This window comes from Singulisphaera chitinilytica, assembly GCF_049331405.1.
Classification (GTDB): domain Bacteria; phylum Planctomycetota; class Planctomycetia; order Isosphaerales; family Isosphaeraceae; genus PoT.
Map to the genome: position 1 here is coordinate 1,840,622 of NZ_CP186274.1, position 112,430 is coordinate 1,953,051.

Annotated in this window: 112 protein-coding genes, 1 tRNA gene and 1 pseudogene (1 of these 114 cut by a window edge); 64 read left to right on the forward strand and 50 right to left on the reverse strand. The window is 64.2% G+C overall.

Annotated elements, in window-relative coordinates:
• Positions 1-418, reverse strand: the 5' portion of a protein-coding gene (locus tag ACOYYX_RS07350) for a hypothetical protein (RefSeq protein ID WP_422929280.1). 62 nt of this gene lie to the left of the window's left edge; 418 of the gene's 480 nt are visible here — the first part of the coding sequence; its start codon is at positions 416-418; the stop codon falls past the left edge of the window.
• A gap of 200 nt (positions 419-618) precedes the next feature.
• On the opposite strand from ACOYYX_RS07350, the gene ACOYYX_RS07355 reads away from it, so the two are divergent.
• Positions 619-1,566 (forward strand): hypothetical protein, encoded by a 948-nt coding sequence (locus ACOYYX_RS07355; RefSeq protein ID WP_422929281.1) that lies wholly within the window; start codon positions 619-621, stop codon positions 1,564-1,566.
• A gap of 78 nt (positions 1,567-1,644) precedes the next feature.
• On the opposite strand, the gene ACOYYX_RS07360 is transcribed toward ACOYYX_RS07355, so the two are convergent.
• On the reverse strand, positions 1,645-1,980 hold the full coding sequence (locus ACOYYX_RS07360; RefSeq protein ID WP_422929282.1) for a hypothetical protein: 336 nt from the start codon (positions 1,978-1,980) through the stop codon (positions 1,645-1,647).
• Positions 1,981-2,236: 256 nt separating this feature from the next.
• Here ACOYYX_RS07360 and ACOYYX_RS07365 point away from each other — a divergent pair, with 256 nt between their 5' ends.
• On the forward strand, positions 2,237-2,776 hold the full coding sequence (locus tag ACOYYX_RS07365; RefSeq protein ID WP_422929283.1) for a hypothetical protein: 540 nt from the start codon (positions 2,237-2,239) through the stop codon (positions 2,774-2,776).
• 54 nt (positions 2,777-2,830) lie between these two features.
• On the opposite strand, the gene ACOYYX_RS07370 is transcribed toward ACOYYX_RS07365, so the two are convergent.
• Positions 2,831-3,154, reverse strand: coding sequence for a hypothetical protein (locus ACOYYX_RS07370; protein WP_422929284.1), 324 nt, complete (start codon positions 3,152-3,154; stop codon positions 2,831-2,833).
• A 198-nt stretch (positions 3,155-3,352) separates the two neighbouring features.
• Between ACOYYX_RS07370 and ACOYYX_RS07375 the strand changes: the two genes are divergently transcribed.
• The 3 genes from ACOYYX_RS07375 (at position 3,353) to ACOYYX_RS07385 (ending at position 5,799) form a co-directional block, all read left to right on the forward strand.
• A complete protein-coding gene (locus ACOYYX_RS07375; protein ID WP_422929285.1) occupies positions 3,353-4,693 on the forward strand; it encodes a hypothetical protein in 1,341 nt (446 codons plus the stop codon).
• Positions 4,694-4,762: 69 nt separating this feature from the next.
• Positions 4,763-5,236, forward strand: a complete 474-nt coding sequence (locus tag ACOYYX_RS07380; RefSeq protein ID WP_422929286.1) for a type II toxin-antitoxin system RatA family toxin — start codon at positions 4,763-4,765, stop codon at positions 5,234-5,236.
• Positions 5,237-5,316: 80 nt separating this feature from the next.
• Complete coding sequence (locus tag ACOYYX_RS07385) at positions 5,317-5,799, forward strand: hypothetical protein (protein WP_422929287.1); 483 nt, start codon at positions 5,317-5,319, stop codon at positions 5,797-5,799.
• A gap of 48 nt (positions 5,800-5,847) precedes the next feature.
• On the opposite strand, the gene ACOYYX_RS07390 is transcribed toward ACOYYX_RS07385, so the two are convergent.
• From ACOYYX_RS07390 to ACOYYX_RS07400, 3 genes are all read right to left on the reverse strand, one after another.
• A complete protein-coding gene (locus tag ACOYYX_RS07390; RefSeq protein WP_422929288.1) occupies positions 5,848-6,690 on the reverse strand; it encodes a DnaJ domain-containing protein in 843 nt (280 codons plus the stop codon).
• Between the two features lie 156 nt (positions 6,691-6,846).
• The gene (locus ACOYYX_RS07395) at positions 6,847-7,311 is read right to left on the reverse strand and encodes a hypothetical protein (protein WP_422929289.1); all 465 of its coding nucleotides are present in this window, start codon (positions 7,309-7,311) and stop codon (positions 6,847-6,849) included.
• Positions 7,312-7,369: 58 nt separating this feature from the next.
• Positions 7,370-7,831, reverse strand: coding sequence for a hypothetical protein (locus ACOYYX_RS07400; RefSeq protein WP_422929290.1), 462 nt, complete (start codon positions 7,829-7,831; stop codon positions 7,370-7,372).
• A 373-nt stretch (positions 7,832-8,204) separates the two neighbouring features.
• On the opposite strand from ACOYYX_RS07400, the gene ACOYYX_RS07405 reads away from it, so the two are divergent.
• Positions 8,205-9,437, forward strand: coding sequence for a DNA polymerase Y family protein (locus tag ACOYYX_RS07405; protein ID WP_422929291.1), 1,233 nt, complete (start codon positions 8,205-8,207; stop codon positions 9,435-9,437).
• A 234-nt stretch (positions 9,438-9,671) separates the two neighbouring features.
• Here the strand turns inward: ACOYYX_RS07405 and ACOYYX_RS07410 are convergent, their stop codons facing one another.
• The 3 genes from ACOYYX_RS07410 to ACOYYX_RS07420 all read right to left on the reverse strand — a co-directional run bounded on the left by ACOYYX_RS07410 (position 9,672) and on the right by ACOYYX_RS07420 (position 12,403).
• The gene (locus ACOYYX_RS07410) at positions 9,672-10,073 is read right to left on the reverse strand and encodes a hypothetical protein (protein WP_422929292.1); all 402 of its coding nucleotides are present in this window, start codon (positions 10,071-10,073) and stop codon (positions 9,672-9,674) included.
• A 92-nt stretch (positions 10,074-10,165) separates the two neighbouring features.
• Complete coding sequence (locus tag ACOYYX_RS07415; protein WP_422929293.1) at positions 10,166-11,248, reverse strand: alpha/beta hydrolase; 1,083 nt, start codon at positions 11,246-11,248, stop codon at positions 10,166-10,168.
• Between the two features lie 249 nt (positions 11,249-11,497).
• On the reverse strand, positions 11,498-12,403 hold the full coding sequence (locus ACOYYX_RS07420; protein WP_422929294.1) for an efflux RND transporter periplasmic adaptor subunit: 906 nt from the start codon (positions 12,401-12,403) through the stop codon (positions 11,498-11,500).
• Between the two features lie 381 nt (positions 12,404-12,784).
• Between ACOYYX_RS07420 and ACOYYX_RS07425 the strand changes: the two genes are divergently transcribed.
• The 4 genes from ACOYYX_RS07425 (at position 12,785) to ACOYYX_RS07440 (ending at position 15,605) form a co-directional block, all read left to right on the forward strand.
• Entirely contained in the window at positions 12,785-13,207 is a 423-nt protein-coding gene (locus ACOYYX_RS07425; protein ID WP_422929295.1) for a hypothetical protein, read from the forward strand.
• Positions 13,208-13,330: 123 nt separating this feature from the next.
• Entirely contained in the window at positions 13,331-13,960 is a 630-nt protein-coding gene (locus ACOYYX_RS07430) for a hypothetical protein (protein WP_422929296.1), read from the forward strand.
• A 273-nt stretch (positions 13,961-14,233) separates the two neighbouring features.
• Positions 14,234-14,620 (forward strand): TIR domain-containing protein, encoded by a 387-nt coding sequence (locus tag ACOYYX_RS07435; protein WP_422929297.1) that lies wholly within the window; start codon positions 14,234-14,236, stop codon positions 14,618-14,620.
• A gap of 94 nt (positions 14,621-14,714) precedes the next feature.
• The gene (locus ACOYYX_RS07440) at positions 14,715-15,605 is read left to right on the forward strand and encodes a hypothetical protein (RefSeq protein ID WP_422929298.1); all 891 of its coding nucleotides are present in this window, start codon (positions 14,715-14,717) and stop codon (positions 15,603-15,605) included.
• Between the two features lie 226 nt (positions 15,606-15,831).
• Here ACOYYX_RS07440 and ACOYYX_RS07445 read toward each other — a convergent pair whose 3' ends face one another.
• Entirely contained in the window at positions 15,832-16,056 is a 225-nt protein-coding gene (locus ACOYYX_RS07445; protein ID WP_422929299.1) for a hypothetical protein, read from the reverse strand.
• Between the two features lie 188 nt (positions 16,057-16,244).
• Between ACOYYX_RS07445 and ACOYYX_RS07450 the strand changes: the two genes are divergently transcribed.
• Positions 16,245-16,889: a hypothetical protein gene (locus ACOYYX_RS07450; RefSeq protein ID WP_422929300.1), complete on the forward strand. Its 645-nt coding sequence runs from the start codon at positions 16,245-16,247 to the stop codon at positions 16,887-16,889.
• 85 nt (positions 16,890-16,974) lie between these two features.
• Here the strand turns inward: ACOYYX_RS07450 and ACOYYX_RS07455 are convergent, their stop codons facing one another.
• Positions 16,975-17,205, reverse strand: coding sequence for a hypothetical protein (locus ACOYYX_RS07455; protein WP_422929301.1), 231 nt, complete (start codon positions 17,203-17,205; stop codon positions 16,975-16,977).
• A gap of 719 nt (positions 17,206-17,924) precedes the next feature.
• On the opposite strand from ACOYYX_RS07455, the gene ACOYYX_RS07460 reads away from it, so the two are divergent.
• The 4 genes from ACOYYX_RS07460 to ACOYYX_RS07475 all read left to right on the forward strand — a co-directional run bounded on the left by ACOYYX_RS07460 (position 17,925) and on the right by ACOYYX_RS07475 (position 23,549).
• A complete protein-coding gene (locus ACOYYX_RS07460; RefSeq protein WP_422929302.1) occupies positions 17,925-19,016 on the forward strand; it encodes an acyltransferase family protein in 1,092 nt (363 codons plus the stop codon).
• A 194-nt stretch (positions 19,017-19,210) separates the two neighbouring features.
• A complete protein-coding gene (locus tag ACOYYX_RS07465) occupies positions 19,211-20,056 on the forward strand; it encodes a DUF1559 domain-containing protein (protein WP_422929303.1) in 846 nt (281 codons plus the stop codon).
• Positions 20,057-20,132: 76 nt separating this feature from the next.
• Positions 20,133-21,326, forward strand: a complete 1,194-nt coding sequence (locus tag ACOYYX_RS07470) for a hypothetical protein (protein WP_422929304.1) — start codon at positions 20,133-20,135, stop codon at positions 21,324-21,326.
• A 1,356-nt stretch (positions 21,327-22,682) separates the two neighbouring features.
• Positions 22,683-23,549, forward strand: coding sequence for a Calx-beta domain-containing protein (locus tag ACOYYX_RS07475; protein ID WP_422929305.1), 867 nt, complete (start codon positions 22,683-22,685; stop codon positions 23,547-23,549).
• A 159-nt stretch (positions 23,550-23,708) separates the two neighbouring features.
• On the opposite strand, the gene ACOYYX_RS07480 is transcribed toward ACOYYX_RS07475, so the two are convergent.
• The gene (locus tag ACOYYX_RS07480; RefSeq protein ID WP_422931601.1) at positions 23,709-24,818 is read right to left on the reverse strand and encodes a spore photoproduct lyase family protein; all 1,110 of its coding nucleotides are present in this window, start codon (positions 24,816-24,818) and stop codon (positions 23,709-23,711) included.
• Positions 24,819-25,170: 352 nt separating this feature from the next.
• Here ACOYYX_RS07480 and ACOYYX_RS07485 point away from each other — a divergent pair.
• Both ACOYYX_RS07485 and ACOYYX_RS07490 read left to right on the forward strand, forming a co-directional pair.
• Positions 25,171-26,296, forward strand: a protein-coding gene (locus ACOYYX_RS07485; protein ID WP_422923185.1) for an IS3 family transposase whose coding sequence is annotated in 2 segments (ribosomal slippage) — positions 25,171-25,454 and positions 25,453-26,296 — 1,128 coding nt in all. Because the reading frame shifts where the segments join, the coding sequence is not laid out codon by codon here.
• 253 nt (positions 26,297-26,549) lie between these two features.
• Positions 26,550-28,055, forward strand: a complete 1,506-nt coding sequence (locus ACOYYX_RS07490; RefSeq protein ID WP_422929306.1) for a hypothetical protein — start codon at positions 26,550-26,552, stop codon at positions 28,053-28,055.
• Positions 28,056-28,218: 163 nt separating this feature from the next.
• Here ACOYYX_RS07490 and ACOYYX_RS07495 read toward each other — a convergent pair whose 3' ends face one another.
• Complete coding sequence (locus ACOYYX_RS07495; protein WP_422929307.1) at positions 28,219-29,601, reverse strand: hypothetical protein; 1,383 nt, start codon at positions 29,599-29,601, stop codon at positions 28,219-28,221.
• Between the two features lie 89 nt (positions 29,602-29,690).
• Complete coding sequence (locus tag ACOYYX_RS07500) at positions 29,691-30,731, reverse strand: DUF4434 domain-containing protein (RefSeq protein ID WP_422929308.1); 1,041 nt, start codon at positions 30,729-30,731, stop codon at positions 29,691-29,693.
• Between the two features lie 441 nt (positions 30,732-31,172).
• Here ACOYYX_RS07500 and ACOYYX_RS07505 point away from each other — a divergent pair, with 441 nt between their 5' ends.
• Positions 31,173-34,241 carry a patatin-like phospholipase family protein gene (locus tag ACOYYX_RS07505; protein WP_422929309.1) on the forward strand — a complete coding sequence of 1,023 codons (3,069 nt, stop codon included), beginning with the start codon at positions 31,173-31,175 and terminating at the stop codon, positions 34,239-34,241.
• On the opposite strand, the gene ACOYYX_RS07510 is transcribed toward ACOYYX_RS07505, so the two are convergent.
• The gene (locus ACOYYX_RS07510) at positions 34,238-34,687 is read right to left on the reverse strand and encodes a MarR family winged helix-turn-helix transcriptional regulator (protein WP_422929310.1); all 450 of its coding nucleotides are present in this window, start codon (positions 34,685-34,687) and stop codon (positions 34,238-34,240) included. The genes ACOYYX_RS07505 and ACOYYX_RS07510 overlap by 4 nt on opposite strands.
• A gap of 108 nt (positions 34,688-34,795) precedes the next feature.
• Here ACOYYX_RS07510 and ACOYYX_RS07515 point away from each other — a divergent pair, with 108 nt between their 5' ends.
• Entirely contained in the window at positions 34,796-35,980 is a 1,185-nt protein-coding gene (locus ACOYYX_RS07515; protein WP_422929311.1) for an FAD-dependent oxidoreductase, read from the forward strand.
• A gap of 36 nt (positions 35,981-36,016) precedes the next feature.
• Here the strand turns inward: ACOYYX_RS07515 and ACOYYX_RS07520 are convergent, their stop codons facing one another.
• The gene (locus tag ACOYYX_RS07520; protein WP_422929312.1) at positions 36,017-36,574 is read right to left on the reverse strand and encodes a hypothetical protein; all 558 of its coding nucleotides are present in this window, start codon (positions 36,572-36,574) and stop codon (positions 36,017-36,019) included.
• Between the two features lie 289 nt (positions 36,575-36,863).
• Between ACOYYX_RS07520 and ACOYYX_RS07525 the strand changes: the two genes are divergently transcribed.
• The 3 genes from ACOYYX_RS07525 to ACOYYX_RS07535 are packed head-to-tail and all read left to right on the forward strand — an operon-like array spanning position 36,864 to position 38,333.
• On the forward strand, positions 36,864-37,256 hold the full coding sequence (locus ACOYYX_RS07525; protein WP_422929313.1) for a VOC family protein: 393 nt from the start codon (positions 36,864-36,866) through the stop codon (positions 37,254-37,256).
• A 3-nt stretch (positions 37,257-37,259) separates the two neighbouring features.
• Entirely contained in the window at positions 37,260-37,652 is a 393-nt protein-coding gene (locus tag ACOYYX_RS07530; protein WP_422929314.1) for a hypothetical protein, read from the forward strand.
• Positions 37,653-37,700: 48 nt separating this feature from the next.
• Positions 37,701-38,333 (forward strand): hypothetical protein, encoded by a 633-nt coding sequence (locus tag ACOYYX_RS07535; RefSeq protein WP_422929315.1) that lies wholly within the window; start codon positions 37,701-37,703, stop codon positions 38,331-38,333.
• 39 nt (positions 38,334-38,372) lie between these two features.
• Here the strand turns inward: ACOYYX_RS07535 and ACOYYX_RS07540 are convergent, their stop codons facing one another.
• The 3 genes from ACOYYX_RS07540 to ACOYYX_RS07550 all read right to left on the reverse strand — a co-directional run bounded on the left by ACOYYX_RS07540 (position 38,373) and on the right by ACOYYX_RS07550 (position 42,064).
• Positions 38,373-38,999 (reverse strand): DUF6655 family protein, encoded by a 627-nt coding sequence (locus ACOYYX_RS07540; RefSeq protein WP_422929316.1) that lies wholly within the window; start codon positions 38,997-38,999, stop codon positions 38,373-38,375.
• 132 nt (positions 39,000-39,131) lie between these two features.
• Positions 39,132-40,946, reverse strand: coding sequence for a diguanylate cyclase (locus tag ACOYYX_RS07545; protein ID WP_422929317.1), 1,815 nt, complete (start codon positions 40,944-40,946; stop codon positions 39,132-39,134).
• Between the two features lie 812 nt (positions 40,947-41,758).
• Positions 41,759-42,064 (reverse strand): hypothetical protein, encoded by a 306-nt coding sequence (locus ACOYYX_RS07550; RefSeq protein ID WP_422929318.1) that lies wholly within the window; start codon positions 42,062-42,064, stop codon positions 41,759-41,761.
• Positions 42,065-42,359: 295 nt separating this feature from the next.
• Between ACOYYX_RS07550 and ACOYYX_RS07555 the strand changes: the two genes are divergently transcribed.
• Positions 42,360-42,875: a hypothetical protein gene (locus ACOYYX_RS07555; protein ID WP_422929319.1), complete on the forward strand. Its 516-nt coding sequence runs from the start codon at positions 42,360-42,362 to the stop codon at positions 42,873-42,875.
• 28 nt (positions 42,876-42,903) lie between these two features.
• On the opposite strand, the gene ACOYYX_RS07560 is transcribed toward ACOYYX_RS07555, so the two are convergent.
• From ACOYYX_RS07560 to ACOYYX_RS07570, 3 genes are all read right to left on the reverse strand, one after another.
• Positions 42,904-44,538, reverse strand: coding sequence for a TolC family protein (locus ACOYYX_RS07560; protein WP_422929320.1), 1,635 nt, complete (start codon positions 44,536-44,538; stop codon positions 42,904-42,906).
• 171 nt (positions 44,539-44,709) lie between these two features.
• Positions 44,710-45,285 carry a hypothetical protein gene (locus ACOYYX_RS07565; RefSeq protein ID WP_422929321.1) on the reverse strand — a complete coding sequence of 192 codons (576 nt, stop codon included), beginning with the start codon at positions 45,283-45,285 and terminating at the stop codon, positions 44,710-44,712.
• Positions 45,286-45,396: 111 nt separating this feature from the next.
• A complete protein-coding gene (locus tag ACOYYX_RS07570) occupies positions 45,397-46,344 on the reverse strand; it encodes a tetratricopeptide repeat protein (RefSeq protein WP_422929322.1) in 948 nt (315 codons plus the stop codon).
• Positions 46,345-46,609: 265 nt separating this feature from the next.
• Between ACOYYX_RS07570 and ACOYYX_RS07575 the strand changes: the two genes are divergently transcribed.
• Together ACOYYX_RS07575 and ACOYYX_RS07580 are read left to right on the forward strand one after the other, a co-directional pair.
• A complete protein-coding gene (locus ACOYYX_RS07575; protein ID WP_422929323.1) occupies positions 46,610-46,900 on the forward strand; it encodes a hypothetical protein in 291 nt (96 codons plus the stop codon).
• Positions 46,901-47,520: 620 nt separating this feature from the next.
• Complete coding sequence (locus tag ACOYYX_RS07580) at positions 47,521-48,096, forward strand: hypothetical protein (RefSeq protein WP_422929324.1); 576 nt, start codon at positions 47,521-47,523, stop codon at positions 48,094-48,096.
• Here the strand turns inward: ACOYYX_RS07580 and ACOYYX_RS07585 are convergent.
• Positions 48,008-48,526: a helix-turn-helix domain-containing protein gene (locus ACOYYX_RS07585; RefSeq protein WP_422929325.1), complete on the reverse strand. Its 519-nt coding sequence runs from the start codon at positions 48,524-48,526 to the stop codon at positions 48,008-48,010. The two genes, ACOYYX_RS07580 and ACOYYX_RS07585, sit on opposite strands and share 89 nt — an antisense overlap.
• A gap of 174 nt (positions 48,527-48,700) precedes the next feature.
• On the opposite strand from ACOYYX_RS07585, the gene ACOYYX_RS07590 reads away from it, so the two are divergent.
• The 6 genes from ACOYYX_RS07590 to ACOYYX_RS07615 all read left to right on the forward strand — a co-directional run bounded on the left by ACOYYX_RS07590 (position 48,701) and on the right by ACOYYX_RS07615 (position 52,130).
• Positions 48,701-49,324 carry a sigma-70 family RNA polymerase sigma factor gene (locus tag ACOYYX_RS07590; RefSeq protein ID WP_422929326.1) on the forward strand — a complete coding sequence of 208 codons (624 nt, stop codon included), beginning with the start codon at positions 48,701-48,703 and terminating at the stop codon, positions 49,322-49,324.
• 54 nt (positions 49,325-49,378) lie between these two features.
• Positions 49,379-49,603, forward strand: coding sequence for a hypothetical protein (locus ACOYYX_RS07595; RefSeq protein ID WP_422929327.1), 225 nt, complete (start codon positions 49,379-49,381; stop codon positions 49,601-49,603).
• Positions 49,582-49,944 (forward strand): hypothetical protein, encoded by a 363-nt coding sequence (locus ACOYYX_RS07600; RefSeq protein ID WP_422929328.1) that lies wholly within the window; start codon positions 49,582-49,584, stop codon positions 49,942-49,944. Before ACOYYX_RS07595 ends, ACOYYX_RS07600 begins: the two co-directional genes overlap by 22 nt.
• 146 nt (positions 49,945-50,090) lie before the next feature.
• Positions 50,091-51,074 (forward strand): hypothetical protein, encoded by a 984-nt coding sequence (locus tag ACOYYX_RS07605; protein ID WP_422929329.1) that lies wholly within the window; start codon positions 50,091-50,093, stop codon positions 51,072-51,074.
• Positions 51,075-51,461: 387 nt separating this feature from the next.
• The gene (locus ACOYYX_RS07610) at positions 51,462-51,698 is read left to right on the forward strand and encodes a zinc-ribbon domain containing protein (RefSeq protein WP_422929330.1); all 237 of its coding nucleotides are present in this window, start codon (positions 51,462-51,464) and stop codon (positions 51,696-51,698) included.
• 141 nt (positions 51,699-51,839) lie between these two features.
• The gene (locus ACOYYX_RS07615; RefSeq protein WP_422929331.1) at positions 51,840-52,130 is read left to right on the forward strand and encodes a hypothetical protein; all 291 of its coding nucleotides are present in this window, start codon (positions 51,840-51,842) and stop codon (positions 52,128-52,130) included.
• A gap of 16 nt (positions 52,131-52,146) precedes the next feature.
• Here the strand turns inward: ACOYYX_RS07615 and ACOYYX_RS07620 are convergent, their stop codons facing one another.
• Positions 52,147-52,542 carry a tautomerase family protein gene (locus tag ACOYYX_RS07620; RefSeq protein WP_422931602.1) on the reverse strand — a complete coding sequence of 132 codons (396 nt, stop codon included), beginning with the start codon at positions 52,540-52,542 and terminating at the stop codon, positions 52,147-52,149.
• 512 nt (positions 52,543-53,054) lie between these two features.
• Between ACOYYX_RS07620 and ACOYYX_RS07625 the strand changes: the two genes are divergently transcribed.
• Positions 53,055-53,840 (forward strand): Kelch repeat-containing protein, encoded by a 786-nt coding sequence (locus ACOYYX_RS07625; RefSeq protein ID WP_422929332.1) that lies wholly within the window; start codon positions 53,055-53,057, stop codon positions 53,838-53,840.
• Positions 53,841-53,861: 21 nt separating this feature from the next.
• Here ACOYYX_RS07625 and ACOYYX_RS07630 read toward each other — a convergent pair whose 3' ends face one another.
• A complete protein-coding gene (locus ACOYYX_RS07630) occupies positions 53,862-54,293 on the reverse strand; it encodes a hypothetical protein (RefSeq protein ID WP_422929333.1) in 432 nt (143 codons plus the stop codon).
• A gap of 526 nt (positions 54,294-54,819) precedes the next feature.
• On the opposite strand from ACOYYX_RS07630, the gene ACOYYX_RS07635 reads away from it, so the two are divergent.
• From ACOYYX_RS07635 to ACOYYX_RS07690, 12 genes are all read left to right on the forward strand, one after another.
• Entirely contained in the window at positions 54,820-56,310 is a 1,491-nt protein-coding gene (locus ACOYYX_RS07635) for a hypothetical protein (RefSeq protein ID WP_422929334.1), read from the forward strand.
• Positions 56,311-56,811: 501 nt separating this feature from the next.
• Positions 56,812-57,744, forward strand: coding sequence for a bifunctional DNA primase/polymerase (locus tag ACOYYX_RS07640; RefSeq protein WP_422929335.1), 933 nt, complete (start codon positions 56,812-56,814; stop codon positions 57,742-57,744).
• 22 nt (positions 57,745-57,766) lie between these two features.
• Positions 57,767-58,735, forward strand: a complete 969-nt coding sequence (locus ACOYYX_RS07645; RefSeq protein WP_422929336.1) for a hypothetical protein — start codon at positions 57,767-57,769, stop codon at positions 58,733-58,735.
• Positions 58,732-60,315 carry a DEAD/DEAH box helicase gene (locus tag ACOYYX_RS07650; RefSeq protein ID WP_422929337.1) on the forward strand — a complete coding sequence of 528 codons (1,584 nt, stop codon included), beginning with the start codon at positions 58,732-58,734 and terminating at the stop codon, positions 60,313-60,315. The genes ACOYYX_RS07645 and ACOYYX_RS07650 overlap by 4 nt, the downstream gene beginning before the upstream one ends.
• A 41-nt stretch (positions 60,316-60,356) precedes the next feature.
• Positions 60,357-60,560 (forward strand): hypothetical protein, encoded by a 204-nt coding sequence (locus tag ACOYYX_RS07655; protein ID WP_422929338.1) that lies wholly within the window; start codon positions 60,357-60,359, stop codon positions 60,558-60,560.
• A gap of 56 nt (positions 60,561-60,616) precedes the next feature.
• Positions 60,617-60,910, forward strand: coding sequence for a hypothetical protein (locus ACOYYX_RS07660; RefSeq protein WP_422929339.1), 294 nt, complete (start codon positions 60,617-60,619; stop codon positions 60,908-60,910).
• 100 nt (positions 60,911-61,010) lie between these two features.
• Complete coding sequence (gene dnaN / locus ACOYYX_RS07665; RefSeq protein WP_422929340.1) at positions 61,011-62,147, forward strand: DNA polymerase III subunit beta; 1,137 nt, start codon at positions 61,011-61,013, stop codon at positions 62,145-62,147.
• Positions 62,148-62,199: 52 nt separating this feature from the next.
• On the forward strand, positions 62,200-62,661 hold the full coding sequence (locus tag ACOYYX_RS07670; RefSeq protein ID WP_422929341.1) for a hypothetical protein: 462 nt from the start codon (positions 62,200-62,202) through the stop codon (positions 62,659-62,661).
• Positions 62,662-62,812: 151 nt separating this feature from the next.
• Entirely contained in the window at positions 62,813-63,085 is a 273-nt protein-coding gene (locus ACOYYX_RS07675) for a hypothetical protein (RefSeq protein WP_422929342.1), read from the forward strand.
• Positions 63,086-63,202: 117 nt separating this feature from the next.
• Positions 63,203-63,718 carry a thermonuclease family protein gene (locus ACOYYX_RS07680; protein ID WP_422929343.1) on the forward strand — a complete coding sequence of 172 codons (516 nt, stop codon included), beginning with the start codon at positions 63,203-63,205 and terminating at the stop codon, positions 63,716-63,718.
• A 101-nt stretch (positions 63,719-63,819) separates the two neighbouring features.
• Positions 63,820-64,476, forward strand: a complete 657-nt coding sequence (locus tag ACOYYX_RS07685) for a hypothetical protein (protein WP_422929344.1) — start codon at positions 63,820-63,822, stop codon at positions 64,474-64,476.
• 614 nt (positions 64,477-65,090) lie between these two features.
• A complete protein-coding gene (locus ACOYYX_RS07690) occupies positions 65,091-65,222 on the forward strand; it encodes a hypothetical protein (protein ID WP_422929345.1) in 132 nt (43 codons plus the stop codon).
• 135 nt (positions 65,223-65,357) lie between these two features.
• Here ACOYYX_RS07690 and ACOYYX_RS07695 read toward each other — a convergent pair whose 3' ends face one another.
• On the reverse strand, positions 65,358-65,906 hold the full coding sequence (locus ACOYYX_RS07695) for a hypothetical protein (RefSeq protein WP_422929346.1): 549 nt from the start codon (positions 65,904-65,906) through the stop codon (positions 65,358-65,360).
• A 270-nt stretch (positions 65,907-66,176) separates the two neighbouring features.
• On the opposite strand from ACOYYX_RS07695, the gene ACOYYX_RS07700 reads away from it, so the two are divergent.
• Complete coding sequence (locus tag ACOYYX_RS07700; RefSeq protein ID WP_422929347.1) at positions 66,177-66,554, forward strand: hypothetical protein; 378 nt, start codon at positions 66,177-66,179, stop codon at positions 66,552-66,554.
• Positions 66,555-66,663: 109 nt separating this feature from the next.
• Here the strand turns inward: ACOYYX_RS07700 and ACOYYX_RS07705 are convergent, their stop codons facing one another.
• The 3 genes from ACOYYX_RS07705 to ACOYYX_RS07715 all read right to left on the reverse strand — a co-directional run bounded on the left by ACOYYX_RS07705 (position 66,664) and on the right by ACOYYX_RS07715 (position 71,236).
• Positions 66,664-69,285, reverse strand: a complete 2,622-nt coding sequence (locus ACOYYX_RS07705; RefSeq protein ID WP_422929348.1) for an alpha-amylase family glycosyl hydrolase — start codon at positions 69,283-69,285, stop codon at positions 66,664-66,666.
• Positions 69,286-69,485: 200 nt separating this feature from the next.
• Entirely contained in the window at positions 69,486-70,499 is a 1,014-nt protein-coding gene (locus tag ACOYYX_RS07710) for a methyltransferase (RefSeq protein ID WP_422929349.1), read from the reverse strand.
• A 158-nt stretch (positions 70,500-70,657) separates the two neighbouring features.
• The gene (locus ACOYYX_RS07715) at positions 70,658-71,236 is read right to left on the reverse strand and encodes a hypothetical protein (protein WP_422929350.1); all 579 of its coding nucleotides are present in this window, start codon (positions 71,234-71,236) and stop codon (positions 70,658-70,660) included.
• Between the two features lie 615 nt (positions 71,237-71,851).
• On the opposite strand from ACOYYX_RS07715, the gene ACOYYX_RS07720 reads away from it, so the two are divergent.
• Positions 71,852-72,712, forward strand: coding sequence for a hypothetical protein (locus ACOYYX_RS07720; protein WP_422929351.1), 861 nt, complete (start codon positions 71,852-71,854; stop codon positions 72,710-72,712).
• A gap of 414 nt (positions 72,713-73,126) precedes the next feature.
• Here the strand turns inward: ACOYYX_RS07720 and ACOYYX_RS07725 are convergent, their stop codons facing one another.
• The 4 genes from ACOYYX_RS07725 to ACOYYX_RS07740 form a co-directional block, all read right to left on the reverse strand.
• Positions 73,127-74,428 carry a serine hydrolase domain-containing protein gene (locus ACOYYX_RS07725; protein WP_422929352.1) on the reverse strand — a complete coding sequence of 434 codons (1,302 nt, stop codon included), beginning with the start codon at positions 74,426-74,428 and terminating at the stop codon, positions 73,127-73,129.
• Between the two features lie 344 nt (positions 74,429-74,772).
• Entirely contained in the window at positions 74,773-75,012 is a 240-nt protein-coding gene (locus ACOYYX_RS07730; protein ID WP_422929353.1) for a hypothetical protein, read from the reverse strand.
• 69 nt (positions 75,013-75,081) lie between these two features.
• Entirely contained in the window at positions 75,082-77,142 is a 2,061-nt protein-coding gene (locus tag ACOYYX_RS07735; protein WP_422929354.1) for a hypothetical protein, read from the reverse strand.
• Between the two features lie 313 nt (positions 77,143-77,455).
• Positions 77,456-77,662: a hypothetical protein gene (locus ACOYYX_RS07740; protein WP_422929355.1), complete on the reverse strand. Its 207-nt coding sequence runs from the start codon at positions 77,660-77,662 to the stop codon at positions 77,456-77,458.
• Positions 77,663-78,405: 743 nt separating this feature from the next.
• Here ACOYYX_RS07740 and ACOYYX_RS07745 point away from each other — a divergent pair.
• From ACOYYX_RS07745 to ACOYYX_RS07770, 6 genes are all read left to right on the forward strand, one after another.
• Entirely contained in the window at positions 78,406-80,895 is a 2,490-nt protein-coding gene (locus ACOYYX_RS07745; protein ID WP_422929356.1) for a putative Ig domain-containing protein, read from the forward strand.
• Positions 80,896-80,957: 62 nt separating this feature from the next.
• Entirely contained in the window at positions 80,958-81,230 is a 273-nt protein-coding gene (locus ACOYYX_RS07750; RefSeq protein ID WP_422929357.1) for a hypothetical protein, read from the forward strand.
• An 812-nt stretch (positions 81,231-82,042) separates the two neighbouring features.
• Positions 82,043-82,489, forward strand: a complete 447-nt coding sequence (locus tag ACOYYX_RS07755; protein ID WP_422929358.1) for a hypothetical protein — start codon at positions 82,043-82,045, stop codon at positions 82,487-82,489.
• Between the two features lie 836 nt (positions 82,490-83,325).
• The gene (locus ACOYYX_RS07760; RefSeq protein ID WP_422929359.1) at positions 83,326-83,718 is read left to right on the forward strand and encodes a hypothetical protein; all 393 of its coding nucleotides are present in this window, start codon (positions 83,326-83,328) and stop codon (positions 83,716-83,718) included.
• A 206-nt stretch (positions 83,719-83,924) separates the two neighbouring features.
• On the forward strand, positions 83,925-84,254 hold the full coding sequence (locus ACOYYX_RS07765) for a hypothetical protein (RefSeq protein WP_422929360.1): 330 nt from the start codon (positions 83,925-83,927) through the stop codon (positions 84,252-84,254).
• 201 nt (positions 84,255-84,455) lie between these two features.
• Positions 84,456-85,823, forward strand: a complete 1,368-nt coding sequence (locus ACOYYX_RS07770; RefSeq protein WP_422929361.1) for an alpha-amylase family glycosyl hydrolase — start codon at positions 84,456-84,458, stop codon at positions 85,821-85,823.
• Between the two features lie 129 nt (positions 85,824-85,952).
• Here the strand turns inward: ACOYYX_RS07770 and ACOYYX_RS07775 are convergent, their stop codons facing one another.
• On the reverse strand, positions 85,953-87,179 hold the full coding sequence (locus ACOYYX_RS07775; RefSeq protein ID WP_422929362.1) for a lysophospholipid acyltransferase family protein: 1,227 nt from the start codon (positions 87,177-87,179) through the stop codon (positions 85,953-85,955).
• Positions 87,180-87,463: 284 nt separating this feature from the next.
• Between ACOYYX_RS07775 and ACOYYX_RS07780 the strand changes: the two genes are divergently transcribed.
• The 4 genes from ACOYYX_RS07780 (at position 87,464) to ACOYYX_RS07795 (ending at position 92,279) form a co-directional block, all read left to right on the forward strand.
• Positions 87,464-87,871, forward strand: a complete 408-nt coding sequence (locus ACOYYX_RS07780; RefSeq protein ID WP_422929363.1) for a M60 family metallopeptidase — start codon at positions 87,464-87,466, stop codon at positions 87,869-87,871.
• A 406-nt stretch (positions 87,872-88,277) separates the two neighbouring features.
• A complete protein-coding gene (locus ACOYYX_RS07785; RefSeq protein ID WP_422929364.1) occupies positions 88,278-90,257 on the forward strand; it encodes an ATP-binding protein in 1,980 nt (659 codons plus the stop codon).
• A gap of 256 nt (positions 90,258-90,513) precedes the next feature.
• Positions 90,514-90,738, forward strand: a complete 225-nt coding sequence (locus tag ACOYYX_RS07790; protein ID WP_422929365.1) for a hypothetical protein — start codon at positions 90,514-90,516, stop codon at positions 90,736-90,738.
• 323 nt (positions 90,739-91,061) lie between these two features.
• The gene (locus tag ACOYYX_RS07795) at positions 91,062-92,279 is read left to right on the forward strand and encodes an EAL domain-containing protein (RefSeq protein WP_422929366.1); all 1,218 of its coding nucleotides are present in this window, start codon (positions 91,062-91,064) and stop codon (positions 92,277-92,279) included.
• Positions 92,280-93,041: 762 nt separating this feature from the next.
• On the opposite strand, the gene ACOYYX_RS07800 is transcribed toward ACOYYX_RS07795, so the two are convergent.
• Together ACOYYX_RS07800 and ACOYYX_RS07805 are read right to left on the reverse strand one after the other, a co-directional pair.
• Entirely contained in the window at positions 93,042-93,386 is a 345-nt protein-coding gene (locus ACOYYX_RS07800) for a hypothetical protein (protein WP_422929367.1), read from the reverse strand.
• Between the two features lie 22 nt (positions 93,387-93,408).
• On the reverse strand, positions 93,409-94,203 hold the full coding sequence (locus tag ACOYYX_RS07805) for a KGG domain-containing protein (RefSeq protein WP_422929368.1): 795 nt from the start codon (positions 94,201-94,203) through the stop codon (positions 93,409-93,411).
• Positions 94,204-94,639: 436 nt separating this feature from the next.
• Here ACOYYX_RS07805 and ACOYYX_RS07810 point away from each other — a divergent pair, with 436 nt between their 5' ends.
• From ACOYYX_RS07810 to ACOYYX_RS07830, 5 genes are all read left to right on the forward strand, one after another.
• On the forward strand, positions 94,640-94,834 hold the full coding sequence (locus ACOYYX_RS07810; RefSeq protein ID WP_422929369.1) for a hypothetical protein: 195 nt from the start codon (positions 94,640-94,642) through the stop codon (positions 94,832-94,834).
• Positions 94,835-94,886: 52 nt separating this feature from the next.
• A complete protein-coding gene (locus tag ACOYYX_RS07815) occupies positions 94,887-95,297 on the forward strand; it encodes a hypothetical protein (RefSeq protein WP_422929370.1) in 411 nt (136 codons plus the stop codon).
• Positions 95,298-95,455: 158 nt separating this feature from the next.
• On the forward strand, positions 95,456-95,791 hold the full coding sequence (locus tag ACOYYX_RS07820) for a hypothetical protein (protein ID WP_422929371.1): 336 nt from the start codon (positions 95,456-95,458) through the stop codon (positions 95,789-95,791).
• Positions 95,788-96,000: a hypothetical protein gene (locus tag ACOYYX_RS07825; RefSeq protein ID WP_422929372.1), complete on the forward strand. Its 213-nt coding sequence runs from the start codon at positions 95,788-95,790 to the stop codon at positions 95,998-96,000. The genes ACOYYX_RS07820 and ACOYYX_RS07825 overlap by 4 nt, the downstream gene beginning before the upstream one ends.
• Before the next feature lie 129 nt (positions 96,001-96,129).
• A complete protein-coding gene (locus ACOYYX_RS07830) occupies positions 96,130-96,273 on the forward strand; it encodes a hypothetical protein (protein ID WP_422929373.1) in 144 nt (47 codons plus the stop codon).
• A 752-nt stretch (positions 96,274-97,025) separates the two neighbouring features.
• On the opposite strand, the gene ACOYYX_RS07835 is transcribed toward ACOYYX_RS07830, so the two are convergent.
• Positions 97,026-97,529: a hypothetical protein gene (locus tag ACOYYX_RS07835; protein WP_422929374.1), complete on the reverse strand. Its 504-nt coding sequence runs from the start codon at positions 97,527-97,529 to the stop codon at positions 97,026-97,028.
• A 396-nt stretch (positions 97,530-97,925) separates the two neighbouring features.
• Here ACOYYX_RS07835 and ACOYYX_RS07840 point away from each other — a divergent pair.
• Positions 97,926-98,384: pseudogene (locus ACOYYX_RS07840) on the forward strand (hypothetical protein); the annotation flags it as partial.
• A 48-nt stretch (positions 98,385-98,432) separates the two neighbouring features.
• Here the strand turns inward: ACOYYX_RS07840 and ACOYYX_RS07845 are convergent.
• The 4 genes from ACOYYX_RS07845 to ACOYYX_RS07860 form a co-directional block, all read right to left on the reverse strand.
• A complete protein-coding gene (locus ACOYYX_RS07845) occupies positions 98,433-98,765 on the reverse strand; it encodes a hypothetical protein (protein WP_422929375.1) in 333 nt (110 codons plus the stop codon).
• A gap of 481 nt (positions 98,766-99,246) precedes the next feature.
• Complete coding sequence (locus ACOYYX_RS07850; RefSeq protein ID WP_422929376.1) at positions 99,247-99,777, reverse strand: hypothetical protein; 531 nt, start codon at positions 99,775-99,777, stop codon at positions 99,247-99,249.
• A gap of 830 nt (positions 99,778-100,607) precedes the next feature.
• The gene (locus ACOYYX_RS07855) at positions 100,608-101,075 is read right to left on the reverse strand and encodes a hypothetical protein (protein ID WP_422929377.1); all 468 of its coding nucleotides are present in this window, start codon (positions 101,073-101,075) and stop codon (positions 100,608-100,610) included.
• A 109-nt stretch (positions 101,076-101,184) separates the two neighbouring features.
• Positions 101,185-101,259, reverse strand: a tRNA-Pro gene (locus tag ACOYYX_RS07860).
• Between the two features lie 93 nt (positions 101,260-101,352).
• On the opposite strand from ACOYYX_RS07860, the gene pyrF reads away from it, so the two are divergent.
• Complete coding sequence (pyrF, locus tag ACOYYX_RS07865; RefSeq protein ID WP_422929378.1) at positions 101,353-102,300, forward strand: orotidine-5'-phosphate decarboxylase; 948 nt, start codon at positions 101,353-101,355, stop codon at positions 102,298-102,300.
• Between the two features lie 57 nt (positions 102,301-102,357).
• Here the strand turns inward: pyrF and ACOYYX_RS07870 are convergent, their stop codons facing one another.
• The gene (locus tag ACOYYX_RS07870) at positions 102,358-103,092 is read right to left on the reverse strand and encodes an SIR2 family NAD-dependent protein deacylase (RefSeq protein WP_422929379.1); all 735 of its coding nucleotides are present in this window, start codon (positions 103,090-103,092) and stop codon (positions 102,358-102,360) included.
• Between the two features lie 3 nt (positions 103,093-103,095).
• Positions 103,096-103,335, reverse strand: coding sequence for a hypothetical protein (locus tag ACOYYX_RS07875; RefSeq protein WP_422929380.1), 240 nt, complete (start codon positions 103,333-103,335; stop codon positions 103,096-103,098).
• Between the two features lie 588 nt (positions 103,336-103,923).
• Between ACOYYX_RS07875 and ACOYYX_RS07880 the strand changes: the two genes are divergently transcribed.
• A complete protein-coding gene (locus ACOYYX_RS07880) occupies positions 103,924-104,364 on the forward strand; it encodes a TIGR03067 domain-containing protein (RefSeq protein WP_422929381.1) in 441 nt (146 codons plus the stop codon).
• 208 nt (positions 104,365-104,572) lie between these two features.
• Here ACOYYX_RS07880 and ACOYYX_RS07885 read toward each other — a convergent pair whose 3' ends face one another.
• The 7 genes from ACOYYX_RS07885 to ACOYYX_RS07915 all read right to left on the reverse strand — a co-directional run bounded on the left by ACOYYX_RS07885 (position 104,573) and on the right by ACOYYX_RS07915 (position 112,203).
• Positions 104,573-105,649, reverse strand: a complete 1,077-nt coding sequence (locus ACOYYX_RS07885; RefSeq protein ID WP_422929382.1) for a DUF420 domain-containing protein — start codon at positions 105,647-105,649, stop codon at positions 104,573-104,575.
• 93 nt (positions 105,650-105,742) lie between these two features.
• Entirely contained in the window at positions 105,743-106,165 is a 423-nt protein-coding gene (locus ACOYYX_RS07890; protein ID WP_422929383.1) for a cytochrome C oxidase subunit IV family protein, read from the reverse strand.
• Positions 106,166-106,257: 92 nt separating this feature from the next.
• A complete protein-coding gene (locus ACOYYX_RS07895) occupies positions 106,258-107,322 on the reverse strand; it encodes a cytochrome c oxidase subunit 3 (RefSeq protein WP_422929384.1) in 1,065 nt (354 codons plus the stop codon).
• A gap of 136 nt (positions 107,323-107,458) precedes the next feature.
• Positions 107,459-108,394, reverse strand: coding sequence for a heme o synthase (gene cyoE / locus ACOYYX_RS07900; RefSeq protein ID WP_422929385.1), 936 nt, complete (start codon positions 108,392-108,394; stop codon positions 107,459-107,461).
• Positions 108,391-109,368: a COX15/CtaA family protein gene (locus ACOYYX_RS07905; protein WP_422929386.1), complete on the reverse strand. Its 978-nt coding sequence runs from the start codon at positions 109,366-109,368 to the stop codon at positions 108,391-108,393. The genes cyoE and ACOYYX_RS07905 overlap by 4 nt, the downstream gene beginning before the upstream one ends.
• A gap of 154 nt (positions 109,369-109,522) precedes the next feature.
• Entirely contained in the window at positions 109,523-111,370 is a 1,848-nt protein-coding gene (locus ACOYYX_RS07910) for a cytochrome c oxidase subunit I (RefSeq protein WP_422929387.1), read from the reverse strand.
• A complete protein-coding gene (locus ACOYYX_RS07915; protein WP_422929388.1) occupies positions 111,367-112,203 on the reverse strand; it encodes a cytochrome c oxidase subunit II in 837 nt (278 codons plus the stop codon). The genes ACOYYX_RS07910 and ACOYYX_RS07915 overlap by 4 nt, the downstream gene beginning before the upstream one ends.
• Positions 112,204-112,430: the final 227 nt, after the last annotated feature.

Genomic DNA, 112,430 nt, shown 5'->3' on the forward strand with positions numbered 1-112,430 from the left:
TGTCGCGTTCGTTGACGGGAACGGGTGCGGGGTCGGCCCAGGGCCGTAGGGCGTCCCGTTCGTTCCGCGCGGCGATCCTGGCGAAGAGGTCCGCGACGATCCGCAAGAGGCCGGCGGCCTCGGCCTGGCTCCCCACGGGTTGACCGGTGAAGTCTCGCACGTAGAGATAAACCCCGCAGGATCGGCAGAAGCCGGGCGACGGCATCTCGACCCTGTGCGACTTGCCGCATGCCTCGTATCGGGCGATGTCCTCCCGGATTCGAGACTCGTACCAGCGGTATTCGCGGGCCCATCCCAGGCTCCGGGTTCGTTGCTTGCGCGCCCCCGAAAGCTCGAGTGCGGCGGCGAACACCAGGGCGAAGAGGGCCACGGCGACGATCGCGCCGCGGAGGCCGAACCTCAGGGGTGGGAATCGCATGGGGAGCTCCCGGATCCCGGCCCTTGCCGTTGGGAGGAAACCTCGCGCGGGGCGATCCCGCGTCGTCGCACGGCATCGATCGTATCAGAGATCTCGCCGGTGCTCACCGGGGCACTTTTTTGTTAGAGTGGCGGAAACGCCGGTGCCGCTCGCCCGAGGGCGAGCCCCGGCGATATCGACCCACGCAGAGGACTCGATTCGTGAACTCGTCGACACGCAGGGACTTCGCGGCGGAGCTGTCGGCGCTCGACGCCAGGGTCAATGCCTTCCTGCCCCCGCGCTATCAGCACTGCTACAGCGAGGTCGCGCCCACATCGATGGGTTCGGCCTCCTTGAAGTACGGGCCCGACGGCAAGGTGGCCTGGGATCAGGTCTGGACCACCTTCTGCGACCTCGCCCTGGCAGGCGGGCCCCCGCACCGGGGCAAGCTGATGGAGCCGGTCGCCGAGGCCGAGGTCCAGGCGCATCCCCGCCAGTACGCCGACGTCGTCGCGGAGCTGGATCGGGCGATCGGCCTGACCTCGGGCGTGCCCGTGAGCCAGGGTTATGCCCCCGGGTGGATCGGCATCCCATGCAAGACGCAGGCCGAGGCCGCCTGGCTCCAGTTCGCCGTGAACGCGGAGAACGTCTCGGCCAGGCGCCGGGGGAATGTGCTCCAACTCCCCGCCGGCCCCGCCTTCCGCGCCGAGAAGGAGATCAAAAACGTCGTCGTGGCCCTGGCCAAGGCGATCCACTACTGGGACGGCCACCTGACCGACGCCCAGCAGACCCTCGCCGGCCAGGGCGCCTGGGAGCCCCCCAGCCCCGCCGAGGCCGCCGCGAACCCAGCCGAATACGAAGCCGCGATGGGCGAGCTGGAGAACGCCCTGCGCGACGCCGGCATGACCGTCTCGCCCCGCCGCTACACCGGCTGGGTGGGCGTCGAGACCCCCGGCGAGGAAGAGGCCGTCTGGCTCCTCCGCGCCGTCCTGGTCGAGCCGGCCCTCGCCCGCCGCGAGGAGCACGTCCTCTACCTCCCCATCAACCTGAACCCCGAGCCCGGCCGCACCGTTCGGGTCGTGGCCGCGGTGACCCGGGCCTGGGAGCTCTGGCAGGCCTCGCGAACCGCCCGCCGCCCCACCTGGCGAGCCTCCGACCGCCCCCGCTGAGGTTCATCCGGCCGTATCCTGATTGAGCCGTCTTCGCGTCGAGGAAAGCCCACTGGAATTCCCTCGACGCGAGGCTTGTCATTCCTCTTGCTTTTCCACCTTGACGACGCCGCCGAGCTTTGCGGCGATCTTTTCCGCCACGGGGATGACCCTCTCATCTCCATCGAAGGTGATGCAGGGAGAGTCGTCCAGGGCCCACATCATCGACCCGACTTCCTCATCGTCGACCACGACCCTCATGGCATCGGGGATGATCTTGATCACCATGGGTTTCCGAGTGAACGGGTTGATCCCCCGCTGAGTCTTCGGCGTCGGGGCGACGAGGTTCGGATGGTTCTTCTTGAGCGTTTCCCAACGCTTCTTGTCGAGCGGCTTCGACTCATCCTTGCTGGTGATCTCGCCAACGTAATCCATCAACTCTCCCCAGGTTGGAGGTTTCCGATTCATCATCGGTCGACGCCAAACATGCGTCTCCCATCTTGCTTGTGTAGTGGAAATTTGTCAACCTTATTCCGTTGGGGATTCTCGGAGCCGCATGATCTGATCATGATCGAGAGTGTGCCTCCGCAGAGCTGGGCTGCAAGGGGATCTTGGGAGAGAGTGGGCGGCAACTATCTCTTGGGTAAGCACTAGCGGTTCTGTCTTGGTGCGTCAATCTGGAGCTGTGTTGATGAGCACTGATGGCCAGGAAGCACGAATGGGACGAGTCGCGATCACATTATTCCTCTTGGTGGCGTTCATTCTGATCCGAGGGCGGATATTCCCGCAGGAGGATCAGATGCAACGCCTCGTCGACGGACTGCCGCATTCCCAACTCGTCGAGCTGGACTTGTTGCTCGACACGAGGGATTGGCCGATACACTCGAAAATTGTAAAAATTAAAGATATCTCGACTCTCCAGTATGTAAATACGAGAATACTCAAGCAAGATGGGCGCGAGATCGTGAGCGAGCCCGAGGTGGTGAGTTACGGCTTCTCTCCGATCGACGCCGTTTTCGTGTTCAAGGATGGGAGCCGATACGATGCGATCGTCACCGTGCCCGACCGGGGCGAATGCCTGTACATCACGTATCCAATAGACTGGTTTGATACTGAAGCGTGTGATGATAAAAGATATTACGTTTGGATGAGCCGAACGGGGACGAAAAAAATCTACGATGTATTCGGCGATATGGGGTGGTTCGATCCGTATCCGTTGAAGCCCAAATAATTCTCCTGCAAATCACGCCGAACAACTTCTCGGGCATTGCTCCTCGACGGGTCTCTACTCTTCCTCGTCCGCCTCGAATCGGCAGCCCAGTCTCTTGGCGACGTCCTCCGCGATCGCGATGACTTCCCTGGTGTCGCCGAAGACGTCGATGACGTCCGAGCCATTCTCGGACCATCCGATGGTCCCCACCCGCTCGCCATCGATCACGACGCCCGCGACATCCTTGCGTGCCTTGAACACCATGGGCTCCTTCGTGAAGGGGTTGATCCCATGCTTCGGCTTCGGCGCGACGAGGTTGGGATGTTCCCGGACCACCTTGAGCCAGAGCTTCCGATCGATCGTTTCCAGGTCGCTCGAGATCTCGCCGAGGTAGTCCATCCATCCCTCCATTTCATGGCCGGTTCGAAAGCGACGCCGCCGATTTCCGGCCTGGCCGCCCGACTCATGGCCGATCCACCTCGGCACAAGGAGCCGTCGCCAGGCGGGCCCGCCGTCCGAGGTTGCGGTGTCACGAAACTCGAATCTGACTATAATAATGGCGGCGTGGACGAACGAGAATTGCCGAGGGGTCCGAGAATGTCGAGCCGCTTCCTCATCGCCGTGTTGATGATCGCCGCCGCGGGTGTGCCCGCGAGGGCCGAGGAGGCCGCGACGGTCGCCGAGGCGACGAAGGCCCTCGACCTCGCCACGTTCCCGCTCATGCCGGGGGCCGAGGCGAAGGAGGGGCGTCGCCTGGCCATCCTCGACTACACCGCCAAGGGGGATTGTCGAGGCGCCTACGCCTTCCAGAAGAAGCAACTTGAGCAGCGCGGCTGGAAGGAGGCCCCCAAGTCCAGCGTGAGCGACCAGTCGTGCAGCGGGGCCTTCCTCAAGGACGGCTTCACGGTCTCGGTCTCCACCAACCCCTCGTACGGCCCCGCAGGCGTCGGGATGGTGGACATCCGCCTGGCGAACCACGGCAACGTCGACGTGAGCAAGCTCCCGGTCCCCACGGGCGCGAAGCCGCTCTATGCCTTCGACACCGTCGCCGCCTACATCACCGAGGCCACCGTCAGGGAGACGACCGAGGCCCTCAAGGCGCTCTACGCGTCGAAGGGCTGGCAGCCTTACGGGAAGGCGGGAGACTCCCTCTTCTTCAAGCAGAACGCGGTCAAGCTCACCGCCTGGCCCTCGGCGGCTGCGGCGCAGAAGGGCAAGACCGTGATCCAGCTCTCGACCGAGCTGATGTCTGCCGACCTCCCCGCCCCCCCGAAGCTGGTCGAGGCCTCCTACGCCGACGCGACCAGGGCCCTCACCCTCGAGGCCGACATGAAGCCCGAGGACCTCGCGGCCTTCTACAAGGAGGCCCTGGGCAAGGCGGGCTGGAAGCCGACCACCGCCGACCCCGTCAAGGTCGACTTCCGAAGCATGCTCATCTTTCGCAATGATGCCAGGGACATCATCACCCTGAAGATGAACTCGAACAGCCTCCGCGGCACGCTGCGGGCGAGCCTCGAACAGGAATCGGCCGCCGAGTTCGAGGAGAAGGCCCGCCGGGCCGAGGCCCTCAGCGCCAAGCTCAAGTCTGCCTCGGCCGAGTACATGAAACGCGCCGCCGAGAAGGCGGACAGGGATCGCGTCAAGATCGCGATCGACCTCCCCGCCGGCGCGAGCAAGGTCTCGCGGTCCAGGGACCGCGTCGAATTCAAGCTCCCCAAGGGCAGGGCCAGGGCCGCCGTCGAGGACATCTACAACGCGCTCGTGAAGGCAGGCTGGAAGAGCAAGCCCCCCCAATTCGAACAGTTGACCGGCACCGTCACCCTGGACAAGGCCGCGGGCGTCAAGCTGGTGATCCTCTACGTCGACACCGGCTTCGCCGAGGCCAGCGTCATGCTCTCCGCCTTCGGCGCCGACATCGAGGAGCCGAAGGGGCCGTAGATTTATGCTGTAAAAATACCTTTTCATGGTTCCGCAGGTTTCTTTGCGGTTCGGCTGTGAGGCAAGGTCATGAGACTCGAGGAGGACGTCGAGATCGAGGCCGGGCCCGCCGCGCTCTTCCGGCTCTCGCAGGATTACGGCCGTCGCCTGGAGTGGGACCCGTTCCTGAAGTCGGCGAGCCTCGTCGGCGATGCCCGGGCGGCCGATGTCGGGGTCCGCGCCCTCTGCGTCTCGCGCAGCGGGTGGGCGATGGAGACGGAGTACGTCTCCTTCAATCCGCCTCGAACCACGGCCGTCAAGATGACGAAGGGGCCGTGGTTCCTCGAAAGCTTCGCGGGCTCGTGGCGGTTCGAGGAAGTCTCGCCGGGTCGGACCCGAGTCGGCTTCCGCTACAGCCTGCGGGCCCGGCCGAGGTCGCTCGCCTGGCTCCTCAACCCGATCCTCTCCATGGTGTTTTCCCGAGACACCCGCAACCGCCTTCGATGCTTGAAGGAGGCCGTCGAGCGTGGCGATCTCATGCCCGACGCAGGGCCAGACGCCTGAGCATTCCCTCTTGCAACGTCATGCCGCCATGAAATGAGCATCTTATTGTCAGATCGATCGAATGACATGGAGATCACTTGATGCGGATCTCATTCGATCTCGATGATACGCTGATCTGCTACCAGCCGGGCACTCCCTGCGAGCCTCGACCGCGCCGGGTTCGGTGGCTGCTGACCTCGCGCGAGCCGCTGCGGTCGGGGAGTCGCGAGTTGATGCTGGCGCTCGAGCGGCGAGGGTGGGAGGTCTGGATCTATACGACCTCGTACCGGACGCCATGGTCGGTCCGGCGATGGCTCAAGTCTTACGGGATACGCGTCGGGCGGGTCATCAATCAGAAGGGGCACGAGCGGCGGATCCGGCAAGCGACCCCTCCGCGGCCCCCGAGCAAGCATCCGGGGCTCTTCGACATCGACTTGCATGTGGACGACCTGGAGGGGGTCCGGATCGAAGGGGAATGGCATGGCTTCCGGGTCCTGGTCGTCGCCCCGGATGATGTCGAATGGGCGGAGAAGGTCCTTTCCGCGGCCGAGGCGATCCGAGCCGGATCCGACTTCGCGTCGTAGCCTTGGGCTTCGTAGAACGGGTTTCGAGGCGATCCCCACGCAAGGCGATCACCCCCGGCGGAGGTCGGTGCCGGGGCGTTTCAGGAGCTTGGGTGAGAGCTGGGTGCGGACGTAATCCTCGATGAATTCGAGGTCGATCCCGAGCTGCGCGAGTGAGAGGCGGGTGCGGACCATCTTCTGGGCGAGGGGGATGAGCTCGCGGACGTGGTCGCGGGCGTAGTCGATGATCGCCAGGGGGGAGCGGAGGGCCCCGGCGTGCTCGGGCGCGACGGGGACGCTGCGGTCGAACTTCGCCTTGATCGCGTCGTGCAGGCAGAGGTCGGGGTAGGCCTCCTGCAGGGCCCGCAACGCCAGGAAGCCGTTCGGAAATTGCTGGAAGAGGTTCGCGGCGTCGGTCGCGTTGATCTTCTCGATGCCGGTGTCTTCTTTGCGGTGGCGCGGGAGGTACGTCTCGCGCCAGTCGATCGGCTCGCGCACCCGGATCTCGCGACGCGACGAGGAATACGGCCGCGGCGAGGCCGGGCGAGGCTCCATCTCCTCGGGGATCGGCCGGTCGGTCGAGGGGCCGCGGAACCCGCCGAGGAAGTCGGCGATCAGGTCGTCGGCGTTGGCGGCGTCGAGGTCGCTGGGGAAGGCGTGGCGCGAGATCGCGGCCTGCACGAGGTTCCAGGCGTCCTCGATGCGATGGAACTCGGCGACGTCGCCCCCCTTGTCGGGGTGATGCTTGCGGGCTAGGCCTCGGAAGATGCGCTGGGCCTCCTCGAACGTGGCGTCGTTCGGGACCCCGAGGGTCGCGAATGCCTCGACCGTCTCGGCGTCGAAGTTCAGGCCGCGTGCCACCTTCTCGAGCTCGCCGGCCTCGGGGCCAGTCGCTCCGTCTTCGCGAGCCATGCGGGGGCTTCCTCAAGCATCAAAGCCGGTTTGACGTTTCAAAGGTGCAAGACCGTTGCACCTCTGCCTCGATGCTATCCTTCGGCCCATCGGCAATTCAAGAGCCTTCGTGGGTGAGGTGCGGCTTTGGAAGGCTCCTGGGGATCAAGGATGGTCTCAAAAGGACCCGATCGTGAAATATCCGATGGGGCTTCCGCGAGAATTCGCCAGGAGCAGGGCGATCGACGCGGCACAGAACCCCGCCGCCCCGCAGGCGCAGAGCCAGGCCCGACTGAGGACGGCCTGTCGAACTCCGAGGATGAACGGGACCAGCAATGCGGTGCTCGCGACGTTGCCGTGCATGAACGGCTCGGACATCATCAACGCGATCGCATAAATCGAGAGGGTGGTGGACGAGAAGGAGATCACGATCCGAAACGGATCCTGGCGAACTTCCATGAGCCGGACGATTGCCTCGACGATGAGCATGGCGACGGAGAGGAGGCTCACGACCGCGGGAATTCCCGAGTCGATCCCGAGCCGGTAGTGCCTCGGGCCGGCGAACTCGGCGAGGCTGGCGTAGCCGACTCCCAGGATGAGCGGAGCATACATAAATAAGATGTTGAGGCAAGTCCGAATCACGGCACGAGGGCTCCTCGCATCCCAGGTCGGTCGACATCCATTCTTCCGAGGGGCTTTCTCATCGCGGGAGACCATCCGGGGGTGTTGGCAACGGTTGGTCGGCCTGGGGACGCCGCTGCCTGGCGTGGGCGATCAGCAGGCCGAGGCTGAGCGCGATCGCCAGGGTTCCGCCCACCATGAATGTTAATTGGCCCATCGCCATGCCCATGCCTCGCCTCGGCTTGACGGGATGATCGCCATACCGGGCGATGAGGTCGCAGATGATGCCCGCGAGGATCGCCTGGACGACGGCCCCGATCACGGCTCCCGCGATCGCCGGGGGGAAGGGGGGCGTCATCCGCCACTTGCCGAGCCTGGCGCCGATCAACGGGCCGAAGACCGGGAAGAACAGGAGCACGAAGACCACCATCCCGATGCTCCCGAGCGCCCCGACGAGCGCGCAGCCGAGGGCACTGATCAGCACGAGGAGCATGATCATCCAGAGCCGTATCGTCGGCAACCGCCTGGCGGGTTCAAGCATGGCATCGGCCTCTCGTCCCGATCGAATCGATCTCGAAGGACCCCGGGCGGTCTGACGCTCTACGCCCCGTCTGTGTCGGCCCGGCGTGGCCGACGCAATTCGAACTCGGCGTCATGGCTCGGAGCCGGCCCAGGCCCGCGAGGTGCACCATGCCGGCGTCGGTCACGCGTGCGAATGGCGCGTGGCTGGCCGAAGACGCGTAGAGATATAACTCCTCGGGGTCGATAGGGGCGAAATGTTCCTCGAATTCACGAATCCGAACCGCTCGGGACCTCCGAGGCCCGCGGGCCGATGTTGACCCGGGTCAACACGCAGGGCGCGATGCGACTTCCTCGCCTTGACCCGGTCCTGAAATTTCCGTATTCCTCCGTTCATGCCTGGACACAAGGATACATATATCGGCCACCTGGACGCGGACTGCTTCTATGTCTCGGCGGAGAGGGTGCGCGACGAGTTCCTCATTAAAAAGCCGGTGGGGGTGCTCGGGAACCAGGGGGCATGCGTCATCGCCAAGAGCTATGAGATGAAGGCGGCGGGGGTGAAGACGGGGGAGCCCATCTGGGAGGCGCAGGTCAAGTGCCCGGAAGGGGTGTACATCAAGCGGGATTTTCGCTGGTACGAGGTGCTCAGCCGCAGGATGCTCGAGGTCGTCCGCGAGCTGTCGGGGAGGGCGGAATATTACTCGATCGACGAGTTCTTCTTCGACGCCACGCCGCCTCGCGGGGAGACGCCCGAGCGATATGCACGCCGGATCAAAGACCACGTCATGAAGACGGTGGGAGTGCCGGTCACGGTGGGGATCGCCAGGACCCGGTCGCTGGCCAAGCTCATCTCCGACTCGGCCAAGCCCGAAGGCGCCCGGGCCGTGCTCAACGCCGACGAGGAGGCGGAATTGCTGGCGAACCGGCCGGTGACGGAGATCACCGGCATCGCGGGACGTCGAGAGCGGAAGCTCCTGCCCTGGGGGATCCGGACCTGCCTCGACTTCGCCCGCGCCGACCGGCGATTGATCCGCGAGCTGCTCACGGCCACCGGCGAGAAGCTCTGGTGGGAACTGAACGGGGATCCGGTCGAGCGGATCGCCACGGAGCGACCCCCCCACAAGGCGATCAGCCGGGGCGGCAGCTTCGGCGAGGCCTCGGCGTCCCCCGTCGTGATCTACGCCTGGCTCGTGCGGAACATCGAGCGGCTCATCGAGGAGCTGGAATATTACGAGGTCCGCACCGGGCGGGTCACGGTCTGGGTCGGCTATCGCGACGGCCAGGCGGGCGAGGGGCACGCGACGCTCGAGGCCCCGACCGACCGCTTCGACGTCCTGCTCGACACCTTGCGCCCCTGCTTGCGGAAGGCCTGGATCCCGAGGGCCTCGGCCAATCGCATGCACCTGATCGCCGACGGGCTCGTGCCGAGGGCGAAGAGCCAGCTCGGCCTCTTCTCGCCCGCCGACCCGAGGTCGGAGGCCCTCGCCAGGCTCAAGCGCGAGGTCAACGCCCGCCACGGCCGGTTCATGCTCCGGAGCGCCGCCACGCTGCCGCTGCCGGGGGTCTATCGAGACCTCTCAAACGGCTACGACATCTGCGACGTCCACGGCAAGACCTGCTTCTGATCCCGACGAGGGGCGTGAAAAAAGACGAGGCCGGGCACGAAAACCGATTGGCACGGTCAGGAGCTTCGTTTCCGAGGTCGATCCATGGTTCTGGAGTATTCTTGACGGACTTCGAGTGTCATGAAATTGACTTATTCAATAACAGCTCCCCTTGGAAATTCTTCGAGTCCAAGTTTGATTGCACCGCGAGGATGATCGCGGAGCGAATCCATCGAGGCACGCCCAGGCGTCCTCTCAGCCCAATTCGAGGCGGAAGCGGGCGCGTTGGTTGGCGGCGACGGTCAAAATGCGGGCGAGGGCCTCGAGTTCGACCAGAACTTCGCCCTTCCATTCGAGCCCTTTGACGGCATCGGGCTTCGAGCGGATGTGCTTGGCGAGGGCCTGCATCGCGGCCTTGCCTGTATTCGGGTCGAACCATTCGGTGCTCTCGCCCATGAGCTTGATCAGCTCGTCGGGGTCGCCGCTGAAGTCGTCAGGGATCGGGCGATTGTCCACGAAGGTGGTCAGCGGGGTGAGCTTTGCCGCCTTCGCGATCTCCTCGAGCTCCTCCATCTCATAAGCGAGTGCCTCGCCGGTCGAGTCGAACTTGGTGCCGTTGAGTTTCGGCTCGAAGACCGGGTAGATGCCTAATCCCACGTCAATCCTCCGGTGCGGGTCGTTCGATACGCTTTCGCTCGGCTGAAACTCGTCGGGCCGTCCGGGATCGTGAAGTCCAACAAGCTTGGTCATTAACGGCTCGACTCGTCCCTGGGTTCGAAGGCGAGGTGGCGGCGGAAGAAGGGGAGGACGTCGGTGGCGATGCGGCCGGAATCGCCCCAGTTCGATTCTCCCCAGGCGCCGTTGTATTCCTCGGCCTCGTGGACGATGCCGAACTCGTTGAGCTTGTGCGTCAGGGCCCGGTTCGAGAAGACGTGGTCGTGGTTCGGGTCGCTGCGGTCCCAGTCGAACTTGAGCCCTCGCAGAGACTTCAGGTTATCGGCATATTGCGGGATCATCGACTCGAGGAAGAAGCTGTTGCGCAGGCGTTCGGTGAGCTTCGCGTCGATGACGAGCCGGCCGGCCGACTTGCGGGCGGGGAGGTCGATGAACAGCGGCGGCTTGTCCGGGTTCGGCAGGTGCGCCTGGAAGATCGTGGTGAAGATCCAGGAGACGCCCGAGGCCTTGAGGTCGTCCTTCGACTTCGCGTTCGCGAGCAGGTCCCAGTCGGGCAAGGAGTCCATGACCCGCACCCCGGAGCCGGTGCCGACCGGGTGCAACCCATAGACGGAGCCGAAGACGTCGGGATGCTTCATGCCGAAGCGGATCGCCCCGTAACCCCCCATGCCGACCCCGGCGACCCCCCTCGAGTCGCTCTTGGCCAGGGTCCGGAAGTTGGCGTCGATGTCGGGGACCAGCTCGTCGACCATGCAGTCTTCCCAGTCGCCGGTCACGGGCGAATTGACGTACCAGGAGCTGCCGAACGGCGTCCTCATGTCGACGCAGACGAGGATGAAGCCCTCGATGGAGCCGCTCGCGATCGCCCGGTCGAAGAGGCCCTGGGCGTCCTGCGTGTCGAACGCCGCGCGGAAGCTGCCGTCGAAATCGCTCGGCAGGAAATAGATCGTCGGATAACGCCTCGTCGAGCCGTCATAGCCGGGGGGCAGGTAGACGACCATCTTCCGCACCGGGCTGCTGCCGACCTTGTTGTGGTCGAAGTGCCTCGAGGTGAACTCCCGTTCGACGAGCCGGCCCTTCGCCGACTGCGCCTGCGACGGAGTCTCCCCCAGGGCCATGAACCCCAGGGCGAGCACCAGGCCTCGAACGACTGGCAAACATCTTCCGATCATCGGATCCAACTTCCCGTGCGGGGTCGAAAGTGCGACCAGGAGCGAGAGGAAGCTCGATCTTATCCCGCGGATCCGGGCCCGGCAACGGAGCGAATTTCACCATTCCTGATGCGTGAACGGCCAGGCTGGTTGTCGGACGACCACCCCGCGCAGGAAAACTCGCCGCCGACGCCGGGGGCATCGACAGCGAGCCGGTTGTCCGAAGGTGGTGGGCAAGACCTCTCGCGCGGACGCTCAGGGCTTGACCGTGTCGCCGTCCTGGATGAGCTGGACCCCGTCGACGACGATCTTGTCGCCCACGACGACCCCTTTCTTGATGACGAAGAGGTCGCCAACCTCGGTCTGGACCTCGATCTCGCGCCGATGCACGACGTTCTTGCTGTCGACCCTGTAGACGTAGCGCTTGTGGAGGTTCTCGAACGTCGCCTTCTGGGGGACGACGATGGCGTCTTTCAGGATGCTCTTGAGGACGATCGTGGCGCTCTGGCCGTGCCGAACCACGCCCTTCGGGTTCGGGAAGTCGGCGCGGAAGGCGATGTTGCCGGTCTCCGAGTTGAACTTGGCGGCGATGGCCCCGATCGTGCCGGGTTCGTCGAACTTGCGGAGGTCCGCCAGCTTCAGCTCGATCTCCGGGTCTTTCTTGTTCTGCTTCTTCTCGACCATGTATTCGAGGTAGCGAGCCTCGGGGACGTTGAAATAGGCCCAGATGACGCTGTTGTCGGACAGGGTCGTGACGGCCTCGCCCTTCTTGACGTTCGTCCCTTTCTGGATGAGGATCGGGCCGATCGCGCCGTCGAAGTCGGCCTTCACGTCGGTCACGTCCGGATCCTTGACGAGCTCCTCGGTCGCGTCGGTCTTGATCGGGATCATCCGGATGATCGGATCGCCCTTCTTGATGGACTGACCTTCCTTGACGAAGATGTCCTTGAGCTCGCCATTCAGGTGCGCGCGGATCTCGACGAATCGGTGAGATTTGACCTTGCAGACGTAAGTTTGCGAGAGCGTGACATCCTTGGCCTCGACGGTGCCGACCTTGGCCTTGCGGGCCTCGTCCAGCGGCCTGGCCCCGTACGACACGTTCTCCGAGGGGGGGAGAGACATCAGCAGAAGGGTGAGTGTCAGGCCCCTTGCGAGTTTCATCAAACCTCCACGTGTGGTTCCCTCGATACGCTTCCGCCCGGCTCGAACCGAGGTCCCTTGCAAGTATCTTGCCTCGCTGCCCGCAATCGCGAATGCGGGCGTCTCGACCTCACATTATTGGACCCGGATCAATTCCCCATGTCCAGGGGAGCATGGGCAAGGAATCTCCGGTGGGAAGTTGGCTTCCCGTTTTCGCGGGAGGTGCGGCATCATCCGACCCGGTGCCGAAGTGACGGCCCGCTCGTCCCGATCCCGAATTATCGGGCGAGGTGCCCTCGGCAACTCCTGGGCATTGCGATGGCCCCGGGATGGGAACCGGCCGGGTTGCCCGGTTGGATCAGGGCGTCGGACGGCAGCCCGAAGGCAAGGAGTCAAACCGAGATGCGAAAGCCCCGGATCACGATGCGCCGCCTGATGATCGCCGTGGCCGCGTGCGGCCTCCTGATCTGGGTCGGCGATCGGCTTTACGTGTACTGGGTCAGGCTCCCGCTCTATCGAGACCGCGTCCGCTTTCATGCGTTGCATGAAACCGCCAGGATCACGCGACTCCAGGACGCGACGCACACCGCCGGCCCCGAGGAATTGGTTCAACTCAATCGCGCGTGGGCCGCTTACCACGCGACCATGCGGCAGAAGTACGAGCGAGCCGTCGCCAGGCCCTGGATCACGGTACCTCCCGAGCCGCCGACGCCGAACTTCTTGAGCGACTCGAAGACCGGGCGTTCGGTCGACCTGCATTATCGTCGACCTGCATTATCAATGATCTCGCACGCGGAGGGTCCGTCGGGCATGCTCCTCAATTAAATCCTAGGTGTTCGGCTGTACAAGTTTCGCTGCCGCCGGTAACATGCCTCGGTCGAGAATAAGAGGTGTATTGCGCGATGATCGGAGACGCTCATTGCCATGAACCGTTGACGAGGGGGACCGATGTCGAGGCGAGAGAAGCCCTTCGGGCAAGAACGCTGGACCTGGGATGAGATCGACGCCGGCCGGCGTTTCACGAAGGCCGAGAAGCGCTGGAACCACATGGCGAAGCGGGGCGGCTGGGAGCGGGATCTCAACGGCAATTACGTCATGCCCGCCGCCGCGGCACCGCTTTTCATCGTCCTGTTACTAGGCGGGTTCGTGCTCGCCGTGCTGGAGCCCAAGGGGGTCGCTTACGGGAAGGGGCCACACCATGAGACGGCCTCGATGGTCCTCGTGGGGATGTGCCTCTTCTTCCTCGTCTATGTCGGGATCTGGCTATTGGTCCACACCTTGATGTCGCGGGCGAAGGAGCACGCGGCGAGCCAACCTCCGCCGCCGACCTCGACACCGCCGCCTACGCCCGTCTTGCCCGGCACGAACAGGGAGCTCAAACCCCTCTACGAGTACGTCGGCGACGCATTCCGATGGCTCACGCGCGATGCGTTGGAGCACCTCGGCGCCGCGGTCGTGGGGGCCTGGAATTCCGTCGGCCGGGGATTTCGCAGCCTCCCCGAATGGCTCGTGGCCATCCTTGGCGGGCTCGCCTTCGCCCTGCCTGTGGTCGGGCTCATGATCTACTTCCTGCGTTGAGAGTCCGAGGGCCGAGGCCGTTCGTCGGCGCGATGAAGATGGAGGAGCAGGGGGCATGGATCTCGCGAAGACCCTGGCGCTGCTGAAAGGCGGGCCCGCCGGGATCAAGGAGTGGAATGCGTATCGCCGGGCCGGGGGAAAGTGCCCCCATTTGCAAGACGTCGACCTCGCCGGGGCCGACCTGGCTGGGGCCAATCATGAGAGTCGATCTGCTCGATCTTCCTCCTCCACGACCCGGCCGACGAATCTTTCGCCCGACAACTCCACACGCGCATGTACGCCGATGGGTTCCGCGTCTGGTATGACGTGATTGAACATGAATCGGCCAGGGTCTTCACCGAACGGATTGAGGAAGCCTTGCGCATGCATTCGCGACTCCTGATCGTCGTGTCGGAGGCGAGCCGCAAGGCCGAGTGGCTGCGAACCGAGTTCGGCCGCGCGTTCCTGAAAGGCAAGAATGGGACGATCGCGATCGCGCACGCGATCAGCCTCCTGAGCCCCGACGACCTGCTCGAATGGAAGTGCTACGTCGCGTCCTGCTCTCGCGACCTTGCGGAAGTCCAGCGTCGTTCAGGGATTCCCGACTTCTCGCGCTGGGAGGATCCGGATAGCTTCGAACGGGCCTACGGGCAACTCGCGGAGGCCCTCACGAAATCTTGAGCCGTCGCGAAGGCGAAGCCTCGGGATCGAGCCCAGGGGCGAAACCTCAGCGCAGTCGCCGATGCTCCGAAGTCCGGCCGAGGAACCTCGAAGGATGAATATCCCGACCGAAGACGACTGGCGCAGCGAACCCTGGCATGAGGACCTCGCCTGGGCCTACAAGCACTTCCGCGGCAAGACCCTGGACGAGGCCGTGATGCTCTTCGAAGAGAATTCCCTCCTTTACCAGGATGCTGTCATGTACATGCCCCGTCGCGTCTTCGGCTATTACCTCGGGGCTTACCTCCGTTATCTCCTGTCCGACGCCGCCAGGGGTGACTCCGATGGCGCAAGCGGCTTCATCACCTTGATCCACCACAAGGCCGGGCATCAACGCGAGGACCTCGTCCCCGTCTGGAACGAGGTCGAGCCCGTCTTGAGGAGGCTCGCCGAGCACCAGGACGATTTCGGTGCCGAGTGGGCCATCTACGGCTGTTTCCGCACCCGGATCCGCGAGATCGTGAAGCTTGGCTTCGAAGTCTCGTTCGACACGTCGACCCCGGAGAAGGTCCCCGAATCCGTGACTCTGAGGGACATGGGCTTCGGAGATCGCTCGACGCCCTTCACGGTCGCGGCCCAGGTCTTCCGCAATTCGGGGCTCGGCCCCATCCCCGACGACGCGACCAGGGCCGACATCCTCCGCATCTTTGGGCCGCCGGTCGCCTCGGGCGGCGGCGAACACCCGAAGTACGGCCGCATCCCCGATTGGATCCGATACAATCGCCCCGACTGTCACCTCCGCTTCGAGTTCGACGGGGAACGGGTTACAGGCGTGATGTTCTCTTCACCGCATTATTCGATCGAATCCCCATCTCCTGCAAGTCCGAAACCTGATCAACCCTCCGCGGGAAATCGGCCCATCGAGACCTGGGACGATTTCATCAAGGCCTACCCGCCGAACGACGATTTTGACGAGGATACCGGCCTGCGTAACAACGGGCTTTAGTCGACCGGGAATAGACGTGAACATTCCATCAAGAATCAAAGAAATCGATTTCGCAAGCGTTCCACGAAATCAACTCGCTGATTTGGAGAGTTGATCTTACATTAGCTTGATTTCGGGTGATATTTGCCGGCCCGGCGAAATCTGCCGGGGCTATGTGAGAATCCCCCCCGAGCTAATCGATGACATATCGTCGCCGCTTATTGGATTCGCAGAATACTCCCAGGAATCAAGTTAAGCCCCGATCGAAGCGGACGATGTAGTTCGCCCCGGAATCGCTGGAAGATCGGCGTCTGCTGACGGCGGCCCGGTTCGCCTCGGGTTTGGAGCACGAGACGGCCCTGCCGGTCGAGACGTCCTTCAACCGGCAGGACTTCAACGACGGGCGGTTCCTCGGCTCGAAGGCGCGCGACGGCTCGCCGATCGACTTCAACAACGACGGCCGGGCGGACATGATCATGCTCGGCCTGGGCTACGTCGGCGATGGGACCGATCGCCTGCATCAATCGATCCGAACCCAGTCATCACCGAAGATCTCTAGCTCTTGGGGCGGCCGACGGCCCAATCTTCGAGCCTCGGCGACGGGGCGAGGCGTCCGAGCCCCGTTCGCCGGACGAGGCCCGCCCGAGCGGAGGCCTCGCCATGCTGCACTACCCCAAGATCTCCGGGAGCCGAGGCTGTCCCGACGGCCGCTGCCTCGCGTTCGAGAAGTACGACGGCACCAACCTGCACTGGGACTGGGACCGCGACTTCGGCTGGCACGCCTTCGGCACGCGTCGCGATGAATTCAACCTGACCGACGGCGGCATCGAGGCCTTCTCGGAGCGTCACGCCCATCTGCACGAGGCCCCCGGCGTCTTCCTCGCGAGCCTGGCCGAGGGTGTCGAGCGGGTCTTCCACGATGTCCCAGCCTACCGTGAGTTCCCCTCATTCAAGGTCTTCGCCGAGTTCCTCGGCCCCAACTCGTTCGCCGGCCTGCATCGGGCGGACGACCCGAAGGAATTGCGGATCTTCGACGTCCAGGCCGAGCCCTTCGGCCTCATCGGTCCTCGTCGATTCGTCGACGACTTCGGCCATCTCCCCATCGCCCGGGTCGTCTATGAGGGAAAGCTCACCGGCAAGTTCGCCGAGGAGGTCCGCACCGGCAAGCACGGCGTCGCCGAGGGCGTCGTCTGCAAGGGAGGCCACGGCGGCCCCGACCTCTGGATGGTCAAGATCAAGACCTATGCCTATCTGCAAAAGATCAAGGCCGCCTTCGCCGATCGCTGGGAGGATTACTGGGAATGACCGCCGAACGCTCCGGCGTATTTCTTCGAGCCGAGTCCCGTCTCTCGGTGGGCAATCGAATCGGCCTCGCCTCCGAGGGGCCGAGCTAATTCAGGGACGCGAAGCCCGAGCGATAGGCGCGGCGGGCGAGGTCGGCGTCGCGCCGGAGTTCGGCCGCCAGGCGGTCCGGACGGAACGCGCGAGGCGCGAGGGTCATCCTCGCGCCGAGTAGGCCGAGGTCGCGGATCGCGTCGTCGCGATCTGGGACGACGATCAGCGAGGTCAGGCCTTCCGGGACAGGGGAGGTGGTCGGCTCGTCGTCATTCGGCCGGGTCATGGTGTGTTCCTCTCGAAGGATGATGCCGCGGAGAACTGGAGCCTCGCTCGGTCCGATCCCAACAGGGACGACCGAAGGCCGGGCACGTCGCGAGTTGCATCATCGATCGATATGCCTCTTCGCGATATATCGTGCGCAGGCCCTCATCAAGGGGAGACCAGGATCGTACGACTCAGGGGCAGTCCAATCCCGAGATGCTTTTCAGGAATAGGTGACAAAAGTTCACTGCTAATCCAAATTACAACGCCCGCTCGTCCGGCGTCAACGGGGAAGATTCGTAATTCCATGGGCCGAGTGTGGTGCCGTCGGAGTGGCCTGCCGCCGGCGGCGAGGCCAGCAATCCGGAAGGAGGGAGTCTCGGGTTGCGGGGGGGGCACGTCCGGCGCCGCCGCTTGGGTCGTCACGAGGCTCGCACGCCTCCCGCCCGCCTGGCGCCTCGGTTCGGGGCCGGATCTGACCTTGCCGAAACCTGCGGGGCCTCGATCGGCCCGGTGGACTCGGCGGGATCGCCCCGAAGTTCATTGGGTTGATGAATTAAGGACATGAACAACCGATCGTAGCCTGGTCGTCGAGGCTCTCATGAAGGGCATGAGGAGCCGATCGAAGATCTCGCAACCGTCGTTTCAACTCTTGACATACGCCATCAATCCAAGCACACTCTCCGCTGACTTTCCCCCCCCCCCCGAGTGAATTCATAGAGCCAGGATCAGGAGAGCAGGATGCACCGAATTTCGGAATTCGATGCGCTCAGGGGTATAGCGGCCATCACGATCGTGGTCCACCACTTCTGGTTGCCGTCGTTCTCGCCGATGGCGACGGCGGTCAATCTGTTTTTCGTCATATCGGGATTCTTAATCACGGGTATCGTGCTGAAGAATCGCGGGGAGCGGGGGTTCCTCAAGACCTTTTACATAAGACGATCCTTGCGCATCTGGCCGATCTACTATCTGGGCCTGTTCGCGGTGGTGGCGTACAACCTCGCGTCGCCAACGCGCGAGCCGATGGATGGTCTGCCTTATTACTTGCTCTACCTCCAGAAGCTCCCCTGCTACTGGATGAGCCCCGAGCCTCCGTTCATCCACTCGTTCCTCCATACGTGGACGCTGGCGATCGAGGAACAGTTCTACATGTTCTGGCCGCTGCTGATCTGCCTCGCGGGCAGGAAGGCCGTCGTTCCGCTGGCGTTGGCCTTCGTCGCGCTCCCGGTCGCGACCAGGGTCGCGGGGTTCAGCCCCTGGATCCTGCTGACGCAGTGCGACGGCCTCGCCCTGGGGTGCCTGCTCGCGGGCCTGCTCGCCGGCCGATCGTGGTCCGAGGCCTCTCGCCGACGCTTCCACGCGGCCCTGCTCGGGCTCTGCATCGTCGGCATCCTCTTCACGGTCGCCGGCGCCCCCGCCCTCGGGCGCCTTGGGGAGGGCTGGCGGCCGATCGCCGCGAGCCTCAAGATCTCGTTTACGAACCTCTTCTACTTCGGCCTCGTCGGCCTGGTGGTCGGCCACTCCGGACACCCAGCTCTGGCGATCCTCAGGGCGCGCCCCCTCGTCTATCTCGGGACGATCAGCTACGGCCTTTATCTCTATCACTACATCATCATCATCACGGTCCAGCAGTTCTTCGCCCATCATGGCCTGACGCGACCGTGGTGGATCGATGTGCTGGCGTTCGTCGCGACGCTCGCCGTGTCCGCGCTCTCCTGGCGGTTCGTGGAGCGGCCGATCCTGGCGCTGAAGGATCGGTGGAACTACCGATCCGAGGCCCCCACGGCGGACCCGGCCGGGAAGCGGGAGCTGGCGATCTCCCTGGGCTCCTGACGTCGACCATGCCCCCCGAGAGGGTCTCCAGGCCGGCAATATGACAAACGTCGGAATTATGCCTCTCGGAGTCCTTCCAAGCCGGGCGGCTTCTGATAGGATCGACTCGGGTTCGCGGCGAGGGCGTCGCGAGTCTCGGGTCGAACGCCTGACGTGCGAGCGAGCCTTGATCGGGCTCGTCGAGGGGGGATTCCATGCGCCTGCCCAGGATGACCATCGAGCGGTGGCTGATCACTCTGGCCCTGCCAATCGTCACGGTGGCCGGTGCCTTGCGCATCCGTCACGGGATCGAACTCAGGCATCAAGATGCGTGCGTCACCAACCTGAAATACATCGGGCTGGCGCTCCACAATTATCACCTCGCTTATGGGCGGTTCCCGTCGGGTTCCCTGGGGGGGCCGAGCCTGCCGCCGGATCGTCGGCTGGGTTGGCCGGTCACGATCTTCGTCTTCATCACCCAGGGCCTGCAACTCGTCTATGACCCCCTCGAATCCTGGGACTCTCCCCCGAACGTGCGGCCGCAGTTCATGCATACGAGCACGGACGGCGAACCGCCCCCCTTCCTGACCTTGGCGAAGGATTCCAACGGATACCTGCGATGCCCTTCGGACCGCTCCAGGCCGAAGGCGGACGTAACCTGGCCGACCTCCTACATCGGGGTCGCGGGTCTCGGCAGGGACGCGGCGGCCTTGCCGTCGGGCCACCCACGCGCCGGGGTCTTCGGCGACGATCGGTCGACCAGGCTCGACGAGATCAAGGACGGGGCCTCGACGACGATGATGCTGGTGGAGACCACCACGGCCGTCGGCCCCTGGAACGCCGGCGGCCCCGCGTCTGTCCGGGGCCTCGACCCGGCTCGAAAGCCCTACATCGGCCCGGGTCGACAGTTTGGCGGCGCGCATCATGGGAAGGCCAACGTGATGTTCGCCGACGGTTCCGTGCGATTCATCTCCGCGACCATCAATACAGCCGTCTTCAGGGCCATGACGACCATCGCCGGGGGTGAAGACCCGAACCAGGCACGATCGCATGAGCGTTGACGCCGAGTATAACGGAACCATAGACATCTAACCCGGATGCAATGGCCGCAATCCGGAGAGGATACCGCATGGTCGGATGAGCCGCGCGATCCCGTGGGGAACACTGATGCGTCAAAGTCATCGATGCCTTGTCGCGATCACAATATCGGCGTTGATAACCCTCGGCCTGGGCCGGGCCTTCGGCGATGACGTGGATCCGAAGGAGGCCTTCCGGCGCGAGTATCTCGAGGCGGCGAAAGTCCTGGAGGCCCACTACCATGACATCAGCGTCGAGGTTCATACCCATACGCGCAAGCGTTCCGACGCCGGCGTCGAGGAAACCAACTCAAGGCAGTTCCTGAGCCGTTCGGGGCGCAACGCCTGCGTCATCTCCTCGACCATGGGTGAAAGGAATCTCCCCGCGCCTGCCAGGAAGAAGCTCGGCCCGGACATGAGTTCGCTCGTCATCGGCGCGGGTTCGCCGGAAAGGATCACGTTCTACAATTCGGAGCACGCGACGAGTTTGCTGCGCACCCCTCCTTCCAGGCTCTTCTCCATCATCTCATCCAACGCGGTTATCACCGGGACAAAGAGTAGAGTCGACAGATCTCTCGCCCTATCGATCGACTGCGGCACCCTCGCTGCCGGCGGAATTTCGATTGCCACCTTGTTGTCGGATAAAGGTTCCTTCCTCATCGAGAATATCGTGCGAGAAACGGGCCCTGACGGGACGGGTAGGCTGCGCGTTACGCTATGGCACCCCCGAAATCCAACGACCGAATTCCCGGAGAAGAATTCCAGATTTCTCCGGCAGGCGACATTCGTCTTCAATCCCGGGGAGCATTGGGTGCTCGACCGCTACGAAATGCGTTGGGGTTACCCGAGATTTCCACTGACTTTGTTCGAAGCCGGGACGGTCGAATATGAGGGTTCGGTGGGTGGGTTTCCGACGCCTAAGCGAATACACGTGCGTTCGTTCTCCGTCACGGACGAAGTCTACGGCGCCAGCAAATCCGAGGCGGCCCTCGCGGCACTGGCCTCCCGAAGCCGCGGGGGCTATGAGGAAACGCAGGAATTCCACAATTTGACGCTCGGCTCGAGCCCCGATTGGGAATTCACGACCGGGGCCTTTGGAGTCATGCGCGGCTCCCCGCCGGGCAAGCCGTCGAAAGCCGCCGGGATCCCGCCCTGGTTGCTGCCGGGGACGGGGCTCACGTTCCTGCTCGGTCTGATCTTCAAGTGTTACGAATCGAGACATCACCGAGTCTATACATTTCAGAAAATCTCTTGATCCTTCGCGGGGCCTGGCGGCGCGGCACGCCGGGAAACCGGGCATTTTCGCGCGGGATAGCTCGCGGTCCGGACCCGGAGTTCGCCCCCGTCGGCTGGAAGCGGATTGCCCGGGGGGCAGCACTTTGCGTCGGCCGGCCACGAGGCCGAGAGGGACGCGCATCGGATTGCATCACACGCGGGGCTTGCGGATGATAGACTCCTATCGAGTTCGAGCTTGTCGATATCAGGTGGTGTCAAGCTCGGGCCACCCGAGGCCGCCGGGCAGTCCTTGCCCGGCGGCCTTTTCGCGTTAGCGGTCGGTGGTATCCCTGGCAGATCTTAGCGCCAAGATGTGAGGTCGGAGCGGGGGCGATCGAGCCCTTCAAGTCGATCATCGAGCACGAGAGCCATGTTCGTTCAAACGATGACTCGCCTAATACATCACGAAGACCACGAAGGGAAATCCCGCACCATCGACGCCGGCTCCCTCGACCACTTCCCGTCAAGGGCGTCCCGGCGGACGTGAGCACTTTGACACATGGCTCAACAAGCGATGCCCCAGAGGCGAGCGTCAAGCACGAGTGGCATTTCGGACGCAGGCTCGCAAGCATTGAGGCGGGACGTCATCACGGGATGCATGGATACGCTAGTCCCATTCTTGATAATCGGCCAGGCCCCTCGGGCAAATAGGTCTAATTAGGCTGCAAAGAGGCTTTCTTGCCCCGCAGACTTCGGGGCCGAAGGTGCGTCTCGGCGGCGCTTCCGAATGGTTTACTGCGCATCATCCATGCAATGAAGGAGATTCCTGAACCGCATGCAGGATAGGAGCCCACCTGCGTGTGGCCCGACCGAGCAGGTTTTCACCGGGATGGGCGGCTCGAGGGGTCAACGAGAGTCATGAATTTCAGTCCGAAATTATTAGAACATGCTCATTGCTGGGCAACCTGGTGCCTGCATCCGGGATTGGCCGATTTCTCGAGGGCCTGGGAATCGCCGTGGAGCCAAGAAATGCTCCCTTGCGCAAAAAATTTTCGACTGGATGATCCAGGCCTTGAACCTGCCATGACGTTTGGATCGTAGGCATGTCCCGATCATTAAATCGGCTAATTGACCTTCGAGGTCAACTTGTGAGCGTTCGCGCTGTCGCGATCGTAATGGCTGGATCTGGCACGACCGAATTCGTTGTGTGCGACTCTGTGGCTTGCGGAACTTGAGCGGGCTGGGTACTTTGGCATGAGATGCGCCTTACGCGTACATCAACGAATGACGTTAGCACCTGCCAGATCTATAATTCTTCGCAGGGGTGTCGCTGCGTCGTTTGCATCCCAACATGGGTCGAGCCGACTATAACTGTTGCATGCACGGGGCTACTCGAATGGCACCAGGGATCACCGTCCGTCGTCGCAATACTCAGTTCCGCCCCGGGTTCCAGCCGGAGGCCTTGGAGACCCGCGTCGTGCCGTCCGCCTCGCCCGGCGTCGCGGCGCACGTGGCCGTCGCCAATGGCGGTGCGCGAGCCCAGGTCCACGCCGCCGCGGATACGCCCGCCGTCTCCATCACGGACGGCACGGTCCTGCTGGGCCGGTCGGGCAAGGGCGCCACGGTGATGAGCTACGTCACGCTGTCGACCGCCTCCACGAACCGGATCGCCCTGCAGTACAACACCTCCGCGGTGACCGCCAACGACTCGGGGCCGCTGCGCGAGTTCGTCCCGAAGCAGGGGACCCTGATCATCCCCAAGAATTCGCTGTACGGCGTGATCCGGACGAAGGTCCTCCGCCCGGGCCCCGGCACCGACGTGGTCTACAACGTCAACCTGACCTCGGCCACCAACGCGACGCTCCAGAACGACGCGTCGGGGCACGCCCCCTTCTCCCGCATCGTGATCCGCGATAACCGGCTCCCGGTGACCGCCCGCCCGACGTTGAGCGTCTCGGGCTCGACCGTGACCGAGGGCAGCGCTGCGACCTTCACGCTGACCCTCTCGTCGGCCACGACCCGCGACGTCTCGGTCCGCTACACGACCGTCCCGGGCACGGCGTCGACCTCGCGCTACGTGGGAACGGCGGGTATCGCGACCATCCCGGCCGGCCAGACCTCGGCGACCATCTCGGTCCCGACCGTCAACGACCCGGCGGCCAGCGGAACCCAGACGTTCAGCATGTACATCTCCACGGCGGCCAACGCCTACCTGTCGACGTTCGTCGCGAACGCCAACATCAACGACACGGCCACGGCCTGATCAACGCGGCACCGGAACTCGATAAGCCAGCGGCCTCAGGAAGGGGGGCGATCCCCCGACCGAGGCCGTTTCGCGCGCCCATGCATTGATCTTCTCCACGTCAGGACCGGCAAGCGGGCGCGATGAACGTGGGGCGCCTCATCTCGTCGTCGTGCGGCATCAGAAAGCATACCTGATTTGGCAATAGGGTAGCTTCTCCTTCAGGAGGTCGCAGAACTCGGCGACCATCCGCCCCTTGAAGCCGTGCTTGTATCTCAGATTGATGCCGCCACGCTCCGAGACTTTCGGCTCCTGGTTGCGGGGCGTCCAGAGGAGCTCCTCGGCCTTCGGATGCCAGCCGAGGTTGATCTCGTGGAGCCCCTCGTTGTGCGTGAGGAAGATCACCTCGCAGGCGAGCTGCCGCCTGGCCCTCTCGCCGATCCCTGCGTCGACCAGCTCGAACAGCTCGGCATACTCCTCCTGCCAGCCTTCATAGATGACCACGGGCGAGAAGTTGAGCTGGACCTCATATCCGGCGGCGACGAAGTCGTCGATCGCCGCGATCCTGTCGGCGATCGGGGAGGTCCTCACGTCCAGCAACTTCGCCTTAGAAGCCGGCATCAGGCTGAACCGGATCCGCGTCTTCTCCTGCGGGTCGAGTTCGAGGAGTTCGCGGTTCACGTACTTCGTGGCGAAGCTCGCCTTGCCGTCGGGGATTCTCTTGAAAAGGTCGACGAGTGAAGACACGTTATCGCTGATCAGGGAGTCCACCGAGCAATCGCTGTTGCACCCGATGTCGTAGACCCAGCACGACTCGTCGACCTGATTCGGCTCCGTCTTCGGGCCGAGCTTCCTGGCATGTCGCGCGATGGCCCCGCAGATCGCGTCGATGTTGACGAAGACCGTGATGGGGTTCGCGTACCCCTTGTTCCTGGGCACGTAGCAATAGGCGCACGACATAACACAGCCGTTCGCCGTGCTCGGCGCGATGAAGTCGGCCGAGCGCCCGTTCCTGATGAACTCGAGCCCCTTCTTCAGGCCCAGCACGAGCACCGAGCTCTTGATCCGGTTCCAGCTCTCGACGTTCCCCTCGTTCCCGAACAGCCCCGGGATCTTCCAGTGCCCCTCGACGATCTCGACCCTGGCCTCGGGGAACCTCTCGAGTACGTCCCGCCCGACCTCGGACTCGACCGCCGCACGCTCGGCGTAAATCGTCCTGACATCCAGGAGCCCCGGGACCTTGACCGGTTTACTCGGGCCACCGCGGCCGAAGTCGAGCAGCCCTTGCATGGCCATGCCTCTCTTCCACACCAATGCAGCGGAGGTTCACACGATCCTTCCGGCAAGTTCAATCCCTGCGATCGCAGAGAACCCAAATTAAAAAGAATCGGCCGGAGATCGATCCAACACCAACCGAAAGAAAGATTCCCTGCAGTTTCAGGACCTTGTCGGTCCGATGCCACAAAGGATTCTGTAAACGTTGATTTGCGTCAACGATCTCAGCTCAAAACATTGGTTGGTGGGATCGTAACGAGTCGGTGGGAGGAGTTCGCGATCAGGCATAGAGACCGGCAGTGTATGGTGGACCCCGAAAACTGGACCATCTGTTAAGCTACTCAGACGGGTCTGAGGAGGAGGACGGATGGCGAGGAAGCGGCAAGTCCACACGGCGGCGTTCAAGGCTCAAGTCGCCCTGGCGGCCCTCAAGGGAGACCGCACGATCAACGAGTTGGCCGGCCACTATGGCGTCCATCCCACATCGATCCATGGCTGGAAGAAGCAGCTCATCAGCAGTGCCGAGGAGGTCTTCGGGAGTCCGGCCAAGGCGGCCTCGGCTGACGCCGAGGCACGCCAGGCCGAACTCTTCGAACAGATCGGGCGCCTCAAGATGGAACTCGAGTGGCTGAAAAAAAAAGTCGCCCCATTCAGTTGAGGACCGAAGGCCCTTGATCGAGCCGGATCATCCCCGGTTGAGCGTGCGCCGCCAGTGCGAGTTGCTGGGGCTGAGCCGATCGAGCCTCTACTACCGACCTGCGGGTGAGTCGCCCGAGGACCTGCGCCTGATGCGGTTGATCGACGAGCAATATACGGCATGCCCGTTCTACGGCAGCCGCAAGATGACCGCCTGGCTGGAACAACGAGGTGAGGAGGTCAATCGGAAGCGAGTACAGCGCCTGATGCGGAAGATGGGCCTGGAAGCGATCTATGCCAAGCCCAGGCTGAGTCAGGCCGGGAGAGGCCATAAGATCTACCCTTATCTCTTGCGAGGTGTCAAAGCCCGGCGAGCGGACCACGTGTGGAGCACGGACATCACTTATGTGCCGATGAGTGGAGGGTTCATGTACCTGGCGGCGGTGATCGACTGGTACAGCCGGTACGTGATCGGCTGGCGGCTGTCGAACACGCTGGACGGCTCCTTCTGCCTGGAGATGTTGGAAGATGCCTTGAGGTCGGGGAAGCCCGAGGTGTTCAACACGGACCAAGGGGTCCAGTTCACGGCCGAGGCGTTCACCGGGAGGCTTGAGGCGGCCGGGATAGCCGTGAGCATGGATGGACGCGGCAGGGCATTGGATAACGTGTTCGTCGAACGGCTCTGGAGGACCGTGAAATACGAAGATATTTACATCCAAGGCTACGAGACGGTGCCGGAGCTGCAGCGAGGGTTGAGGCGATACTTCGGCTTCTATAACGAGGATCGGCTCCACGAATCCCTGGGGTACCGGACTCCAGGGACGGTCTACCGAGCGGACAGAGCCACGACGGCCTGATTGGACAGTAGCGAAGGATCGCCGTTTTTTGGTCTAGACAATGGGGTCCACCTCACCGGCAGTGATCGTTCGGAAGAATGTGAAAAGTTCTTCGGAGAGTGGAACTTGTGAGCTGGCGGGTCGAATGCTAGATTAGTGTCCAGATGTGCGTCGGGGCACATCCTTCGGGATATCCTGGGCAAGATCCGTTCCAGCATTGACAGTCGAGAATTTGCCCTACATAGAAGAGATTTCGTCGATGAGGCCGAAAACAATGCGACTGAATGTGTTGGCAATTTTTGCATGCTTATTCTTGTCGGCATCGAGGGCGTTTGCAGGTGACACTGATAACTACTCCAAGGTTCAAGAGCTATGCAACCTCGGATGTCTTCGCGATGCAGTCGATCTGGCCCGAGGATCGGATGAACCATTGTGCAGATTATTTCTGGCGCGCCTCGTGAGTGCTGATTCCGTAGAATTCAGGCAATCGGGTGTGACCTCATTCGATCCTTCATTGAGGATGGGACTGGAAAAATCTGTAATCCCACAGATTAAGAGTCAGGCAGATAGGGATCCGATTTACGCCGTGGGATTGGGAGATGCTTATTCGTGGGGAACTGGTGTTAACGCGGATGACGATCTCGCTTTTTCATGGTACATGAAGGCGGCCAAGCAGAATTATGTGCCGGCTTTCTTTAAGGTCGCTGTATGCTACGAGGAGGGAAATGGGACCTCTAAAGACATGGAAAAGGCGTATTCTTGGTACAAGAAGGCCGCCGATGCTGGAGACCCTTTGGGCATGGTTGGGCTCGGTGACTGCTACCTTAAAGGGGTGCACGTGACGAAGGATCGCAAAGAGGCATCCCGACTCTATTTGAATGCAGCCAATGAAGGCTCTGTTGATGGAATGATGGCCTACAGCAGAGTTGCGTTAGAGCTTGAAAAAGACATTGTAGCAGAGTCGACTCTTTTGGACACGATCCAAATTGAACGGGCTCGCTTGGATTGTCTTCGCAAAGCGTTCAAGGCTGGCAATTTAGAGGCCGCCGGCGTCCTGGGCCTCGCAACGCGGCTTGAATCTATTCTTGGGACAAAGCCCGACGGAAAGGTTAGCTTTAACTATTGTAAGGAGGCGGCAAAGTCGGGATTGGCAATGCATCTGGTGCAGCTCGGTTGCTGCTATTTGAAGGGATGGGGATGCCAGCAAGATCCGGAGAAGGCTGACAGCCTGTTTCGAGATGCTATCAAGGCGGCACAACGAGATGGCATGAAGAATTTGGAGCACGTTGTCGACAATCTTGTCGCGGCCGAAACAGTCAAGCAGCGTCTTGCCATCATCGATGAGAAGTTAGGTTGGTCATTCACGCCCGTCCCCAAGATCGAGGACCCAGCGTCCGCGATGCCCAAGGTGGCCGAGCCGAAGAAAAAGAAGAAGGCCGTGGCGAAGGACGTTGGTGGGCAACTCACGCTGACGGACATCGTGCTGAAAGTGCCGGACTTCGGGAAATACTATAACCTCGACGGCCGGGTGAGGAACCTGAGCGATCAGCCTTACGAGACGATCAAGGTCACGGTCACCGTCGAGGACCGGGCCGGGAGGCTCGTCACCACCGAGGTCGGCCTCGTCACGCCCGACCCGCTCGAGCCGAATGCCGTGGGGACGTTCAGCATCCTCGGCAAGCAAGACCCGCGGTTCCACCACCTCAAGGTCGACTTCGCCACCATCGGCGGGCGTGCGATCCCTTGGAAGGACAAGTCCGGCGAAAACGTGCATCCGTGATGATGTGTTCGCCGGTTCGTCGATGGCTCGGCCGGGGTCGTGCCGCGGCGGGTCGATCGGACTCGTAGACTCACTCCGGCTCGCGAGCTGATGATGTGTGGCGAGTCATGACCGGACGGGGCAGGGAGGTCCCATCCGGAGCATCCTCCCCGAAGTTCGAGAGTCAGTCCAAAGCGGTCGGGATCGGATCGGCCGGGGCGATGCCTTCGGGCAGGGTCTCGAGGACCTTGCCGAGGAGTGCTCCGGCATCGGTCGGCGCAGTTCCTTGCTCGCGTAGATAGACCTCGGCGGCAAGGCGTATGATCAGGGCCGAGCGACGCCGACGCTCCTTGCCCAACGCTCCCCCGGCGGCCCAGAGCGGTTCGGCGGGTCTGTTCGCAGAGGCGAGCAGGAAGCTGAGATCGAGCCCATCGATGGCATCGGCCAGGGCTCGCGGGCTGATGGCGCGGGCGGAGGGGGGAGCCGTGGGGTCGTCGGCATGAATCCAGATCGGGGCCCGCGTCGCGAGCGGGGCCTGACGCGACGGAGGGCGGTCCGCCTGGGCGAGCCAGTTGGCGCAAAGCAGGCGGAAGACGCGGCGGCTCCGCTCCAACTCCCGACCGGCCTCGCGCCGGACCCGCTGGGCGGCGAGCCGAGGCCCACCCCAGGGGACGAGCCGATCGATTGCGCCGTCCTTACGTCCACCGAGGAGCGGCGGGCTCCGGCCGAAGGATCTGAGGATCGACTCGAAGCTCTTCGTGCTCGCCAGGGAATGCTCGCTCGCGAGTGCGTCGATCTTGACGGCCTCGGAGACGCGCGGGGTCAGGGCGTCGGCCTCCTGCACGTCGCGGAGGGCCTTGCGCAGCGGCACGGCCCCGAGGCTCTCGTCGGCCGCCCACCGCACGATGCGGTTTGAGGCGAACGCATGAATCCTCGCGCCGTGGTCGCGCTGGAGGAGGTTGCCGTGGCGGCCGACGAGTCGGCTGCAACGGAGTATCGCCCGGTACCAGTCCCAGGCCGCCTCACGCTCGCCGGCCTCCTCAAGCCTCGAGCCCTCGAGGGCCGCCAGCGCCGACATGACGACGGCATCCGGGATCAGGCTCATGGTCGAGTCGAACGTGAGGTCGCCCGGCTGGTGATAGAGCCCGTCGCGACGCCCGCTCCCGGCTCGCCAGATCGCCAAGGCTTCGCGGTTCGCCTCCACGTACCGGCGCAGTTCGTCGGGGGCCGACGACCAGGCCGGGGGCGACGGATTGCCTTCGACGACTGATACGAACATGCGAGTTCGTGTGGACTCGTGGGCCGGATCCTGGCTCAGCCTGGACGCCGCCTCGGCGTAGGCGACGAAGGCGTTGTCCTCGTCGGCGATGCGGATCGGCCCGCCCACCGCGGCCATGTCGAAGGGGACGCCGATGTCCGGCAGGTCGCCGAGGTCCCGTATACGCCAGGCCGCGACCCCGATATACGCCAGCCAGGCGACGATTAACGCGGCCAGCGCCCATCGTCGCCGCCTGCGCGGCCTGCGGATATCCCGAGGCTGCTCCGACTCCGAGGTCCCGGCCGCCATCTTCGGCTCGCCTCCGCAAGAGTTTTCCCGCCGCCTGCCCGGCTCCCTCGAACTCACGCCTTCAAGGAGCCGAAGGTGATCCCGGACGATCATGGCCCGGTCGTGATCAGCCTCAGATACCCGTCGAACAGGCACTTACGACACGCCGCGCTGCCGCCGGCGCACAGGGTCTCGATCTCCTCGCCGCTCGCCCAATTGTACGCGTTCGGGTTCATGTAGTGGAAGAAGTCGAATGCGATGAAGGCCTCGGCCAGGCCGTGCGCGTTATCGAACTGGCCGACGAGCCTCGGGGCGCGGCAGGGGAAGCCCGCCCCGTCGACGCCGCGGGTGAAGCATTCCAGGACGGCCCAGGGCTTCACCCCGCTCGCGCCGCAGGCATCCTTGTAGGCCTTGAAGTAGGCCTTGCAATCGCCGGCCGAGTGCCCGAACGCGCCGATCCCGTCCTGCGGCAGGATGATATCAACCTTGATGTCCTTGAGCACGTTGGCATACGTTGTCGCCGTCCTGGCCGGGTTCGCGTACTTCGAAACGTCGGGATTGAAGTAACACGAGAAGGCGACGGGCCTGTCGGCGACGTCCTTGCATTTACGGGCCAGGGGCGCGAGATAACAGTCGCGGATCCGTTGCGTCTCGGATCCCGTCTCCTTGAAGTTCCAGGTCTCGACGGGCAGATACCAGCCGCCGAATGACGCGTGCCGGGTGTAGGCCGGGTGCGCCTTGATCCTCTCGAGCAGGGCGGATGACCTCGCCTCGGCATCCTTCAGGAACGAGTCATCCGCGAAGGCCTCGTCGCTGAGGCCGGCCTCCCAGAGCCCGAGGAAGACGCTCATGCCTCGCCTGTCGGCCTCGGCCAGGATCGCCTCGGCGGCGTCGTCGGGCTCCCCGGGGCGGAGTACGTCGAACTCCTTATCGACCCCGTTGTCCTCCTGGCGATAGGCGAGGCGCTGGATGATCACGGTCGTCATCTCGGCCTTCCGCATGGCGGCGAGGACCTGCCCCCATTCCTTCTGCACGAGCCGCGAGCTCGGGTCATGAGCGTTGCTCATGTCGAGTTGGATGAATCCGCCGGCGAACCGATCGGGGATCGGCGCCGCCGCGACGACGGCCAGCGATGCAATGAGCGCGAACATGGCATCCACCTTCGTATGAAATGTTGTGCCGCGGAGGGGATGGCGCCATCATCTCCCGTTGCGAGGCCCTGGGCAAGGTCGGTCACCGGCCCAACCGCGGTCTTTCACATCGACGACTGCCTTGCCCATCCGTTTGATACGCCTTGGATGGCCACATGCAGACGTGTGACGCAGCCGCGTTGATCCACAAAAATTTGACATTTCGATACTTTATTGTCACGGACATTTTTTGATTGCAAAGCCCTGCTGGGCTGAGTTGTTATGAGCGACATCATCGCCGCGTTTCGAGGGGCCCTACGCACTCCGTCTCGCGACCCGCTTACGGGATTCGTTGCGAGGATCTCGGGATGGCCTTACTGGCATGGAGACGCGGAACAAGGTCCAGGGCATCAGCGTGGGACTATGTTGGTTCGATTCACTCTTCGATAAGGTGTCACGGAAATGGCTCATGAAATAAATCACAAGATCATCGAGTGGGTGGATTGGCTCCAGTGGGCGGCCGTGCTGCCGGTCCTGCTGTTTATCCTCTGGTTTTATTGGCAATTTCGGGCGGAGCTCTGGCGTTTCGTCGTCAATTACGTGGGCCTCACGCTCATCCTGGCGGCGCTCTTCCTCATGGTCTTCGGCCTGCTGGGGGCGGGGCTCGGCATCCCTTATCTGTTCTGGCATGACGACTTCCTGTCGCGGTCGTTCTCCTCGATGGGGGCGACGATGCTGCTCACCGTGGTGGGGATCATCGCGTATTACCTCGACCCGAGCCCATGGGCGACGGAGAGGAAGACCAAGGCATTCCTCGAGCCCGACGAGCAGATCAAGGCCCGGCTCGAAGGCTGGTACTCGAGGCGCCTGCCGGTCATCAAGGCCAGGCCCGTCGACCAGGCGCAGACGGGCAAACGCTTGCGTTGGTGGAATTATGTCAACTTCGGATTGAACCTCGTCTGGGATCCGATCTCGATCACGCCCCTCCAACCTTTCCTCGAGCCGAATCGGGAGAACTCGCAGAGGCTCCAGCGATTCCTCCGGGTGGCCCGAGGGCCGTTCCTGCTCCTACTCCTCACCCCCGCGCTCCTGCCCGCGGTCTTCAACGAGGTACCCCACGCGGCCCCGACCGGGAAGCTCGGGCTTGAGAAGCTCATGCACATCGAGCAACCGCCGACCTATGACGTCTCGCGCAACCTCGGGGGCTACTTGCTGGGCCTCGCCTCCTGGCTCCTGGGCATTCAGGCGGGTGTCCTCATCATCAAAGTCTTCATCCGTTGCAGCACCTTCCTCCATCGACCGGGGTGGGGCGAGGACCTGAGGGCGGGGCAGGCGGCGGCCTCGACGGTCCCGCCGGGGGCGGCCTGCCCGAACTCCGGGGCTGGGCGTTGCGACGGCCCGGGGTGCCTCCGCGGCGACCCGGACGGCTCGACCGCCAGGCTGGCCGATTGCCGGGCGAGGACCCTCCAGAGGCTCGAGGTGCTGGTCTTCGCGGCCATGTTCCTCGGGACGTTCGCCCTCTTCGGGCTCGCGCGGCACCTCCGGAGCACCGGGATCCTCGGCCCGGATTCCCCGCTGGGGTTCCAGGTGTTCGACCCTTCGCCGGCGTTCGCCATCTGCGCGCTGCTGGCGGTCCTGGCCATGGGCTACTCGGCGATCGCCTCGCAGCCGCGCTCGAGGCAGGCCGTCGCGATCCTGTCGCTCGTCGCCTGGTTCGGGATCGCGAATCATGATCCTTTCAAGAATCGATTCGAGAATCTCGGATATGACAAGGGCAACGTCGTCTCGTTGCGGAGCCGGGTCGCGTCGACGTACAACGGCCAGGTCGGCGGCCCCGGTACCGACCGGACCCCCGTGAAGCTGGTGTCCGACCTCGCCGCCCTCGACGCCTGGAAGGCGGGGAGCCGCGCCGGTGAGGCGGACGTCGATGCGAAGTCCCGCCCCAAGCTCGTCCTGGTCGTCGTCAGCGGCGGGGCCACGCGCTCGGCCTACTGGACGTCGGTGGTGCTCGACCAGCTCGAGCGGAGCCTCGGCAGCTTCGGGCGCCGCGTCCGGATCATCAGCGGGGCCTCGGGCGGGATGCTCGGCGCGGCCTGTTACGTGACGTACCGCCGGGGCGTGGCCGAGGGGAAGTCCACCGAGCGTAAGTCGTTGAATCCCTCGGATCCGTCGCTCCAGCCCAGCCCCTCGTCGCTCCTGCCGGACTGGATCCGCTTCGACCTGCCGCTGCGGAGCATGGATCCATTGGCCTGGGGCATCGCCGTCTCGGAGGTCTGGAAGGCCGCCTGGCCGGGCTTCGTGCCGGAGGACCGCGGGGTCATACTCGAGAAGGACTGGACCGTCCTGCGCTATCCCTTCGCCGAGCTCGCCCCGCTGGAGGAGCAGGGTAAGATCCCGTCGATCATCTTCTCGCCGATGATGGTCGAGGACGGCCGGCGTCTGCTCATCAGCAACCTGGACCTCAGCCTGAGCTACGAGCGCGACGGCAAGGCCTACGCCTCGTCGCCGCTGGCCGAGGCCGCGAGTCGGCAGATCAACCCCGACCAGTTCGCCACAGATAACGGCCGCGACGGGACGGAACGCAGCCGGACGTCGCTCTCGAGCCTGGAATACTTCCGGATCTTCCGCGAGCCGGAGCACCGGGACCTGTTCATATCGACGGCCGTACGCATGAGCGCGTCGTTCCCCTTCGTCTCTCCGGCGGTCAACCTGCCGACGGATCCCCCTCGGAGGATGGTCGACGCCGGCTATTACGACAACTACGGCGTGCAGGTCGCGGCCGCCTGGATCCACCGCAATCGCAACTGGCTGGCGCTGAACACCTCGGGCGTGCTGCTGGTCCAGATCCGCGACTCCTCGAGCGTCCGCGACCGGATGGACATCGACGACACGCCGCCGGGCATGGCGGAGTCGATCGGCCGGGGGTTCCAGTTCTTCACGAGCCCGGTCGACGCCTTCTCCAAGGCCCGCTACACCACGGCCTCGTTCCGCAACGACGGGGAGATCATGGGGCTCGACTCGTACAACTGGGACTTCGGCAAGGACGAGGCCGGGAAGCCGATCCGACCCGAGCATCCCGAGGCCTTCTTCACCACCGTCATCTTCGAGAACTCGGCGAGGGTCTCCCTCGACCCCGACGACTTCTGGTCCGAATTGAGCAACCTCGAGAGTGGGAAGCCGAACAATCGGCCCTTCCGCGAGGTCTCGATGTCGTGGTATCTGGCTCGCGCCGAGATGGAAGCGACCGCCCGCGCCATCCCCGGCGACCCGCCCAAGGGCTCGCGCTGGGCCGATCCCATCAACCGCCGCAACATGATCCAGACCCTCCACGGCCAGGTCTTCACCATGATGACCGACGACGCCAAATATCAGCAACTCGACGAGGCCAAGAAGGACGAGATGCGGAAAAAGGGCTATTTGTGCTATCCCCCGGGCCCCGAGCGCGACATCCGCCTGAAGCGATTGGAACAGCTTCGGAATTATGAGAGGATGATCAACCTCAAACGATGGTGGGAAAAGGATAAGTCCTAGGATTCGTCGCGCGTGACGATCTTCTCCATGTTCGCGATCATCCGTTGCGTCAGGCCGACGAGGAGCTCCTTCTCGGCGCCGTCGAAGCCTTCGAGGACCTCGCGGGCGAGGCCGGAGAGGGCGGCGCGCACGCGGGGGAGGCGCTCGATGGCCTCGGGGGTCAGGCTGACGAGGCTGCCGCGACGGTCGTCGGGGTCGGGGCGGCGGCGGATCAGGCCGTCGCGCTCCATCCTCGAGAGGGTGGCCGCCATCGTCGGCTGCTCCACCCGGGCGAACTGCACGAGAGCGGACTGAGACATCTCCGAGCCGTCCTGCAGCGCGACCAGGACCGGGATCTGTCCGCCCGCGACCCCGAGGGCCTTGAGCCTCGCGTCCGCCAGGCGCGTCAAGAGCCGCGCCGCGCGTCCGATCAGGTGGCCGGGCGTGTTGAGTGGGAGCCAGTTCATCTCGCGATTGTCCCAAACCCGGCCTTGACCGGCAAGTGCATAGCCGGCTATCTAATTGCATAGCGTGCTATGGAAATCGCGGTCGGGCTTCGGAGGGGAGGTGGCGACGTGGGGGCTATGCCACGCATTGCGATCGTCGGAGGCGGGCCGGGGGGGCTGATGCTCGCCCGGATCCTCGAGACGCGAGGGGTCGTCGCGGAGGTGTTCGAGCGGGAGGAGCATGCCCTCGCGAGGCCGCAAGGGGGGACGCTCGACATCCACGGCGATTCCGGGCAGATCGCCCTGGCGCGAGGTGGACTGACCGAGGAATTCCTGCGGGTCGCCCGCTATGAGGACCAGGGGACCAGGCTCCTCGACAAGCACGGGCGGGTCGTGTTCGAGGAGTCGGGCCAGGCGGGCGACCGCCCGGAGGTGGATAGGACGGCGCTTCGAGACATCCTGCTCGGGTCGCTCCCGGCCGACCGGGTTCGATGGAGCCACGCGCTGAAGGAGGTGCGGCCGAGAGACGACGGGACCTATGACCTGGCATTCGAACAGGGCGAGGCCGGGCCCTTCGACCTCGTCGTGGGCGCGGACGGGACCTGGTCGAGGGTGCGTCCGCTGGTCTCACCCTATCGGCCGCAATACACGGGCGTGACGTTCGTCGAGTTCGGCATCGACGACGTGGACTCTCGCCACCCGGGGCTGGCTCGGCTCGTCGGCCGCGGCAAGATGGACGCCCTCGGGGACGCCAAAGCCATCATCGCCCAGCGTAATGGGGATTCACACGTTCGAGTTTACGCGATCTTCCGCGTTCCCGAGGATTGGGCCGTCCGCAAATTCAACTTCTCGAGGCCTGCCGCCGTTCTCGCCGGGCTCCTGGAGCAATTCGAGGGCTGGTCCGATGAGATCCTGGATCTATTCCGGGCCGGGAACGATCATGTGGTCCCTCGCTCGCTCTATGCCCTGCCGGTCGGGCACCGCTGGGCGAATCGGGTGGGGGTGACGCTGCTCGGCGACGCCGCGCACGTGATGTCGCCGTTCGGCGGCGACGGCGTGAACAACGCCCTCTTCGACGCGGCGGAACTCGCCCGGCATCTCACGGAGGGGGAGGGGGACGACTGGCGCGAGGCGGTCAGGGCGTACGAGGCCGAGATGTTCGAGCGGGTCGTCGACTCGGCTCAACACGCGGCCGAGGCCGTGGCGACGGTCCTCTCGCACGACGACCTGGCCATCTCGCTCGAGCATGTCCGGCAGGTTATCGGCGGCGGCGACCTCGTCCCCAACATCGGCTCGCAGGAGGCCGGAGCCTGACGAGGCGCACCGGCCGATTGACGCGCCGGGGACGCCTCAGGAATCGCCCACGGCGAGCGCCGAGGCCCTCGCCTGCGCGGCACGTTCGAGGCTCCTGGCGAAGTTGGGGGTCTCCTCCCTGTTGTGGGAGTCGGAGGCCTGCTGGCGGGCGGCGGCGGCCTGCTCGAGGGTGGTGCCGTGGGCCTCGAGGAAATCGAGGAATTCCGGCGTTGCATAGGAATGGATGTGATTGGTGTATTCGCACGTCGACTCGTCGATGCGGCGGGCTTTCAGCTCCCAGACCACCTTCACGCGGGTGCGGCCGTTCTTCGTGATCGTGTCGGAGAGGGAGACGAGGCGGCAATGCAGCGGTTCGCGCCGTTCGTGGACGTAATGCTGCACGACCAGGGCTTCGCCGATCATCTCGACGTTGATCGACATCGGTTGGCCATCGTCCGACTTCGTGACGCCCGCGGCGATGTGGGCGGTCGAGCAGCGTTGATACTCGGCGTCGACGAGGTTATCGAGCCAGTCGGCGATGTCGACCCGCTCGGCGGGGGCGTGGATCGTGGCGGTCACGGTGGAGATGGACAGCGTCGGTGCGTCGTCGGGCATGGCTCGTCCTCGCGGCCTGGTCTTCGAAACGATTGGCGGGCTCGACGCGAGTCCGTCCCCGATCAAGGAGCGGCCGTCGCGAGGATCCCGCGTCCTCCCGGCGTAACTCCTAGGCGAGGCGAGGGGACACGGTCGCGCGTCGGATCTTTCGGCCCCGGCCATCGGCGCGGCCGATGGAGCCTCGTCCGCCGGAGGAACGGTCCGCCTGGCATCGCGGCACGTCAATCGGCAGAATACTCACGCGGGACCGATGCGGGGATCGACGTTTCGTCGCGAGGGCCTTCGAAGCATGGCGAAGATACCGATGGGGACCGAGCGGCTGCGGCCTTTCCTACCCACGCGCGATTTCGAGACGTCCAGACGCTTCTACGAAGCGATCGGCTTCGAGAAGGTGTCCGATGGGGAAGTCGCGATCTTCAACGTCGGGTCGGGCGGGTTCATCCTCCAGCGCTTCTATCAGGAAGACTGGGCCGGCAACACGATGATGAGCCTGATGGTGGACGACCTCGACGCGTGGTGGTCGCATCTCGAGTCGCTGGACCTCGCGGGGCGCTTCGGCGTCCAACCGCCGAGGCCTCCGGCCATGCAGCCCTGGGGGCTCCGCGTCGCGTATCTCTTCGACCCCGCGGGGGTCCTCTGGCACGTCGCCCAGCGTCGCGAGGGCGTGCCGCAAGATTCGTGAGGCATGGACATGAACTCGCTGGCCGTGGATACGTTCAGCACCTTCGGCGTGGGCGTCCTCTGCATCGCGCTCGCCATCATGTTGCTGACCCTCTTCTACAGGGTCCTGGCCTGGATCTCGAACCCTCGCGGCGAGCCCGAGCCGCTCACCGTCCGCGGCGTCTTGAAGGAGGATACCTGGGCGACGGTCTACATGACGGGAACCAAGACATTCGAGCGCGTCCGCTTCCTCGGCTACATGAGCTCGGAAAGCACCAAGTACCACCTGCCTCATGAGCTCAACGGCATGGTCATCCTCGAGGACGAGGCGGGGAGCCGATTCCTCGTCCGCGCGAAGGCGATCCGGATGATCGTCATCGCGCCGGAGTCCAAGGGGGCCGGGGTGAAAGAACTCTGAGGCAAGGTCCGCGGGCCCCTGCGGTTCGACGTCGGAGGGATCAGGCGTATGTCGCTCGACATCAGCTACCGGCTCTTTTTCCCGTTGGCCTCGGCCTCGGTCGTGCTCGACGGCCTGTCGAACATCCTCCTCGCCGATGGCGAGCACGCGGTGCGGATCGCCGCGCCCGATGGCAGGGTCGTCGTCATCCCGGCGGCCGATCCGAGGCCGGGGAACCCGAAGCAGGCCGAGGTCGTCGGGTTCGACTCCTCCCCGTCATTCGTCGCCCTCTTGTCGTACACGGTGCGGAAGAAGAAGAGGACGTCGAAACCTCGGATCAACAAGTGGGGAGAAGAGGAGTTCTTCAAGGTCATCAAGACGACGGATTTTCGCGCGGCGAATGTCTCGATCGACTGCGGGCGGGACTACTTCGAGGTGAACTTCGCGAACCTCTCCAACGACTTCGGCTTCTTCGAGTCGACGGCCGTGTTCTCGAAGCTCGCCGAGCTCTACGAGGAGGGGAGGGGGGTCGTCGCGGCGCGACTCGAGATGCTCGAGAACTGGCGGGCCTTCGCCCCCCTCGGCGATGACGACCCCGCCGAGGAGATCCAGCTCCCCGACGGCTTCGACGAGGGCGAGGCGGGGATCGACGGCCTGGTCGAGGCGCTCATCGGCCGGCTCGGGGGCGGCTCGACGCGATAGGTCGAGCCGCCTCATTGCGGCGACCTGACCGTCGGCTCGTCACCAGGCGCGGCGGGGCGTATAGCTCTCCAGCTCGGGCTGGGTGCTGCGGCGGTAGTAGTTGGCCGTGCCGAGGTAGCGGCGATCGAGGTAGCCCGTGTCCATGAGCGTGTTCGACTCCCAGACGAGCTGCCTGGTGGTCGCGTCGTAAGCGAAGAGGGCGAGCTTCACCACGGCGTCTTGCCGGTTCTTGCGGGTCAAGGCGCTCGTGTTCGCCCCGATCGAGGCGACGGGCAGGGGGACCAGGGGGTTCGACGGGATCGAGAGGGGGAGCGAGAACTGGCAGTCGACCTCGTCCGTGGCGTAGGCGGCGACCGACGCCTCGACGATCGTTTGCGCGTCCTTCTTCTCCGACTGGAGCAGGAGCCCTTGCCGGGCCATCTCGCGACGCAGGCTGAAGATGATCCAGGAGGCGTCCGGGGCGCTGACCTGCGAGGTGTCGAGGAAGACGCGCCGACCCGCCAGCGGCCCGAAACTGAGCGACGCGATGACCCTGTCGGCGACGCCGGTGAGTAGCAGTTCCTCGCTGCCGCTCCGCGACGTGCCCGTGATCTTGGTCGTGACGCTGGCGCAACCGTCCGCGGTCATCGCCAGCGCGAGAATCGCCAGGCTCGCCAACCGTCTCAAGGGACTCTCCCTCCCCGCCGCGACTACGAGTTCCTTCCCTATTATCGGTACAATCGGCCCTCGAGATTGAATGGCATTCCGTCACCGCGTCTGGTCCTGGCCATCCCTTGCAAGGCGGAGAGGGGCCGGGGCTCACCAGAAACTCTCGATCCTGGAGATCGAAAAGTCTTCGTGGCGGACGACCCGGTCTCGACCGAGGCGCTTCGCGGCGAACATGGCGTGGTCGGCCTGCTCGATCAGCATCGTGGACGTGTGGGTGTCGGGCGTCAGGGTCGAGAGGCCGAAGCTCGCGGTCACGGGCGTCCGGGGCCAGCGGTGCTCCAGCATCCTCGCCCGGAGGGTCTCGACCCAGCCCAGGCCGTCCCTGGCGTCGCCCCAGTGCAAGAGGGCGGCGAACTCCTCGCCGCCGTATCTCGCGACCACGTCGTCGGGACCGATCTGATGGCGGAGCAGGTTCGCCAGCTCGCGGAGGACCTCGTCTCCGGCCGAATGCCCGTGGCGGTCGTTGTACGCCTTGAACCCGTCCAGGTCGAACAGGATCAGGGTCAGGGGGCGTCCTTCCCGCACGCAGTCGTTGAAGCTCGACTGCAAGACCTGGTGGAAGTAGCGACGGTTCCTGAGGCCGGTCAGGCTGTCCGTGTTGACGAGCTCGGCGAGCCGGGAGTTCCGCCGCCAGAGCTCCAACTGGCCCGCGAGCCCGCGCTTTCTCGCGCGAGGAGGGCCTTCGGCCTGCGGCATAACTCGCGGCCGGACCTCGGGACTCCGGGCCGGGACCTTCGCGATGACCTCGGCGGTCTCGGGTCTCGCCGACGTCGCCGGGGTCTCGATCCGGGCCGAGCCGTCCTCGAGGACGCGCAGGAAGACCGCGACGACGGCCGGATCCAGGTGCGAGCCGGCCAGCGACCGCAGGTGACTGCGCACGCGTTCGTCGGTCCAGGCGGCCCGGTAGGGGCGGTCCGAGCGGAGCGCATCCCAGATGTCCACGGCGGCGAAGAGCCTGGCCGCGAGCGGGATCGCCTCGCCGGCGAGGCCTTCGGGATAGCCCGTGCCGTCCCACTTCTCGTGGTGGCTATACGGGATCTCGAGGGCCCGCCGCAGGACGGGGATGGACTCAAGCCAGTCGCGGGCATTGCTCGGGTGCCTCCGCATGATGGCCCACTCGTCCTCGGTCAACTCGCCCGCCTTGAGCAGGACCGCGTCCGGCACCCCGAGCTTGCCGATGTCGTGCAGCAGGGCCCCTCGCCTGATGTGGACCAGGTCCTGCCCGCCGATCCCCAGGGCGCGGGCCAGGCGGAGGCTCATCTCGGTGACGCGGCGGGTGTGCCCCTCGGTCTCCTTGTCGCGGAGGTCCAGGGCCTTGGCCCAGCCTTCGATGGTCGCGTCGTAGGCAATCTCCAGCTCGCGATTGAGCGATTGGATCTCCGCCTCGCGCACACGTGAAGCGCACGCCTCCCCCTCGGTGATCCTCGCCACGCGGGGCGCGAGCAGGGCGACGACCTGGCGCCCCAGGGCCTCGAGCATCTCGACCTGGCGAGGGTCCAGTTCCCGGGGCCTGAGGTCCATGACGCAGAGGGTCCCCAGCCGATGCCCCCCGGCATCGACGAGAGTGGCCCCGGCATAGAACCGGACACCCGGCTCGCCCGCCACCAGCGGATGGGCTTCGAACCGGGAGTCGACCCCGGCGTCGGGGACCATGAAGACTCCATCGCCGAGGATTGCCCGGGAGCAGAAGGAGCCCACGCGAGGCGTCTGCTCGATCCCCGATCCGTGTCGAGCCTTGAACCAGACGCGATCGCCGTCGACGAGGCTAATCATCGCTATCGGAGTATTGCAAAGATAAGCGGCGAGACGTCCTATGTCATCGAAGGCGGCTTCGGACTCGGTGTCGAGGACTCCATATCTTCGGAGCGCGGCCAGTCGCTCGAGCTCTTCGTCGGGGGATACCATCATTAGCATTCCTGCAGTGGGGGGAGGCAGCGAGATTCGTCGTGACGATATCAAGCGATGCTCCCGGCCCCGATGGCCGGGGATTGATTCGGCCCCGCATGAGCGACCGGAGCGAGAGACGGCCGGCGGAATGTCACCCCCAAGGCCGAATCCGTCGAGGACTGCATGGCCCGGGCCTGGACTCGGCCCAGAAACGATCATTCATGGCCGGGGATCGCGCTTTCATCCCCTCCGATGATGGCCTTCCGGGAAATCCTCAGCCCATGCAATTCTGGATTCCCGAGACTATCTTTATGCTTCCCGCAGTAGAGAAATCGGTGTCGCATGATGCGACATCCGGATTACAAGAGTGGGCTAGAGGACTGGAGAAGGCCGTTTTTCCACGATTTCACACCCTGATCCCCGTCTCCCCACCGGCAACCGAGCCTCGGCCCACCATCGGTCTCGGACTTTGGCGAGAGGAGGCATAGCCCTAAGGTTTGGAGAGGTTCCAACGCGGGGGCAATATGCTCGAGCCCGCTTTGTCGTCACTTAGTAGGAAGTTTAGATCGGATTCGTGACATGGGTTGATTCAAAATCCAAAATTTTTAGACATTTATCGCCTTCGGTCGGCACGAACGACCCTCGCCCGCTTCCTGCATGCCTCGGATCGCCAGTTCTATTCCTGTCCAATTCCTGCGGGCAAAGACTTTCTCGCGATTGTGGTTGCTAATTCCGCGCCGAGACGCTTCGACGGCAGCATGCCTGCGGTGAATACCCTGCCTGCCTGTGACACGCCAGTGTCATCATGGGAAAGGTGTGACACGATGATGTCATCGCGAAGCCAAAGCACGGATAATAGGCACTTCGCTGTTGGCGGTTGAGGGGTTTGTGTGCGGCGCAACGGGATCCCGTGTTTCAAGGGCGATCAGCATCACTCGAGGCGAGCCCGGCAGGGTCGCGGCACATCGCTGGCGATCGACGTGGATGGAGAGCACCCTAGTGGGAATCGAGCGAGTCGCCATAAGTTTCAGCTCATCAACGACATGCTGAGCGCAGACGCCGGAGAAATTGCGGATTTTGATCGGGTGAGGCGAGCCGGATGGCCGTTCCTCATCCGGCTTAAATTTGATGGTCACGAAGCCCGGTCGTCGCGTATTGACACGTGAGTGCGGCGGTCGGAACCGGGCAGACCGCGAATCCTACCGGAAAAACGAGGAACGGCCCGCGGCTTGCTTAATTCCTACGCATGAACTATTTGGCTTCTTAACTAACGCAATAAAGAAGGGCGACAATCTACCCGCGTGGCAGAGTCTCGGTACATCGCCCGCCGGATTGAGTCCACGGGGTCGGAGATGCCGCACCGGACAGACGGCGTCTCATGTCCTTACTTCGTCGTCGTCAACGCCAGTGTAATATCGGAGGGGCCTCACCATGAGTCCAGGAGTGCCTGACGTGGTGGTGGAGACGGATGCCGCCTATCATCGGATTCGAATCTCAGTGATCGCGGATCTCGCGGACATGCTGCCCAGGGACGGGACGCGGGGGGATCCCGGGGCCGTCTATCGCGAGGTGCTCAGGGGGATCGTGGAGGAATCGGTCGGAGGCGACGGCTTCGCCGCGGAGACCACCGTCGCGATCGCCCAGCGCACGGCGAGCCGCTACCTGCGGTCTTGGGCCGAGGCCTCGGAGGAGGGGCCGGGCTGCACCCCCAACGTGCTGGTCGACGAATCCAGATATCGAATTATCGAGAGATGTTTGCAGGCGGAAGTCAGGATCGCCCTGCTCGACGAGGACGCCCCCCCTGACCTCGACGTCGCGATCGACAGGTCGCTCTCCCTCGTCCTCGCCGACATCGTCGAAGATGCGCAACGCTACCCGACCGGCGTCGAGAGGGAGACCGCGATGGCCGTCGCCCTCCGGACCGCCGAGGCGTTGAGGATGGACTGAACCGGCCCGCCTCAGGAGGCTCCGGCCCTCAGGGCATGATCCTCGCCCCGACGGCCGTATTCAGGTCGAGCATGCTGCGCCTGTAGCGGAGCACGGCGTCCCGGTACATCCGCGAGGAGTCGGCGTCGTCCTTGAGGTGGTCGAGGTAGTCGCCGACCTCCAACTCCCCCGACTTCAGGCCCTCGAGCGCCCGCTTGCGCGCGTCGCGGGCCCGGCCCAGCACGGTCCGCTCCACGAGCTCGAGCGCCTGCTTCGCCGCGGCGAACTCGCGATAGGCCTGCCGGACCTCGGCCGCGACCCGACGCTCGAGCGCCGCGCATTCGACCTGCGACTGGGAGTGGTTCGACCTGGCCTTGGCGATGTTCCCCTGGTTGCGGTTGAATACCGGCAGGGGGACCGTCAGGCCCACGCCCCACGACTTGCCGCTGAGCGACTGGAACGGGTGATTGTCCTGATAGCTGAACGGGTCGTAGAATAAATACACGTCGTCGAGTCGGTTCGCCCTGGCCAGGCGGATCTCCGAGTCGGCGCGACGGATCCCGAGCCTCGCGGCGTTCAGGTCGGGGCGGTAGGCCTTGGCGTCTCTGATCAGCTCCTCGAGCGGGGGCAGGGGGGGCGCCGGCAGCCTCAGGCGCCCTTTGAGGTGCAGCCCGGCGACCTGCTCCTCGGGGAGGGACAGTAGGAGGGCGAGGGCCTCCTGGGCGTCGGCCAGGGCGTCGCGGGCGTCGTCGAGCCCGGCCCGGCTCTCCCCCAGCTCGATGATCAGGCGGTCGTCCTCATAAGGGGTCGGCTTCTTCGGCAGGCCTCTCCGGTGGATCCGCTCGAGCAACCGGTCCTCGCTCCCCACCATCCGCTCGAGGGCGAGCAGGCTGATCCGCGCCGACTGGAGGTCGACGAAGGCCCGATAGAGGTTGCTGATCTGGCGCCGGGCCACGTCCTGGAACTGGGCCTCGAGCACCCGCTTGGCCGCGCAGGCGACCTCGACCCTCGACTTCCGCTTGCGCGAGACGTCGAGAGGATAGGTGATGTTCACGTCATACTGCGTCGGCCCGCCGGGCCGCTGCTGGTTGAACGCGCCATAGGGGATGAACTGGGCGTCGCCGTAGATCAGGGGGTTGTTGCGGAGCCCCGCCGTGAGGATGTCGGCCTGGGCCTGAGGCAGCTCGTACTGGATCGCCAGGACGTCGAGGTTGGCGACGCGCATCCGCTCGATGGCCTGGTCGAGGCTCATGCCGTCGGCGGGCCCGTCATCATCCACGAGGTCGCCGACGTCCCCCGCGGGGGCGTCGTCCTTCTCGTTCGGGGGCGCGAGCCCAGGCAGCGGGTCGGGCAATGCCGCCGGCCCCTGGACGCCCGACCTGGAGAACCCGCGCGCCCCCGGCCTCGGGATCCTCCCGAGCCCCCTGCGGCTCCCGCCGATGATCCCCGTGCTGAGCGACGACGGCGCCTGCTGCAGCGCCCCCGGCGACGTCGGCATCACGGGGTCGAGCGACCCCGGCATCGGGCCCAAATCCGGCCGCTCGATCAACTTCCCCGACGAGGGCGTCCCCGGATCCTGCGCGGCCGTCGCCGTGGCGACCAGCAGGAGCCCTCCCAGCCCCGCCCAGCGAAGGTAGCAAGTCGTTCGCCCCACTCCACCCCCGCCGAATCCTTCGAGGATCATCCCGGATCGGCTCGTCCTGATGACGCTCCAGTCCCTATCCTCTTCTATCGGTCCGCGCCACCCCTCCAATCCAGCATAATCCCGAGGATCATCGCATCTGCGAGGGCCGGCTTCGTCGATAACTCCGATCGGAGACCGATCTCCACGTGAAGATAAACTCATGATCGTCGATCATTGTTTCGAAGAATGTTCCGACGTTGACTTCAGCCACTCCGGAAGATCGGCGAGAGATTCCGCCAATTCCTCATCGGTGACGAGGCCGCCGAGGACTTCTCGCAGCACGATGATGACGCCGCCATCGACCAGGGATTTCCACGCTTTGACGGCTTCGCGCAGCCTGACGACGTAGAGGTCATACTCGTCGGCCCACTGCCCGCCGGCGCGGGCCAGGTAGCGATCGAGGCGGCCGCGGTCTGGGAGGGCATAGGCGAAGACCTGGAAGCGATTGCCGTAGATCTGGAGCGGCCCCCGGCTCCCGGGAGGCGTCAGCCAACGGGTGTAAATATCACCCATCGACCACGGATCCGACCATTCGACGAAGTAGACGACCGGGGGCCGCACGGCGTTGGCGCGAAGCCGCTCGGCGAAGTCGTCGACCTGGAGCCGGATGTCGGCCGGCCACTGGTCGACGCCCCACTCGTCGGGGTCGTCGGTGTTGCGGGCCTCGGCCCAGGCTCGGAGGCGCGTCAGGGCGAAATCCGCCGCGATCCCGCCCATCTTCGTGATCGTCACTCGTTGCGAGGCCAAGGGACGTTGCCTCCGTCTGGGCCATCCAACTTCGGCGGTCAACCGCGCGGGGAGCCTCAGTGCGCTCGATCCCGGGCGCCGCACCGGCAGTCGAGGGCGAAGACTGCCCGTTCATCCCAGGCGGCGAGGCTTCCTGTTCTTGTAAAGCTTGAGCTGCTCCTCGCCATCTCGTCGATCGTCGGGGTCGTCGAAGAGGGCGTTCGCCTTTCGTTGAGACTCGATGGCCTTGGCGAAGTCTCCCGCCTCGGCGTGGGCCGCGGCGAGGACGCCGAGGGTCATGGGGTTGTCCCAACCCGTGAGTTCGCATGCGCGAGTGGCATGCTTCACGGCCGTCTTGCCGTCGCGGATCGTCTCGTCGGGAGAGCAGGCCAGGATCATGGCGAGATAGTAATACGGCATATATCCGTCCGGGTCCACCGCGATGGCCCGGCGATGATCGCCGATCGCCTCGCGGTAGTCCTTCTTGCGCTTGAATACGACGCCCCGGTTGACCAGCGCCTGGTAATGGTCGGGATCGAGCTTGAGAGCCTCGCTATAGCCGGCGATGGCCTTGTCATTGTCATGCTGCCGGAGCCAGACATTCGCGCGATTGTAATAGGCCTCGGGATCGTCGGGGTCGAGTTCGATCGCCCTGTTGAAGTCGGCGATGGACTTCTGGTCCTCGTGTTTCTCATACCAGGATATGGCTCGATCCATATAAAACGCGGGGTCATCTCCGTCGAGCCTGATGGCCTCGGAGTAATCCCGAATCGCCGCGTCGTGCTGCCCCTGATCCTGCCAGGCGCTCCCGCGTCCGTAATAGGCCCTCGATGACCAGGGGCGGAGGATGATGGCCACATTGAAGTCGGCGATAGCCTTGTCATATTCTCCTTTCTCTTTCCAGGCGTGCCCGCGGTTGACCCGGTCGACCACATTCCAGGGCTCCTTTCGGAGCCTCTCGGAGTATCGGAGGATCTGCCGGTCGAGCCGATCCGCCTCATCCGCACCCTGGGCCCAGGACGACGCGCAAGCCAGCCCGCATAACGATAAGGCCGCGACGAACACTGCCGATCGCAACATGGCTTCTTGATCCTTGAGTGGAGAGGCGTTTGCCGTGCGATCCTCGAATTACCTCGCAGCCGGGGCGAGGAGAATCATCATGAGCGAATCGGACGAATGAAAACCTCGGTCGACCGCGTGCTCACCCCGGCCGAACTCCGGATCGATGGTAAGCCGCGAACGCCGAGCGGGCAAGCTCTGCACGAGCCTGCTATGATGAAACCCGCCGCCACGTCGATTCCATCAATGTTTTTGCACGCAATCCCGAGCCGATTCGATGAAACCCATGAGTCCATTCCTTCGCGTACTGCTGGGCATCGTCGGCGTGGCCTGCGTCGCGGGTTCCTTGTCCCTGGTTTGGTATTCGATGACGGCCATGCGGATCGTGATCTATTGGATCGGGGAAGAGCGCGTGCTCGGGGCCAGGAACGTGTACGTCCAGCCGGACGGCAGCAAGCTGTTGACGAACCCGGCGGCGATGGCACGCGTCATGATGCTCATCTGGGCCCTCGGGGGCGTGCTCGCGGTCGCCGGCGGGATCCTGCTCCGGAAGTCCTCGAGGCGGAGGAGGAGTTGAGCCCGCTCCGCATCCCCACGCCACGAGCCACTCGATGTGCCTCGACACCAGGGCGGATTTTCCCCCAAGAAACAACACATGAATTCATGTCATCCAACCCTCTCAAGACGGCCTCGCGGAAGTCGCGGTTGCAACGAAGGCCGGAGAATAGTAGAAACGATAGAACCTTTGTAATCGGCATAATCTCACTTCCGCCGACATCTCCCTCCGGTTTTTCCTTTTTGTGCTTGCTTTCGAGTAGTGTTCGGCCGTACATTTAGTTTGTACATTGAAGAAACGTGTGGAACTTGCAGTTTCGAGGTGGCACGCGCGGCGAGATTGCGTCGTCGCGGCGACCGCAGGCCGCATCTCTCAGGAAGAGACGAATCCGATGCCGCACGACTCCAGGCGACGGGGTGACTGCCGATGTCTCTCGCGTGATTGCGGGCGGGTCGAGGCCCGGCTCGTCATGACCTCGCCGGGTGCTTTGCCATCAAAGTTCGCGGCGATGTTGCCGCGAGCCTCCTGATCGTTCCCATTGACCTTCTCAAACCTGATCGCGTGAGGTCGCGAGGCCGATGGCCACTGGCCCGGCTGCGCTCGCAATTTGCGTCCATCTGAAGTCTGTCGGAGATCCGGTGATGATCGGCGTAGGTCGCGCCCGCCTGGCTCGGTCGGCTCCCCAGCTTACCCTCTGCGGATTCCACCATGCGGAACCCCTCCATCGCGTCCTGCGATTCTTCCGGGCGGGCAGGGACCTGATCCAGTTCGTCTGCGAGACCTGGCGCGAGGAAGACGCCGGGCATTGCCCCTACCGCCGTTCCCCCGACTCGGGCATCGACGGGGCGATCGTCGCCAGGGCCGCATATGACATCAAGCGATGTGCCTACCTGAAAATGATAGGCACCGAGCCGCTGGCCGTGCGGGGCTCCGACGAGGGGATCGTCCCCTTGCCCGGCCCGTTCGCCCGCGACGCCGTGCTCTTCCTCCTGGGCGGCCGGGTCCTGCGATTCTCGAGCGAGCGTTGGCGGGAGCCGGAGCTCGCCTCGTGCCGATGCCCCTATTTCCTCGACGCCCCTCGGGGCTTCGCGATGACCGTGCAGGCCGAGTGGCTCGCCACCGGCAGAGTCATCCCGGACGTTTCTTCTTGCGAGGAATTTCGGCGGGTGGTTCGGGGTTGTCCGGCCTCGTCACCTCAAAGGGCGGCGGGGGTATAGCCCCTCGCCTCCGGCTCGGCCCCGGCCTGATCTCGGGGGCCGGACGCTCGGCGGTCGAGTCCACCTCCTCGGCCTCCCTGGCCATCGCCCCGATGGTCCTGGTGAACGTCAGCCCCTTCGTCAGCTTCAACTCGCGATAGACGCCGATCAGCGTCACCTCATCATTCGCCAGGTCCATCGGCCCCGGGCCCGACCGACGCTCGATCTCATCGACCGGGATCGACGCGTCGAGGAACCACTCCATCGGGATCTCCATCGCCCTCGAGATTCGGAAGAGCTCGTGGCAGTCGAGGCTGCGCTCGCGCTTGGTCACCTTGTTGACCTGCTGAGGCGTCAGCCCGACCGCGTCGGCCAGGCGCCTCTGCGTCCAGTCCCGTCGGCCCAGGGCGATCGTCAGGCGATCGGCGATGATGAGCTCCGTGTCGTCCATGGCAAAATTCTGTCGCGCAAATCCCGCTCCATCAATAGGTTCGAGCGACCAATCGGGATTAATCCCGATTTTAGGGATTACATCCCTTGACGAATCTCTAAAACGGGGATTAATGTAGTCGACGAAGTGATCGGATGTTCAGATTGAGTCAGGCCGTGCGAGAGGAGGCCCGCCATGGTTTGCGACCCGAAGTTCGAGGAGACGTTGCACGCCGGCCCGCGCCTGGGGTGGGGAACCCGTCCCTATCGACCGCCGTCCGAGAAGTCTTTCGAACACCGCGAAGGTTCCTGGAAACCCGAGCGAGAGATGAACACGACTCGAATCCAAGTTTTCCTGGACCTGGCGAATCGGGGTGCCCGCAAGGTGGCGCGACGACGCCAGGACGTCGACGACTACACGCAAGACGCCTATCTCGGAGTACGCAACGCCGTGAAGAATTTCGACCCCGACCGCGGGACCCCCTTCGAACACTACGCCGTCCACTGCGCCAGGTCCAGGGCCCGCAATGCCCTGAGGCGCGACTCTCGCTGGTATGACGCGATGCTCGCCTCGGCCCGGTTGAGGCGCGAGGCCGTCGACCAGGACGCGTCGATCCGCCTGGATGCCGAGGCCCTGTTGCGCGGGCTCGAGGGCAGGGCAGGGCGGATCGTGCGGCTCCGGTTCGGCTTCGAAGGGGGCGGCAAAGCCACCTGGGCCGAGATCGGCCGTGCGGTCGGCCTCTCGGAGCACTCGGCCCGCAAGCAGTTCAAGGAGGCCATCGAGGCCCTCCGCAAACGTCATCAACATCAGGGGGAATGAACGGATGTTCGGCGCGAGATCGGCGAGGCCGCGTCGTCTCGGGAGCATTTGACCATGATTACGCCCCACGAATTCCTCGGGTCGCTCTTCGACACCAGGACGCGGCTCGTCTCGGCCCTGGCGCTCGGCCTGGGCAGGGGGGCGGCCCTCTGGATCACGCGGAGCACGCCCGGGGCGATCGAGCTGGACCTCGAATCGGCCAGGGAACTGAGGACGATCCTCGATACGTTCATCCAGCGATGCGAAGGAGCATCCCCATGCGACGACAGCCCGAAGTGAGCGTCAAGCCCCCGCGTTGCTATTGTCTCCGCTGCGACCGGCCGATCCGGGACGACGAGCCGACCGTGCAGGTCGGATTCCGCGACAAGTGCATCGCCTGCGTCCTGCGGCCCAACGTCATGGTCAACGCCGCGATCCGCCTCCGCGACGAGAAGCTGCGTCAGGTCTCGGAACCCCTCGATCCGAACCCCGCACCCGCACCCGCACCCGCACCCGTCTCGCTTCGGCGCGACTGGCGAGCTGAGAAGCGGCGCCGCGCGGCCGAGCGGCTGGAGGACGAGCGGCGTTTCTGGCAGGTCGCGGCCGAGGGAACCTGCGGACCCGATAAGGTGTCAGGTTGATCGGGGGACATACTCACGTGTCGAGCGCGAATCCGAAGAATTCCCGGGAAACCTCGCCGGTTCTGTCCGGGAGCGGGGTACTACCTCAAGGGGTGCAAGACGCCCGGTCATCACGGCCGGGCGACGACCCCGGGAAAGGGGATCATATGTCTGCAACGGCGACGCGATCGAGGGACGGCGGGGCACTCGAAGGGGGCATCATCAACGGCGATTTGTCCGGCCTGACGGCCTCGCAGCGGCAGCGCCGGTACAGGGAGTGCTGCGAGGCGGCGGGGCTCGACCCCCGGTCGCGGCCGCTCGAGTACCTCCGGCTCGATAACAGGCTCATGCTCTACGCCAAGGCGTCGGCCGCGGATCAACTCATCAGCAATCGCAAGCTGACGGTGGAGATCGTCGATCGTCGGCTCGACCCGGGTCTCGGCATCTTCGAGGTCCGCTGCCGGGTCAAATTCCCCGACGGCCAGCACGTCGAGGACTTCGCGGCGCTCGACGTCGGCGGCCAGCAGGGGGAGCGACTCTGCCAGTCGCTCATGAAGACGATCACCAGGGCCAAGCGACGGGCGGTCCTCTCCGCCTGCGGCCTGGCGATGCTCGACGAGTCGGAACTCGCCTCGATCCCGGATGCGGTCCGCGTCGATCCCGACGCTGATGAGTCGAACTCGGCCACGCCGATCGGCCTCTCTTCCCTCGCCCGGGAGCCCGGCGCGGGCGAGGAGGAGGTCGAGAGCTATTCGCGGGCGATCCGCCGATTCGTCGAGTCTCGCAACGCCCACTGGCTCGAGGAGTGCGAGGCCGAGGGCGAGCCCCCGACCGACGGCGACCTCTTGCAGATCCCGCGGACGACCGGGCGGCTCCTCGTCTGGGGCCTGCGATCCGGCCGGCTCCGCCCGACCGACCTGGCCTACGACCCGCAGACGGGCCGACCCACCGAGCGGGTCTCGGTCGATAAGGCCACGCGGCTCGTGGCGAGCCTCTTCGCCCGCGAACCCGACGCCCTGCTCGCCGAGGCCGAGGCCTTCTCTCGCGAGGAAATCGCCAGGATGCGTCGACAGTGGCGACCGCCCGATCCCGAATCCCCCGGAGCCGACCCGGACGACCTCGAGCGGACCGAGGCCGGCGTCCGGGGCTGAGACCCATCGTCAGTGAAGGGCTCAGCCCCGAAGTGAGCGGCTCTCCGAGAAATAGAGAAAATAATAATATAAGTAAATGTTAGATAGTTTTTAAGCTAAAACATCTCGATATTTATTTTTCGTTCCGGCCCGATGGCCACGGCCGTGGATTGAACCCATCGCGGGGCAAGGAGGCCCCGCATTTCAACCAGCACCCGGCGAATCTTCGACTGGCGCGAACCAATGAACCTCGTGCTGGGTCTCTACTGAGCCGAAGGAGTCTCGATGCCTGAGAGGATTGCGTCAGCGTTCCGCGGGATGGATGATTTCTTATAACGCTGGTGCGGAATCCAACTCCTCACTTCAGATGACGTTTCGTCCGAACAATCGCGTTGGAAGGCTTCGATCATGACCCGGAAACGCAGGCATCGCGAGGCCGAGATTAGGCGCGAGCAGATCAGGCAAAGGGAGTTCGAGTGTCTCCGGGCGTCCGGCTTGCCCGTGGACCGTGCTCAGTTGGCTCCGTACAAGTCTTATGACCCTCCCGAATTCATCTTGCACGGCTTTTATCTCGATATACCGTTCACTTGCCTCTCGTGCGGATCGGAGGAAGTCTGGACGGCGGCCCAGCAGAAATGGTGGTAAGAGGAGGCGAAGGGCAGTATTTACTCCGGCGTCAAACACTGCCGGAAATGCCGCCAGGAGCTCCGTGCCCTGAAGGGCCTGGCTCAGCCCCGGAAGGACGCGACGTCGTCTTTCAAGGCGATTCGCGACGAGATCGAAACGATGCTCCACACCGACGGATGGCGTCGCGTGGTCAGAGATGACGATTCCTACTATGGTGCCAAGAGCTACATCCGGGGAGACGTGTCGATCAGGATCCGCTGGGATCATGTCGATTGGCGAATTCACTTCATCCTCGAACGAGGCGAGGTGCACGGCGCCCCGTTCGAAACACTCCTCCAGGTCGACTGCGAACACCGCAACAGGACGCTCTCCGAACTGCAACGCCGCCTCAATGGGCTGCCCCTGGCCATCAAGGAAGTGCTGAAGACGGATTCTGAGCCCGGACGCTGATCCTCTTCTTCATAGCTCAAACCTCGACCTTGTAATCCAGCGCAATCTCGTCCCCGGTGCGGCCGCGGAAGCCCCAGTTCTCGCGGGGCGTCTCGGTGATCGTCACCTCGACGTCGGCCGGCCCGATGCCGACCTCGCGCTCGATCCGTTCGAAGAGCAGTCGGATGAGCCCCTTGCGAGCCTCAACCGTTCGGCCGGCGAACATGCTGATCTCGATGATGAGATAACGCTCCGTCCGGCCCTGGCCCTCGGGGATGTAATAGTCGGCTCGATCCATCGGGAAGAACCGATGGGCTCGCTTACCGACGGGGAATTGCAGGGCATCCACGACGCACGAGTGGATCACGTCCGACAGCCTGGCCTTGACCGGGTCCAGGTGTTCGCGAATCCCATAGACTTTGATCTGAGACATCATGCCTCCGGGGTTCCATGTTCACCGCCACCCCTCGACGACCGCGGGCCTCCAACACTACCGCCCGGCCGGCGACCTGGAAAGGCCGACCTCGCGAGTCATCTCCGCCGAGCTTGTCATCATGACGATCTCTCAGGAATGATTGTCCACCACAGTGGCAGATCGATCACGTGTCCATGAAACCGCGGAGATTCGAGGCATCATCTCGTCAAGCTCGTACCAGTCGGTTCGTTGTTACGGCGAGACCCGAATCGTGACGTGCCATGACACGCTTGACGCGAATCTTGCCGCCGGGGAGGATCTCTGCTCGTTTCTCGAAGTGTTCACAGGTCGGCAATCCTCCGGAGCCAGGACGAAAGGGACGTGTCTAAGCGATGGTGAATTTCACCTGGCAAACGATCGCGAGCGGCGGAGATGGACCGGGGCCTCGCAGCAGGCATGGCCTGGTGTATGACCGCGAGGCCGGGTCGACTCTCCTCTTCGGCGGCGTTGTCTTTCGCGATGGTTGGGACATGCAATCGGATACATGGGAGTTGAAGGATGGACGTTGGTCGCCCGTCGATTGCATCGAACGACCGCCCGCGAGGCATCGAGGCGCGATGGTCTTCGACGAGGAACGCGGGGTCACGGTCCTGTTCGGGGGGCAGTCGCAGTTCATGTGGATGCTCGGAGATACATGGACGTTTGCTAATGGTTCCTGGCAACGGCTCCGGTTATCATGGTGGCGTCGGCCGGGCCCGCGCTGTGGTCACGCCATGGCATTCGACAAGACGACGCGACAGGTCGTGCTTTTCGGCGGGATCGGAACCTGGAAAGGAACCCTGGGCGACACCTGGACTTTTGACGGATCTTGCTGGACGAGGATCCGCGGCGAACACCCACCAGCCCGACGCTATGCCTCGTTCGCCTACGACCCTCGACTCCAGGGTTGTATCCTTCACGGGGGTGCCGTCGATGATCGAGGGGCCCAGAAATTCGGCGATACATGGCTCTTCCGCGATGGGAACTGGGAGCCCTTTCCCGAGACATTCGACACCGACACCCGCGACGACCACGGCCTGGCCTTTCACCGCTCCGCGAAGACGATGGTGATGCTCGAGGGCATTGGCGCTCCCCGAGGCCTCCTCGTGGCCTCTCCGAGCGGCTGGGAGCGCGCTCGTTGCGCCCCACTTCACCCTCAGCACCAATGCTCGCCCCTCGCCTGGGACGACAGCCTCAACGGCCTCGTCCTCCACGGCGGCGAACGATACCACGCCGGGCCGCAGTTCGACGCCACGATGGTCCTTCGCATCGCGTGAACGTTGGCAGGGGGATCAAGGCTATTGGCCGGGCCGCATGCGAGCATCAGATTCTATGATCATCTTGTACTCATCGGAAGTTCCCCAGAAGACACCGGGCCGGATCCGGCGACGATACTGGGCATAAGTCGCGATGAGTTCCCCGAGGTTCTGGATTCTCCTCCGGAAGTGTCGGATCCCTTCGTCGATCGCCCGTTCCTTCTCGACATCGCTTTTCAACAGGAACTCCTGTGACTTGCTGAGAAGTATAGCGACAAGGACGCGATTCCTGGCGATGAACTGGAGCTGATCCACTTCAAGGCGGAGTCTGGCTTCCCGACTCTTGACCGTCTCAATCTGCTCGAGATGCCATGCACTGCCCCGATACCATTCGCGGGCCGGACGGATCGACGCGAAGATCGTTGCAAGTACGACCGGTATCAGCATCATCGTCCTGAGGCGAAAGCGAGACATGGGAGGCATCCCCCTCAGCGATGGATGGGGCGGCGGAGATTCGCCAAAGCCGGAGGCACCTGATCCGGTAAAGTCGGCCGTTCCCGCGCTTTGGCTGAAGATCGCATGGAAGCGCTCGCCCGCGGCCCCAGAGCCGGGCGCGAGACCTTTTTCGGGCAGTCGCGGGTTACTCCGTGCCGACCGTTCTGGTTCAATCGCAACGGTGAGGTCCCTACCCCCGCGTAGTTACTCTACCGGAAATGCCCTACCGAGTCGTCTTCGACGTTAAAGCAGACGCGATCACCGCAGCTCAGAAGTTTGAGCCCTCGGAGCCGCGACGGCGAGGCGTTCCGAGTCGGGTGGAGTACGACCGTGAACCACTTTCCCCATCCCCCCACGCTCAATTCCCCGGAGGCGAGCGGAACACCGGGAGCGAGGCCACGACATGATGTTCGCGAAGCAATACCCGCAACGCCGGGTTCGTCTCGGATCCACGATGATGTCTCTCACACTGGCTTTCCTTTGTTTGTCGAACTACAAAATATCTGTGGCAGTAGGATCCGAGGATGGTGAGGCCCCGAAGCCCTCGCCCACATCGATCCGGCTGATCGGCGACAAGGAGGTCGAATTCCAACCTGAAACCATGCCGATCGCCGGCGTTCGCTTGCCGCGAGCCCTGGGAACGGCCGACTTCACGCTTGGCCTGTCGTTCAAGGCAGATGCGTCGGACGTGCGGGACCTCGGCGACCTCGCGAGCCTCTGGGATGCGAAGGGTCGGCAGGGATTCACCCTCGGCCTGCGCGACAACACGGGCGTGACGACCAGCCATGCGAACCATCGCCAACTCCAGTTCGGGATCGACTCGGGGACGACGCCGAGTTGGCGGGCCGAGGGTCGGCCGGGGGAGGCGTTGCTCGGGTTCTGCATCGCCGTGTTCGAGGGAAAGCTGTATGTCGGGACGTGCGAGCCGAAACTGCCCCATCGCGGGCAGGTCTATCGGTACGACGGGCCGGGGCGTTGGACGCCGCTCGGCTCGCCCGATGCGTCGAACTCGGTGACGGCCATGGCCGTCCACGACGGGCGGCTCTACGTGGGGACGGGTAAGTATCTGACGGCCGGTTCGGCGCTCCCCCCCTCGGACAACAATGAGCGTGGAGGTCGCGTCTTCCGGTTCGCCGGGCCCGGGAAATGGGAACCGGCGGGGGATCTGGACCCGACGTCTGCGGTCGCCGCGTTGGTGTCGTTCGACGGGCATCTCTACGCGTCGTCGCTGTACAAGCCTGCGGGCTTCTTCCGCCATGAAGGGGGCGAGCGCTGGACGTCGATCCCCACGCCGGGGGGGCGTCGCGTCCAGTCTCTGGGCGTCTTCGATGGGGCCCTCTATGCCAGCAGCTACGACGGTGCCACCGTCGTCCGCTTCGACGGCAAGGGCTGGACCGATCTCGGCCCCGTGGCCAAGGATGTCACCCAGACGTACTCATTCGCCGCCTACAACAATTCTCTATTCGTCGGCGCGTGGCCCACGGGCAAGGTTTACCGGATGGAGGAGGGCGGGGGCTGGGCCGACGCCGGCCGGCTCGGCGCCGAGACCGAGGTCATGGGCATGCTCGTCCACAACGGCGTCTTCTACGCCGGCTCGCTCCCCGGTGCCGAGGCGTACCGCTACGAAGGCGGCACCGCGTGGTCGTTGCTCAAGAAGCTCGACCCCACGCCCGACGTGAAGTACCGCCGAGCCTGGACCATGGCGACCTACCAGGGCCGCATGTTCGTCACCACGCTCCCCTCCGGCGAGGTCTGGTCGATGTCGGCGGGCAGCCTCGCCACGCACGACCGCGAGGTCTCCCCCGGCTGGCACGAGCTCGTCGCCCAGCGCGTCGCCGGCAAGCTCCGCCTCTACCTCGACGGCCAACTCGTCGCCCAGGCCGACGACGCCAACCTCGCCCTCGCCACCGAGGGCCTGGACCTCAAAATCGGCGACGGCCCCCGCGGCCGATTCGTCGGCTCGATGAAGAATGCCTGGTTCGATGCGGCTCCGTAAACCGTGAGTAAGCCCGAGGGATCGGCCGATCCCTCGGGCTTACTCTCATCAAGCAGCCCGCCCCTCCATTCTCCCGTCTCATCTCCCACCTTTCCGGCGTCCGAGACGCTCCATCCGATCTGCCCGCCAATTCGAAGCACGCGGGATCAATCTGAGAAAAATTCGGAAGTCGCGCCGGATCCGCCTTCGGCCGGGGTACTACTCTTTGGCGACACGAGGATCGAGCCTTCGAGCTGGGTGCAAACTCGGGGAAGGGGGTCGTCTCGCCGTCGCAAGCGAGGTGGGCGAAGGATCATCGACGCGGATGATCCCGGGCTATCTTGAATGATGCGGCGGCAAGGATTGCCGTCATTTTTCGCAGCGTGCCTCACGAGAAAGAAACGACGTCCAACTCACCCCTGGGGCAACGACGCATTTATGTCCAGTCATCGAGAGTAAAGCAGGGCCATCCAGACCGTTCAAGGTTCTCTGGTATTTTCAAAAGCGAGATGAGAAAGATACATGCGAGTCGGCATCAACGATGACGTTGAGCTCGTGCGGCAGTGGTCGCGGTTCTATCGGTCGCGAGGGTGGAACCCACTTCCGATGCGGCGGGATGGGAAGCGGCCGATGTGCCAGTTCGCCGGGTGGTGGGAGGCGCCGGCGCCTCCCGACCTGTTCGAGAAGTTCGAGACGACGGGGATCCAGGTGATGACGGGGCGGCACTGGCGGCTCCTCGTCATCGACGTGGACGGGCAGGAGGCGATGGATTGGTTCTATGCCGGGGGGAGACGGCACCCGCGGACCTGGGTCACGCACAGCGGCGGCGACGGGTTGCACGTCTGGTTCGTGCTGCCGGAGCGGCGGCTGGGCGAATTGCCCAAGGTCTTCTTGTGGAAGGGGGGCGGCGAGCATTCCGGGGTCGAGCGCTTATGTGACCGCTCGCTGATAGTGGTGCCTCCCACGATCCACCCCGAGACCGGGCGAAGGTATCGGTTCCGCAGCAAGGGAGAGAGCCCCGCGACGCTGGCCCTGCCGGCCGCCTGCCCCGAGTGGGTCCTGGCGCTGCCGGCAGTCGAGCGGCCGAGGCCCGCGCCTCCTCCGCCGCGTCTGTTGCCGCTCCGCAGGCGGGTCGTCGGATCGAGGGGACGATACCGAGCCGTTGATGTGTTGCTGTCGATCCCGGACAAGGTCGTGCTCGCCGAGTCCTGGGGCCTGAAGGTCTCGTCAAGACGTGCGAACCCGGCCGGCTGGTGTTCCTGCCACGCGATCTCGCGCGAGGACCGCAGGCCCTCGGCGTCGATCTCGGCCGCGACCGGGCGTTACTGGGAACCGGGCGAGCCGTCGATCGGCCTGTTCGACCTCGCCGTGCGGCTGGGCGTCTACGTCGACTGGCGCGAGGCCGTCGACGACCTCGGGGCTCGCTTCGGCGCGGAGGGCGTCGCCCGGGCCTGAGCCGGGAGATGGGAGTTGATCCATGGCAATCGGGAAATCCAAGAATCAAGTCATGAATGTTGAAGAGGCGAGGGCCACCTGCGACGCCATACGCCGCGGCCTCGAAGACCTCCGCTACCTCGCGCTCGACCTGCACGACCGCGAGGGCTGGAAGGCCCTCGGATACGCGAGCTGGTCCGAGTGCGCCTCGGGCGAGTTCGGCCTGAGCCGACGGCACATCAACCGGATGATCATGGCAGCCCTCATCGAGCGGGAGGTGGAGCCGAGGAGAAAGGCCCCGTGCATCCCCGAGAGCCAATTGCGCCCCCTCGCGGCAATCCCGAGCGACGAGCGTGCCGAGGTCTGGCAGGAGGCCCAGGCGACGGCCCCGCAAGGTAAGCTCACCGCCAGGCACGTCCGGGAGGTCGTGGAGCGCGTGGCCCCGCGTCGGCAGGTGAGTCCGCCGGCCTCGCCACCCGCCGGCACAGTGATCAACGGGATCCCCTCGCAGGATCCCCCCGACGTGAAGCGGGCGAGGACCTCCGGCCGGATCCCCCGCGACGCGGTCGTCGAGGTCTCCGAGCCGATGCCCACCAAGCCCGCTCCCAAGGTTGCGGCGACCCCCGTCGAGGTCCCGGCCGCCGCACACACCGATACCACCGCGGAATCCGACGACGACGCGTGGCTCTCAAAACTCCCCCTGAGTCGCGTGCTGACGGGCCGACAGTTGAAGCTCTTCCGCGCGGATGCGTTGGTGTATCGCCGGCTCGAAGGGCCGCGCAAGGCCTTCTCGCAGCAGGCTGGCCGGGCGATCCGGGGGGCGAAAGCGGAGTGCGTCTATGCGTATTTCGTGAGGCGGTTCCTGGCCCTGCCGCACCCCAGGCACTGGCTGGCCTGCCCGCCGCCCGAGGCCGGCGGCTGCGGGGCGCTCGGCGAGGTCATCGCCATCGGGACCTGCCCCCAGTGCCGGGGGCGGGGGTATCGGATCAACACCAGGGAGTCGCAGATATGAGCATCGTCTGCAAGCCCAGGCTCAACCCCAGTCGCGTCGTGCTGCGTCCGTATCAGGAGGACGCCATCGACGCCGCGCGCCGCGAGTTCCGGCGCGGCGTCCGGAGCACCCTCATCGTGCTCCCCACCGGGTTGGGGAAGACCGTCGTCTTCGGCGCGATCGCCCGCAAGGTCGTCGAGCGAGGCGGCCGCGTCCTGGTCCTCGCCCATCGCGACGAGCTGATCCAGCAGGCGGTCAACAAGCTGGAGCAGCTCGGCGTCGATTGCGGCATCGAGAAGGCCGCATCCTACGCCAGGGCGATCTTCGAGCCCGACGTGGTGGTCGCGACCGTGCAGACCATGCAACGCGATCGGCTCCAGTCCTGGCCCCGCGACCACTTCCGTCTCGTCGTCACGGACGAGGCCCACCACGCCACCAGCGACACTTATACGCGAGTCTATTCGCACTTCGAGACGGCCTTGCACCTCGGCGTGACGGCGACCTCCGACCGCTCGGATGAGACGGACCTCGGCAAGGTCTTCGAGTCGGTCGCCTACGAGGTCTCGCTCTGGGACGCGATGACGGCGCCTCCCCCCGGACCCTATCTGAGCCGGCTCCGGTTCGTGCAGTGCGACGTGGATATCGATCTCCGCGGCCTCCGCACGACGGTCGGCGACTTCAACCAGGCGGACCTCGAGGATCGCATCGCCCCCCTGATCGAGACGCTGGCCAACGCCATCCGGCAGGAGGTCGGGAACCGGCAGACCCTCGTCTTCACCCCCGACGTGACCTCGGCGCAGGCGATGGCCTCGGCCCTGCAGTCGCTCGGCCTCGTGGCCGACTGGGTCGCCGGCGACGACGCCGATCGCAGGCTCAAGATCGACCGCCTCCAGTCGGGCGACCTCCAGATCCTCTGCAATTGCGCCCTGCTCACCGAGGGGTTCGACAGCCCTTCCATCTCCGCGATCGCGCTCTGCCGCCCGACGCAGTCGCGGTCCCTCTTCGCCCAGATGGTCGGCCGGGGCACGCGGCTCGCCCGGGGCAAGGACGATTGCCTGCTCATCGACTTCAACTACCTGACCGCGAAGCACGACCTCGTCAAGGCGACCGCGCTGCTCGCCTCGCCCGGCACGGATGCCGAGGTGATCGAGATCGCCCAGAAGCTCGCCACCCGGCAGAAGGGCCTGGACCTCGTCGACGTCATCGAGCAGGCCAGGGAGGAACACTCCAGGCGTCAAATCATCAAGATCCATGCACAAAAGCGGGAGGTCGCGTATCGGAAGGTGAGCTACGACCCCGTCTCCGTCTTCGAGAACCTCGGGATGACCTGGCGCGGGAGCCGCGACAAGCCCGTCAACGGTGCGACGACGAAGCAGGTCGAGCACCTCAAGAAACTTGGGGTCGTCGGGGCCGAGTCCATCTCCAAGCAGCGGGCCAACACGCTGATCGGCGTCCTCCACGAGCGCAAGCGTCTGGGCCTCGCCACGCAGAAGCAGGTCGCCGTCCTGATCGCCCGCGGGATCGACCCCGAGACGGCTCGTTCCATGTCGATCTGCGACGCCTCGGCCGAGCTAGACCGCCTCATCGGCCAGCGGCCCTGACCCGGAGCCTCGATCTTTCTCATTGCGGAGCGATCCCCAATATGCCAATCCAGGATGTCCTCCTCCTGATCCCCATCGGCCACGGACAGGCCGTCAACGTCACCCGGAGCCGCTTCGAGCTGGCCACCTGCGCCCGTTGCCTCCGAAGTGCGTGGGCCCCCGCCGATTCCGGGCGGCTCGACGCCCATCGGATCTGCCTCAATTGCCTGGCGGAGCGACGGGGCCGTGCGTCGTCGGCTCCATGATGCGTCGACGAACCTCTCAACGGATCCGTTCCCATTCCCTTGCCCGAGGTCGAACCGTGAATAACCCCGATATCGACGCCACCCTCATCGCCGAGCGTGTGGTCGACCAACTCGAGATGGACGTCGCCGAGAATTACGAGGTCACGACCCGCGATGACGAACCGTGGCCCGTGCTGCAAATCACCTGGAGGCACGGCCATCGCGAGGTGACATTCCAGACGCAGACCCCCGCCTTCGGCACCCTCTTCATCCGCCGTCGCGAGCATTTCAGCACCGAGGTCCAATCATGCCAGGCTTCCCGCTGGCTCGACATGCTGCGCGTTGCGCTGCAATGGCTCGAGCAGGGCTGAACCGCATTGGGTCGAGAAATCATTATAAATTAAGCGGAATATTCCCGAAATCGCGCCGGAATCGTCGTCGAGCGGTGTATTGATCAGTAGGAGGTGCAACATGACAACGGCAACGATGACGAAGCAGCAGATCAGCATTCATCGCGAAACCCTGGACGAGGCCTTGCACTCGGTGGCGGGCGCGGCGGCGGCGAAGAGTATCAGGCCGATCATCCAGAACGTCCTGCTTCGCGTGGACGAGGCCGGGAATGCGAGCCTCTATGCGACCGACCTCGAGGCCTCCGTCTGGCGGAGTGTCGGGGCCATCGAGGGAGGCATGGGCATCGGCATCGCGATGGTGCTCAACCCGCAGCGGCTCGGGGCGATCCTCGCGACGACGCCCGACGAGAGCCTGTGTTTCGAGGCGGAGGACGACCGCGTCACGATCCGCGGCAAGGCCTGCTCGTTCACCCTCGCGAGCGAAGATCCCGCCCTGTTCCCGGTGCAGGGGGATGACGCGGCCGACTCATCCATGCGGCTCGACGCGGCCGAGCTGCGGCGGGCCCTGCGGAGGACGAGCTATGCCCTGGACGTCGAGAGTGCCCGCTACGCCCTCAACGGCGTGATCCTCGAGCGCGACGGCCCCGACTGGGTCCTCGTCGCCACCGATGGACGAAGGCTCTCGAGGCAGGTGATCCGCCCCGAGATCATCGGCGACGAGGCTCCATTCCTGGTCCGCCCCATCATACCGTCGAAGACCCTGAAACTGCTGGAGCGGACGCTCGACGAGGGGACGGTCGAGTTCTCGACGACCGGCACGACCTGCCGCTTCGACCTGGGCGAGACGCGGATCTGGTCCCGGCTGGCGGAGGGACGCTTCCCCAGGTGGCAGGACGCCATGCCGAGGTCGCACGCCACGCGCGTGCCCATGAAGGCCGACGAGTTGAGGAACGCCGTACAGCAGGCCGCGATCCTGGTGAGCCGCGAGTCGCGTGCGGTCGACTTCGCCGTCGACGCCGACCGGCTCCGGCTCTCCACCGAGTCGGCCGACGTGGGGGCGTCGAGGGTCGAGATGCCGATCGCCTCCGAGGGGCCGGACCAGCGCTTCGCCCTCGACCCTGGTTATGTCGTCGATGCCTTGAAGTCGCTCGAGGGGGGCGAAGTGCGCCTCGAGATCCTCGACGATCAGAACCCCATCGTGATCCGGACGGACGACGGCTTCACCGGAGTCTTCATGCCCATCACCCGCGAAAAGTGATGGCATCTTGTTCGTCGAAAAATTCGTGTATCTCGATGTTGAGGCTGTGCGGATGGCGAACAAGGTGACTCGCTCGCAGCTCAAGGAATGGGGTTTCGGCGCCCTGGTCGACGGGGCGCCGAAGAACCCTCGCACGAAGGCCGTCGACGCCGACGGCATGAATCGGACCGAACGCGCCTACGCCAATCACCTGGCGACCCTGAAACTCTGCGGCGAGATCCGCGACTGGAAGTTCGAGCCCTTCAAGTTCCGCCTCGCCGGCCGGACGTTCCTGACGATCGACTTCGTCGTCTGGCATCTCGACGGCTCGGTCGAATGCCACGACATCAAGGGCCACCTCGAGGACGACGCCGCCGTGAAGATCAAGACCGTCGCCGAGCAACAACCCTGGTTCCGCTTCTGGCTCGTCTACCGCGAGGGTGGACGCTGGACCTATCACCCCGTGACGCGACAGGGCATCGGCAAGCAAACCGAGTGGTCATGCGCCAGGGAAGACTCCTGCGGCAATGATTGATGCTACTAACGCTATGCTTGATGACGTTTGCAACGCGACTCGTGCAGCTTCGCCGTGGCCTATTAATAGGCCATTGGCTTGCTTCGTAATATCGTGCTGACGCGCAATCCGAAGCGAATTCAAGGCATGACAGGCGTCGAAGGAGCCATCGATGATGACCATGAAATCCACCAGACGAGCGTTCAAGTACCTCTGTTCGTGGTCGCCTCCTCCCGGCGTGAACTTCGCCACGCTGATCGATATGAGGGCCGGGATGATGCTGATTATCCTCGGGATCGATGACCGCGAGGAGATCGTCGAGGTCTTCGGCGACGAGACCGAGGAGGAGCTTCACTACGTCCTCGACGACGCCGTGCATCTCCTGACGACCGCCGTCCTGGGAACGAACGCTCCCGTCCATCGCTACAACCCCTCGCAGAATTGACCGGATCGCCAAGTTGCACGGCCCGAGCCTATCTTCAAACGCAGTCATGCCAGGGTCGAGAGGCCTCCCGACCTGGCTGCACTGGCCCGGCCGAGTTCGATGGGATAGACTGCCCTTATGTCCAGACTCTTCGCCATCGCCCTGATGTTCCTGACGATCCCCGCCTGCGCGCGGCCGGATTACGGCGCGCGGGTCGTGGGCGTCTCCGACGGCGACACCATCACCGTCCTGACCGCCAACAAGACGCGGCAACGCATCCGCCTCTACGGCGTCGACGCCCCCGAGACGCGCCAGGATTTCGGCTCGAAGGCCAAGCGCGTGGCCTCCGCGATGTGCTTCGGCAAGACCGTCACGATCCGCCCTCACGATAAGGATCGCTACGGCCGCGTCGTCGCCGAGGTCATCCTCCCCGACGGCCGCAACCTTGGCCGCGAGATGGTGAGCCAAGGCCTCGCCTGGTGGTACCGGCAATACGCCCCGAGCGATAACGACCTCTACCGCCGCCAGTCCTATGCCCGCAAGAAACGCCTCGGCCTCTGGAGCCAACGCAACCCGATTCCCCCCTGGGAATACCGCAAGGCCCGTCGTCCCCAAACCGCCAACCCGCGCACTGCCTCGCGATCCCGACGCTAACCGGCATTCCCTCGCACTGATTGATGCTCGATGGGAAGACTCTCTGTTGTAAGCTGGAACTTCGATGGCGAGACATCGAGGTGCCGTGTCGAGGGCGAAGTATGGAAGGCTACAGCCGCAGAGACTATCTGCAGATGGCTCTGATCGCGAGTTCCATGCTCTGGATCAAGCCGCTTTCCTTTTGGCTGGCGAACACGCCTTGGTGGATCGCTTCGCACCTCGGGATGGTAGGCCTGATGTTCGGTGTGGCGTCGTGGTTCTTGATCCCCTTCGCCCTGCCGATCATTCTACTTGGCCCGCTGTTTCTCTTTTTCCGATCGTATCGCAAGACGAGCCTGTACTGGCTCGTGGCCTCGTTACTCTTCGTGCCCGCGATGGTCGGGGGTGAATACCTATCGTTCCTCTACTGGAAACAGGGCCGTGAACGTCTACCCCGACAAAGCGAACCCCTCATTCGGGCCATCACCGCCTACGAGACCGCTCACGGACGACCGCCCTCGAAGTTGTCCGATCTGGTTCCCGACTCCCTGAGCGGAATTCCAAGCCCTCCGATCGGTAGTTACAGCTACCTCGTCGGCAAGAAGGCCCAGGATTACTCCGGCAATCCCTGGTGTCTCGTCGTGGACGTCCGATATTTTCCTCCTTTCCTATTCGGCACCTTCCGCTATTACCCCCGGCAAAATTATCCACCGGGTCGCGACGGCGCGAGCCCGCAAATGGCCGGCGACTGGGTCTGGGTGGGCTCAAATACGTCATGAATTAAAGACAAGTTGATTCGATCGCCTCCGTCGTCCCTTCGGACTCGATGCTCGGGGAATAGGCCTTCGTCGCGATGCGAACCCTATTCAGCCGGCACGTGTCCTGGACCGGGCGGATCACTCGCAAGGACTCGAAGTCCCTTGGTCTCTCGAAAATATGTATTCGATACTATGGATGTCAGCCCTGGACTGCATCTTTACTCCCTCTCGATGATCCGACGGATGAACGAACGGGCACGAGGATCGGCGATGGGCAAGCAATACGACGAGATCGACCCGAGGTTGTCTGATTTCATCGGGCAGTAGCGCACGTTCTTCGTGGGGACGGCGCCAGAAATCCGGAAGGTTGCATAAACGTTTGAGGATGGGTCTGGGCACGTTCCGCATCTTGGGGCCTCGCAAGGTGGCCTACCTCGACCTCGTTGGCAGCGGGACCGAGACGGTGGCCCACCTACGCGACAACGGGCGCATCACCCTCATGTTCTGCGCCTTCGAGGGCCGCCCTCTCATCCTCCACTTCTACTGCTGCGGCCGGGTCTTCGAACAGGAGACATCGAGTGGGAAACCTGCCCGCCGGCTCCCCCGAATAACCGGGAGCACGAGCCCTGATCGTCGTGGATGTCGAGCTCTTTGCCGACGCCTGCGGCTTCGAAGTACCCCCGTACGCGTACAAGCAGGATCGCTCCCAACTCATCGACTACGACCTCAACAACGGCCCCGACGGGCTCGAGGCTACAAGGCCCTGAAGAACGCCACGAGCCTCGACGGCCTCACCGGCCTCCGCGGCGGGGGCAGCAAGCCAATCCGACGGCGTGATCCGTCGAGCCTCGCGAGCGAGGGCGGCGCCGTTCGGGGCGCCTGACGATCCTCACTGAAGCCTGTCACGAACACCACCCTCCGGATTCGGCGACCTCCCAACCCGTCTCATCGCGCCGGAGGACGATCATAGACCCGCCCGTGCGCCCCCCTGTGGTGACCATGATCATTCCGTTCGGATGCAACGAGAGGCTCATCACCGCCTTGTCCGGGACCTTATCCGAGTTCTCGATGGCACGGAGCGCTTCGATCAAATCGGGAACGGGTAGGCCCTCATCCGGGGCATGATGAGGTCGCCTCATCTCGCTGAATAACGAAGGTGCGGCCTTGTCTCGCGCAATCCGGATCAACTTCTCTTCATGACACTTCGGGCAATACCATTGGCCCATCGTCCCCTGAATGAGGTCGAGATCGTGCCTGGCACAGAGATAGAGTGCCGCCCTGAGTTCCTCCATGGTCACGGCGGACTCAGGGCACGCGATGACGAAAGTCCTCCAGGCTTCCTCCTGCCAGAACCTCAACCGCTCCGTGGGATTATGGCCTTCGACGAACGTGTTATACCGATCCTTGCCCAGGAAATCCGAGAACGCCTTACGGATTGCTTGAGTATCCATGTTGAAGTGATCCGCGAATTTCGGAGAACCCGTTAGTACCTCATCATCGCCCGACTCCGGGAACGGTACTATAGTCTCCGATTCTTCGTGAAATCATTCGGAATGTCTGTGTGACCTCTCATCCGCGAGTACACTTTCCGCATGCAGGACGAAACCCCCGGAAACCGGTCAGATCCCTGGCCCGGAGATCGCCTGACCGAACTCGACTGCGCGGGACTGAGTCTCGGCGAGCCAACAATCCGGCGCCTGCGGCAAGTGCGGGAATATCAGATGGCCGAGCACCTGGCCGGCCGACCTCCGATCGTGTGCGAAATCTTCTACGAACGCGAGGTGGTCATGCTCCAGGTCTTCATGGGGCGAGCGTCGTTCCTCGATGTCGAGGGGCACGTCTGGTACGAGAATTTCGGGGAAGGAGACGACCCCAAAATCTTGCGGGATGCCCGCGACATCGCGTCGGAGATTGTGCGATGGTCGGGCGCAATCGGCCTGCCGGAGTTGATCGACATGCTACCCTCGCGGCCCGAAACCGCGGTCGTTTGCGGCATCTGCGGAGGCTCCAGATGGTTCCCGGCCTCCATGATGGTCTCACTCGAAGGAAAGCCACTCCGCTGCCTTCGATGCTACGGGCTAGGTTGGACCTTAGCTTGATGAGACCAAGGAAAATGATACGAGCGAGTCGAACGATCGTGGATCGTCTCGAACGCGCTCGTATTCGAGACTGCCTGCGAATCCTGAAGGATCCGCTTTCGGGGGCAATTCAGCGGGTCGCGGGGACGAGCACGCGGATTTGATGCGGGGCGAGCTTGATGCGTCCGGAAGAGAGGTCGCCGAGCGATTCTCCGCTGAAGGCATCACGCCAGGGGTGGGCGGGCAGGGGATTCGCGGCCGATAAGGTGGTCTCGACGGCCTCAGGGTTGAAGCTGATCAGGACGAGGGCCTTTTGGTCGCCGAAGGTCCGCTGGCAGGCAAAGACGCCGTTGGTGGCCTGGATGGAATCGTAGTCGGCCTGGCCGTCGCGGAGGGCGGGGAGGGATTTTCGAAGGGAATAGAGCCGACCGAGGAACTCGACGCTCGAGGGGCCTTTGCCGCCGTAGACGGCGGGGTCTTCGTCCCCTTGGTAGAGCATGGGGACCCCATCGATCAGGGCGCAGAGGCCGAGGAGGGCTCGCATGCGGTCGACGCCGTAGGCGTCAAGCGGACGCTTCTTCTGGAAGGTCCACGAGACCGTGTCGTGGTTGCTGATCCAGCGCATCTTCAAGGCGCCCGAGGGCAACGTCTGCTGCTGGTCGTGCAGGAACCGCTGGAAGGTTTTCGCCCATTCCGACGGCGAGGCCTTGCGGTCGAGCAGGTCGGTCATCAGGAAATAGAGCTGGGCATCGTAGGTGAGGTCGGAGACGCGGTAGTAGATATTCGCACCGGTGTATTCTTCCGGGAGGATGATCGTCTCGTCGTGGGCCTTGAGGAATCCCTCGCGGATCGCGCGGGTCATGCCCAGGCCGGCGCCGAGCGAGGAGCGCGAGGGGCGGTCGGTGATCGCGGGGTTCCAGTTCAAGGGGCCGCCGGCGGCGCAGTCGACCCGGGCTCCGATCGCGTTGAACCGGCTCGCGTCGAACCCGGCGACGCGGCGGAAGTAGTCCTGCCAGCCCGGATGTGCGTTGTCGAAGGCGAGTTGCTCCCAGGCATAGATCGGCTTGCCTTCGGGCGAGAGCGCGACATACTCGGGATGCTCCTTCGCCAGCGGCGAGACGTCGGGCGGGCCATGTGGGACGAGATCAAACATCAGCCGCATCTTGCGCCTGGCGGCGTCGGCCGAGAGCTTCAGCAGCTCGTCCTCCGATCCGTAAAGTGGGCTCACCTTGAAGTGGTCGAATGGCGAATAGAGGTTCCAGCGCAGGCCATCGCCGTGCTCCCAGATCGGCAGGAACCAGAGCACGTCCACCTTGAGCGATTCGAGCGTCGGGAGGTATGCCTCGACCGCGCGGAACCCGCCGTAATTGCGGTAGCCGAGCTCCGGAGGCCCCCCCGGATGGCCGCAATAGAGGACCATCGATCGCAGGTCGGCCGGCACGTGCCCGGGCGCCCTGAGGCCGATCTCGCGGTAGACCTCCCGGATCCCCGAGAGGGCCTCGGCTCGTGCCCCCTGAGATAACCAGAAATGTTCATCGCCGAGTTTGACCGAAGCCCCGGGCTTGAGCTTCACGATGACCTGCTGCGCGTGTCGGATACTCAGCCCGCCCCCCGACCTCGAGACGTTCACCGGGCTGAACTCGTCCTCTTCCACGAACCAGGATCCGAGGCCTCGACGGCTCGCGGCGTCCCAGAGGACGACGAGCGGCTCCTCGCTCCGCGGCCGGATGGAATCGCCGGGGGTGAGCTTCGACGCCGGCTGGTCGCCGACCGGCAGCGATCCCGGGAAGATGATCGACGGATCCTTGCCCAGGGCCAGCGGCGGCGTGTCGTACGTCCCGGTCTGGAAGGTCTGCTCGCGGTCCGAGCGGTTCGTGACGACGAGCCGACGGCGGAATCGGGCTGAGCCGGCGGGCAGGGTCCACTCGGCCCGGTACTCGTAGCCCTCGGAGGTCGCCGAGAGCGCCAGGGTGGCGGCCTCGCCGTCGCGGCCTCGCTCGGCTCGAACCGCCCTGGGCTCGTCGCCGTCGCGCACGACCGGGGCCAGCAACTCGGCCTTACCCAGCAGTAAGGGGCCGCCGATGCCGCCCTCGCCCGAGCCGTTCGTCACCTTGAGCATGAGGACGTTGGGGCGATCGCGATGCAAGAGGCTCGCGGGAAAGCGGTAGAGCCGGGGGGTCTCCCAGAAGTGCGGCGTGTCCTGGCCGGTGCGGCCGATCCTCGTGCCGTTGATGTAGGCGATGTCGAAGTCGTCGACCGCCCCGATCAGGAGCGCCATCTCATCATCGCCGTCGAGGGCTCCCTTCGGCACCTCGAACGTGCGGCGATACCAGAAGTCGCCCGTCCGATTCTTGAGGCGCTCATCGCCGATTCCCGCACGGCTGGGCACGGGCGTCGGCTCCCAGGTCGTCGCGTCGAAACGCCCGGCGATGAAGCCGGCTTCGGCCGTCGCGGCGGGGGGCTTCGGCGTGTAGAGCCATTCCCCCTCGAGGTCGATCCGGCCCGTGCCTTCGTACGTCTTCAGGCGCTCCGGATCGAGCACGCGACGGCGGGTCGGCACGAGCGTCGCGGCTCCGCCCTTGGCCACCAACTGGGCCCCGTCGCGGCGATCGACCAGGCCGATCCAACTGCCGGTCCTGGCGTCGAACTCGAGCCGGACCTTGTCGTTCTCGAGGACGACCGGAGCACCCGCCTCGGGCGGCTCCGCGAAGAAGGAGAGGCAACACGACAGCAGCAATGGAGCGATCGCCATCAGTTCGGAATCCCGGATCATGTATCAGGTAGGGCCTCGCGACCGGGCCAGTCTACCCGCTCCCGGCCCCGATTCGCGAGAGCGCCTGATTGGCGGGGAGGTCGCCATTGCCGTCGCGAGGGTGATTTGTCGTCCTTCAACATGTGGGCTAGATCGCGGCGCCTCGTGACGGAGAACGCCGCGATCTTCGTCGTCGGAGGTCAATCCTTGTGGGAGATGACCACCTGCTGGGTCGTGGGGGGGAGGGGGTGGAATTCGCTCCGGGAGAAGCCGTTGCGGGCGAATATACCTTCAAGTTCCTGGAAGGTGTAGGCGTCGCCGCGGGCGGTGGTGGCGAGCATGACGAGCGCGAAGCCGGCGGTCGGGGGCGGGGTGACGCGGTCGGGCTCGGGGATGAAGTCGAGGGTCAGCGCGCGACCGCCGCGGGCGAGGGCGGCGTGGGCCTTGGCCGCGAGCTTTTCGCAGGTCGGGACGTCGAAGTGATGCAGGAAATTGGTCAGGAGCACCACGTCGTAGGGGCCGCCCCAGTCGACGTCAAAAGCGCTGCCGGGCAGGAGGGCGTGGCGGTCGGCGACGCCGGCTCGGGCCGCATTTTCCTTCGCGACGGCGAGGACGTTCGGCCAGTCGAGCGCGGTGACGTGGGCCTCGGGGTAACGCGCGGCGAAGGCGATGCCGAAGAGCCCGTGGCCGGCGGCGACGTCGAGGACCCGCAGCGGCCTGCCGGCGAGGTCGCCGGTCAGGCCCGCCAGGAGCTGAGCTGGCATCTGCATCAGGGGGGCCATCGAGCGGGCGAACTCGACCCAGACCGGGTTGTCGTGCGAGACCGTCCCCTCGTCGGAGATCGCCGTGCCGCCTCGCCTGACGGCTTCAGTCAGTTGCTGGAAGCTCTCGCGCAAATCGGGCGAGAGCATGAACCGCGCCGCGTCTCCCACGAAGGCCGGCGACTTGCGATCGAGGAAGAGCCTGGAGTCCTCGGTCAGCTCGTAGCGGTCCCCCTTCTTGCGGAGGAACCCGAGGATCGTGAGGTAGTCCGCGAGGATGCGGACGCCTCGGGCGTCGGCCTTGCACGCCTCGCCCAGCTCGGCCGCGGTGCTCCCGCCCGCCGCGACGTGGGTGAAGACATCGAGCTCGATGGCCGCCCGCAGGGCCTCGGTGCGCTGATAGGCGCCAATCGTCTCGAAGAACAACGCGGGGGACGGTGCTTGTGTACTCATCGCGTATCCTTACTCCTCGTGGGATCCTCAATCTCAAGGGCTCATTCAACGTCCGAAGCACGACCATCGACGATTCACTTCGGCCCTGATGCCCGAAGAGTGTGCCGTCAGAGCATATGAAACGATTTCAGGTCGGACTTTTGAACCTGGGAGACGACTTATCGGGGGCCCGCCAGATTGGCGGCCTCGCCGCGACGATTCTCCCGCCTCGCCTCGCAACGGAGTGCGATGATCGCTCCGAGGACGCCGGCCGTCAACGTGTACAGGCAGTGGCCGATCGTCGAGAAGGCCTCGAAATTCGCGGACCCGGGAAAGAGGGCCTTCCATCGCGCGCTTGTGTCATTGGGTGCCGGGACCGGCACGGCCTGGAGCAAGGAGCTTTTGTTGCCCAGAGGCTCGGAAACAGGCATGCTTACGATTGTATACGTGTAAGTCGATTGGGTTTGATTGTTGAAAAAGCTCAGGAGCTGGCTCGTGGGCAGCATGGCCAATTTCGAATCGGAAAGTCCGAGGAATGCCAGGGCGAAGTATCCCCCGGCGAAGATCGCGAACCCCATCCGAGCCGCCCGGCGTGGCCCGTCGTGATACACGGCCCCGACCGTCGCGAGGCCAATCACCGCGGCCGTGGCCATTATCGCACCCCCCGCCCGGTGATCGTCGGCGTTCCTCAACGCCGCGAGCGCGAGGGCCAGGGAGACGACGACACCCATCAGCGCTCGGATCGAAACATGTCGCATGGAGGACCTCCGGCCGGCGATGGTACCAGCCGAGGTCCCGCAACGCGAGCATGGAGCGATCGGGGATGCCATCCAGGTCGTGGATTGGGTCGCAGGCACGACGCAAATGGCGATCTCGCGTCGAGATATGAACGGAGAGTGAGGGGCGAGGTTCCTCTATCGACCGGCGTCGGTCGACTCAGGACGGCTGCGACTCGGCCCAACCGATCCCACTCGCATATTTCAAGTTGTAGAAGGTGCGGCCTCCATCCGGGCGAGCGTCAATCTCTGGCGAGGCGTGAATCCTTCATGTGAGCGGAGTACCGCTCCAACAAAAAGGCTCCGATCGTTCGTAATTCATGCGGGATGGCTTTCTGCCTGATTACGTTGTTGACTCGATTCGCACGACTTCGAGACGACCCTGCAAGGTCGGAAAATTTTCTGGCGCCGCAGTATCGCGAATGGGCCGATCCGTTGCCCGCTACCCCGTCGGACTTCGCCGAGTGCCATGACGTCGCGGTGAGTTATGCGTGACGTGAGCTGATCCCTTCCCGTATGCTAGCCGCAGTCTTCGGACAGGCTCGGGCGACATTCGCATTGTGCAAATAATAAGGACAGCCTGTGAAAGGATTTGCGATGATCTATTTGCGATTCTCCGCGTTCCTCATCATCTTGAGCAGTAATGCCGTTTGCCTCGGCCAGGCGCAGGCCCCGGCGAATGTCAAGATTCGGCCCGAGGAGTCCATATCTGAAGAGATATTTATAAGAAGCCTCCTTGCACCTCTTAATGCGGAGATCGATGCTCGCGAATGGCTGGACGCCGAACTCGAGAGACGCATCAACGAACTCGAGCAAAAATATGGCTTGAGCCCTGATCAAATGGGGAACCTGCGATTGGCCGGCACGGGCGACATCAAGCTGTTTTTCGACAAGATCGAATCCATGCGTACTGAATTTCGGTCCGTCAGTTCGAGTCCCGCCAAGGTGATCAGGCTCATTCGAGACTTCTATGGCACTCGCCGATCGATGATCACGGAGCTGTTTGGCGAGGATTCGATTTTCTATAAAACGTTGAAAAACAGCTTGAACAATGACCAGTTCGCCACGCATTACGACGAAGTTCGCAAAGTGCGACGAAGGCGTTACTGGGGCCTGATCAATCAATATCTCAAAAAAGCTCGGCGAACGATGGCACTCACGAACTCTCAGACTGCGGAGTTCATGCATGCACTGCTGGAAGAAACGGAGCCTCCTGCAATCATCCCGTCGAGAGAGCTCGAAATAAGGTTCCTTCGCGAGGCTGCGCTCGCATCAAGTCATCAGCCAATTTCCGTTCGAACTTACGACGAAGAGGTCGTGCTCCTTCAAATATCGAAACTGCCGGAAGCGAGGCTCAGGGAAATCCTTGATGATGAGCAGCTCCGGTTGCTCGCCGAACGAATCAAGGGGATTCAAGAGAAGGAGCCAGTCATGAGAAAATCGGGGTATCTTAGGTAATCCATGTAGAAATATCATGGTTTCACAAGTCTATATGATACGTTAGGCTTTACGGATTTGACGAAATGAAATCCGAGGGTACTCCGGCCAATTCGCAGAGGTTGCCGCGAGTATCGGGCCTGCGATAGCCACGAAGTTCGCCTTCTTGTCGCCGGTACAATGGGCACGCCTCGCAACGGCATGCGGGTGCGAACCGGGTCAACGGATTGCCGGAGAGTTCGTCGACTTCTTGACGCATTCTGCGATCCGGCCCATGCTCGAACTGCAACGACAGGTGAGACTTCCGGGCGACGGTCATCGACGATTCACTCCGGCCTCGATGACCGGCAGGCGGACTTGAAGAAATTGCTGCCATCTCCGCTCAGGTGCCGTCAGGTCGAAATCTGAGCGGAGATGGCGGGGTTGGATCACAATTCAGGAGAGGGGGAAGTCGCTGCCCGTGTCGATCGACTCGGGGCCGCTGCCGGGGCGGACGACGTTGGCAAGGGCCTTGAAGATCTGCGTGGCGACGTTCACCGGCTGAGTCGAGTTCACGGAGACGGCGATCACCGAGCGCGTGACGGGGTCGAACATGATCGCGACCTGGGCGCCGATGCCGTCGCCCGTGTGGCCCCACCAGCCGTTAAGCTCGCCCATGCCCAGGCCGTAGCGGTCGTACTCGGGGCCGTCGGTGGCAGGTCGAGAGGTCTGTTCGCGAAGCTGCAAGAGCTGGGGGCCGATCAGTCGGCCGGTGCCAAGGGCTCGACCCCAGCGGAGCATGTCGGGGAGCGTCGAGACCATCGCGCCGGACGGGCCGAGGGCCGAGAGGTTGACCTTCGGGAGGACCTCCAACTCGCCGGTCTTCGGGTCGACCTCGTAGTTCGTCGGGGTGGGCGAGACGTCGGGGAGGCCGTCGATGTAGGCGGTCTTCGTGAGGCCGAGCGGCCGGAAGATGCGCGCGTTGAGCGTCTGGGCGAGCGGTCGTCCGGTCACTTTCTCCACGGCCATCCCCAGGAGGACGGTGTTCGTGTTGCTGTAGTTGTACTGGGCCCCGGGGGAGAAGACCGGCGAACTCGGGATCGTCAGGTCGACGATCTCCTGATTCGTCCACTCGGCCGCGAAGTCCGAGCCGAACTTCTGACGGAAGGCATCAACGTCGGTGTAATTCTTGATGCCGCTGGTCATGCCCGCGAGCTCGGCCAGCGTGATCCGGTCGCCGTTGGGGATGCCCGGCACGTACTTCGAAATCGGGTCGGACAGGGAGAGCCGCTGGGCCCGCGCGAGTTGCAGGACGAGCGTCACGGTGAAGGACTTGGTGGCGCTCCGGATCTGGACCCGATCCCGCAGCGACATCGGCTCGCCGCTGGCGACGTCCGCATAGCCCTGGGCCGATAACCAGAGTGGCTTGCCCGGAGTCCAGACTCCCGCGAGCGCGCCGGGGATGTGGTATTGATCCATCACCCGCTGGAGCGCCTGCGTCAGCGCCGCCGACCTCGTGGCCGCGGCCGCCAAGGAGGTCGCGGCGGCGGAGATGGCGGGCTGGTTGCCGGCCCGGACGTGGCCGATCAGGGCCGTCGGCACGGCACTCGTCGCGGAATGCTGGAGCGGAGCCACCGTCGAGAGCATCTCGCGTGTTTCCAGGGCCTCGCAGACGGAGAGGAGCGTCCTTCGCCTTCGCCGTCCTCCGCCACGAAGCTCCCCGGTCCCGCCTTCGCCACGCGCCATCGACTGACTCACGGTGTCGTCTCCATGCCAACCGAACGGACCGGCTCTTGATCTGAAATTGCCGGAATATTTTGCCTTGCTTATCTAGGTCCTGACCCCGGGGCCACTATACACACGCGACGACGCGAAAGCGACGGACCACTCTATAACGTGGCGAGAGTTTCGAGGCGTGTTGATTTGAGGGATCGTGACCAGTCGCTTCGGATGGCCTGGGTCGATCCATCCTCGGACGAGCCCATGATAAGGCGAGAGGGTATCAGTCTCGGTGGTCGACGTGTGAGTTTGCGACTACGGCATGGGAGTAGCACGAGGTCGATACGAGGTTCGGAACGTTCCGACATCGGGAAGGCGAGCCGTCAGTCGGACGTCCACAACATGAGAAATCGCAACGGGCTCGCGGCGCGAGCGTATTTCTGACTCCTCGCCCGGTAGAAGTTGGCCGCCGTGTTTTGCTTCCTGGACTGGTAGTACCTGGCGATCTGGCCCGCCCGTTCCGCCTCCGCGGAGAGCTTTCGGGATCTCTCGCTCTCCAACCGGGTCACGGGCATGGCCAGGGCGAAGACCGCGACCGCGATCATCCAGCGACGCGTGGACATTCGTGGTATCCGCATGGTCGTTCGCCCTCGCCGCGATCAAGAGATGCGTGGAGAACTATCCAATGTGGATCACTTCGCGATCGGCTGATAGGAGAACGCGTCGAAGAATTCGTTGGCATCGTGGCCGTTGATTCGTTTCTGACTGCCCGCCACGGAGAGCAGATAGACCCTGCGGCCGAGGACGATGGACTTGAACCGCATGTGGGTCGAAATCGGCCTGGTCGCATCGATGGAGAACTGTCGCGCGGGGCGGGCCGCGAGCATCGTCTCTCCCTGGTCGCGAGGCTCGCCGCCGAATTGCTTCGCGACCTCGTCGCGGGCGGCATCCAGGACAGCTTCCGGGCCCTTGTCCCGGAGGGAGTCGGGGATTTCGATCACCCGGAACTCATAAGTCATCCCCGCGGCGTCGCAACCCCAGGTCTGGTTCTCGCCCCCGAGAAGCCCGGGCTTTTGCCGGATGTCCACATGCTCAGGGGCCTGGATGTGCCACTCCCCTTCGTCGGTCTTGCTCTGGCGATAGTGCCAGCCCTTGAAGGAAAAACCTTTCGCCTTGTTCATGAGGATTTTCGCATTCTTCTCGCGAATCTCCTTCATCGTGGCGAGCGGGAGGTAGGGGATTTCGCTCCATTGCATGAGGCGATCCCCCAGGATCACGTACTGGACCTCGGCCTGGCGGTAATGTCCGCTCTCGTAGCAGAAGGTCGCGTACTTGCTCCGGGCGAGGTCGTCCGTCGGATGATGCTTCAGGTACTCGTCGTAGACGGACGAGATATCGGCCCAGACCTCGGGCATCGCCAGGTATTTGGACTTTTCGTTGCCGAGCATGGTGGAGAGCCGGTAATGCGCATCGGCGACCAGCAGCGTGATGCCGGTCCGCGAGTTCTTCGTGTCGCGGCAGGCACGGCCGAAGGCGATCATTTCCTCGGCGGTGCCGTGCCACTTGGGATCAAGCCAATCGAGCTTCGAGAAGCAGATCATCCGATCGTCGCCGTTGGCCTTGATCGCGCGGTCGAACCAGAGTTCCATCGTCTCCCGATCGCCGCCGACCCCCTTGTCGATCTCCATGAGACATTGCGGGACCTCGATCGAATCGGGCTCGACCTCCCAGGCCTCTTTGAGGGCCTTCTTGGCGATGGCAAGACGCTTCTCCATCGTTTCGAAGCCCCCCTTGGGGACGTCGGGGGCGAACGCGATCGTGCGGGCTTCCCATCCGAACGTGAGCCAGAACTTCCCGCGGAGGAGGAGCCTGAGGTACTTGGCGCCGGCGACCCGCTCGAGGCCGGCGTCGACGATGTTGTAGGCTTCCACCGGGGGGGCGCCGAGGGTTCGATGGCCCCTGATCAAATCCAGCAGCGTCGAGTCCCAGTTGGCCTCCCAGAACGCATTGTGCTCGTCCTTGGCCACGCTCTCTTCGATCAGGGCGAGAGCGGCGTCGAAGTCGCGACGGGCCGCTTCGCGGTTTTCTTCGCTCGGGTTCTGGCCGGCGAGGGCCATCTCGCCGCTGAAGCGCAGGGCCACGGCGCGGCGAAAGGCAGGATATTGGCTAGCCGCGAGCCCCTTGGCCGCGGCCTGGGCTCGACGAATCAACTCCTCTTCGCCGGGATAATTCTCCCCGACCGACGTCCTGGCATAGACATACGCCAGCAACGGGTCATCGCAGCCGGCATCCACGGCGGCCCTGGCCCCTTTGTAGATCTCGTCGTAAGTCACTTGCGGATCGACCGTCAGGCTGAAATGGCGGGCGGCCAGGTCGAAGGCCTTGCGCGCCGGCTCGTCCCAGCGAGGGTCCTTCTTGCCGACCTTTTCATAGGCCTCGCCGAGCGTCCTGCGGTTCCAGGCCAGCATGTCATCACGACGCTTCTTGATCGCCTCGGGATCCTGCGGGATCGGCGCCATGGGAGTCTTGTCCGCCTGCTGGAGGACCGAGAAACCGGCCTCGGACCTGGGCCAGGGTTTCGGGGCCCGGGGACTGACCGCGGGCTCATCCGGCTCGGCCGAAGTGTCGATGGGCTTTGCCGATGCGGCCGCCGCGGCCTGGAGGGATTCCACCTGCTGTAGCTGATGGCGAACGCCAAAGAGTACAGCGACCGAGGCCAGAACAATCAGGCCGTAGACCAGCACGCGTCGCATGGGGGGACGAACCTCCGGCGCGAGATATATCGAAGATCGGCGTTCAAGATTCAAGGGGGGAAGAGGGATTATTTTAGTACTACTCCTTTCATACTTTCAAGATAGGACTGGATTAGGAGCCTGCAAGATGGCACGACTCTCGAATTCTCGCGGGAGGCGTTTCCCTTATGAAATCATGAACACATGATTGTTTTACGACGGATCCGGATCTGGCCGGATCGAGGGTTTCGCGAGGCTCGGCGGCTCAATCTTGGGGCGCGATGGGATTCGCTTCTGTTTCTGATGAGGCTGATCCGGGAGACTCGGCGAGGCGTCACACGACGGGGCTGCCATCGGCAAGGGTCGCGACGAGCATCGGTACTGCGGGGGCGCCGTTTTCGCGCAGGGCTCGGATGGCGGGAAGGCTGATGAGCGGGTCGAGATTCCGCATTTCGGCGGAAAGATTGCCGACTCGCTGATGCCGGCTCCGGCGCGGGCCTGCATCGTAGACGGCCTCAATCTGCCCATCTTGAGCCGGCATGCCTCGCCGTCTTCTCGGCGCGACAATGCACAAATCGGCGCAAAACCATCATGTCATCAAACAGTTATGAATATTTATGTACAAGTCTGAAAAATCAATCGTTGAATTCGGTGGGACATGTTAATGGGCAATGTCGGGCCCATGATGCCCGGCGGCCAAACGCACCACAACGCTCCCGCGACCCGAGGATCGGAGCAGGGGAGTAGTTCCACGCCCCGGGGAGATGGGTCGGCTCTGCGGCATCTCGCGAGAACCGACGGAAATCCTCGAAAAAGACCCGATGGGAAGGCGACCGCCCCGCTCGAATTGCCCTGAGGGTATCCTCGAAGCGGTCTCACCGGCAACAGAGGTGATACCCCGCAACACGAACGGGAATTCCTTGAGGGATCGCTGGTTTGTCCATTGTTTTCCTGGTAGACCTGCCGCTAGTCTTAGACATCACTCTCGTTCATGAGACCTGGGCCGACCGATCCTCACGTCGAAGAGCTCGCGGTAGATGCCGCGAGCCGGACGGTGGTTCCGGGGATCATCGGGTCGGCCCGCCGGCTCCATCGCGTGTCCCCGACTCGAGGGGGCGACATGATGGATGCCGGATCTGGTTGAGGCTCGTCTTCCGCTCCGAATGAGGTCGTCAGTCGATCCGACGGGATGCGCCGCGAGGCGTCATCCGGCCGGGATGCCCGTCGCGGTCTCGCGCGCGGCCAGCCGGCCGAGTCACGGCACGAACCAGGATAGATACACCAATGGCATCGTCAACGCGTTCGATCGGAGGCGCGTCGCGCGCCCGGAAGTCTCGTCGGGGCAGCGGCCGGAGGTTCTTCCTCGAAGCGCTCGAGGATCGGGCGCTGCTCGCCACGGGGCCGTTCCCCGTCGGCGGGGATCCGGTCGTGAACCCGGCCGACTTCCGGGTCACGACCTTCGCCAGCGGCCTGAACTACCCGCACGGGATGATGAGCCTGTCGGACGGCTCGGTGCTCGTCGGCGTGAATAACCCCAACAACGGCGGCTCGTCGTTCTTCGACTCGACCGGAGAGCTCTTGCGCTTCACCGACGCGGACGGCGACGGCGTCGCCGACGGCCCGGGCACGAGCCTGTACAACGGCCTCGTCGGCGAGGTCACGGCCGTCCACCAGGCCGGGAATTACATCCTGGCGACGAGCAGCCTGGCGGGGAGCGAGCGGATCACGTTCCTCCGCGTCGGGGCCACGCCGGCCGACCCGCTCACGCTCGCCGGGAGCATCGACTTCGGCTTCCCGTCGAACTGGGAGCACACCACCTTCGCCAGCGCGGTGAGGGCGGTCCCCGGGAACCCGTTCGACTATGACGTCTTCTTCAACATCGGCTCGGAGTTCAACGGCGTCGTCATCGGCTCCGACGGCAAGGTCGTCCTCGACTCGAGCGGGAACCCGACCTACACGCCGACCGTCGACACGGTCTCGGCCAGCGGCCTGATCTCCGGGACCCTCAACGGCGACTCCATCTACAAGGTGACGCTGCACGACATCGGCGGGGGCCCCGCGCTCACCGGCCTGACCCAGATCGCCACCGGCCTGCGGAATGCCGCGAGCCTCACGATCGACCAGGCCACCGGCGACCTCTGGATCGCCGACAACGGGATCGACGGCAACGACGGGGGGAACGCGGCCTGGAGCACCGACGAGCTGAACATGATCCCGGCCGCGCAGATCGGCGGGGCCGTCGAGAACTTCGGGTTCCCGTACAGCTACACAAAGACCATCGACAAGCCGGGCGACCCGGTGACGGTCGTCAACCCCGGCCCGAACGTCATCCAGCCGATCGTCGCCTACCAGCCCCTGCCGGATTCGGCCCTGGGCTCGGATGGCTCGCAGAGCGAGGGGGCCTCGGGCCTCGCCCTCTCGCCGGCGCTCTTCCCGGCGGGCCTCAATCAGGGCGTCTTCGTCGGGTTCCACGGCTACTTCAACTCGGGCGGCGTGGACAACCCCGAGAACCCATTCGTCTTCGCCGACCCGAGCACCGGCCACTACTTCGACTTCATCTCGAACGAGGCGCCGAATATCGGCCACCTCGACGAGGCCATGTCGACGGCCGACTCGCTCTTCATCGCGGACATCTCCTCGACGGGCGACATCTTCGGCTCGACCGGGCCGGGCATGGGCGTCATCTACCAGATCAAGGCGATCAACCACGCGCCCTCGATCGCGTCGATCCCCAACCAGTCGGTGCAACGCGGCAAGACGCTGACCGTCCAGGTCGCCGGGTCCGACCCGGACACGACCCAGAGCCTGACGTACTCGCTCGGCGCCAATGCCCCCGCCGGCGCGACGATCGACCCGAGCACCGGCGTCTTCACCTGGACGCCCGACGCCTCGACGACGCTCGGCGACCATTCGATCACGGTCGACGTGACGGATAACGGCATCCCCGCTCAGGGCGCCAGCCGGACGTTCATCGTGACTGTCCAGCAGGCGGCGCCGGTGAACCATCCCCCGGTCATCACGCCGATTCCGGATCAGTCGATCCAGCGGGGTATGCTGCTGACGTTCCAGGTCCAGGCGAGCGACCCGGACCTCGGCCAGACCTTGAAATACTCGCTCGGAGCCGGTGCTCCGCTTGGCGCGAGGATCGACGCGAACACGGGCGTCTTCCTCTGGAGGCCGAGCAACGCGCAGAGCCTCGGGGCCAACCCGATCACGGTCATCGTGACGGATAACGGCAACCCCGTGCAGACCGCCAGCCGGACGTTCAACGTGACCGTCGTCGGCCAGGGGCCGGTCAATAACGCGCCGGTGATCGCGTCGATCCCGAATCAGTCGGTCGAGCAGGGGAAGACGTTGAGCCTCTCGATCGCCGGCTACACGACCGACGTCGACACGCCGCCGCAGACGATCCGCTACAGCCTCGGCTCCAACGCCCCCGTCACCGCGAGGATCGACGCGAACACGGGCCTCTTCACCTGGACCCCCGCGGCAAACCAGGCGATCGGCTCGTACTCGATCACCGTCAACGCGACCGACAACGGCACCCCCGCGAAGACCGGTCAGCAGACCTTCGTGGTCAACGTCATCGCCGCCTCGCAGCCCCCGGTGGTCAACTCGATGAAGGCGCATTCGACCTTCCGAGGCCTGAACATCACCCTCACGTTCTCGGAGCCGCTCGACGCCGCCACCGCGAACGACGCGAGCAACTACCAGTTGCGCGGCCAGGCTGGGATTCCCGGTTCGGGACTCGCGACGACAGGTCTCTCCCGCTGACGGCCTCTTACGACGCGTCGGATAACTCGGTCCGCCTGACGGCCCCGGCCCGCGCCAAGCTCATGCTCCTGCTCGCCCCGCTCCGACTGACGATCTTCGGCTCGTCCTCCGGCGACGTCACCGGCGCCAACGGCAAGCTCCTCGATGGCGACCACGACGGTCAGGCCGGCGGCGACTATGTCGCCTTGATCCGGCGTCGCGTCCTCTTCGCACTCGAGCCCGTCGGCGGCGCGATCTCCGGCCCCCTGACCCCTGCCGGCGGCCCCGTGGACGCGTCCATCGCCGTCGTATCCTCCGGTCCTGGATCCTTCTCCAAGCCCCGCCGCCCGGTCTGACGACACCCTCCCGGCGGCCCCGGCCCCAGCGCCGGGGCCGCTTCCCTCGCGGAGGCGCCTTTGAATCGGCTTCACGCGGCATTGAAGACGTGTTTTTGGGAGAAACCCGTTTCGCAGGAAGTCATTGAAGGAATACGAAAGTCATCGAGAGTATCGGCTCATCCGAGCCACGTTGGATTGAATCGGTTCTCAGGTCCTGGTTCGTATGCCGGTTGAAAGTTGGCGTTTGCGTGCGGGATCGGATCTCGCCAATGGACATCTCCGGGGGCGCTGAAAGAACTCCCAAACTCGCAAGGTTTTCGAGGGAGGCGCCCTACATGCCACGCACTCGAGGCCTTGGGGCATAAGTACATTGGCGATCGGCCTCTGCCCATCGGCGAGACTGTTGGCTTGGGCCACGACTTTCGGGACGATGCGACCCTCGAGATCCACCGAATCCGCGGCCCCGATGCCAGGTGTGGCTTCACGCCTTATCGCCCGTCGATCCAACCTTCCGCGTCCATCGACGCGATATGTACTCGCCTGGAAGCCTTCTCACCCCAGCTGCCCCGGCCTTGCCCTCGGGCAGAATTTCGCTCGTCGTTCGGCTCACATCCGAGGGCACATCATCCCGCGTTTACGGCGACTTGCGGAGATTCGCTCGCCCAGAGCGAACATGTATGGCTTTGATATTTCAACAGTTTGTACAGGAAGCGAGGGCGAAACAGTTCAAGTGGTATAACGCTTGCTTGACCTGAGCGAAATGAAGGACGAAGCTATTTGGTATAGTGGGCAATCCGGCGGTCCCGCAGTCGAGGTATGGGGAGGGCGGCGTGAAAGAGTTCCGCAAGCGAATCGACGAGTTGAAAAACCTCAAGGACGGCTGGAACGCCGGCGATGGGGTTGCCTTCGACCCCGAGGGGCTCGACTGGCTCGCCGAGATGATGAAGTCGGTCTGGGATTTCAAGATGCTGGCCCCTCGCGTCAGCCCGACCCCGGCAGGACACGTCCTGCTCGAGTGGACTTTCCACCGCGTCAACCTCTCCCTCGACCTCGACCTCTCCACGAAGGCAGGCGAGTGGTGTGCCATCGACCTCGACTCTCCCACCAACGCGGGAGACGCCGAAACGCTGGACCTCCGCAGCCGGATCCAGTGGGTCAGGTTGCAGGTCACGACCGTAGCCTGGATGGACCGCGCCGAGGAGGCGAACGCCGAACGCAAGGCCCAGGGGACGAAGTTGGCGGAATCACCCTCTAACGATATGAATGACGTTAAATGAGCGATGTGAAATTCGATCGCGATCGCCAGGCCGCTCTGCGACGACGTGCATCCAGGAAGCGTGGTGTTATCCTATTATGAAATATTCGGCAATTTTTTTGTGTGATGATCACGCCGTGGATTTGACCGAGAGATCACTCGAAACCATCCTATTGATCATTCTCGAAGCAAGATGAGCCTTCTACACTTCGGACGAAATATCGCCCACAACCATTGAGAATCTGTTTGACGTCGCCTCGTCATCCTTGGAAGGCCGAAACGTCCACGACACCAATCGCCTCGTTCCCCTCGGGTTCGCCGGCCAAAGGCCTTGGGCTCGCCCCGGTCGGTTCGGAAGATGTCGAGGGCAGGGCACCCGCCCGAGGTCCGTTCACGCCGCCGGGGTGGTTGCTCCGGGCGACAGGGTGAAGCCGCGTCTAGCCGGCCTCTGGCCCGAAGATTCGACCTGATACGCCGCAACGATTCCTTGACGCTCCCAACTCTCCCTCCTTCGACAATCCCTTCGACGTAAGCTCGCGTTTCCCCTCCCTTCAACGATCGGATCAGGAGGACAAGCGAGGGCGGCGAAACGTCGGCGCACAAGACGTAGGTCCAGGGTGACTTCCCATCTTGCCAGGTTTCGCCAGGGGTTCTGTCGGAGCCTATTATGCCGGCGCGATGGAACGGCCTTATCACCGACGCCACGGGCGGCATGGGCTTTGCATCAATATATCCATTGCGATTTTTCCTTGAAACGCCCGAACCGCGCCCTGTTCACCTGCCCGACGGTGGAGGCCTTCCCCTGACTGCGGCGGGGCGACCACACGCGGCGATGACGGTATCCGAAAGGACCGACCGATGAACATCGTGCAACAATCGGGATGGCGGAAGACCGATCCGGGTGGGGGCTCCGACTTGCGAGCCCTCGACCGCTTCGAGGATGAGGGCGGTCGCGGGCCGGAAGACACGCGCGACCAGAGACGAGCCGTTCCCCCGTCCGCAGCCCCGGTCGGGGACGTCGCCGATCCGGGACGGGTCAGCGTGACTCCGGGCTCCATGGCCGGAACGTTCCAGGTCCATCATGGCGACATCCCCGAGCTTCACGCCGAAGGGGCCACGCCGCGGGAGGCCGCCGTTAATCTGGCCCAGAACCTGGCCCGGGAGATCGAGGACATGGCGGATCACTACCATCGCGGACTGTTCGGGAGGATTCTCGCCGACGTCCGGGCCTTCGTCGAACGGAAGCCCTGACCGGCCACTTCGGGCGAGGCTCCACATAGCATCTCGGCCGCGGCGAGCACCACGGCGTATCCGGCCGTCACGACATCGTCTACATCCTGTGGCCGGGCGACCAGCGGCCGGACCCGATCGAGACGAATCGGGCGGGTCGCACGCCGGGGCGATCAAATGACGGATCAAGGCAGGCTGATCTCAGGGCAATCTGGGGGACAGGCGCAATGTCGGACAAATCAGGACTGATGCCCGGGGAATATATCGACAGGCCGGAACCACCCTTCGTGCAACTCAAGGTCAAGGACCTGGAGCCCGAGCACGGCGAGCGCTTCATCGGGGTCGGTGACGTCGCGGTGGACGTGGACCGGGTGTGCTGGGTCTGGCTCGACGCTCCGGTCTTCGGGAGCGACTTTCAGGACGTTGCCCCCATCATCCTCCGGCGGGCCCGAGACGCCGGATACGAGATTCAGATGGGAGGGCTACCGGAAGAGTCGAATTTCACGCTCATCCCGTCCCCGGACGTCTCCACCTGGGTTCGCGCCAGGGTGGTCTGAGTTCAGGGGGCGGAGGAGGGCCTTCGAGTCATGCAAGCCACCGCCGTCGACTGACGCACCTCACCGGATTGCTGCCTTCCCGCGGGATTCGGCCGGTGCTTCGCGACGGAATGGGGACCCGATCTCGGGATGATACCCATTTTTTGATGATCTGGACTGTTCGTTGCATTTCCGATTCTCGTCCCGCCAATGGAGTCCGCGATGGTCGTCCCCTGGGCCCCTGCGTCGCGTTTCACTCCCGCGGGTGATACACGCCGATGGGAGGACGACGTCGTCTATGCCATCATTATCGAGAAATTCTCCGATGGAGACGCTTCGAACAATGATATGAAAGAGTCTTATGGTGGCGATCGAGGCCGCTATGAGGGAGGTTACTGGGGGGGCGACCTCAAGGGCGTCATCGACAAGCTCGACGACCTGGCGGACCTGGGGATCACCGCGATCTTGCTCTATCCCGTCGTGCAGAACGATGAGAGGCCGATCGGGAAATTCTTGCCGACCGGCTATCGACCGAAAGACTATGAACACGTCGACAGGAACTTCGGCGATATCTCGACCCTGCGCTCGCTCGTCGACGCGGCCCACGCCCGCGGGTTGCGAGTGATCATCGACATGCCGATCACCCTGCCCGGGTTCGAGCATCCGTTCCTCGCCGACCCCGCCAAGAAAAGTTGGTTCGGCCCCCCGACCGAGTACGGAGTGCCTCGCTGGAAGGTCGAGAACCCGGAGGTCGCCGACTACCTGATCGGCGTCTGCAAGCGATGGAAGGAGCGATCGGGGTGCGATGGCTTTCGCATCGACTCGGCGCACCTCCAGCCGGTCTCCTTCTGGAAGCGTTTCGTCGCCGAGCTGAAGGCCGCCCCGCCGGAGGGGATGTTCCTGATTCTGCCGGAGCTCACGATCAACCCCCGGGAGATCGGCGTATTCGTGGCCGAGGCCGGCTTCGACGGGGCTTACGACTTCAGCGCCCTGAGGCTCCGCGAGGTCTTCGGCCAGGGCGAGGATGTGGGGCTGCTCTCGTTCATCGCCCGCGAGGCGAAGCAGTTCTATCCCGCGCCGCGCACCATGATGGCCGCGATCGACAATTACGAGAAGGCCTTTGCGTCGACGGCGAAGGTGCCGAAGGTGGCGCGGACTCGGCTCTCCCTCACGTACATCCTCACGATCGATCGCGTCCCGCTCCTCTACGCCGGCAACGAACTCGGGATCGCGTTCCGCGACGTGGGCAGGGCGTTTCCCGTCGATCGGCAGGATTCCCCCTTCTTGAAGGAAGTGAAAGCACTCATCTCGCTCCGCAAGCGCGAGCCCGCGTTGCGGCGAGGCGACTTCACCGAGTTGGTGGCCCGCGACTCGGTTTATGCGTTCCTACGGAGCTTGGACGAGCAGCGCATCCTCGTCGTGCTCAACAGCTCGGACCGACCACGTGAGTTCGCCATGCCGATCGGCGATCGCAAGTGGAGGGACTACCGGCTGGAGGATCCGATCGCCGGGGAGGTCGTCAAGTCTGACGGCAGCGAGGCGGCGATGACGCTGGAGCCCTTCGGATCGCGGATCGTGAAGATGGGGTGAAGTTGAGTCGAGCTCGGAGCAGGGCCGACGTCATTATCGGGAACGTCCTTGTATGCCGAGGGAGCAGGGGACACTCGCAGACGCTACCGTGCCGGACTTAGGGAGGGGCGAGGGTGGTCCGAAGTCCGCTCACGGGCCGGTGCCCGTCGGGGCGGCGGGTTCGAGGAGTCGTTGAATCTCGTCCCGGAGTCGTTCCGCCAGAATCCGGCGGACGGCCTGTGCGTCCCGGAGGTAATCCGGGATCGAGCGTCCGAGATCGATGGGCTCGCCGATCCGGATGAAGAGATCCCGCCCGGCCAGTTGCCGGGGCCGTTTGGTCCCGTACACTTCCCGCTCCAGCTTGATGACCGTCTCCGCCAGCCGCTCCTGAGACGGGTCTCCTTCCGTATATTGGGGCTGCCAGCCCGCCATCTTGGCCACACTCTCCGAACTGGCGAGGTCCGTGCGGGCCTGCTCCCGATCCTGGGCGCCGGAAGATCCACTCCGGGTCAGAAGGGCCCGCAGGCGGGAGCTGAGACGCCAGGCCCGATCCATCGTCAGGGCCTGGGGGCTGGCGGCGGCCCCGGCGTACCGCGCCTCGGCCTGCGAGAGGATGGCCTGGCGGACCTCCTGCACTCGCTCGCCCAGGTCGGTCAGTCGGTCGGCGGCGGGTCTCAGGTGATGGGCCAGTTCTTGGCGACGGAGCAGGTCCGCCATGATCTGGCTCAACCTTTGCTGGAGGGAGAGGCCTGCGATGCGAATGTCCAGGTATTGCTCCATGACGCGGGTCCGTCGCTCCAGGATGGGGATGATGGGTCTGCGATAGCGGTACTTGAAGGCCACGGGGACGAGGTAGGCCGTCCAGTCCGCCCGGGCCTTCCGCGCCTCGACCACGGCCTGCATTCCGATGTCGACGGCCCCGCTCTTGAACGGCTGCACCAGGTCGTTGAGGTAGTAGATCTCGCCTTCAGGGAAGATGACGAGCACCTCCCGCCCTCGCATCACCACCTCGACGGCATAGCGCTTCGCCTCCTCGTTGTGCGGCCCGCCGCGCTCCACGGAGAACGCCCCGAGCCGTTGGAGCCACCAGCCCGCGACCCCGTACCCCTCGTCGAAGGCCTCGCGGTTCATCATGAAGAGAAACCGACGGCCCGAGCGGCGGGCCAGATCCAGGCAAGCCTTGAAGTCGGTCTCGTCGGCGTGGTTGGGGGTGAGTACGATCCCCGCCCCCTGAGGCAGTGCCATAAGCACGGCCAGATCGTGAGGGTCGAGGTGGAGTCGATTGCGCCGCGCAAGATCGAATCGGAGGAAGGTCTGGACGGCCCGGATGACCCACCCCCAGGGCTTGGCCGGTCGAAAGCTCGGGCCCTCCGACATGGCTCCTCCAGATGCTCCTCGGCGTCAGACCCGCATCCAATGGTGCGGCGAGTCCCTCCTCGCGAGGGCCATCGTGGACGGACAATCCGGGATTTCAGGCCAGGATCGAGGAGCCCACCCGCGACGGACCTGACCGCCTTGACCCCACCATCCTGGGCGGCGATCAGGCCGACCGCCTGCCCGCACCTCTAACGCATCGAGAACACGGGCCGATGGCACAGTCCCGATTGATCAGATGCATATTGAATGCCCGAGACTTCATCATCCGTGATCGTCGCTCAGGGATGCAACAGAACGGGGAGCCGCACGCCGAAACCTTGAATCCGCGAGTGATCGTGGCCGACGCGCGGATTTCCCTCGGCTACATGCATAGCGGGAATCCGATCATGGGCCCGATCGACGCCAGCGTCAAAATCGCCCTGAATGAGGCCCGGCTTCGACAGGATGGCACCTGGGGACATTTCCACGAGATCGGCCACAACCATCAGCACGGCGACTGGACCTTCGACGGCATGGGGGGAGTGACCAACAACCTGATCGTACTCACCAACTTCGACGAGGTCCTCGGCCTCCGGTTCGACTCGGGCCACGAGAACATCCGCGATCGCGATCTGCGGAATCGGCGCATCCGCGAGTTCATGGGCAAGGGCTCTCCGTTCCAGGAATGGAAGTCCGACCCGTCCTCGCCCTGATGATGTGACGACGACATTCGCTTGTGGGATGATATCCGTGAATCGAAGTTGAATCGTGACTCGTGTCGCGAGGTGTCGGGCTATGGAACGCATGCCGTTCGAGTGGCCGAAGGCGAGGATACGCTCAGGGCTTCTTAAATATGGCTACCCGCGTTGTCCAAGAGCGCCGATCGGCGCTCTTGGACAACGCACCCGAACACGAAAGCATCGGGAGCGTCGGCTCGCATCGATCGGGAAGGGCTGGCCATCCGAAGGGGCGTGGAGAGAGGGACCTGATCCATCGCCCAATACAATGCAGAGACCTGGGACCGAACGAACTTGTCGCGGACGGGCGGAGGGTTGATGATAGGGCTCGGCGGCTCCCCACGGGTCAGAGAATCATCCATCCCAATACAGCGAAGCGCTCATGACGAACTCGACCGCGAAGGCAGGGGGCGATTCATCGGACCCTAAACCCACTTCCTGGTATCAGGTCACACTCGCCGCCATCGGGGACGCGGTCCTGACCACAGATCCCATCGGCCTCATCACCTACATGAACCCCGTCGCCGAGTCGCTCACGGGATGGTCGGCGACGGACGCCATCGGGAAGCCCCTTGAGGCCGTCTTCCGCATCGTCAACGAGGAGACACGCAGGCCCGCCGAACAGCCGGTGAGGAAGGTCATCGACACCGGGGTCGTCCGCGGGCTCGCCAATCACACGCTGCTCATCGCCAGGGACGGGAGCGAACTCCCCATCGACGACAGCGCCGCACCGGTCTGGGGCGAGGCGGGTGAGCTTGTCGGCGTCGTCATGATCTTCCGCGACATCACGGAACGCAGGCGGGGCGAGCACCTCGTCGCCCTGGCCAGGGAGTTCGCCGAGGGCATCGTGACCACGGTGCGGGAGCCGATGCTCGTCCTGAACGCCGACCTCCACGTCAGGTCGGCGAATCGCTCCTTCTACGAGACGTTCCAGGTCCAGCCCTCCCAGACCGAAGGGCGGTTCGTCTACGAACTCGGCGACGGCCAGTGGAACATCCCAGCCCTCAAGGTGTTGCTCGAGGAGATCGTCCCGAATAACAGCACCTTCGACGATTTCGAGGTCGAGCACGATTTCGAGTCGATCGGCCCCAGGACGATGTTGCTCAACGCCCGCCGCTTCCCGCCCGAGGGGAAGTGGGACCTGATCCTCCTGGCCATCGCGGACATCACCGAACGCAAGCGGTTCGAGATGGAGCGTGAAGGCCTCCTGCGAGATGCCAGGGAGGCACGAGCCTTGGCCGAGGCGGATGCGTCCAAGCTCGCCGAGGCCGACCGGCACAAGAACCAGTTCCTGACCATGCTCGCCCACGAGCTCAGGAACCCCCTCGCCGCCGTCCGGAACGCGGTGGAAGTCGCCACCCGCTCGGGGTCGAAGGAGGACCTCGAATGGAGCCGGGACGTCACGGCCCGCCAGGTCGGCAACTTCGCCCACCTCATCAATGACCTCCTGGACGTCGCGAGAGTCACCGAGGGCAAGATCCTGCTGCGCAAGGAACTCTTCGACCCGGCCCTGGTCATACGCCACGCCATCGAGGCGGTGAAGCCGATCGTCGCCCAGCGGAAGCACGAGCTGCTCCTCTCGTTCACGTCGCCCGACCTGAAGCTCGAGGCCGACTCGACGCGGCTCGAGCAGATCCTCGTCAACCTCCTCACGAACGCCGCGAAGTACACGCCGACCGGGGGCCGCATCCAGCTCATCGTCGGAGTCGAGGGGAAGGATGTTGTCTTCCGGGTCAGGGACAACGGACTCGGCATCCTGCCCGAACTGCTCCCGAGGATGTTCGACCTCTTCGCCCAGGGAGATCGCTCGCTCGACCGCTCCGAGGGAGGGCTCGGGATCGGGCTCACCCTCGTCCGCTCGCTGGCGGAACTCCACGGCGGCACCGTCACCGCGTCGAGCGACGGCCCGGGCAAGGGGAGCGAGTTCGTCGTCCGGCTCCCCGCCGCGGAGGCCCGGGCCGAGGCGGAAAACGCCGGGACGAAGGCGGCCGAGGCGACGACGCAAAGCCACCGGATCCTCGTCGTCGACGACAACGTGGACACGGCGACCGGTATGGCCCGACTCCTCAGGTTCTCAGGCCATGAGGTCTGGGTGGCCCACAGCGGCGAGGAGGCCCTCGAGGTCGCCCGCGAGCATCGGCCCGAAGTGATGCTCCTCGACCTCGGCCTGCCCGGCATGGACGGCTACGAGCTGGCCACGGCGATCCGGGGAGAGGGATGGAGCAAGGACTCGGTCCTGATCGCCGTCTCCGGCTATGGCGATGACCTGGCGCGAGACCGCTCGAGGGCGGCGGGGTTCCATCACCACCTCGTGAAGCCGGTCAACTTCGACACCATCCTCGCCATGATCGGCGGACCCTAAAACGTCTTGCCGGATTGCAAGGGGAAGAAAAGAACGGAGGAAGCTCAACAATCGGGGGCATGATCGGCGTCGTCTGGACAGCTGAAATGGACCATTGGTCACACTCATCAGGAAGAGTCGACATGGCGGGGAGGCGTTTCCAGATCACCCTGGCGGACTTGCAGGACGCCGAGCGTTGGTCACCGAACCTAAGTTGTTCGGGTATGCCTCAAGTTGTTAGAGGCGACGGACGCGCCGTCCGGGACGCCTCCGAGGATTGGGGATCACGCATGAACAGAAGGGCGAGAGGGTAGGACGGTGCCGCCTCACGCTCACGAGCAACGACGCCGATTACGCCGAGAGGCCCATCGCCTCTGAGATGGTCGACGTCTCGAGGGCATTCAGGCAGACCCACGGCGGCGATATTTACGACGTGGCCCAGACCATGTCCGACTGCCCGGACTTCATCTTCCGGCGTGAGTGGCTCGACCCGCGGGGCTGACTGCACATCCGGGCCATGCGGGCGGTGGGGATGCCGTAGGGAACGAGGTCGCGATGAGGTTTGTGGCTAGATTTCCCGCCCTGGGGCTGCCGCCGTATCGTGCTCATGCGACAGATCTTTCGCCCTTGACATCGAAGCTCCTGCCGCCTCCCCGACTCGACTTGACCGCAGAGCTGGGGACGACGACAATTGTCTTCTTGCATCTTGCCCGCCCCGCATTATTCCTCCCCCCCCGCTCCTCTGAGATGCTGGAGCTTCTCAGCCCGAGTTGACGACGTTGTCCTCGGACCTTCCCAGACGATAGTCCAGCCGGCGTGCCCACCATGGCCTCAGAACGACTCCGGTTCCTCCACGCGTTCCTGGCAGCCATCCTCGCCAAGCAAGTCAAGCCACATTTTCAGCCAATCGTCTCATTGCGCGATGCCACGCTCGTCGGCTTCGAGGTTCTGGCTCGGTGGGTCGACCCCGAGTTCGGCACCGTTAGCCCCTCTCGCTTCATCCCCATCGCAGAGAGCGAGGGAATCCTTTACGACCTCACCAAGTGCCTGATCCGCCAGGCATTCGCCGCCGCCGCTCGATGGCCCGAACGCCTGTTCCTCGCCGTCAACGTCTCGCCCGCCCAGTTGCAAGGCGACGAGCTCCCTCGCCTGATCTCCGACTCGGCCAACGAGCTCGGCTTCCCTCTCTCGCGACTCCATATCGAGATCACCGAGACCGCCGTCCTCAAGGACCCCGTCGCCGCACGCTCCATGGTCGATCGCTTCCTGGGATTCGGATGCCACATCGTCATGGACGATTTCGGCACCGGCTTCGCCAGCTTGACATGGCTCCAATCCCTCCCGTTCACCAAGATCAAGATCGACGCCAGCTTCGTCCGCTCCATGATCGAGCATCGCGAGAGTCGCAAGATCGTCGTCTCCGTCGTAGGACTCGGGCAGAGCCTGGGGCTGTCCGTCGTCGCCGAGGGCGTCGAGACCGAGGCCCAGGCCGACCTACTCCGGCAGATCGGATGCGAATTCGCACAAGGTTTCCTCTTCGGGGCCGCGGCCCCGGCCGAGGCCGTCCCCGCCCTCATCGAGGCGGCCACCACTTCGCCCGGATCTCTTGCCAGGAAACTCTCCCTCGAGCAGCGATCATGCCAGATCACCGCGATCTATAATGCCCCCGTGCTCGCGATCGGATTCATATCACCCGATCTCATCATCGTCGACGCCAACGAAATTTTCGCCAGGCGCCTCGCTTCCACACGCATGGGAGTCATCGGGAGCCACATCTGCGACGCCTTCCCGGATCGCGAACACTGCTTCGAATTCTACCGCCGCCAAATCTCGAGCTCGAACCCCATAAACACCTTTGAGCTGGACCTGCCCAGTGGTGGGACCGACCTGGTCGTGTTGCAAGGGGTGAATGATGAGGCGGGCGAATTTCTAGGGTATTCCTTCATCGGGATCGACGTCACGGAAAGCAAGCGAATGGGTGCCGCCCTCCGTGAGGCCGCCGGATACCCTCCCGGTACTTCCCCGCCCCCCGCCGGCCAGTAAGTCTCGTGAGTCGCCCGGCAATCCACATGCTGCCACCAGCAACGTGGCGGTGTCGGATGGTTCCACCGCCTTTCCTGGGAGTAGCGTTCATCGGGTCGAGAATTCCGTTCCTGCCAATATTAGGCCGAAGATTGTGAACCCGGATCTTTAAGCTGTACCCTCTCGGTTCCTGATTCCTGGGAAGGAGATTCCTGGTGGATCGTCATCATATCGCTGCTTTCGGCCGATAATGACACATCCTTCCCATGGTTTTCGTGAAACTGCCGTTCTCTTAATTTTCCCTAAGAAGGCCGCCGATGCGCACAACCTCTCTTCCAATCTACTAAAATATTGGCTAGCGTATTGGGCGGCCGGGCGACGTTGCCCGCCCGCGTGCTTCTCGTCGAGGAATCCCCCCTACCTCCGGGCCGCGAAAGGAAGTTCCGAGCTATTCAGCTGCGGAGGCCATAACCCGTGATCATCTACCTCGCCTATGCGATCCTGCTGGCGACCACTCTCGTCGTGGCATCGAGTGCCACTTCTCTCGCTAGTTCGCTCCTGTCCCGCAAACGCAGTTGTCCACGGTGTCGCCACTCACTGTCTCTGACCCGCAAGCCTCGCAATAAGTTCGATCGGCTCGTGGGGCGTTTCGTCGACTCCAGGCGATACAAATGCCTGGCGTGCCAATGGACCGGCCTGCTGAGGCATGAGGCCGGTGAAGTGCGTTCCGATTCCGGCACCACCTTGGAAATCGACAAGTCCTTGGCGACAGCCCTGTAGCCGTCAGTTGGCCTCGCGGCCGACGGGACGAATCCCGATCGCGTCCTGTCGGCTGCGGGCATGATCCGGCCGAACTCGCTGACGGATTCCGGATCGGCCCATCGGCATGCCCCTGCCGACGCAATCCGACTCGTCGATGCATCGAGGGCCGAGACTGGCCAGGGCGATCCCAGCCTCTTCCTTCAACTCTCTCGCCGCGTCGAACAGGCTACGGTCGACATCTTCCGTGTACTTCTCTTTGGGGATGGACCAGCGGACCCGGCCCGCCGCCGCGTCCTTGCGGCTGTGGACGAGGAGGATCTTGTCGCCCGTGGTGAGGCCGATCGGCGCAAGGGTTCGCTCGGCCATCCCTTCCCCTCGAACCTGCATATCATCTCGGGCAATCGCGGCCAGGTCGCACTCTACACGATGGTCGCCGAGGCCAGGCGGGCGGCATCCGCGACATCGAGTCGGTGAAACGGAAGACGCCTGCGAATCCTTTCTCCCGCTCCGGCGTCTTCTCGTACACGAACTCGCTGCAATCCTTCAGTGGGCCGACCATGTCGATGATCGGGACGGGTTCGACGACCAGGCCGAACCACTCCGGGTGATCGTCGAAACCGGACACCGCGGAGGTCACCATCCCACCTCGATCAAACCAGAGCGAGCACGGGACCTTCTTCATCCCGTCGAACTGGAGCACGCATCCGGCGAATGGCCCGTTCTCCATCAGGACTCGCATCGGCGCTGGATCGACGGCCGAGGCCTCCATCGCAACAACGGGCATCCGATCAACTGGCGGGCTTGACCCTTGGCGAGACGGAGGCTCAGGCCCCACGCTTATCGAGGTCGTGAGCTGAGCGTCGAATTGACCGCCCTCCGGGCGAGGAAGGCCAGGCGGTTCTTCGCGGACATCCGTGCTCGGCGGTTCCTGGATGGGACCTCTCGCCTCTGCTGCGAGTCGGCTCGAATCCTTGGCCAGGCCGCCCAGTCGGCCGATCTCGGCCATGTGCTCACGATCCCGGCTCACGGCACGCCCGCCGATCTTGCCGGCCTCGGAAGCCTCCTGCGAGTTGAATTTGTGGGCCCTACCGGCGATGTGGGCTAATCGCCCACCCTGGCTGGAGATCGCCCGCCGCTTGTCCGGGTCCATGCTCGCGAACCCTCGACGACTCTTTCCCTGCATGGTGCCTCTCCGCGATTAGATAGATATTTAGGCAGGACTCGCCGGCGATTCGAGCTGTCCAGGCCGCGATTCTCATCCGAACCGGTCCCGATCATCGAGGTCTGATTATCTCAGCGGACCTTCGCAGCAACCATTGGGACAAACGGGAAATAACCGGTGGGGCTTTCCCTGGCACCCGACGGCGGAGCCTGACTCTCGGGCATTCGATCTCCGAGCATTCTCGCCTCACGCACGCAGAATGTGCTTCAAAATCCGAGAGAGTCGATCGGCGATCTCGGATTCGCGCATTCTTTAAACAATAAAGTCATGTATAAGATGTATCGAAAATACTCAAGTTTCAATCATATGTATGTAATTGAAATTTGATAATTTATGTACTTCCATTACGATCACTGTGGATGCACGTGCAAATCAGGCTTTAGCATCGGGGGGTGACATGGCCGCGAGCACGGTGGAGCGACGCAGGCCGAGGATCGAGGGCGTGATCAACCTGCGATCGAGCCACGCCTTCCGCGACTGGCTGCCCGGGTTCGCCCGGTCCCGCAAGGCCACGATGCCGGACACCATCGCTCACGGAGTCGTCGCCCTGGCGAAGGCCGAGGGGTTCAAGCCCGAGGCCCCCGGGAGTTGACGGGCCCTCACATCGCACACGTTCAGGAGGTTGTCGGAAGTCGGGATCAGTCTTGAAATCGACGCCCGCGAAGCGGGTGGCGGCCGAGCTGGGCGATCCCTCGCTGGAGATTGACGGCGAGGAGATCATGCGTTCGGACGAGCGGTGCCGCCGCGGTGTCCGATACCACGTCTGGTATAGGCCGGGCCAGATCATCAACAAGCTCCAGGACGTCAGGAGGTCGCCGGTGTGGCGAGCCCACGTCGAGCGCGAGGCCTGCCGGTTCTTCCCGGCGTCCCGCTCGTGGCCCGGCGTCAACGCCATCTCCTTCGAGTCCGGGCGGGGGCTCCTCATGGGCCGCTACTCGATCAGGTGCGAGTTGAACCTCGAGGTGCTGACCCTCCTCGGTGGCGGGCCTTCTGCGAACCTGGCGCTCATCGACCACCCCGTCGGCGATGCGATCCTCGTCAGGCATTGTGCCTGACCGACGCGTCTGCGTACGCAGCAAAGGAGTCCCGATGTTTGACATGAATCAGGGCCATTTCTCCCGGAGCTTCATCGAAAACCAGGAGCGGCAACAGGCGATCCTCGCCGCAAGGAACAACCTGATCCAGAAGGCGAATCAGAAGCGGGTCGACGCCGATGACCGGCAGGGAGGCCATCTCCCAACTCGACCAGAAGCACGCGACGGACGTGTCGCTCCGCACGAAGGTCCAGCAGGCCAAGCTGGACGAGGCGAAGATCCCATCTGCAATGCCCCTTCAATATAACAAGGAGCTCGATCTCCAGGCCCAGACGCGGCTCCAGAAGCGCGGCGAGGGCAAGACTCTCCGGGTGCTGCGGCCGGCGACTGGTGGACCGGAACCCTGGCGACCGGCGGCGGCCTGTTCCTCCCGAGCGGCGTCAGTTCCGCTCAGCAGGGCCGACGCATCCGGATCGAGCAGGAGAAGCGTGCCATCCTCCAGGAGAAGGGCATGAGCCTGCCCGGCCGCCCCGAGGACACGTCGCTCCTGGGCGGGTATGACATGGGCTACCTGAGCTGGATCACGAATGGCAACCAGGGTGTCAAGCTGGAGGCCATCACGCTGGGAGGGGTCATCTTCACCTCCGTCGAGGCGCCCGAGCGATTCGTTCGAAGGCTCGACGGGGAGGATCCAAAGGTTGTCCCAAGAGGCGTCGGGAACTGAAGAAGCGGGAAGCGTTCGAGAAGGCCCGCCGGATGTTCGGCAGGTAAGTTACGCCCTGCTTCGTCGAAGCTCGCGGAATTCTGCAACACCAAGACGACCGCCGCAGCGGCCGGCCTTCAATGGTGGAAGGTGTCGACCCTGATCGAGGAGCATCGCATCCCCGTCCGCAAGACAGGCCGCATCACGATGGTCACGCCCGAGGGCCTGCCCAGACTCATCGAGGCGCTGAAGAAGCACCCAGGAATCTCCGAGCACTTCCTCCTGGAGAACTGACGAAGGCGTGAGTGATCGCGACATAATCACTCACGATTTCTTGCACTCGAAGTGCGCAATTTAACGAGTGCCTTCTGATACGATGTAATCGGGGCATGTCCTCTCGTTTCGGTTGATTGGACAGATCGGACACCATAGAAAGGAACGGAGTCATGGCGGGGCCGGACCCGTCCAGGAAGAGGCGGCGGCCGAAGGGGTGGAGGGGCAAGTTCATCGCGGGCCTATCCGAGCACGACATGCCGAGGGTGACGAAAGACACGGGGTAAGAAAGGAACAGACTGCACACATTTAAAAGAGGCGAGGCCGAGACACATGAGACACCCAAAAAAGAGGCAAGCCCTGGCCTTGGCATACGCCGCCTGGGTGCCCTTGCGGCAACGCCGGCTGCGATCGCTCCTCGGGGCAACTCGGGTCCGCCCTCGACGGCGAGGCGTGGGCCCTGGGCCTGCGCGATGGCCCTCGCCGGCCTGGCCGTTGCGGTAACCCACCCAGATCGAGACCCGGCCGGTGCGGAGCTCTCCTACACGGGCGTACGCCTCAATGAGGAGCCCGGGGTCGGAAGCGAACCGACCACCTCCGGGAGCGGGCTGGCTTTTCACGGCTTGGCGAAGTCAATCGCCCCGAGCCATTGGCCAGGCGTCTCGGCGAGCTACCTATGCATCTAGCCGGGCCCCTCACCTCCCATCCTGCTCGTCGTAGCCGCGGGTGCCCATAGACGACTTCTCCCCGAGCGACTATTGCGACAGAGCTGTTCAAATGGGACTCTCGTCCTTGGGTAACTCTTCCTCGAGCTGCGTCCCCTTCGGGCCCCGATCCTTCCAGCCGATGGTGACGGCGAGATTCGCCGACGTCGCGATCCTCGTCAGGACGAAATCGTCAGCCAGCCCGGGGAAGTCCGCTTGCTTCTCCAGCTCGACGGCGAGGGTGAAGTTGTCGTCCCCATTCAGGAGCGACAGGAAGGCCGGCTTGCCGATCTCAATCTTGATGTGCTCCATGAGCCCGGCATGATCGCTGGCATCCTTCAGACGGCCGATCTCCGTGCCATTGATGGAGACCCGGTGCCCCTGACGCTGGCCCCACGTCTCGATATCGTGGGTGGTGAAGTGGAACGCCATGACGTCCGATTTGTCGTCGATCCAGGAGATGCGGAGCGGCAAGACGAGTTGATGACCGATGTACGTGGCGTCCTGGAAAAGCCCAGGATTGTCGCCGAGGTGGTAATTACCGCTGATCACGAGGATCGGTTTCGCTGGCATGAATCTATCCTGGCCCTTGTCGTGCTCTCGGTGGTCGATCCGATTGATCGGCCGGGAGCAACCACTTTAACCGGGAAGTCGAACGAGAGTCGCCACAAAAGTGGGAGATGGCTCGGACCTTGCGCCACTCGCAGCCCCCACTTGCGCCGATCGAGGCCGGGACTTCCCCCATCCGTTGACCAAGGGGGGTGGCATACCGAAGTCGAGCCAGGACTTCGGTGCCAAGGCCAAGTGGGCCACGACCACGTGGCCTTCGGCAAGATGGTCCAGTCCCTGCCACCGGCCACGGGTCGCTACGGCAGGACCGTGGCCGAGGTCCGCGTGCCCGATGGGCGATAGCTCAACCGAGAGCTCGTTCGTGACGGCTGGGCCTGGTGGTATGACGCGTACGCCAAGTCCGACGGGGAGATGAAGAGACTCGAGGACGAGGCCAGGACCGCCAGGCGAGGGCTCTGGGCCGACAAGGCACCGATACCGCCGTGGGACTGGCGGAAGGGCGGGGCGGACGTCCAGGCGGCCGGGTTCATCGGGAACAGCAAGAGCCATCTCTACCACGCGGCGAACTGCAACGCAGTGGGGAAGATAACGGCGGCTCATCGGGTGACATTTCAGGACTTCGGCCGAAGCCGAGCAGGCGGGATACCGCAAGGCGAAGGATTGCCACTAAACCGAGTCTCCCAAAGGGTTCGCCTAGGGCAAGAGCGCCGATCGGCGCTCTTGGGATGTGTCCCCTCGAACCCTGCCACCACCTTTGCTCTTCCGCAAACATGGTCGGTGTGGTTGCTTCCAAGAATTAACAGGCCCCAAGTGGAGATCGGAGTCGACCGCGAGTCGCTGGAACTTTCCCCGGTCTGATACACGCGAAGAGCAATCCGGGCAGCGTGCGAGGGGAAGGGCATCCGGTCAGTTACGCAAGGGGTCCCGGTGGAGGGCCACTGCACGGAAAGGGATGGTATTCATAAGATTCGCTGTCAGCAGCAAGTTCGTGCCCTTGCATACACTCTCGCACTCGAAGCCTATGCCGGTGAATCGATCCTGGACGGCCGCCGAGAGTTGACGGATGCTGCGAGCGAAGGTCCGCAGTTCGCCCCCCACGGCCGATCGCTCGACCGCCAAATACCAGGCGTCGTGCACCGGCTTGAGCGCCGCGGACTGGACCGCATCGCCGTGCCCGATCACCCATGCGTCGATCATGACGACCAACTCGACCAGCTCATCCACATCGAGTGACCTCATCCCGCATGACCTCCGTGAACAGCGTCGGCCTCGAATGACCCCATCGGCCTATCTCACCAAGCACGTCTCCACCGCTACACAAACCTAGACCCAAGGCCTCATTTTCAAGGGCCGAGCCTTGGACCTTGCGAGATCCATCCCTGGGCCACTCTCCCTGATGCACCCGCCGCCGGCGAGACGGCTGCCGACCGTTGGTGGCTCACAGGTCGCAGATGTCGTCGGTTGCAGCCTGCCCGACCGTCGCGCTTGCCGGGTCCGACGCGAGCCCGGGACCGGGAGCATCCCGGCTCGCGAGAAGCCTCCGGGCCGGGATGCAGTTCCCCGACTGACGTCAGGGAAAGCAAGCCGGGATGTTCGGCTTGCATTGAATTTATAGGCAGGTGCCGGGAATATGTCAAACTTAAATAAACTGTTAAATGTTTTATTTGCTGACTTTTTATAATTCAGCAATATTAAGACGCGCGCCGGGTTCGACGGGGTGTCACCGCTTGCTCCTGTTCAGATGCTTGTCGATGACCTTCCCGGCAAACTCCACGCACTGGTCGGCGATGTCGGCGTCGAGCTGATAAAACGGCCTCTCGGCCGAGACGTGTTTCGCCTTCTCAACGAACCACGATGTACGCAGCGGGACCTGCACGTTCTTGGATCTCTGGAGGACCCGGCCTGCTGCTATCGACGTTGTGATAGCTTGGTCGAGAGCCGACGATCCGTACGGGCTACCTCCTACGAGATTCTCGTAATGGATCATCGAACAGCAATCCATGGCGAAGGCCAAGATCTCCTTCCTGGTCTCCTCGAGATCCCTCGAATAAACCCTCGTGGGGACGTTTTGCCCCTGAGCCAAGATCCCGATGAGGTCGATGAGCAGGCCTTTCCTCGTGCCTGCCCGGTTGCCGATGAGGACCGTCCCCGGCACAGGTCCGTTGAAGGCAGGCCGAGCGATGGCCGAGAGTAACGGCACCAGCCACACGGCCGCATCCTCTTCGGTGCGGAACGGGAAGTCTATGACCATTTCCCTCAGGCGGCCCTCGCGTCATTCTGCGTCGGCCTGTCCTTCACCTTGGGAATTGTGACTGTGGGCGCGTATAGCGTGCCCGTGTCGACGTCATAACCTGGTTCATCCATGAGCGATCCGTCGGGCCGAGGGAATGGACACCCAACGACTGCCATCAAGTTATGGAACCCGGGCCAATACGTTCGCTTGGTCACTCCCCTTACAAGGCATTCGGGAGGGCCGGTGGGATCCCTGTATTCATCGCCCGACCTCTTCTTCTTCATCGCGTAGAACAACGCGTTCTACGTCAGTTTGCAGCCGACGATAGCATGCTCCAATTCGATGACTCGGGGAGATCCCGCGATGGGATCGGCCACGCTCTCGGGTCTTCTCGAGACGACGTTGGAGCCTATCACCACTTCGACCAATGAGTCGCCGCGAGAGTAAAGGTCGGGGTCGGCCCATAGTGCCGCGAGGGTCTGATTGAGGACATCTTCTCGCCTCACCAGACCAAGATCTCGGGCAAAACAGACTCATGCTGTTCAGCAGGGCGATCTTTGAATGCTTGCGCTTCGGTGATTCTGAAAGATGATGGTTGCTTTTCAATCAATGCCAGCTTAAGGTCATTCATGACCTGTCCGGTCTCTCGTGAGCCTCCGAACCGCCCGCCGCTGGCCACGGCGGGCGGTTTCTTTTTGGTGTTCTCTGTCCGCGAGCAACGTTTGTGTTCGGGTGAGTGACTAAGAGCGCCGATTGGCGCTCTCAGATTCCGGGTCCGAAACCTGTGTACGGATCTTCCACGCAGGGCATGGCCGGCATGCCCGCCTCGGCGTCGGGTTGGGGCATGGCTAGACGCTCATCGCGTCGAGCTTTCGCTCGGCCGCCTCGTAGGCCTTGCGTCGTTGCGAGGCCGTTCGGCAGAGGCCCGCCTTGATCATCGCGGCCCTGACTGCCTTGAGCGCCAGAGGCCCGAACTGGGCGGCGGGGGTGTGGCCATAAAGCTTGCGGAGAGGCCTGACAGCGAAACGGATGTTGGCCGCCTGGCCGGTGGGTTGCCCGTCGGCCCGCCTGTAGTAGCCCTCGGCGAACTCGAGGTAGCCGACCATCAATTCGCTGACGGTGACGTCGGCGCTGCCCGAGGCCGGTCCCTTCGGCATGCGGCGGCCGTTGGCCATCCACTCGGCGAGGAGTCGGTCGTATTCGTCCCTGCTCTCGAGCGAGCCGAATTTTCCCAGATAGAAATCCCGGCCGTCCAGTGTGACGACGGCCTGGCCCGTGGGCTTGTGGAGCCGATACTGCGGGGTTCGAAATGCCAACGGAGCGGCCCTCCAATCCGGTAGTCTACCGGATTACTTGGAGATTGAGGCCGCTCCGCCGAATATTGACGGGTACGCTAAATCTGCGTTCGGCAAGAAGTTAGGAAAATCGGGGCGGCGGGATTTGAACCCACGACCTCTAGACCCCCAGTCTAGCGCGCTAGCCAAACTGCGCTACGCCCCGTTGTTGCCCGGCTCAAGGTTATTTCCTTGAAGGCGAGGTCATTGTAGAATTTCCGTCCGTCCTGTCAATGCAGACTTTGGGAGATTGGGCGACGTGAATTTTGCGGATCGGTTGAACCAGGCCATGGCTCGTGTCGGGAACCCGGTTTCGGTCGGGATCGACCCGAGGCCGGAGGACTTGCCCGCGGGGATGCTCGACGGGTTTGCGCCCGATCGCGCCGGGGTGGCGGAGGCTCTCCAGGTGTTCGGGAAGGGGGTCGTCGACGTCGTCGCCCCGCTCGTCCCGCTGGTGAAGTTCCAGGCGGCCTTCTATGAGGTCTATGGGCCCGAAGGCTTCGCGGCGCTCCACGCCACGGCGGCGTATGCCCGCGAGAAGGGGCTGCTCGTCATGATCGACGGGAAGCGGAATGATATCGGGTCGACGGCCGAGGCCTATGCCAGGGCCTATCTCGGGAAGGTGCCGGTCGGAGGCAAGTTCGAGGCCCCCTGGCAGGCGGATGCCCTCACCGTGAACGCGTATCTCGGGGGGGACGGGATCGCCCCCTTCATCAAGGTCGCCGCGCAGGAGGGGAAAGGGATCTTCGTCCTCGTGCGCACGAGCAACGCCTCGGCCGGCGATTTCCAGGACCTCATCGCCGACGGCAAGCCGATCTATCGCCACGTCGCCGAGAGATTGGCCGGCTGGGCGGCGCCTCATCGCGGGGAGTCGGGGTATAGCCTCGCGGGGGCTGTCGTCGGGGCGACGTATCCCGAGCAGCTCGCGGAGCTTCGCGAGGCCTTCCCGGGGATCATCTTCCTCGTCCCCGGATACGGGACGCAGGGGGGGAAGGCGGCCGACGTCGCCGCGGGGTTCGACGAGAACGGGTTCGGAGCCCTCATCAACAACTCGCGAGGGATCACGTTCGCCTACAACCGGCCCGCGGCGCTCTCGCAGTTCGGCAAGAACTGGCAGGGCGCCATCGAGCAGGCCGTCCATGACATGATCGAAGACCTGGCCGCCAATACCTCGGCCGGGAAGCTCCGCGACAAGCCGACATCTTGAGGGAATCGGGAGGGCGGAAGGGGGATCGACCCCCTTCCTTCGTCCTGCGGGATCGACTCAGGCCGGCAGGGATGCCAGGAGTTGGGGGAGGATCTCGCCCGACTTGCCCAGGAGGGCGTGATCGACGAACTGGCTCAACGCGGTCGTCTCGAGGTTGATCTCGATGACGGGGCAGCCGTGCTCGGCGGCGGTCAAGACCAGGCCGGCGGCGGGGTAGACGAGGGCGCTGGTGCCGACGACTAGGAGGGCGTCGGCCTGCTCGACGGCACGCTCGGCACGCTGCCAGACGTCCTGCGGGAGCGACTCGCCGAACCAGACGACCGCCGGGCGGAGGAGGGCTCCGCAATCGTCGCAGCGGGGCAAGGGGGGCAGCTCCACGCCATCGCGGTCGAACGTCTGGCGGCAACCGGTGCAGCGGACGTCAAAGAGGTTGCCGTGGAGCTCGAGGACGTCGACGCTCCCCGCACGCTGATGTAGGCGGTCGACGTTCTGGGTGATGAGCGTGAAGTTCGAAGAATAGCGGCGGCCCAGCTCGGCCAGGGCGAAGTGGCCCGGGTTCGGCTCAGACCTGGCGACGAGGTCTCGGCGGAACCGGTAGAACTCCCAGACGGTGGCGGGATCCGAGGCGAAGGCCTCGGGAGTCGCCAGGCTCATGGGGTCTCGGCCGTTCCACAGGCCGCCGAGGCCCCGGAAAGTCGGGATGCCGCTCTCGGCGGAGATCCCCGCGCCCGTCAGGACGGCGGTCCTCTTGGACCTGGAGAGGATCTCGGCGACGGTCTCGATGTCGGACATGGCTCACATCTCGGGGATGGCCCCGCGTTTCACGGCGCGGACGACCATGAAACTGCCCGTGCCCAGGAGGGCGAAGGGCATGGCCATCATGAACAGGACGCTCCAGTTATAGCCATCCTTGATCTCGCCGGCTTCGGCCGGCTGGGCCGCGACGGCTTCCTTGCAGTTGGGACAGGCCGACGCCGGGCGGATCGGGGCAACGAACAGCGCGGTCAGGAAGAGGGCCGATCGCCAATGCCGCATGGAACTTACCTCGGTCGGGTTCGTAGGAACGGACGGATGGACGGACTCGCGATGGCTCGCACTTCGGGCGGTTCAAACGGGCGGGAGACGCAGGAGGGTTGGAACGCCTGTAGGACGGAACAGACCCCTCGACGATATCTCTCGGCCCTTTTGGGGTCAACGCCGACGTCTTGCAGGTCGAAATTAGGTTATGCCGAGGCTCGGCCCGGACCCATTTCTCAAAGTTCTCCGCCCACCATCTTGAGTGGGAATAATGCGTGCGTCTCGGAATCCCGAGCCATCATGAACCGAATCGTGTCCGCTTCACGGATCCCTTTCGGATAATCCCGACGAATGAGTGACGATTCGTCGCAACAGTGACACGTCTGTCGCGTACTCCGTTCACGCCGGAAATTCTCGATAGATGATTTTCATCACCATTCCTGGGATAGTGTTCAAGATTCCGAAGCGGTATTCTTGACTATTGCAATAGACAAACTAAGTTATTGGTGTGGCTCGCGTGACAAGGACGTCGATATTCGATGGCGAAAGGAACAACGTCGAGCGACGAGCGGCAGAGTGACGGCCTACGAAGCGAGGTAGACTCCCATGACGGCGAAACTTTCTGCGAGCGTGTTGGTGCTGGGGCTGGTGGTGCTGGCGGCGGGGGCGGCCCCGATCGTCGACGGAGACCTGGCCAGGTTGCAGGGGCAGTGGGAGGCGAAGGTCGGCCAGAAGAAGGCCACCAAGGTCCGGCTCGAGATCAAGGGGCACACGGTCAACGCGACGTTCCTGACGCCGCACGGGATCAAGATCAAGGCCGAGGGCGAGGTCAACATCGACGAGTCGACGAGCCCCAAGGCGCTCGACTGGGTCAAGTTCACCACGCTCGACGGCGAAGAAGTCCCCGAAGTCCGCGCGATCTACCGGATCGAAGGCGATCGCCTGGTGATCCGCAGCGGCGGCTTCAACGACCAGCGCCCCAAGGAGTTCAACCCCGGCGAAGGCGTCTGGGCGGCCGTGCTCGTCTTCGAACGACCGATCCAGTGATCGCCCTGTCTTGAGCGCTTGAGGAGTGAGATTCGACGACGTCGTCGACTCGGTGTGGTTCGATCGGACGAAGCTGGGATTTGCCCGGCTCGCGATCGCCAAGAGGTAGGGAAGCTCGGCAATCTTTCCCGCATCGCGACCCGGGGCTGTTTCCCGGAACGTGCGGAGGGGCCGAGCCCCCGAATTGCTGCCGGCGTTCGAACGGGTCTCAGCCTGAGGCGAGCGGCATCTGGTAGAGCATCAGGTAGATCACGACGCCCGTGACCGAGACGTACATCCAGACGGGGAAGGTTACGCGGGCGATGCTCGCGTGGTGGTGCCACTGCTTGCGGATGGCCCGCAGGAGCGTCACCAGGATGAGCGGCACGATCACGACCGCCAGGACGACGTGCGAGAGCAGGATCGTGAAGTAGACGAGCCGGACCGGCCCCCGGCCCAGGAAGGGGACGCCGCCCCGGATCTGGAAGTGGTAGACGAGGTAGCAGCTCAGGAAGAGACCCGAGACCACCACGCTGGCGATCATGCAGACCTGGTGACCCCGGGCACGGCCGGTTCGGATCAGGAGCCAGCCGACGAGGAGCAGGATCGACGCGATGCCGTTGAGCGTCGCGTTGACGGCCGGGAGTTGGCGGACCCAGGCGGGGACGTCCTGGGTGCCCGGCGCGAGCTGCTTAGTCCGCTCGACGAGCTTGGTGATGGCCTCGGGGTCGTTCGAGTCGAAGTAGCCGATCACCTTGTTGTCGCGTCCCACGAGGGCGAGCCGGTCGCTGTGCGAGAAGGCCTCGGCGCCGGCGGCTTGCTGGTCGGGGCTGCTCGTGCTCAGCGCGAGCTTGAACTTGTCGACGATCAGGGCGTCGATCTCCGGCTTCGACCCGGTGAGGAACCACCAGCGGTCGGGGTCGGCCGAGAATTTCTTGGCGTAGGCGGAGAGGACCTCGGGGGTGTCGCGCTCGGGGTCGACCGAGATGCTGACGAGGAGCGCCGAGGAGTCCTTGAGCTTCTCCTGGAGCCCCTTCATGACGCTCGTGATCCGGGGGCAGGAGAGGGGACAATGCGTGAAGATGAACGAGGTGACCCAGACCCGGTCGGCGAGGTCGGCCTCGGTCACGGCCTTTCCCGAGCGTTCGGTCAGGTGGAAGGGGCCGAGCGGATAGGCGTTCTCGCCGAGGTCATGCCCCGCGCGCTGGTCCTTCGGGCGGATGGAGACGGCCGCCAGGCAGAGCCCGAGGGAGGCGAGCACGGTCCCGACGACGATGATCAGGCCAAGGCGATAGGAGCGATGCACGGTCGGCCAACCCGGGTGTGAGAGGAAGGTGCGGCTGGTTGCGGGCGAGGCGGGGCCTCTCCCTTCGGTTTTCGAATGGAGGTCGAGCCGGGCTCAGGAGCGGGCGTCGCCCTTGAGGATGCTGCGGTCCCAGGTCGCGGACGCGGCCGCGCCGGGCTGGACCGGGGTCGTCTCGATGTTCTCGAGGTCCGGGTTCTCCTCGGTCACGGGCTGGAAGGCCATGTCGGGGAGCAGCCCGGAGACGAGGGCGACCGCGAGGATCGCCGCCGGGATCAGGAACGCGTAGACCCAGCGCCCCTCGAACTTCAGGTGCATGAAGTAGAGCCCGACGAGCGCGGCCTTGGTGATCGCCATCGCCATCAGGCCGATCACGAGCATCAAGAAACTGAGCGGGAGGTAAGTCGCGTAGATGTACTCGGCCACCGTGAAGATGGCCAGGATGAAGAAGATCTTCATGTACGGCGCGTGCGACTCGACCTCCATCTCCTGGTCGTGGGTCAAGTTGGTCTCGGCCATGGGCGGAATCCCCTGAGGGTGGGCAGGGCCCTCGGTTCGAGAGGCCCCAGGCCCTTGGACGATCGGCTCGGATCGAATCGGATCAAACCAGATCAGATCAGGTAGACGACGGTGAACAGCAGGATCCAGACGAGGTCGACGAAGTGCCAGTAGAGGCCGACCAGCTCGACCGTGCTGTAGCTATTTCGAGTGTAGGCGCCGGTGAACCACGACCGCAACGTGATGAGGAAGAGCATGATCACGCCGGCGGCGACGTGGGCTCCGTGGAACCCGGTCATCGTGAAGAAGCACGAGGCGAAGATGCTCGAGTCGGGGCGGAAGTGCCCCGTGGCACTGATGCCGGGCGGGTAGTGGTGCCCGAACATTAACTGATAATACTCGTAGACCTGGACCCCCAGGAACGTGGCCCCGATCATGGTCGTCGCCGTGAGGTAGGTCGAGCCGAGGAATCGCTTGTTGTTCTGGAAGGCGCTCAGGGCCAGGACCATCGTCACGGAGGAACAGATCAGGATGAACGTGTTCACCATCGTGAGGTCGATGCTGAGCGGGTTCGTCATGAAGTCGTACGGCTTCGGCCAGTTGAACCCTGCGAGCGGCACGATGTTGGCCTCGGCCCCCGCGGCGGCGAGCCGGTCGTGGACCCCCTTCGCCTTGTCGGCAGGGACGCCGAAGAGGATTCCCGCCGGCAGGGAGTCGACGAGGTGCTCGGCCTGGTGCTTGCGGAAGGCCTTGGTGGCCTCGTCCTTGAGCTTCGCCGTCTCGTCGGCCTCGAGCTTCCGGTTCTCGATCGCGACGAGTTCCTTGTCGAGCTCACCCGCCTGCATGCGGTCGAGGACGGTGGCCTCCTCGACGATGGCGACGACCTTCTCGCGCGAGGAGCCGGCCGACTTGAGGATGAGCCCCTGGAGGCCCTTGGAGCTGGCGAGGTTGGTCGCCGGCGGGAAGAAGTTGCTGAACGAGTTCGGCGGGGTCCCCGCCCTGAGGACGATGTACGACCCGATCAGGCCCGTGAAGAACATGATCTCGGTGGCGAGGAAGAGCCACATCGCGACCTTTCCGGGGGTGACCGGAGGGTGCTGAATGGCGATCCTGGCCGCGGGCGTCACATGGCCGGCAAGGTCGGATCTCGACGACGGAGAATCGGAGACGTCTGCCATCTCTCATCCATTCTCGGGGAAAGGTGCCAACACGCAGGTCCGGAGGTTCGCGATGCGAGGGGGACGCGACCGTCGCGGTCAGGCCCCCCCGGCCGTGGACCTCGACGGACGCGAGGGTCCGTGGTCCGGCGTCTAATCAAGCGGGCATCGGGTTCAGCAGCAGGAGCAGGAGGATCATCGGCAAGTAGATGAATGACGCCTTCATCAGGCGACGGGCCGAGGCGTCGTCGGTCCTGGCCCAGAACCGCATCGCGCTCGCCAGGTAGTAGATTCCCAGCAGCAAGGCCCCGGCGAAGTAGACCGGGCCGGCCAGGCCGATGCTCGCGGGCAGGAGCCCCGCCGGGACGAGCGCCAGGGCGTAGACGGCCGCCTGACGGCCGGTGATCGCCCCTTCCGGGTCGACGGTCGGCAGCATCTTGTGCCCGGCCCTGGCGTAGTCGGCCCGGTAGATCCAGGCGATGGCCAGGAAGTGGGGGAACTGCCAGAGGAAGACGATCAGGAAGAGGGCCCAGGCCTCGATCCCGAGCCGCCCCGTCGCCCCCGCCCATCCGATCACCGGGGGCAGGGCACCGGGGATGGCGCCGATGGCCGTGTTCAGCGTGGTCCTCGGCTTGAGCGGGGTGTAGACGAACGCGTAGAGGAAGTACGTGACCGTCGCCACGATCGCCGAGAGGGTATTCACGCCGAGGGCCAGCATCAGGACGCCGAGGACCCCGGTGATGACGCCGAACCAGGCGGCCTCGGCCGGCGAGAGCCTGCCGGTCGGGAGCGGGCGGTTGGCCGTCCGCTTCATGAGCGGGTCGCGGAACCGCTCGAGGTACTGGTTCCAGGCGCTCGCGCCGGTGGCGACGAGGGCGGTGCCGAAGACGGTCAGGAGCAGCGTCGACGGGTGCGAGGCGCCTCGGGCGCCGAGCAGGAAGCCGGCGGCGACCGTCACGAGCACGAGGGTCGCCACGCGCAGCTTGGCCAGCTCGACATAAGCCGAGAACTTGGCGTTGAAGTCGGCCCAGGCCGACGAGTCGGGGGCCTCAACGATGGCCTGGCCGTTACCAAGGGACGCCGCCGTCTTCACGCCACTGCCTCCCAATCAAGAGCACCATTCGGTCGAGGGGCCTTCGACATCTCGCCCGAGGGGGCGAGGTGCCTGTAAGTCCGCAAGGTCAAGACGACGATCGCCGCCAGCAGCAAGGCGCCGTTGGTCTGGTGGCCGGTCCGCACCATCGCCTGCAGGAGGGTCACGGTCCTGGGGATGCCGTCGAACGGCCGTAGCATCCACCAGGCGGCGACGCCGAGCGCGAACTGGAGCGTCACCGAGATGCCCAGGGCCCTCGCCGACGGCAGGAGCGGCTTCAGCTCGTCCTTGCGACGCTCGATCCGGGTCGCGAGCATCCCCGCGTGGCTCCAGACGGCCAGTGCCACGAGCGCGTGCAGGTAGACGCCATGCTGGTGCGGGAAGTGCCGCAGCCAGGCCCCGATGGCGATCTGGACCGCCACCATGATGAGGGTCACGAGGGCCCGGCGCCGGAGGTGCCCGGTGTCGACCTGTCGCGACCTCGTCTCGATCCAGTCGCGACCCGTCAGCACGCAGAGGGCGACCATCAGGGCGAAGAAGGTCTGCCCCATGATCCCGTGCAGGGCGGCGAGGCCGGTCGAGTTCTGGGTGACGCGGGTCCCCCCCAGGATGCCCTGGGCGATGACCAGCACCAGGGCGAGCACGCCGAGGACCTTCATCCCCTTGCGCTTCTCGGCCACGAGGAACCAGACGGTCAGCACGATCGTCGCCAGGCCGACGGCCGAGCCGTAGAGCCGGTGCGTGTGCTCGACCTGGACGCCGAAGGGGGCGTGCCAGAAGTTGAACAGGAACATGTTGATGCCGAACGTCGTCGGCCAGTCGGGGACGGCCATGCCGACGCGATAGGTCGTCACCGAGCCCCCCACGAAGAGGAGAGGCAGGGTGAAGATCGCGCCGAAGATGGCGACCCAGTGCGGCCCTCGCTTGTACGAGGCCGTCGAGCCTGGGCTGCCAAGGGTCGGGTCGGGCGTCATTCGCGACTTCCCATCGTCGAAACCCGGGGGCCTCTTGCGTGAGGCCCGGCGGGTCGGTTTGCGTGTCGGAGAGGTAGAGTCGGCCTCCGGTTCTGGCCGCCTCCGGATTCATCGTCGTGTCGGTTCGGCCCGCGTCCTCGAAGGGGGTCGCGGGTCAGGCCATGATCGGGTCCATCGGCCCGGCCTCGACCGGCCTGGGTTGAGTCTGCGGGAGGAAGTCTTCGGGGGTCCCGGGAACGCTGTACTCGTAGGCCGGGTGGTAGACGGTCGGGATCGTCTCGAAGTTATAGTGCGGCGGCGGCGAGGCGGCGGCCCATTCCAGGGTGTTCGCCTTCCACGGGTTCGCCTCGGCCCTGGGCCCGAAGGCCAGGCTGTAGAAGAAGTTGATGGCGAACGGGATCTGCGCCAGGCCGAGGCCGAAGGCGCTGTAGGTCATCACCAGGTTCATCCAGGTCGTGCCCGAGCCCCTGAGGAACAGGTAGACCGACGGGTCGGCGATCCGGCGCGGGAAACCGTGCATCCCGATGATGTGCATCAGGAAGAAGGTCCCGTTGAAGAAGATGAACGAGAAGATGAAGTGGATCTTGCCCCAACGCTCGTTCATCATCCGGCCGAACATCTTGGGATACCAGTAGTAGATCGCCGCGAAGATGCCGAAGGTGCTGCCGCCGAAGAGGACGTAGTGGATATGCGCCACGATGAAATAGGTGTCGTGGATGTGGATATCCACGGGCGTCGCGGCCATGAAGATCCCCGAGAGCCCGCCGATGACGAACATGGCGACGAAGGCCATGGCGTTGAGCATCGCCGAGGTCAATTGGAGCCTGCCGCCCCACATCGTCCCCAGCCAGTTGAAGACCTTCACGGCCGAGGGGAGGGCGATCATCATCGTCGAGAGCATGAACGTGGCGCCTAGCTTCGGGTTCATGCCCGACTGGAACATGTGGTGCCCCCAGACGATGAACCCGAGCCCCGCGATCCCCGCGATGGCGAAGACCATCGGCTTGTAGCCGAAGAGGGGCTTGCGGGAGAAGGTCGAGACCACGTCGGAGACGAACCCCATCGCCGGCAGGATCATGATGTAGACGGCCGGGTGCGAGTAGAACCAGAAGAGGTGCTGCCACAGCAAGGGCTGCCCGCCCCCCACCACCGGCGGCGAGTTGGCCACCGACCAGTTGGCCGGGCTGAAGAAGTTCGTCCCGGCCGTGCGGTCGAGGAGCTGCATCACCAGCGCCGAGGTCAGCACCGGCAGGGCGAACGCCTGGAGGATCGCCGTGATGAAGAGGGCCCAGACCGACATCGGCATCCGGAAGAGGGTCATCCCCGGCGCCCGGAGCATGATGATGGTCGTGATGTAGTTGATCGAGCCCATCAGGGACGAGATGCCCGCGAAGAGGAGGGCGATCAGCCACCAGGTCTGCCCGTTGAGCGAGCCGGGGGTCGACCATCGCAGGTTCGCCAGCGTCGGATAGCTCGTCCAGCCGGCCTCGGGGGCTCCCCCTTCGACCACGAGCGAGTAGATGATCGCGACGAAGGCGAAGGGCATCGCCCAGTACGAGAGCATGTTCAGCTTCGGGAACGCCATGTCGCGCGCCCCGATCATGAGCGGGATCAAGAAGTTCCCGAACGCGCCCGTCAAGAGCGGGATGATCACGAAGAAGATCATGATCGTCGCGTGCAACGTGAACAGCTTGTTGTAGAACTCGGGGGGCATCCGGTATCCGAGCGCGGGGTCGGACCAGAGGGCGTTGCTCAGGATCGGCATCGGCGACCAGGGCCAGGCGAGCTGCCAGCGGATGGCCATCGCCAAAAGGCCGCCGATCACGAAGAAGATCAGGCCCGAGAAGAGGAACTGGATGCCGATCACCTTGTGGTCGGACGAGAAGACATAGCGCTGGAAGATGTTGCGATTGTCTTCGTGGACGTGGTGATCGTCGTGGCTGTGCGAGGACGCGGCGACGTCACCCTGGCTCGGCCCGTGGGCGGCATGTTCGGCGTTCATTGCGGTGTCATCTCCCCCTCGGAGCCGCTGGCCGCAGCGAGCTGACCGACGTTCTGGGATTCGAGAGCCTTTCGCATCCACTCGTCGAAATCCGCCTGCGACTCGTGGACCGTCACATTCCCGCGCATCTTGTAGTGGCCCCAGCCGCAGAGCTCCGCACAGACCAGCTCAAAGCTCCCGGCGGTGTCGGAGTCGAACCAGACGGGGATGGTCAGGCCTGGGACGGCGTCTTGCTTGATTCGCATCTGGGGCAGGAAGAACGAGTGGAGCACGTCCGCCGACTTCAGGTTGATCAGCGCCGGCTTGTCCTTGACGAAGTGGAGGTCGTTGACGCGGTGGAGGTCGTCGGTCGTGTTGAGCCGCCCGTCGGGACCCGGATACTTCATGACCCACTGGAACTGCCGCCCGGTGACCTCGGCGATCGGCTGGATCTTCGGGGCCGACGTCCGGAACTTGATCGCCGCCCAGGTCCCCATCTGGTAGAAGGCGATCGCCACCAGGATGGCCGCGGGGATGATCGTCCAGACCGCCTCGAGGAGCTGGCTCCCGTGGAAGTACGTGGCCGCACGCAGGGGTCTGCCCTCGGCGTCGACCTTGTCGACGTAGCGGAAGGCGACCCAGACGAGCGCGACCTGCGTCCCGATGAACGTGACGCCCGTGATCCCCAGGATGATGAAGAACAGGCTGTCGATCTCGCGACCGAAGGTCGAGACGACGTGGTACGGGTTACTGGCGTGGTTGGGCAGCCACCAGTCGGGTGAGAACGGGGAATAGAGGAACGCCGCTACGCAAGCGATGGCGGCCAAAGCGAAGAGCAAACTCCAGTAACGCACGGGATCGCTCCCTTAGTCGGTCTTCGTGTGCGAGAGGTCGGACGGCGGCGGAAGCGTCCGGGTCGTATCGTCGCGGTTCCACTTCTCAAGGGTGCTCGGTGGTCACACCCACCGGCCGTCATCGATTCGGTCTAATTTCGGTCTCGTCGGGATCCGGCTGAATTCGCTCGGGCAGGCCTCTCGGCAGCGCCCGTCGGTCCCACCCCCGCGGCGATCGTGCGTCGCGG

Coding starts and splice junctions, on each gene's coding strand:
- ACOYYX_RS07360 (WP_422929282.1), bottom strand. CDS start 1,980: ATGGATTACGTTGGCGAGATCACCAGCAAGGATGAGTCGAAGCCGCTC.
- ACOYYX_RS07365 (WP_422929283.1), top strand. CDS start 2,237: ATGAGCACTGATGGCCAGGAAGCACGAATGGGACGAGTCGCGATCACA.
- ACOYYX_RS07370 (WP_422929284.1), bottom strand. CDS start 3,154: ATGGACTACCTCGGCGAGATCTCGAGCGACCTGGAAACGATCGATCGG.
- ACOYYX_RS07375 (WP_422929285.1), top strand. CDS start 3,353: ATGTCGAGCCGCTTCCTCATCGCCGTGTTGATGATCGCCGCCGCGGGT.
- ACOYYX_RS07380 (WP_422929286.1), top strand. CDS start 4,763: ATGAGACTCGAGGAGGACGTCGAGATCGAGGCCGGGCCCGCCGCGCTC.
- ACOYYX_RS07385 (WP_422929287.1), top strand. CDS start 5,317: ATGCGGATCTCATTCGATCTCGATGATACGCTGATCTGCTACCAGCCG.
- ACOYYX_RS07390 (WP_422929288.1), bottom strand. CDS start 6,690: ATGGCTCGCGAAGACGGAGCGACTGGCCCCGAGGCCGGCGAGCTCGAG.
- ACOYYX_RS07400 (WP_422929290.1), bottom strand. CDS start 7,831: ATGCTTGAACCCGCCAGGCGGTTGCCGACGATACGGCTCTGGATGATC.
- ACOYYX_RS07405 (WP_422929291.1), top strand. CDS start 8,205: ATGCCTGGACACAAGGATACATATATCGGCCACCTGGACGCGGACTGC.
- ACOYYX_RS07420 (WP_422929294.1), bottom strand. CDS start 12,403: ATGAAACTCGCAAGGGGCCTGACACTCACCCTTCTGCTGATGTCTCTC.
- ACOYYX_RS07425 (WP_422929295.1), top strand. CDS start 12,785: ATGCGAAAGCCCCGGATCACGATGCGCCGCCTGATGATCGCCGTGGCC.
- ACOYYX_RS07430 (WP_422929296.1), top strand. CDS start 13,331: ATGTCGAGGCGAGAGAAGCCCTTCGGGCAAGAACGCTGGACCTGGGAT.
- ACOYYX_RS07435 (WP_422929297.1), top strand. CDS start 14,234: ATGTACGCCGATGGGTTCCGCGTCTGGTATGACGTGATTGAACATGAA.
- ACOYYX_RS07440 (WP_422929298.1), top strand. CDS start 14,715: ATGAATATCCCGACCGAAGACGACTGGCGCAGCGAACCCTGGCATGAG.
- ACOYYX_RS07445 (WP_422929299.1), bottom strand. CDS start 16,056: ATGTCCGCCCGGCCGTCGTTGTTGAAGTCGATCGGCGAGCCGTCGCGC.
- ACOYYX_RS07450 (WP_422929300.1), top strand. CDS start 16,245: ATGCTGCACTACCCCAAGATCTCCGGGAGCCGAGGCTGTCCCGACGGC.
- ACOYYX_RS07455 (WP_422929301.1), bottom strand. CDS start 17,205: ATGACCCGGCCGAATGACGACGAGCCGACCACCTCCCCTGTCCCGGAA.
- ACOYYX_RS07460 (WP_422929302.1), top strand. CDS start 17,925: ATGCACCGAATTTCGGAATTCGATGCGCTCAGGGGTATAGCGGCCATC.
- ACOYYX_RS07465 (WP_422929303.1), top strand. CDS start 19,211: ATGCGCCTGCCCAGGATGACCATCGAGCGGTGGCTGATCACTCTGGCC.
- ACOYYX_RS07470 (WP_422929304.1), top strand. CDS start 20,133: ATGAGCCGCGCGATCCCGTGGGGAACACTGATGCGTCAAAGTCATCGA.
- ACOYYX_RS07475 (WP_422929305.1), top strand. CDS start 22,683: ATGGCACCAGGGATCACCGTCCGTCGTCGCAATACTCAGTTCCGCCCC.
- ACOYYX_RS07480 (WP_422931601.1), bottom strand. CDS start 24,818: ATGCAAGGGCTGCTCGACTTCGGCCGCGGTGGCCCGAGTAAACCGGTC.
- ACOYYX_RS07490 (WP_422929306.1), top strand. CDS start 26,550: ATGCGACTGAATGTGTTGGCAATTTTTGCATGCTTATTCTTGTCGGCA.
- ACOYYX_RS07495 (WP_422929307.1), bottom strand. CDS start 29,601: ATGGCGGCCGGGACCTCGGAGTCGGAGCAGCCTCGGGATATCCGCAGG.
- ACOYYX_RS07500 (WP_422929308.1), bottom strand. CDS start 30,731: ATGTTCGCGCTCATTGCATCGCTGGCCGTCGTCGCGGCGGCGCCGATC.
- ACOYYX_RS07505 (WP_422929309.1), top strand. CDS start 31,173: ATGGCTCATGAAATAAATCACAAGATCATCGAGTGGGTGGATTGGCTC.
- ACOYYX_RS07510 (WP_422929310.1), bottom strand. CDS start 34,687: ATGAACTGGCTCCCACTCAACACGCCCGGCCACCTGATCGGACGCGCG.
- ACOYYX_RS07520 (WP_422929312.1), bottom strand. CDS start 36,574: ATGCCCGACGACGCACCGACGCTGTCCATCTCCACCGTGACCGCCACG.
- ACOYYX_RS07525 (WP_422929313.1), top strand. CDS start 36,864: ATGGCGAAGATACCGATGGGGACCGAGCGGCTGCGGCCTTTCCTACCC.
- ACOYYX_RS07530 (WP_422929314.1), top strand. CDS start 37,260: ATGGACATGAACTCGCTGGCCGTGGATACGTTCAGCACCTTCGGCGTG.
- ACOYYX_RS07535 (WP_422929315.1), top strand. CDS start 37,701: ATGTCGCTCGACATCAGCTACCGGCTCTTTTTCCCGTTGGCCTCGGCC.
- ACOYYX_RS07545 (WP_422929317.1), bottom strand. CDS start 40,946: ATGGTATCCCCCGACGAAGAGCTCGAGCGACTGGCCGCGCTCCGAAGA.
- ACOYYX_RS07555 (WP_422929319.1), top strand. CDS start 42,360: ATGAGTCCAGGAGTGCCTGACGTGGTGGTGGAGACGGATGCCGCCTAT.
- ACOYYX_RS07560 (WP_422929320.1), bottom strand. CDS start 44,538: ATGATCCTCGAAGGATTCGGCGGGGGTGGAGTGGGGCGAACGACTTGC.
- ACOYYX_RS07570 (WP_422929322.1), bottom strand. CDS start 46,344: ATGTTGCGATCGGCAGTGTTCGTCGCGGCCTTATCGTTATGCGGGCTG.
- ACOYYX_RS07575 (WP_422929323.1), top strand. CDS start 46,610: ATGAGTCCATTCCTTCGCGTACTGCTGGGCATCGTCGGCGTGGCCTGC.
- ACOYYX_RS07580 (WP_422929324.1), top strand. CDS start 47,521: ATGATCGGCGTAGGTCGCGCCCGCCTGGCTCGGTCGGCTCCCCAGCTT.
- ACOYYX_RS07585 (WP_422929325.1), bottom strand. CDS start 48,526: ATGGACGACACGGAGCTCATCATCGCCGATCGCCTGACGATCGCCCTG.
- ACOYYX_RS07590 (WP_422929326.1), top strand. CDS start 48,701: ATGGTTTGCGACCCGAAGTTCGAGGAGACGTTGCACGCCGGCCCGCGC.
- ACOYYX_RS07595 (WP_422929327.1), top strand. CDS start 49,379: ATGATTACGCCCCACGAATTCCTCGGGTCGCTCTTCGACACCAGGACG.
- ACOYYX_RS07600 (WP_422929328.1), top strand. CDS start 49,582: ATGCGACGACAGCCCGAAGTGAGCGTCAAGCCCCCGCGTTGCTATTGT.
- ACOYYX_RS07605 (WP_422929329.1), top strand. CDS start 50,091: ATGTCTGCAACGGCGACGCGATCGAGGGACGGCGGGGCACTCGAAGGG.
- ACOYYX_RS07610 (WP_422929330.1), top strand. CDS start 51,462: ATGACCCGGAAACGCAGGCATCGCGAGGCCGAGATTAGGCGCGAGCAG.
- ACOYYX_RS07615 (WP_422929331.1), top strand. CDS start 51,840: ATGCTCCACACCGACGGATGGCGTCGCGTGGTCAGAGATGACGATTCC.
- ACOYYX_RS07620 (WP_422931602.1), bottom strand. CDS start 52,542: ATGTCTCAGATCAAAGTCTATGGGATTCGCGAACACCTGGACCCGGTC.
- ACOYYX_RS07625 (WP_422929332.1), top strand. CDS start 53,055: ATGCAATCGGATACATGGGAGTTGAAGGATGGACGTTGGTCGCCCGTC.
- ACOYYX_RS07630 (WP_422929333.1), bottom strand. CDS start 54,293: ATGTCTCGCTTTCGCCTCAGGACGATGATGCTGATACCGGTCGTACTT.
- ACOYYX_RS07640 (WP_422929335.1), top strand. CDS start 56,812: ATGCGAGTCGGCATCAACGATGACGTTGAGCTCGTGCGGCAGTGGTCG.
- ACOYYX_RS07645 (WP_422929336.1), top strand. CDS start 57,767: ATGGCAATCGGGAAATCCAAGAATCAAGTCATGAATGTTGAAGAGGCG.
- ACOYYX_RS07650 (WP_422929337.1), top strand. CDS start 58,732: ATGAGCATCGTCTGCAAGCCCAGGCTCAACCCCAGTCGCGTCGTGCTG.
- ACOYYX_RS07655 (WP_422929338.1), top strand. CDS start 60,357: ATGCCAATCCAGGATGTCCTCCTCCTGATCCCCATCGGCCACGGACAG.
- dnaN (WP_422929340.1), top strand. CDS start 61,011: ATGACAACGGCAACGATGACGAAGCAGCAGATCAGCATTCATCGCGAA.
- ACOYYX_RS07670 (WP_422929341.1), top strand. CDS start 62,200: ATGGCGAACAAGGTGACTCGCTCGCAGCTCAAGGAATGGGGTTTCGGC.
- ACOYYX_RS07675 (WP_422929342.1), top strand. CDS start 62,813: ATGATGACCATGAAATCCACCAGACGAGCGTTCAAGTACCTCTGTTCG.
- ACOYYX_RS07680 (WP_422929343.1), top strand. CDS start 63,203: ATGTCCAGACTCTTCGCCATCGCCCTGATGTTCCTGACGATCCCCGCC.
- ACOYYX_RS07685 (WP_422929344.1), top strand. CDS start 63,820: ATGGAAGGCTACAGCCGCAGAGACTATCTGCAGATGGCTCTGATCGCG.
- ACOYYX_RS07695 (WP_422929346.1), bottom strand. CDS start 65,906: ATGGATACTCAAGCAATCCGTAAGGCGTTCTCGGATTTCCTGGGCAAG.
- ACOYYX_RS07700 (WP_422929347.1), top strand. CDS start 66,177: ATGGCCGAGCACCTGGCCGGCCGACCTCCGATCGTGTGCGAAATCTTC.
- ACOYYX_RS07705 (WP_422929348.1), bottom strand. CDS start 69,285: ATGGCGATCGCTCCATTGCTGCTGTCGTGTTGCCTCTCCTTCTTCGCG.
- ACOYYX_RS07710 (WP_422929349.1), bottom strand. CDS start 70,499: ATGAGTACACAAGCACCGTCCCCCGCGTTGTTCTTCGAGACGATTGGC.
- ACOYYX_RS07715 (WP_422929350.1), bottom strand. CDS start 71,236: ATGCGACATGTTTCGATCCGAGCGCTGATGGGTGTCGTCGTCTCCCTG.
- ACOYYX_RS07720 (WP_422929351.1), top strand. CDS start 71,852: ATGATCTATTTGCGATTCTCCGCGTTCCTCATCATCTTGAGCAGTAAT.
- ACOYYX_RS07730 (WP_422929353.1), bottom strand. CDS start 75,012: ATGTCCACGCGTCGCTGGATGATCGCGGTCGCGGTCTTCGCCCTGGCC.
- ACOYYX_RS07735 (WP_422929354.1), bottom strand. CDS start 77,142: ATGCGACGCGTGCTGGTCTACGGCCTGATTGTTCTGGCCTCGGTCGCT.
- ACOYYX_RS07740 (WP_422929355.1), bottom strand. CDS start 77,662: ATGCCGGCTCAAGATGGGCAGATTGAGGCCGTCTACGATGCAGGCCCG.
- ACOYYX_RS07745 (WP_422929356.1), top strand. CDS start 78,406: ATGGCATCGTCAACGCGTTCGATCGGAGGCGCGTCGCGCGCCCGGAAG.
- ACOYYX_RS07750 (WP_422929357.1), top strand. CDS start 80,958: ATGCTCCTGCTCGCCCCGCTCCGACTGACGATCTTCGGCTCGTCCTCC.
- ACOYYX_RS07760 (WP_422929359.1), top strand. CDS start 83,326: ATGAACATCGTGCAACAATCGGGATGGCGGAAGACCGATCCGGGTGGG.
- ACOYYX_RS07765 (WP_422929360.1), top strand. CDS start 83,925: ATGTCGGACAAATCAGGACTGATGCCCGGGGAATATATCGACAGGCCG.
- ACOYYX_RS07770 (WP_422929361.1), top strand. CDS start 84,456: ATGGTCGTCCCCTGGGCCCCTGCGTCGCGTTTCACTCCCGCGGGTGAT.
- ACOYYX_RS07775 (WP_422929362.1), bottom strand. CDS start 87,179: ATGTCGGAGGGCCCGAGCTTTCGACCGGCCAAGCCCTGGGGGTGGGTC.
- ACOYYX_RS07780 (WP_422929363.1), top strand. CDS start 87,464: ATGCAACAGAACGGGGAGCCGCACGCCGAAACCTTGAATCCGCGAGTG.
- ACOYYX_RS07785 (WP_422929364.1), top strand. CDS start 88,278: ATGACGAACTCGACCGCGAAGGCAGGGGGCGATTCATCGGACCCTAAA.
- ACOYYX_RS07795 (WP_422929366.1), top strand. CDS start 91,062: ATGGCCTCAGAACGACTCCGGTTCCTCCACGCGTTCCTGGCAGCCATC.
- ACOYYX_RS07800 (WP_422929367.1), bottom strand. CDS start 93,386: ATGGCCGAGCGAACCCTTGCGCCGATCGGCCTCACCACGGGCGACAAG.
- ACOYYX_RS07805 (WP_422929368.1), bottom strand. CDS start 94,203: ATGCAGGGAAAGAGTCGTCGAGGGTTCGCGAGCATGGACCCGGACAAG.
- ACOYYX_RS07810 (WP_422929369.1), top strand. CDS start 94,640: ATGGCCGCGAGCACGGTGGAGCGACGCAGGCCGAGGATCGAGGGCGTG.
- ACOYYX_RS07820 (WP_422929371.1), top strand. CDS start 95,456: ATGACCGGCAGGGAGGCCATCTCCCAACTCGACCAGAAGCACGCGACG.
- ACOYYX_RS07825 (WP_422929372.1), top strand. CDS start 95,788: ATGAGCCTGCCCGGCCGCCCCGAGGACACGTCGCTCCTGGGCGGGTAT.
- ACOYYX_RS07835 (WP_422929374.1), bottom strand. CDS start 97,529: ATGCCAGCGAAACCGATCCTCGTGATCAGCGGTAATTACCACCTCGGC.
- ACOYYX_RS07845 (WP_422929375.1), bottom strand. CDS start 98,765: ATGAGGTCACTCGATGTGGATGAGCTGGTCGAGTTGGTCGTCATGATC.
- ACOYYX_RS07850 (WP_422929376.1), bottom strand. CDS start 99,777: ATGGTCATAGACTTCCCGTTCCGCACCGAAGAGGATGCGGCCGTGTGG.
- ACOYYX_RS07870 (WP_422929379.1), bottom strand. CDS start 103,092: ATGTCCGACATCGAGACCGTCGCCGAGATCCTCTCCAGGTCCAAGAGG.
- ACOYYX_RS07875 (WP_422929380.1), bottom strand. CDS start 103,335: ATGCGGCATTGGCGATCGGCCCTCTTCCTGACCGCGCTGTTCGTTGCC.
- ACOYYX_RS07880 (WP_422929381.1), top strand. CDS start 103,924: ATGACGGCGAAACTTTCTGCGAGCGTGTTGGTGCTGGGGCTGGTGGTG.
- ACOYYX_RS07890 (WP_422929383.1), bottom strand. CDS start 106,165: ATGGCCGAGACCAACTTGACCCACGACCAGGAGATGGAGGTCGAGTCG.
- ACOYYX_RS07895 (WP_422929384.1), bottom strand. CDS start 107,322: ATGGCAGACGTCTCCGATTCTCCGTCGTCGAGATCCGACCTTGCCGGC.
- ACOYYX_RS07905 (WP_422929386.1), bottom strand. CDS start 109,368: ATGACGCCCGACCCGACCCTTGGCAGCCCAGGCTCGACGGCCTCGTAC.
- ACOYYX_RS07910 (WP_422929387.1), bottom strand. CDS start 111,370: ATGAACGCCGAACATGCCGCCCACGGGCCGAGCCAGGGTGACGTCGCC.